The sequence below is a fragment of the Eubacterium segne genome (assembly GCF_014287775.1).
Taxonomy (GTDB): domain Bacteria; phylum Bacillota; class Clostridia; order Lachnospirales; family Lachnospiraceae; genus Eubacterium_G; species Eubacterium_G segne.
This window is the reverse complement of record NZ_JACOOZ010000001.1, coordinates 288,358-403,700: the sequence shown is the minus strand read 5'-3', so window position 1 is coordinate 403,700 and position 115,343 is coordinate 288,358. Positions and strand designations below refer to the sequence as shown.

General features: G+C 35.9%; 121 protein-coding genes, 1 tRNA gene and 2 pseudogenes (2 of these 124 only partly in view). 110 read left to right on the top strand and 14 right to left on the bottom strand.

Annotation, left to right across the window (positions count from 1 at the left end; all coding sequences use genetic code 11):
* The 10 genes from H8S00_RS01940 to H8S00_RS01900 form a co-directional block, all read left to right on the top strand.
* Positions 1-1,555 carry the 3' portion of a B12-binding domain-containing radical SAM protein gene (locus H8S00_RS01940; RefSeq protein WP_186839894.1) on the top strand. It extends 200 nt beyond the left edge of the window, so only the last 1,555 of its 1,755 coding nucleotides appear in the window; its start codon lies beyond the left edge, outside the window; its stop codon occupies positions 1,553-1,555.
* Positions 1,556-1,565: 10 nt separating this feature from the next.
* Entirely contained in the window at positions 1,566-2,279 is a 714-nt protein-coding gene (locus tag H8S00_RS01935; RefSeq protein WP_186839893.1) for a 3'-5' exonuclease, read from the top strand.
* Positions 2,280-2,528: 249 nt separating this feature from the next.
* Positions 2,529-3,980, top strand: a complete 1,452-nt coding sequence (locus H8S00_RS01930; protein WP_186839892.1) for a VanW family protein — start codon at positions 2,529-2,531, stop codon at positions 3,978-3,980.
* Between the two features lie 12 nt (positions 3,981-3,992).
* Positions 3,993-4,961 carry an AIR synthase-related protein gene (locus H8S00_RS01925; protein WP_186839891.1) on the top strand — a complete coding sequence of 323 codons (969 nt, stop codon included), beginning with the start codon at positions 3,993-3,995 and terminating at the stop codon, positions 4,959-4,961.
* 41 nt (positions 4,962-5,002) lie between these two features.
* Positions 5,003-5,485 carry an Lrp/AsnC family transcriptional regulator gene (locus H8S00_RS01920; RefSeq protein WP_021952191.1) on the top strand — a complete coding sequence of 161 codons (483 nt, stop codon included), beginning with the start codon at positions 5,003-5,005 and terminating at the stop codon, positions 5,483-5,485.
* Positions 5,485-6,651: an aminotransferase class I/II-fold pyridoxal phosphate-dependent enzyme gene (locus H8S00_RS01915; RefSeq protein WP_186839890.1), complete on the top strand. Its 1,167-nt coding sequence runs from the start codon at positions 5,485-5,487 to the stop codon at positions 6,649-6,651. The genes H8S00_RS01920 and H8S00_RS01915 overlap by 1 nt, the downstream gene beginning before the upstream one ends.
* Positions 6,652-6,700: 49 nt before the next feature.
* Positions 6,701-7,192 (top strand): tRNA (cytidine(34)-2'-O)-methyltransferase, encoded by a 492-nt coding sequence (locus H8S00_RS01910; protein WP_021952193.1) that lies wholly within the window; start codon positions 6,701-6,703, stop codon positions 7,190-7,192.
* A gap of 40 nt (positions 7,193-7,232) precedes the next feature.
* Positions 7,233-8,621, top strand: a complete 1,389-nt coding sequence (locus H8S00_RS01905) for a uracil-xanthine permease family protein (protein WP_021952194.1) — start codon at positions 7,233-7,235, stop codon at positions 8,619-8,621.
* A 130-nt stretch (positions 8,622-8,751) separates the two neighbouring features.
* Complete coding sequence (locus H8S00_RS13925) at positions 8,752-8,874, top strand: hypothetical protein (RefSeq protein WP_279287336.1); 123 nt, start codon at positions 8,752-8,754, stop codon at positions 8,872-8,874.
* Positions 8,875-8,952: 78 nt separating this feature from the next.
* Positions 8,953-9,165 (top strand): hypothetical protein, encoded by a 213-nt coding sequence (locus H8S00_RS01900; protein WP_118589252.1) that lies wholly within the window; start codon positions 8,953-8,955, stop codon positions 9,163-9,165.
* Positions 9,166-9,275: 110 nt separating this feature from the next.
* Here the strand turns inward: H8S00_RS01900 and H8S00_RS01895 are convergent, their stop codons facing one another.
* Positions 9,276-9,926 carry a Crp/Fnr family transcriptional regulator gene (locus tag H8S00_RS01895; RefSeq protein WP_186839889.1) on the bottom strand — a complete coding sequence of 217 codons (651 nt, stop codon included), beginning with the start codon at positions 9,924-9,926 and terminating at the stop codon, positions 9,276-9,278.
* Positions 9,927-10,629: 703 nt separating this feature from the next.
* Between H8S00_RS01895 and H8S00_RS01890 the strand changes: the two genes are divergently transcribed.
* The 42 genes from H8S00_RS01890 to H8S00_RS01690 all read left to right on the top strand — a co-directional run bounded on the left by H8S00_RS01890 (position 10,630) and on the right by H8S00_RS01690 (position 55,895).
* The gene (locus H8S00_RS01890) at positions 10,630-11,166 is read left to right on the top strand and encodes a nitroreductase family protein (RefSeq protein WP_118589254.1); all 537 of its coding nucleotides are present in this window, start codon (positions 10,630-10,632) and stop codon (positions 11,164-11,166) included.
* Between the two features lie 57 nt (positions 11,167-11,223).
* Positions 11,224-13,299, top strand: a complete 2,076-nt coding sequence (pflB, locus tag H8S00_RS01885) for a formate C-acetyltransferase (RefSeq protein WP_021952198.1) — start codon at positions 11,224-11,226, stop codon at positions 13,297-13,299.
* A 29-nt stretch (positions 13,300-13,328) separates the two neighbouring features.
* Complete coding sequence (gene pflA / locus H8S00_RS01880) at positions 13,329-14,132, top strand: pyruvate formate-lyase-activating protein (protein ID WP_186839888.1); 804 nt, start codon at positions 13,329-13,331, stop codon at positions 14,130-14,132.
* On the top strand, positions 14,107-14,349 hold the full coding sequence (gene grcA3 / locus H8S00_RS01875; protein ID WP_021952200.1) for an autonomous glycyl radical cofactor GrcA3: 243 nt from the start codon (positions 14,107-14,109) through the stop codon (positions 14,347-14,349). Before pflA ends, grcA3 begins: the two co-directional genes overlap by 26 nt.
* 155 nt (positions 14,350-14,504) lie before the next feature.
* Complete coding sequence (locus tag H8S00_RS01870) at positions 14,505-15,809, top strand: ATP-binding protein (RefSeq protein WP_186839887.1); 1,305 nt, start codon at positions 14,505-14,507, stop codon at positions 15,807-15,809.
* A gap of 13 nt (positions 15,810-15,822) precedes the next feature.
* A complete protein-coding gene (locus H8S00_RS01865; RefSeq protein WP_186839886.1) occupies positions 15,823-16,533 on the top strand; it encodes a hypothetical protein in 711 nt (236 codons plus the stop codon).
* Between the two features lie 29 nt (positions 16,534-16,562).
* Positions 16,563-16,826, top strand: coding sequence for a PqqD family protein (locus tag H8S00_RS01860; RefSeq protein WP_186839885.1), 264 nt, complete (start codon positions 16,563-16,565; stop codon positions 16,824-16,826).
* Positions 16,827-16,843: 17 nt separating this feature from the next.
* Positions 16,844-17,272 carry a S24/S26 family peptidase gene (locus H8S00_RS01855; protein WP_186839884.1) on the top strand — a complete coding sequence of 143 codons (429 nt, stop codon included), beginning with the start codon at positions 16,844-16,846 and terminating at the stop codon, positions 17,270-17,272.
* 195 nt (positions 17,273-17,467) lie between these two features.
* Positions 17,468-17,698 carry a hypothetical protein gene (locus H8S00_RS01850; protein ID WP_186839883.1) on the top strand — a complete coding sequence of 77 codons (231 nt, stop codon included), beginning with the start codon at positions 17,468-17,470 and terminating at the stop codon, positions 17,696-17,698.
* Between the two features lie 3 nt (positions 17,699-17,701).
* Positions 17,702-18,112: a single-stranded DNA-binding protein gene (locus H8S00_RS01845; RefSeq protein WP_186839882.1), complete on the top strand. Its 411-nt coding sequence runs from the start codon at positions 17,702-17,704 to the stop codon at positions 18,110-18,112.
* Between the two features lie 17 nt (positions 18,113-18,129).
* The gene (locus H8S00_RS01840) at positions 18,130-18,747 is read left to right on the top strand and encodes a hypothetical protein (RefSeq protein WP_186839881.1); all 618 of its coding nucleotides are present in this window, start codon (positions 18,130-18,132) and stop codon (positions 18,745-18,747) included.
* Positions 18,744-19,652, top strand: a complete 909-nt coding sequence (locus tag H8S00_RS01835; protein ID WP_186839880.1) for a ParM/StbA family protein — start codon at positions 18,744-18,746, stop codon at positions 19,650-19,652. Before H8S00_RS01840 ends, H8S00_RS01835 begins: the two co-directional genes overlap by 4 nt.
* A gap of 218 nt (positions 19,653-19,870) precedes the next feature.
* Positions 19,871-20,248, top strand: coding sequence for a hypothetical protein (locus tag H8S00_RS01830; RefSeq protein WP_186839879.1), 378 nt, complete (start codon positions 19,871-19,873; stop codon positions 20,246-20,248).
* Complete coding sequence (locus tag H8S00_RS01825) at positions 20,241-21,185, top strand: DUF3991 and TOPRIM domain-containing protein (protein WP_186839878.1); 945 nt, start codon at positions 20,241-20,243, stop codon at positions 21,183-21,185. The genes H8S00_RS01830 and H8S00_RS01825 overlap by 8 nt, the downstream gene beginning before the upstream one ends.
* A 111-nt stretch (positions 21,186-21,296) precedes the next feature.
* A complete protein-coding gene (locus tag H8S00_RS01820) occupies positions 21,297-21,494 on the top strand; it encodes a hypothetical protein (RefSeq protein ID WP_186839877.1) in 198 nt (65 codons plus the stop codon).
* 9 nt (positions 21,495-21,503) lie between these two features.
* Positions 21,504-22,052, top strand: a complete 549-nt coding sequence (locus tag H8S00_RS01815) for a molecular chaperone GrpE (RefSeq protein ID WP_186839876.1) — start codon at positions 21,504-21,506, stop codon at positions 22,050-22,052.
* Complete coding sequence (locus H8S00_RS01810) at positions 22,049-22,984, top strand: hypothetical protein (RefSeq protein ID WP_186839875.1); 936 nt, start codon at positions 22,049-22,051, stop codon at positions 22,982-22,984. Before H8S00_RS01815 ends, H8S00_RS01810 begins: the two co-directional genes overlap by 4 nt.
* Positions 22,985-23,580: 596 nt before the next feature.
* Positions 23,581-24,327: a J domain-containing protein gene (locus H8S00_RS01805; protein WP_186839874.1), complete on the top strand. Its 747-nt coding sequence runs from the start codon at positions 23,581-23,583 to the stop codon at positions 24,325-24,327.
* A 229-nt stretch (positions 24,328-24,556) separates the two neighbouring features.
* Positions 24,557-26,488, top strand: coding sequence for a SpaH/EbpB family LPXTG-anchored major pilin (locus tag H8S00_RS01800; protein WP_186839873.1), 1,932 nt, complete (start codon positions 24,557-24,559; stop codon positions 26,486-26,488).
* Positions 26,489-26,491: 3 nt separating this feature from the next.
* Positions 26,492-27,325, top strand: a complete 834-nt coding sequence (locus H8S00_RS01795) for a class C sortase (protein ID WP_186839872.1) — start codon at positions 26,492-26,494, stop codon at positions 27,323-27,325.
* A gap of 437 nt (positions 27,326-27,762) precedes the next feature.
* Complete coding sequence (locus H8S00_RS01790; RefSeq protein WP_186839871.1) at positions 27,763-29,163, top strand: transglutaminase family protein; 1,401 nt, start codon at positions 27,763-27,765, stop codon at positions 29,161-29,163.
* Between the two features lie 142 nt (positions 29,164-29,305).
* Complete coding sequence (locus tag H8S00_RS01785; protein ID WP_186839870.1) at positions 29,306-33,529, top strand: SpaA isopeptide-forming pilin-related protein; 4,224 nt, start codon at positions 29,306-29,308, stop codon at positions 33,527-33,529.
* Positions 33,516-34,241 (top strand): class B sortase, encoded by a 726-nt coding sequence (gene srtB / locus H8S00_RS01780; protein ID WP_186839869.1) that lies wholly within the window; start codon positions 33,516-33,518, stop codon positions 34,239-34,241. The genes H8S00_RS01785 and srtB overlap by 14 nt, the downstream gene beginning before the upstream one ends.
* 116 nt (positions 34,242-34,357) lie before the next feature.
* Positions 34,358-34,675: a hypothetical protein gene (locus tag H8S00_RS01775; RefSeq protein WP_186839868.1), complete on the top strand. Its 318-nt coding sequence runs from the start codon at positions 34,358-34,360 to the stop codon at positions 34,673-34,675.
* Positions 34,676-34,689: 14 nt separating this feature from the next.
* Positions 34,690-35,535, top strand: a complete 846-nt coding sequence (locus H8S00_RS01770) for a hypothetical protein (RefSeq protein ID WP_186839867.1) — start codon at positions 34,690-34,692, stop codon at positions 35,533-35,535.
* 9 nt (positions 35,536-35,544) lie between these two features.
* On the top strand, positions 35,545-35,934 hold the full coding sequence (locus H8S00_RS01765) for a PrgI family protein (RefSeq protein WP_186839866.1): 390 nt from the start codon (positions 35,545-35,547) through the stop codon (positions 35,932-35,934).
* Complete coding sequence (locus tag H8S00_RS01760; protein WP_186839865.1) at positions 35,921-38,323, top strand: VirB4-like conjugal transfer ATPase, CD1110 family; 2,403 nt, start codon at positions 35,921-35,923, stop codon at positions 38,321-38,323. The genes H8S00_RS01765 and H8S00_RS01760 overlap by 14 nt, the downstream gene beginning before the upstream one ends.
* Positions 38,307-40,022: a lysozyme family protein gene (locus tag H8S00_RS01755; RefSeq protein ID WP_186839864.1), complete on the top strand. Its 1,716-nt coding sequence runs from the start codon at positions 38,307-38,309 to the stop codon at positions 40,020-40,022. Before H8S00_RS01760 ends, H8S00_RS01755 begins: the two co-directional genes overlap by 17 nt.
* A gap of 16 nt (positions 40,023-40,038) precedes the next feature.
* Entirely contained in the window at positions 40,039-40,518 is a 480-nt protein-coding gene (locus H8S00_RS01750; protein ID WP_186839863.1) for a hypothetical protein, read from the top strand.
* Between the two features lie 15 nt (positions 40,519-40,533).
* Positions 40,534-41,424: a hypothetical protein gene (locus H8S00_RS01745; protein ID WP_186839862.1), complete on the top strand. Its 891-nt coding sequence runs from the start codon at positions 40,534-40,536 to the stop codon at positions 41,422-41,424.
* A 25-nt stretch (positions 41,425-41,449) separates the two neighbouring features.
* Positions 41,450-43,363 carry a fibronectin type III domain-containing protein gene (locus H8S00_RS01740; RefSeq protein ID WP_186839861.1) on the top strand — a complete coding sequence of 638 codons (1,914 nt, stop codon included), beginning with the start codon at positions 41,450-41,452 and terminating at the stop codon, positions 43,361-43,363.
* 14 nt (positions 43,364-43,377) lie between these two features.
* The gene (locus H8S00_RS01735; protein WP_186839860.1) at positions 43,378-43,662 is read left to right on the top strand and encodes a hypothetical protein; all 285 of its coding nucleotides are present in this window, start codon (positions 43,378-43,380) and stop codon (positions 43,660-43,662) included.
* A gap of 521 nt (positions 43,663-44,183) precedes the next feature.
* Positions 44,184-44,840 (top strand): hypothetical protein, encoded by a 657-nt coding sequence (locus H8S00_RS01730; RefSeq protein WP_186839859.1) that lies wholly within the window; start codon positions 44,184-44,186, stop codon positions 44,838-44,840.
* A 1-nt stretch (position 44,841) separates the two neighbouring features.
* Positions 44,842-46,281 (top strand): relaxase/mobilization nuclease domain-containing protein, encoded by a 1,440-nt coding sequence (locus H8S00_RS01725; RefSeq protein ID WP_186839858.1) that lies wholly within the window; start codon positions 44,842-44,844, stop codon positions 46,279-46,281.
* A gap of 199 nt (positions 46,282-46,480) precedes the next feature.
* Positions 46,481-48,055, top strand: a complete 1,575-nt coding sequence (locus H8S00_RS01720) for a JAB domain-containing protein (RefSeq protein ID WP_186839857.1) — start codon at positions 46,481-46,483, stop codon at positions 48,053-48,055.
* Complete coding sequence (locus H8S00_RS13920) at positions 48,052-48,186, top strand: hypothetical protein (protein WP_279287334.1); 135 nt, start codon at positions 48,052-48,054, stop codon at positions 48,184-48,186. The genes H8S00_RS01720 and H8S00_RS13920 overlap by 4 nt, the downstream gene beginning before the upstream one ends.
* Positions 48,170-50,341, top strand: a complete 2,172-nt coding sequence (locus H8S00_RS01715) for a zincin-like metallopeptidase domain-containing protein (protein ID WP_186839856.1) — start codon at positions 48,170-48,172, stop codon at positions 50,339-50,341. Before H8S00_RS13920 ends, H8S00_RS01715 begins: the two co-directional genes overlap by 17 nt.
* A 19-nt stretch (positions 50,342-50,360) precedes the next feature.
* On the top strand, positions 50,361-51,377 hold the full coding sequence (locus H8S00_RS01710; protein ID WP_186839855.1) for a hypothetical protein: 1,017 nt from the start codon (positions 50,361-50,363) through the stop codon (positions 51,375-51,377).
* A 17-nt stretch (positions 51,378-51,394) separates the two neighbouring features.
* Positions 51,395-52,465 (top strand): hypothetical protein, encoded by a 1,071-nt coding sequence (locus tag H8S00_RS01705; RefSeq protein ID WP_186839854.1) that lies wholly within the window; start codon positions 51,395-51,397, stop codon positions 52,463-52,465.
* A gap of 12 nt (positions 52,466-52,477) precedes the next feature.
* The gene (locus H8S00_RS01700) at positions 52,478-54,685 is read left to right on the top strand and encodes a VirD4-like conjugal transfer protein, CD1115 family (RefSeq protein ID WP_186839853.1); all 2,208 of its coding nucleotides are present in this window, start codon (positions 52,478-52,480) and stop codon (positions 54,683-54,685) included.
* Between the two features lie 206 nt (positions 54,686-54,891).
* Entirely contained in the window at positions 54,892-55,467 is a 576-nt protein-coding gene (locus tag H8S00_RS01695; protein ID WP_186839852.1) for a DUF3990 domain-containing protein, read from the top strand.
* A gap of 14 nt (positions 55,468-55,481) precedes the next feature.
* Positions 55,482-55,895: a hypothetical protein gene (locus tag H8S00_RS01690; protein WP_186839851.1), complete on the top strand. Its 414-nt coding sequence runs from the start codon at positions 55,482-55,484 to the stop codon at positions 55,893-55,895.
* 71 nt (positions 55,896-55,966) lie between these two features.
* Here H8S00_RS01690 and H8S00_RS01685 read toward each other — a convergent pair whose 3' ends face one another.
* The 3 genes from H8S00_RS01685 to H8S00_RS01675 form a co-directional block, all read right to left on the bottom strand.
* Positions 55,967-56,140, bottom strand: coding sequence for a hypothetical protein (locus tag H8S00_RS01685; RefSeq protein WP_186839850.1), 174 nt, complete (start codon positions 56,138-56,140; stop codon positions 55,967-55,969).
* Between the two features lie 560 nt (positions 56,141-56,700).
* Positions 56,701-57,573: a DUF5688 family protein gene (locus tag H8S00_RS01680; RefSeq protein WP_186839849.1), complete on the bottom strand. Its 873-nt coding sequence runs from the start codon at positions 57,571-57,573 to the stop codon at positions 56,701-56,703.
* A gap of 48 nt (positions 57,574-57,621) precedes the next feature.
* Positions 57,622-57,957, bottom strand: a complete 336-nt coding sequence (locus tag H8S00_RS01675) for a hypothetical protein (RefSeq protein WP_186839848.1) — start codon at positions 57,955-57,957, stop codon at positions 57,622-57,624.
* 179 nt (positions 57,958-58,136) lie between these two features.
* On the opposite strand from H8S00_RS01675, the gene H8S00_RS01670 reads away from it, so the two are divergent.
* From H8S00_RS01670 to H8S00_RS01660, 3 genes are all read left to right on the top strand, one after another.
* On the top strand, positions 58,137-58,340 hold the full coding sequence (locus tag H8S00_RS01670) for a hypothetical protein (protein ID WP_186839847.1): 204 nt from the start codon (positions 58,137-58,139) through the stop codon (positions 58,338-58,340).
* A 171-nt stretch (positions 58,341-58,511) separates the two neighbouring features.
* On the top strand, positions 58,512-59,570 hold the full coding sequence (locus H8S00_RS01665; protein WP_186839846.1) for an IS30 family transposase: 1,059 nt from the start codon (positions 58,512-58,514) through the stop codon (positions 59,568-59,570).
* Positions 59,571-59,825: 255 nt separating this feature from the next.
* Positions 59,826-59,898 (top strand) — tRNA-Gln (locus tag H8S00_RS01660).
* A 159-nt stretch (positions 59,899-60,057) separates the two neighbouring features.
* Here the strand turns inward: H8S00_RS01660 and H8S00_RS01655 are convergent.
* The 4 genes from H8S00_RS01655 to H8S00_RS13755 all read right to left on the bottom strand — a co-directional run bounded on the left by H8S00_RS01655 (position 60,058) and on the right by H8S00_RS13755 (position 62,749).
* On the bottom strand, positions 60,058-61,302 hold the full coding sequence (locus H8S00_RS01655) for a 6-phosphofructokinase (RefSeq protein WP_186839845.1): 1,245 nt from the start codon (positions 61,300-61,302) through the stop codon (positions 60,058-60,060).
* 204 nt (positions 61,303-61,506) lie between these two features.
* A complete protein-coding gene (locus H8S00_RS01650) occupies positions 61,507-62,112 on the bottom strand; it encodes a manganese catalase family protein (protein ID WP_021952206.1) in 606 nt (201 codons plus the stop codon).
* Entirely contained in the window at positions 62,112-62,372 is a 261-nt protein-coding gene (locus tag H8S00_RS01645) for a spore coat protein CotJB (RefSeq protein WP_021952207.1), read from the bottom strand. The genes H8S00_RS01650 and H8S00_RS01645 overlap by 1 nt, the downstream gene beginning before the upstream one ends.
* A complete protein-coding gene (locus H8S00_RS13755; protein WP_243169529.1) occupies positions 62,369-62,749 on the bottom strand; it encodes a spore coat associated protein CotJA in 381 nt (126 codons plus the stop codon). Before H8S00_RS13755 ends, H8S00_RS01645 begins: the two co-directional genes overlap by 4 nt.
* 184 nt (positions 62,750-62,933) lie before the next feature.
* Between H8S00_RS13755 and H8S00_RS01635 the strand changes: the two genes are divergently transcribed.
* From H8S00_RS01635 to H8S00_RS01620, 4 genes are all read left to right on the top strand, one after another.
* Entirely contained in the window at positions 62,934-64,277 is a 1,344-nt protein-coding gene (locus tag H8S00_RS01635) for a family 16 glycosylhydrolase (protein ID WP_118589262.1), read from the top strand.
* 82 nt (positions 64,278-64,359) lie between these two features.
* Positions 64,360-65,226, top strand: coding sequence for a class II fructose-1,6-bisphosphate aldolase (gene fba / locus H8S00_RS01630; protein WP_118589263.1), 867 nt, complete (start codon positions 64,360-64,362; stop codon positions 65,224-65,226).
* A gap of 128 nt (positions 65,227-65,354) precedes the next feature.
* Positions 65,355-66,230 (top strand): class B sortase, encoded by an 876-nt coding sequence (locus H8S00_RS14025; RefSeq protein WP_118589264.1) that lies wholly within the window; start codon positions 65,355-65,357, stop codon positions 66,228-66,230.
* A 277-nt stretch (positions 66,231-66,507) separates the two neighbouring features.
* Entirely contained in the window at positions 66,508-68,601 is a 2,094-nt protein-coding gene (locus tag H8S00_RS01620) for a glutamine synthetase III family protein (RefSeq protein ID WP_118589265.1), read from the top strand.
* A gap of 384 nt (positions 68,602-68,985) precedes the next feature.
* On the opposite strand, the gene H8S00_RS01615 is transcribed toward H8S00_RS01620, so the two are convergent.
* Positions 68,986-69,186 (bottom strand): site-specific integrase, encoded by a 201-nt coding sequence (locus H8S00_RS01615; protein ID WP_118589266.1) that lies wholly within the window; start codon positions 69,184-69,186, stop codon positions 68,986-68,988.
* 454 nt (positions 69,187-69,640) lie between these two features.
* Here H8S00_RS01615 and H8S00_RS01610 point away from each other — a divergent pair, with 454 nt between their 5' ends.
* Positions 69,641-70,165, top strand: a complete 525-nt coding sequence (locus tag H8S00_RS01610) for a peptidylprolyl isomerase (protein ID WP_021952216.1) — start codon at positions 69,641-69,643, stop codon at positions 70,163-70,165.
* 137 nt (positions 70,166-70,302) lie between these two features.
* Entirely contained in the window at positions 70,303-70,521 is a 219-nt protein-coding gene (locus tag H8S00_RS01605; RefSeq protein WP_021952217.1) for a DUF1858 domain-containing protein, read from the top strand.
* A gap of 66 nt (positions 70,522-70,587) precedes the next feature.
* On the opposite strand, the gene H8S00_RS01600 is transcribed toward H8S00_RS01605, so the two are convergent.
* The gene (locus tag H8S00_RS01600) at positions 70,588-71,064 is read right to left on the bottom strand and encodes a DUF6465 family protein (RefSeq protein WP_118589267.1); all 477 of its coding nucleotides are present in this window, start codon (positions 71,062-71,064) and stop codon (positions 70,588-70,590) included.
* A 400-nt stretch (positions 71,065-71,464) separates the two neighbouring features.
* Here H8S00_RS01600 and H8S00_RS01595 point away from each other — a divergent pair, with 400 nt between their 5' ends.
* The 18 genes from H8S00_RS01595 (at position 71,465) to H8S00_RS01510 (ending at position 88,284) form a co-directional block, all read left to right on the top strand.
* Positions 71,465-71,986: an SH3 domain-containing protein gene (locus tag H8S00_RS01595; RefSeq protein WP_118589268.1), complete on the top strand. Its 522-nt coding sequence runs from the start codon at positions 71,465-71,467 to the stop codon at positions 71,984-71,986.
* A gap of 261 nt (positions 71,987-72,247) precedes the next feature.
* Positions 72,248-72,673: an NfeD family protein gene (locus H8S00_RS01590; RefSeq protein ID WP_021952220.1), complete on the top strand. Its 426-nt coding sequence runs from the start codon at positions 72,248-72,250 to the stop codon at positions 72,671-72,673.
* Positions 72,674-72,738: 65 nt separating this feature from the next.
* Positions 72,739-73,653 carry an SPFH domain-containing protein gene (locus tag H8S00_RS01585; RefSeq protein ID WP_186839844.1) on the top strand — a complete coding sequence of 305 codons (915 nt, stop codon included), beginning with the start codon at positions 72,739-72,741 and terminating at the stop codon, positions 73,651-73,653.
* A 12-nt stretch (positions 73,654-73,665) separates the two neighbouring features.
* Complete coding sequence (locus H8S00_RS01580) at positions 73,666-73,995, top strand: DUF6145 family protein (protein ID WP_021952222.1); 330 nt, start codon at positions 73,666-73,668, stop codon at positions 73,993-73,995.
* Positions 73,995-74,765, top strand: a complete 771-nt coding sequence (locus H8S00_RS01575) for a type III pantothenate kinase (RefSeq protein ID WP_021952223.1) — start codon at positions 73,995-73,997, stop codon at positions 74,763-74,765. Before H8S00_RS01580 ends, H8S00_RS01575 begins: the two co-directional genes overlap by 1 nt.
* Before the next feature lies 1 nt (position 74,766).
* A complete protein-coding gene (dusB, locus tag H8S00_RS01570) occupies positions 74,767-75,720 on the top strand; it encodes a tRNA dihydrouridine synthase DusB (protein ID WP_186839843.1) in 954 nt (317 codons plus the stop codon).
* 120 nt (positions 75,721-75,840) lie between these two features.
* A complete protein-coding gene (gene greA / locus H8S00_RS01565) occupies positions 75,841-76,326 on the top strand; it encodes a transcription elongation factor GreA (protein WP_021952225.1) in 486 nt (161 codons plus the stop codon).
* Positions 76,327-76,351: 25 nt separating this feature from the next.
* Positions 76,352-77,896: a lysine--tRNA ligase gene (lysS, locus tag H8S00_RS01560; protein WP_186839842.1), complete on the top strand. Its 1,545-nt coding sequence runs from the start codon at positions 76,352-76,354 to the stop codon at positions 77,894-77,896.
* 228 nt (positions 77,897-78,124) lie between these two features.
* Positions 78,125-78,361, top strand: a complete 237-nt coding sequence (locus H8S00_RS01555; RefSeq protein WP_118030580.1) for a DUF6462 family protein — start codon at positions 78,125-78,127, stop codon at positions 78,359-78,361.
* A 14-nt stretch (positions 78,362-78,375) separates the two neighbouring features.
* Positions 78,376-78,612, top strand: coding sequence for a DUF6462 family protein (locus H8S00_RS01550; protein ID WP_118030579.1), 237 nt, complete (start codon positions 78,376-78,378; stop codon positions 78,610-78,612).
* Complete coding sequence (locus H8S00_RS01545) at positions 78,612-78,821, top strand: DUF6462 family protein (RefSeq protein ID WP_118030578.1); 210 nt, start codon at positions 78,612-78,614, stop codon at positions 78,819-78,821. Before H8S00_RS01550 ends, H8S00_RS01545 begins: the two co-directional genes overlap by 1 nt.
* Before the next feature lie 10 nt (positions 78,822-78,831).
* Positions 78,832-79,614: a ParA family protein gene (locus H8S00_RS01540; protein WP_118030577.1), complete on the top strand. Its 783-nt coding sequence runs from the start codon at positions 78,832-78,834 to the stop codon at positions 79,612-79,614.
* Entirely contained in the window at positions 79,607-80,470 is an 864-nt protein-coding gene (locus H8S00_RS01535; RefSeq protein WP_186839841.1) for a ParB/RepB/Spo0J family partition protein, read from the top strand. The genes H8S00_RS01540 and H8S00_RS01535 overlap by 8 nt, the downstream gene beginning before the upstream one ends.
* Positions 80,460-81,512: a DUF6017 domain-containing protein gene (locus H8S00_RS01530; RefSeq protein ID WP_243169540.1), complete on the top strand. Its 1,053-nt coding sequence runs from the start codon at positions 80,460-80,462 to the stop codon at positions 81,510-81,512. The genes H8S00_RS01535 and H8S00_RS01530 overlap by 11 nt, the downstream gene beginning before the upstream one ends.
* A gap of 179 nt (positions 81,513-81,691) precedes the next feature.
* Positions 81,692-82,615, top strand: a complete 924-nt coding sequence (locus tag H8S00_RS01525; protein WP_186839839.1) for a CAP domain-containing protein — start codon at positions 81,692-81,694, stop codon at positions 82,613-82,615.
* Between the two features lie 86 nt (positions 82,616-82,701).
* Entirely contained in the window at positions 82,702-87,018 is a 4,317-nt protein-coding gene (locus H8S00_RS01520) for a SpaA isopeptide-forming pilin-related protein (RefSeq protein WP_186839838.1), read from the top strand.
* Positions 87,002-87,709 (top strand): class B sortase, encoded by a 708-nt coding sequence (locus H8S00_RS01515; protein ID WP_186839837.1) that lies wholly within the window; start codon positions 87,002-87,004, stop codon positions 87,707-87,709. The genes H8S00_RS01520 and H8S00_RS01515 overlap by 17 nt, the downstream gene beginning before the upstream one ends.
* Positions 87,710-87,765: 56 nt before the next feature.
* Positions 87,766-88,284, top strand: coding sequence for a ClbS/DfsB family four-helix bundle protein (locus H8S00_RS01510; RefSeq protein ID WP_186839836.1), 519 nt, complete (start codon positions 87,766-87,768; stop codon positions 88,282-88,284).
* Positions 88,285-88,720: 436 nt separating this feature from the next.
* Here the strand turns inward: H8S00_RS01510 and H8S00_RS01505 are convergent, their stop codons facing one another.
* The 4 genes and pseudogenes from H8S00_RS01505 to H8S00_RS13745 all read right to left on the bottom strand — a co-directional run.
* Complete coding sequence (locus H8S00_RS01505; protein ID WP_118084630.1) at positions 88,721-88,882, bottom strand: cysteine-rich KTR domain-containing protein; 162 nt, start codon at positions 88,880-88,882, stop codon at positions 88,721-88,723.
* Between the two features lie 121 nt (positions 88,883-89,003).
* Positions 89,004-90,359: an MATE family efflux transporter gene (locus H8S00_RS01500; protein ID WP_118084629.1), complete on the bottom strand. Its 1,356-nt coding sequence runs from the start codon at positions 90,357-90,359 to the stop codon at positions 89,004-89,006.
* Entirely contained in the window at positions 90,352-90,801 is a 450-nt protein-coding gene (locus H8S00_RS01495; protein ID WP_055238552.1) for a MarR family winged helix-turn-helix transcriptional regulator, read from the bottom strand. The genes H8S00_RS01500 and H8S00_RS01495 overlap by 8 nt, the downstream gene beginning before the upstream one ends.
* A gap of 91 nt (positions 90,802-90,892) precedes the next feature.
* Positions 90,893-90,997 (bottom strand): annotated as a pseudogene (locus tag H8S00_RS13745) (TnpV protein); the annotation flags it as partial.
* On the opposite strand from H8S00_RS13745, the pseudogene H8S00_RS01485 reads away from it, so the two are divergent.
* The 31 genes and pseudogenes from H8S00_RS01485 to H8S00_RS01340 all read left to right on the top strand — a co-directional run.
* Positions 90,996-91,916 (top strand): annotated as a pseudogene (locus tag H8S00_RS01485) (IS256 family transposase); the annotation flags it as partial. The pseudogenes H8S00_RS13745 and H8S00_RS01485 overlap by 2 nt on opposite strands.
* Positions 91,917-92,074: 158 nt before the next feature.
* On the top strand, positions 92,075-92,407 hold the full coding sequence (locus H8S00_RS01480; protein WP_172463625.1) for a hypothetical protein: 333 nt from the start codon (positions 92,075-92,077) through the stop codon (positions 92,405-92,407).
* Between the two features lie 426 nt (positions 92,408-92,833).
* Positions 92,834-93,847, top strand: coding sequence for a DUF5688 family protein (locus tag H8S00_RS01475; RefSeq protein WP_186839835.1), 1,014 nt, complete (start codon positions 92,834-92,836; stop codon positions 93,845-93,847).
* A 5-nt stretch (positions 93,848-93,852) separates the two neighbouring features.
* Positions 93,853-93,978 carry a hypothetical protein gene (locus H8S00_RS13915; protein ID WP_279287333.1) on the top strand — a complete coding sequence of 42 codons (126 nt, stop codon included), beginning with the start codon at positions 93,853-93,855 and terminating at the stop codon, positions 93,976-93,978.
* A complete protein-coding gene (locus H8S00_RS01470; RefSeq protein ID WP_186839834.1) occupies positions 93,950-94,486 on the top strand; it encodes a JAB domain-containing protein in 537 nt (178 codons plus the stop codon). Before H8S00_RS13915 ends, H8S00_RS01470 begins: the two co-directional genes overlap by 29 nt.
* Before the next feature lie 141 nt (positions 94,487-94,627).
* Complete coding sequence (locus H8S00_RS01465) at positions 94,628-94,960, top strand: plasmid mobilization protein (protein WP_186839833.1); 333 nt, start codon at positions 94,628-94,630, stop codon at positions 94,958-94,960.
* Entirely contained in the window at positions 94,947-96,380 is a 1,434-nt protein-coding gene (locus tag H8S00_RS01460; protein WP_186839832.1) for a relaxase/mobilization nuclease domain-containing protein, read from the top strand. Before H8S00_RS01465 ends, H8S00_RS01460 begins: the two co-directional genes overlap by 14 nt.
* A gap of 4 nt (positions 96,381-96,384) precedes the next feature.
* Positions 96,385-96,756, top strand: a complete 372-nt coding sequence (locus H8S00_RS13740) for a hypothetical protein (RefSeq protein WP_243169528.1) — start codon at positions 96,385-96,387, stop codon at positions 96,754-96,756.
* Complete coding sequence (locus H8S00_RS01450; RefSeq protein ID WP_118030568.1) at positions 96,757-97,713, top strand: PcfB family protein; 957 nt, start codon at positions 96,757-96,759, stop codon at positions 97,711-97,713.
* Between the two features lie 6 nt (positions 97,714-97,719).
* Entirely contained in the window at positions 97,720-99,864 is a 2,145-nt protein-coding gene (locus H8S00_RS01445) for a VirD4-like conjugal transfer protein, CD1115 family (protein WP_118030567.1), read from the top strand.
* A 5-nt stretch (positions 99,865-99,869) separates the two neighbouring features.
* Positions 99,870-100,187 carry a hypothetical protein gene (locus H8S00_RS01440; RefSeq protein ID WP_118030566.1) on the top strand — a complete coding sequence of 106 codons (318 nt, stop codon included), beginning with the start codon at positions 99,870-99,872 and terminating at the stop codon, positions 100,185-100,187.
* Positions 100,188-100,220: 33 nt separating this feature from the next.
* Positions 100,221-101,063 (top strand): hypothetical protein, encoded by an 843-nt coding sequence (locus tag H8S00_RS01435; protein ID WP_186839831.1) that lies wholly within the window; start codon positions 100,221-100,223, stop codon positions 101,061-101,063.
* 15 nt (positions 101,064-101,078) lie between these two features.
* Positions 101,079-101,543, top strand: a complete 465-nt coding sequence (locus H8S00_RS01430; protein ID WP_118030565.1) for a PrgI family protein — start codon at positions 101,079-101,081, stop codon at positions 101,541-101,543.
* Positions 101,530-103,884 carry a VirB4-like conjugal transfer ATPase, CD1110 family gene (locus tag H8S00_RS01425; RefSeq protein ID WP_186839830.1) on the top strand — a complete coding sequence of 785 codons (2,355 nt, stop codon included), beginning with the start codon at positions 101,530-101,532 and terminating at the stop codon, positions 103,882-103,884. The genes H8S00_RS01430 and H8S00_RS01425 overlap by 14 nt, the downstream gene beginning before the upstream one ends.
* Positions 103,885-104,022: 138 nt before the next feature.
* A complete protein-coding gene (locus H8S00_RS01420) occupies positions 104,023-105,762 on the top strand; it encodes a C40 family peptidase (RefSeq protein ID WP_118030564.1) in 1,740 nt (579 codons plus the stop codon).
* Positions 105,763-105,954: 192 nt separating this feature from the next.
* On the top strand, positions 105,955-106,260 hold the full coding sequence (locus H8S00_RS01415; protein ID WP_243169527.1) for a type I restriction-modification system subunit M N-terminal domain-containing protein: 306 nt from the start codon (positions 105,955-105,957) through the stop codon (positions 106,258-106,260).
* Positions 106,261-106,303: 43 nt separating this feature from the next.
* Positions 106,304-106,789: an acyl-CoA thioesterase gene (locus tag H8S00_RS01410; RefSeq protein ID WP_118030563.1), complete on the top strand. Its 486-nt coding sequence runs from the start codon at positions 106,304-106,306 to the stop codon at positions 106,787-106,789.
* Positions 106,790-107,159: 370 nt separating this feature from the next.
* Complete coding sequence (locus H8S00_RS01405; protein ID WP_243169526.1) at positions 107,160-107,462, top strand: ATP cone domain-containing protein; 303 nt, start codon at positions 107,160-107,162, stop codon at positions 107,460-107,462.
* A 559-nt stretch (positions 107,463-108,021) separates the two neighbouring features.
* Positions 108,022-108,387 carry a hypothetical protein gene (locus H8S00_RS01400; RefSeq protein ID WP_118030562.1) on the top strand — a complete coding sequence of 122 codons (366 nt, stop codon included), beginning with the start codon at positions 108,022-108,024 and terminating at the stop codon, positions 108,385-108,387.
* 20 nt (positions 108,388-108,407) lie between these two features.
* Positions 108,408-109,040: a SpoVG family protein gene (locus H8S00_RS01395; protein WP_118030561.1), complete on the top strand. Its 633-nt coding sequence runs from the start codon at positions 108,408-108,410 to the stop codon at positions 109,038-109,040.
* Positions 109,041-109,053: 13 nt separating this feature from the next.
* The gene (locus H8S00_RS01390; protein ID WP_186839829.1) at positions 109,054-109,647 is read left to right on the top strand and encodes a hypothetical protein; all 594 of its coding nucleotides are present in this window, start codon (positions 109,054-109,056) and stop codon (positions 109,645-109,647) included.
* Between the two features lie 279 nt (positions 109,648-109,926).
* Positions 109,927-110,148 (top strand): LexA family protein, encoded by a 222-nt coding sequence (locus H8S00_RS01385; protein WP_118030558.1) that lies wholly within the window; start codon positions 109,927-109,929, stop codon positions 110,146-110,148.
* 172 nt (positions 110,149-110,320) lie between these two features.
* Positions 110,321-110,686 carry a helix-turn-helix domain-containing protein gene (locus tag H8S00_RS01380; RefSeq protein ID WP_118030557.1) on the top strand — a complete coding sequence of 122 codons (366 nt, stop codon included), beginning with the start codon at positions 110,321-110,323 and terminating at the stop codon, positions 110,684-110,686.
* A gap of 168 nt (positions 110,687-110,854) precedes the next feature.
* A complete protein-coding gene (locus H8S00_RS01375; protein WP_186839828.1) occupies positions 110,855-111,529 on the top strand; it encodes a hypothetical protein in 675 nt (224 codons plus the stop codon).
* Between the two features lie 473 nt (positions 111,530-112,002).
* The gene (locus H8S00_RS01370) at positions 112,003-112,335 is read left to right on the top strand and encodes a helix-turn-helix domain-containing protein (RefSeq protein WP_158573345.1); all 333 of its coding nucleotides are present in this window, start codon (positions 112,003-112,005) and stop codon (positions 112,333-112,335) included.
* Positions 112,336-112,545 carry a DUF6462 family protein gene (locus H8S00_RS01365; RefSeq protein WP_118435912.1) on the top strand — a complete coding sequence of 70 codons (210 nt, stop codon included), beginning with the start codon at positions 112,336-112,338 and terminating at the stop codon, positions 112,543-112,545.
* Between the two features lie 99 nt (positions 112,546-112,644).
* On the top strand, positions 112,645-112,815 hold the full coding sequence (locus H8S00_RS01360; protein ID WP_182382588.1) for a hypothetical protein: 171 nt from the start codon (positions 112,645-112,647) through the stop codon (positions 112,813-112,815).
* A gap of 30 nt (positions 112,816-112,845) precedes the next feature.
* Complete coding sequence (locus H8S00_RS01355; RefSeq protein ID WP_118031255.1) at positions 112,846-114,075, top strand: site-specific integrase; 1,230 nt, start codon at positions 112,846-112,848, stop codon at positions 114,073-114,075.
* A 436-nt stretch (positions 114,076-114,511) separates the two neighbouring features.
* Entirely contained in the window at positions 114,512-114,739 is a 228-nt protein-coding gene (locus H8S00_RS01350) for a DUF6462 family protein (protein ID WP_022377868.1), read from the top strand.
* A gap of 9 nt (positions 114,740-114,748) precedes the next feature.
* Complete coding sequence (locus H8S00_RS01345; RefSeq protein WP_022377867.1) at positions 114,749-115,222, top strand: DUF6462 family protein; 474 nt, start codon at positions 114,749-114,751, stop codon at positions 115,220-115,222.
* Positions 115,215-115,343: the 5' portion of a DUF6462 family protein gene (locus H8S00_RS01340; RefSeq protein WP_022377866.1), read on the top strand. The gene runs 171 nt beyond the window's last position; 129 of the gene's 300 nt are visible here — the first part of the coding sequence; the start codon lies at positions 115,215-115,217; its stop codon lies off the right edge, out of view. The genes H8S00_RS01345 and H8S00_RS01340 overlap by 8 nt, the downstream gene beginning before the upstream one ends.

Here is a 115,343-nt window from a genome sequence, read left to right as displayed (position 1 = left end):
TTTTTCCTGCTATATATGGAACATAGTTTTAATTAAAGATGTTATAAAGGATTTTAAGAAAATCTGCCCTAATGTGAAAATATGGGTAGGAGGACCGGAAGTTTCCTACAATATGGAACAGGTACTTAGAGATAATGGAAGTATTGATTATGTAATGTATGGCGAGGGAGAGAAAATATTTAAGGAGGTAATAGAGGCATATAGCCGTAATTCCTTAGAAGAGAGCCTCTCCGATATAAAAGGTCTGGCGTACAGACAGGATGGAAACATTATAATTAATTCTCCTATGCCACTTATTGACATGTCCTCTATTCCTTTTACATATAATGATATGAAGGAGTTTGAAAATAAAATAATTTATTATGAAACTAGCAGGGGATGCCCGTTTTCCTGTAGTTATTGTTTGTCCTCAGTTGAGAAGAAATTAAGATTCAGGGACATTGACATTGTAAAAAAGGAACTTAAGTTTTTTATAGATAATAATACAAAGCAAGTTAAATTTGTTGACAGGACTTTTAACTGTAATCATAGTCATGCCATGGAAATATGGAAATTTATTAAGGAAAATGACAACGGCATTACCAATTTTCATTTTGAAATTGCAGCGGACATTATGACAAAAGAGGAAATAGAACTTATTTCAACTATGCGTCAGGGACTTATTCAGTTAGAAATCGGAGTTCAGTCAGTTAATTTAGACACATTGTCCGCAATAAACAGAAAAACAGCAATACAAAAAATTGCGGATGTTACAAAAAAGATAAAGTCCTATGGTAATATACATCAACATCTTGATTTAATAGCAGGACTTCCTTATGAAGATTATGAATCTTTTAAGCATTCTTTTAATGTAGTTTATGCCATGAAGCCCGACCAACTACAGTTAGGTTTCCTTAAGGTTCTTCACGGCTCGGAAATGGAGATGAGGGCATCAGAGTTTGGGATTGTTTACAGTGACAAACCACCTTATGAGGTTCTAAAAACTAAATGGATTGGATTTGATGAGATTTTAAAATTAAAGGCAGTGGAAAGTGTTGTGGAAATATACTACAACAGTTTTCAGTTTTCAAATACCATTAAATACTTGGAAAGCTGTTTTGAAAGTGCCTTTGATATGTTTTTTGAACTGGGAATGTTTTATAATGAAAAAAGCAGTAATGGTGAGAAGCATTCAAGAGTTGCCAGATACGAAATACTTCTTGAATTTATTAACAAATACCGTAAAAATACCGGTAAAAAATTGGGTATGTGGACAGATGAACTGTCATTTTCCCAGCTTTTAACCCTGGATTTTTATTTAAGGGAAAATGCAAAAAACAGACCGCCGTTTTCTCAGGATAATTCAAAGTATAAAAATATTATAAAGGACTTTTATAAGTCTGAAATGGCAAGGGAGAAGCTTCCCGGATACGAAGATTATGACAGCAGGCAGCTAGAGAGAATGACCCACATGGAAGTATTTAGCCTATGTGGGAAAAATATATATGTGCTGTTTGATTATGAAAACAGAAATGCATTAAGCAAAGAGGCAAAACTGCAAATAATTGATTTATAAGGATGAACTGATGATAAGAGATTATGTATGTGTGGATATAGAAACTACCGGAACTAACGTAGGATATTCAAAAATTTTGGAAATAGGTGCCGTCAAAGTGAGAAACGGCAAAAAAATTGATGTTTTTTCGGAGCTTATTAACCCTGAAATTCCGGTGCCGGGATATATTACTGACCTGACGGGAATAACCAATGATATGGTGTATGGCAAAAGAGGAATAGAGGAAATACTTCCTGAATTTATTGATTTTGCCGGGGACGACATTTTGTTAGGACATAATATAAGATTTGATTACAGCTTTTTAAAACAGGGTGCCATTGACCTTAAACTGGATTTTGATAAAAAGGGAATGGATACGCTGAAAATTGCCAGAAAGGTTTTACCGGATTTAGAAAGCAGGGCTCTTGATTATCTTTGTACATATTATGGCATAAAGGATGAAAATCATCATCGTGCCTTTAATGATGCAGAGGTGACGGCAAAACTGTTTGAAATACTTATGGAGCAGTATGGGGGAAAATATCCGGAGATGTTTGAACCTTTTGATTTCAAGTTTAAGGTAAAAAAAATACAGCCTATAACGGACAAACAAAAGAAATATCTTACGGATTTAATGAAATATCATAACATACAGCCGGATTTTAATATTGATAGTCTTACAAAGAGTGAAGCATCTAAAAAAATAGACAAAATTATATCGGAAAAAGGCAAAATTTTATACTAGGAGAAAATAATCACTTGTGATATACTCATTAATTGTACAGGTAGGTGAATCTATAGAATAATAGTAAGTTTTGCGGTGAAATCTAAAAGGAGAAATTAAGATGGGATTTTTTAATAACAAAAGAAATCAGAGAATAATAGCTGGCACAATTGCAGTTCTTTTAGTGGCAGCTATGATAGTAACAACAGTTTTAAGTTTCTAGTATGTAGCAGAAGGCAGGTATTAATGGAAAACATTTCGGAGGGAAAAATGAAGTGGATTAAGCAATTAAGTTTATTGCTGATAACTTTAGTGTTATTAACAGGTTCGGTGCAGATATTTGCTGCTTCACAAAGCACGGAAGCTAAAGATGACGAAGTTATAAAAGAAGGTATCTTCATTGGCGATGTTAATGTTGGAAAATTAACATATAAGGAAGCCAAAAAGAAAATTCAGGATAGAGTTAAGGAACTCTCAGATGTTAAGGTAACTCTTAACGTAAACAAGAACATAATTGAAACAACTCTTAAGGAGTTAGGATATAAGTGGTCTAACAGTGAGGTTCTTGATGAAGCAGCAGGATTAGGTAAGTCCGGAAACGTTATAAAGAGATATAAGGACGAACTTGATTTAAAGAATGAGGGAATGAAGTACACTCTTAATATGGACTTTAAGAAAGAAAGTCTTAAAAAGAAGTTGAAAACAGAGTGTGACCCATATAACATAAAGGCGAAAAATGCATCCTTAGAGGCTACAGGTCATGGCTTTAAGATTATTCCTGAAAAGGAAGGATGTGTAGTTGACTATGATAAGTCAACAAATAATCTTTATGATTTTGTAATGAAAAAATGGAATAAAAAGTCTGACATTACGTTTGATACTGTAATACAGGTTTCAAAACCGGAGTATACAACAGAGGATTGCAAGAAGGTTTCTAACGAACCAATGGGCAGTTGGACTACATATTTTACAACCGGCGCTTCCTATGACAACAGAAACATGAACATTAAAAACGGTGCTGAAAAGTTAAACGGGAATGTTTTATATCCGGGAGAAAGCTTTTCATGTAATGAGCACCTTGTTCCATGGACTGAGGATAACGGATGGTATCCGGCAGGGACATATGTAGACGGTGGCGTCGCAGACAGCCTTGGAGGTGGAATCTGTCAGGTATCAAGTACATTATATAATGCATTACTTAGGGCGGAAATAAAGGTAACTAAGCGTTTCTCCCATTCAATGGCAGTTTCATATGTTGATTTGGCAGCAGATGCGGCTTTGGCCGGAGACTACAAGGATTTGGTGTTTGAAAATGATACTGACGCACCTATATATATTCAGGGTGTATACAGTTCAAGTGGTTCCATAACCTTTAATATTTACGGACATGACACAAGGAAGGCAAGTCATTCGGTTAAATACGAAAGTGAATTAGTTAGCACTACGCCGATTAAGACAGAGGAAAGAAAGGATCCGACACAGCCTGTAGGATATACTGAAACCAAGTCAGGACATACAGGATATGTTGCAAAGCTTTGGAAAATAACATATGAAAACGGAAAGGAAGTAAGCAAGGAATTACTTCATACTAGTACATATGCCATGTCTCCTTCAGTTACCATAATTGGTACTAAGGGTGGCGACTCAAAGGCGTCGGATGAACCGGAGACAAAAAAGTCAACAGACAAAAAAAAGACGAAAACAAAGAAAAGTGATGAATAAAGGCGGTAAATTATGCAAATGGGAAAAGTTTCTGAAATAACGTATAAACGTTCAGTGAAGAAGAAACTGTCATCTGATTTGGAGGGAACAGCTTTAGGAGTTGATGCCGCAGAATTATTATTAGAAGACACTACGGTCGTGGTGTCTTCTAATTGTATATTGAAGTGGTTTTCAGGCTGTGAGGAATATTATCTTCAAAAGACCATAAATATGTTATACGAAAAAGGTGGACAGCCTGAATATTTACAGTTAGAGATTAATATTCCTTTGGAATATGAGGAAAAAAAGTTAGGAAAAATCATTAAAAATTTTGATGATGCATCTAAGGCTAAGAATATAAATATTGCATACTGTAGAGTGTATAAAGGTGTAGTGGATGATGTTGTAGCTCACATAACAGTTTTGGGAAACAGAAATAATGATATTAAACTGATGGATAGAAGACTGGTAAAACCGGGAATGCAGGTAGTTATGGCAGGAACCATAGCAGTGGGAGGAACAGCAGTTATATCCTCACTTAAAAAGGATGAACTTCTTAAAAAATTCAATCCGGGCTTTGTGCAAAGGTGTGTTGAATTAAAAAAATATACAGATATTGAAAAAGTAATGAAAATCATTCCGAAAAATGATACAATAACTTTACATGCGGTTTCGGATGGGGGAGTTTTTTCGGCATTATGGGAATTAGCATCTTCAGCAGATATTGGCATTGAAGCTTATATTAAAAAAATACCTGTTATGCAGGAGACAATTGAGGTGGCGGAACTTTTCGGATATAACCCCTATATGTTAGACGGAACAGGAGCACTTCTTATAATATGCAATGAAGGTGAAAACATCGTGCAGGAACTTAATGCCAATGGAATAACTGCCGAAATTATTGGACAGTTAACAGACGGAAAAGACAGGGTTGTAATAAATAAAGAAGAGCGAAGATATTTAGAACCATCACGGGGTGATGAAATTTATAAGTATCTGTAAATTAGTTTATAAAAATATATGATTTATGGAGAGGAGAATATATGAGGGAAGAAATATTAAGATTAATAGAAAAAAACAGTAAAATTGATATTCATGAAATTGCAATTTTGTTAGGTGTCAGCGAAGGAGAAGTGGCAAATGAAATTGCAGATATGGAAAAGGAAAAAGTTATTTGCGGTTATTACACTTTAATTGACTGGGAAAAAACCAGTGATGAAAGAGTTACTGCCCTTATTGAAGTAAAGGCTACGCCACAAAGAGGCAGCGGATTTGATGAAACAGCAGAGAGAATCTACAAATATGATGAGGTAAAGGCAGTTTACCTTATGTCAGGGGGATTTGACTTTACTGTTATAGTAGAAGAAAAGACCATGAAGGAAATTGCACAGTTTGTGTCCAGCAAACTTTCAACCCTTGATGCCATTCTTAATACGGCAACACATTTTGTCCTTAAAAAATATAAGGATTATGGAATGGTTTTAAATGAAAAAGAAAAAGATGAAAGGATGTTGGTGACACCGTAATGAGAGATCCGTTGTCAAATACAGTAAAAGAGATTAAGCCATCAGGTATTAGAAAGTTTTTTGATGTTGTCAGCGAAATGAAGGATGCCATATCCTTAGGAGTTGGAGAACCGGATTTTGATACACCGTGGCATATAAGAGAAGAGGGAATATACAGTCTTGAAAAGGGACGTACATTTTACACATCTAATGCGGGACTTAAGGAACTTCGTGTAGAGATTTGTAATTATCTGCAAAGAAGATTAGGACTTGAGTATCATTTTAATGATGAAATCATAGTAACTGTAGGTGGAAGCGAGGCAATAGATTTGGCTATAAGGGCAATGATAGATCCCGGTGATGAGGTCCTTGTGCCACAGCCAAGTTTTGTTTCATATATTCCATGTGTTCAATTGGCATATGGAAAGCCGGTACCTATTGAATTAAAAGAAGAAAATAATTTTAAGCTTACTAAGGATGAGATTTTAGAAAAAATCACGGATAAAACTAAGCTACTTGTTTTACCTTTCCCAAATAATCCTACAGGTGCAACGTTAGACAGGAAAGACTTAGAGGAAATTGCAGAGGTATGTATTGATAAAGATATTTTTGTGCTTTCAGATGAAATATATTCAGAACTTACATATAACGGTGAACATGTTTCCATAGCGTGTATACCGGGAATGAGGGAAAGAACGGTGCTGATTAATGGCTTTTCAAAGGCTTATGCCATGACAGGCTGGAGATTAGGATATGCTGCAGCGCCTGCAGTAATTATGAAGCAAATGATAAAAATTCATCAGTTTGCCATTATGTCTGCACCTACTACCAGTCAGTATGCGGCAATTGAAGCAATGAAAAATGGTGACGAGGACGTAAAGCGTATGTGCGAGTCCTATAACCAGAGAAGAAGATTTGTGCTACATAGATTTAAAGAAATGGGGCTTGACTGTTTTGAGCCTTTTGGGGCATTTTATGCCTTCCCAAGCATAAAGAAATTCGGGATGACTTCCGATGAATTTGCTACAAGACTTCTTAAGGAAGAAAAGGTGGCTGTAGTTCCGGGAATTGCTTTCGGAGACTGTGGTGAGGGCTTTTTAAGAATCTCCTATGCATATTCCTTGGAAGATTTAAAGGAAGCACTAGGCAGATTGGAAAAATTTGTAATAAGAATTTCAGCTGAATAAACATACAGACATAATTGTTAAAGATTAATAAGGAAAAGAGGCTAAAATAATGAATGTTGTTTTGTTAGAACCGGAAATTCCACAGAATACGGGAAATATAGGAAGAACATGTTGTGCTACAGGTACAAAACTGCATCTTATAGAACCAATGGGATTCCGCATAAACGAAAAGTCACTTAAACGTGCAGGAATGGATTACTGGGAAAATTTAGATGTTACAATATATGACAGCTATAATGATTTTCTGGAACAAAATCCTAATGCAAAAATGTGGTATGCTACAACTAAAGCACCAAAGCGTTATACGGACGTGGAGTTTGGGACGGATGATTTTATAATGTTTGGGAAGGAAAGCGCAGGTATACCTGAAGAAATATTAGTAGATAATAAAGAGGGATGTATAAGGATACCTATGAATCCGGATATACGTTCTCTTAATCTTGCAAATTCAGTGTCGATTGTGCTGTATGAGGCACTGAGACAAAACGATTTTGCAGGTATGCAGATGGAGGGAGAGCTACATAGACTAAAGTGGATGTAGTTTACCATATATATCAAAAGAAAAGAGGGAGGATTTGACGATGTCAAACGAAAAAACAAACATCGGTGTTGAACCGGTGTATGATGCCAAGAAACTTGGAAACGGAAGAATGTTACTTTTAGGTTTCCAGCATATGTTTGCCATGTTTGGAGCTACTGTTTTAGTTCCTATCCTTACAGGACTTAACATGCAGACAACATTGCTTATGGCAGGACTTGGAACTTTATTGTTCCACGTATTTACAAAACTTAAGGTACCGGCATTCCTTGGTTCATCCTTTGCATTTTTAGGTGGTTATTCAGCTGTAACAGGTGCAAATAAAGCCTATGGAGTTGATACTCCTGCAGAGATGCTTCCATATGCATGTCTCGGTGTTGTATTTGCCGGATTATTGTATCTGGTACTGGCTCTTGTCATTAAGTTAGTAGGCGTAAAACGAGTAATGAAATTCTTCCCACCGGTAGTAACAGGACCAATTATTATTGCTATCGGATTATGTCTTGCACCATCAGCGTTAAACAATTGCGCAACATGCTGGCCACTTGCCATAATTGCCCTTGCAATTGTTATTTTCTTCAATATCTGGGGAAAGGGAATGGCAAAGATTGTTCCTATATTGTTAGGTGTTGTAGGTTCATACATTATTGCACTTATCCTTGGTAATGCAGCAGGACTAAGCTGGATTTCACCGGTGGATACAAAGGCAATTGCCGATGCAGCATGGTTTGGATGGCCAATTCATGTAAAACAGACAGTTTTCGGTGGAGTTGATTTTGGAAACACAGCAGCAATTATTTTTGCAATTACTACAATGATGCCTATTGCCATTGCTACAATGATGGAACATATTGGTGATATATGTGCAATTGGAGCTACATGTGAAGAGGACTTCATTAATGAACCGGGATTGCACAGAACATTGATGGGTGATGGACTTGCTACATCATTATCAGCATTATTTGGTGGACCTGCTAATACAACATATGGTGAAAACACGGGTGTTCTTGCTCTTTCAAGAGTATATGATCCAAGAGTGGTAAGAATAGCAGCATATCTTGCAATTCTTTTCTCATTCTCACCTAAATTCGCAGCTATTATTTCAGCTATGCCGGCAGGAATCGTTGGTGGTATTTCATTTATGCTTTATGGAATGATTTCAGCAATCGGTGTTAGAAACATGGTTGAAGCTCAGGTTGACTTTAAGAAGAGCAGAAATGTAATTGTTGCAGCTGTTATAGTTGTATGTGCCCTTGGTATTAAGTTCAGCTCAGGAATGGGTGCCGATGTATTAAGCGGCATTGACGGAGCAGTAGCATTAAATGTAGGAAGTGTTACAATCAGCCTTTCAGGTCTTGCTATTGCAGCTTTAGTTGGAATTATATTAAATGCAATGTTCCCTGACAAAGATGAGGTTAAAGGAATACAATAAATATAAATGTTTAACAACCCTTGTAGGGACAATATTTAATAACGAAAAATAGAATTCAACTTATTCCGTAAAAAAAATACGGAATAAGTTGAATTTTTTCGACGTTTATGTAAAATCTATTGAATTTATAATGGTAAAGAAATATAGTAACAAGCGTAATGGAGTAGCTACAGTGTCAGCATCCATAAGCGGACTCACGGTGGTCGGAGCCGGGTACTTTGGATTGATTACTACGCGAATTGGTGTAAAATAGTTCTAGAGGTATTATAATCAATTTAATATGGGTTGGCATATTTACTGTAAGTAAGCAATAAATATGAGGAGGAAAATCATGATAGAAATAATCAATAAGTACGGTGTATATGGTAAGTATATATTTTTAATATGCATGATTATCTGCATAATATTTTTTCTAAAGAAAAAAGGTATTATGTCAGAAAATAAATTTAAGCCTTTATCGACAATAATGATTTTAGGAATAATACTATTTGTAGGAGTTGGAATTACAGTTATAACGATTGCAACAATGAAGTTTATGGAATAGCTCTTAATACAGAAATAATACTGATGAAAGCTATGTGAAATACTTCGACTGTGCAACAGTAAAAAAGGCATCTGTCAGCAATGGCAGTTGCCTTTTTGTATTTTATGTAGTTATTTAAATCTGTTTATTGTTACTTCTCTTTTTTCAATATAAATAAGACCTTCGTCTTTCATTTTGCCAAGTTCCCTGCTCATGGCACTTCTATCAATGGAAAGATAGTCAGCCAGAGAACTCATGGTAAATGGTATGGTAAAGGTGTTACTATTATTTTTTGAAGAGAGGGTTTCAAAATAGGTCATTAGTTTATCCCTTATTGAACGCTGGCTTACGGCTTCAAGATGTTCACAAATATCTTTTGTTTTATCTGAAACCATCATTAATATATTGCTTACAAGCTGGCTGTGATGCTGACATGATTTAATGCATCTTTTGACAATATGCTGATAATCGATGTATCTAATGGTACATTTTTTTGATGCTTCAAGAGTTATATTTTCGCGGTTGGCATGATAATAAAACATCTGACCAAACAAGTCCCCGGGTTTTAAATGCTCTAAAATGGTTTGGGAACCGTTGGAAAGACTATGTATTATGCAGGCTTCTCCTTCCTCCACAATTCCAATGCCGGCATCCGGTTCATCAAAAAAGCAGATAACCTCACCGGCGGAATAACTTCTTGTGTAAGAATTAAAACATTTCAGCATTTCTGACTGTTCCGATTCTTTTATTCCATAAAATAAATCATGCTTTGTAGTGTTCATATAAAACCTCCCGATATAAATAATTAATGATATACGAATTGCTGCATTGCTGCGCAATTTCCGCAATTCTCAAAATTTGTTCCCCGTAATGTAATAATGATATACGAATTGCTGCATTGCTTCGCAATTCTCGCAATTCTGCAAATTTGTTTCCCTGTAGTGTAATAATGATATACGAATTGCTGCGCTGCTTCGCAACTTTCGCAATTCTCAAAATTTGTTCCCCGTAATGTAATAATGATATACGAATTGCTGCGTTGCTTCGCAACTTTCGCAATTCTCCCCACATTCGGAATCCGCGAATTTTTCTTTCAGAAAAATTGCTACTTCCTCATGTGGGGGCGGAACACCAAAACACTAGTTTTTTTCTGCAAGCAGAAAAAACTGTATTTTGTGTTCCTTGTATATCATTATAGCTCTATTTGTTGCATTTACAACAGAAAAATGTAATATATGGTATTACAATTTAAAATGTAAAGGGAAATACATTCCATTGATGGGTTTTCACCTTGTATAGTGAAAAAATGAGTGTTTCTACATAATAAAATATTTCTTTATCACCGTTGCAAAAAAAAAGATAAAGTGTTATATTATTCACAGTTAGTGAAAATGACGTTTTATGCGTGGTAGCGCGTCTTTTGACGAACATTCATATTGCAGAATTTCATAACTGAACTAATTATTATTTTATGGAGGTGCTATTATGGATGCGATTACATGCATAAAAACAAGAAGAAGCATCAGAAAGTTTAAGAGCGATAAGGTTTCCCCGGAAATCATAAAAGACATTGTACTTACTGCTTCATATGCTCCGTCTTGGAAGAACACTCAGACTACCCGCTATATTGCCATAACAGATCCGGAGATTAAAGATAGAATCTCAAAGGAATGCTGTGGGGCACACAATCAGGAAATTATTGATGGTGCACCTATGTTAGTAGCTACAATTATTGTGGACAAGCGTTCAGGATTTGAAAGGGATGGTAGTTATACCACTTCCCGGGAAGACAATTGGCAGGCCTTTGACAATGGAGTGGCAACCCAGACATTTTGTCTGGCAGCGCATGAAAAAGGTTTAGGAACAGTTATCATGGGAATGTATGACATTGACAAGGCAGCAGAAATCTTAGATGTGCCTGAAGGACAGCTTCTTATGGCTTTGATTGCCATAGGGTATCCAGATGAGGATCCGGCGGTTCCTAAGAAAAAGACAGTCGAAGATTTACTAAAGTTTAGTTAGGTCATTCACTAAATATATTTTTAAGCTTTACATTTATTTTTAGGAGGAAAGACAGAGATGAGAGAAGAATGGACAGGTTTTAACAATGGCGCTTGGGCAAAAGAAGTCAACGTTAGAGATTTCATCCAGAAAAACTACACACCATATGATGGTGATGAGAGTTTCTTAGCAGGACCTACACAGAACACAACAGATTTATGGAACCAGGTGCTTGACCTTCAGAAGAAGGAAAGAGAAGCAGGCGGTGTTCTTGATATGGACACAAAGGTTGTTCAGACAATTACATCACATGGAGCAGGCTACTTAAATAAGGATAAGGAAACAATCGTTGGTTTCCAGACAGATAAGCCTTTCAAGAGAGGTTTACAGGTAAACGGTGGTATCCGTATGGCTATGAAGGCTTGTAGCGACAACGGATATGAAGTTGATCCTGAAGTAGTAGATTTCTACACAAACTACAGAAAGACACATAACGCAGGTGTATTTGACGCTTACACACCTGAAATCAGAACATGTAGAACAAACCACATCGTAACAGGTCTTCCTGATGCTTACGGACGTGGACGTATCATTGGTGACTACAGAAGAGTTGCATTATACGGTGTTGATACACTTATCGTAGATAAGGAAGCTCAGAAGGCAGCTACACCTACAGAAATGAGACCTGAAGTTGTTCGTGACAGAGAAGAATATTCAGAACAGATTAGAGCTCTTAAGGAATTAAAGGAATTAGGAAAGATTTACGGATTTGATATTTCAAGACCGGCTAAGAACGTACAGGAAGCTATTCAGTGGATGTACTTAGGATACTTAGCAGCTGTTAAGGAACAGAACGGTGCTGCAATGTCACTTGGACGTACATCTACATTTATTGATATTTATGCTCAGAGAGACTTAGCAAACGGAACATTTACAGAAGAGCAGATTCAGGAATTCATTGATCACTTCATTATGAAGTTAAGATGCGTTAAGTTCGCAAGAACACCTGAATACAACCAGATTTTCGCTGGTGACCCTGTTTGGGTAACAGAATCACTTGGTGGTGTTGGTATTGACGGACGTCACATGGTTACAAAGACAACATTCAGATATCTTCATACATTAGAGAACCTTGGTGCAGCTCCAGAGCCAAACCTTACAGTTCTTTGGTCAACAAGATTACCTGAAGCATTTAAGAGATACTGTGCTAAGCTTTCAATCGAATACTCATCAATGCAGTATGAGAACGATGACCTTATGAGAGTATACAATGGTGATGACTACGGAATCGCTTGTTGTGTATCTTCAATGAGAATCGGTAAAGAAATGCAGTTCTTCGGAGCTAGAGCAAACCTTGCTAAATGTCTTCTTTACGCTATTAACGGTGGTGTTGATGAAAAGACAAAGGTACAGGTAGGACCTAAGTACAGACCAATCACATCAGAATATCTTGATTATGATGAGGTTATGGAAAGATATGAAGATATGATGAAATGGTTAGCAGGAGTATATGTAAATGCTCTTAACATCATTCATTATATGCATGATAAATATTCATACGAAAGAATCCAGATGGCATTACATGATGCACACGTTAAGAGATGGTTCGCAACAGGTGTTGCAGGACTTTCAGTAGTAGCTGACTCACTTTCAGCTATTAAGTATGCTAAGGTTAAAGCTATCAGAGACGAAGACGGAATTGTTGTTGATTATGAGACAGAGGGAGAGTTCCCTAAGTATGGTAACGATGATGACAGAGTTGACAGCCTTGCAGTAATGATCGTTGACAAGTTCATGGGTTACTTAAGACAGCACTTCACATACAGAGAAAGTATTCCTACACAGTCAATTCTTACTATTACATCAAACGTAACATATGGTAAGAACACAGGTAACACACCTGACGGAAGAAAGACAGGTGAGCCTTTCGCACCAGGTGCTAACCCACTTCATGGTAGAGATACTCACGGTGCAGTTTCATCACTTGCATCAGTAGCTAAGATTCCATTTGAAAATGCAAGAGATGGTATCTCAGATACATTTACAGTTATTCCTGACGCACTTGGAAAAGACTGTGAAGTATTTACAGGTGACCTTGATGCTGACGAACTTGGAATTGACATTGACGAGCTTATTAAATTACAGCAGTCATAATTAGAAATTAGAGAGAAGGAAAGATTAGGATGTCGACTGGAATTATTCATTCAACTGAAAGCTGTGGTACTGTAGATGGTCCTGGTGTAAGGTTCGTAATATTTTTTAAGGGATGTCCGATGAGATGTGCATATTGTCATAACCCGGATACCTGGACTATGGTCGGAGGAACGGAAATGACTGTTCAGGAACTCCTTGAGGAATATGATAAGAAAGCACCGTTCTATAAGACCGGAGGAATCACTGCCACTGGCGGAGAACCGATGGTTCAAATAGATTTCCTTACAGAACTGTTCACAGCAGCTCACAATAGAGGTATTAATACTTGTCTGGATACATCAGGTGTAACTTTTAGACCTGATGATCCGGAGTATTTGAAGAAAACTGATAAATTACTTGAAGTAACTGATTTAGTTATGCTGGATATTAAACATATTGATCCAATAGAACACATGAAGTTATGCAAGCAGCCAAATGATAATATTTTGGCATTTGCCAGGTATCTTAACAAAAAAGGTATAAAGATGTGGATAAGACACGTGGTTGTGCCTCACATAACATTAAATAAAGAGTATCTTTACAAATTAGGACTTTTTATTGGCAAGTTAGAGATGGTAAAAGCGCTGGACATTCTTCCGTATCATGATATGGCAAAGCCTAAATATGCTGAGCTTGGTATAGATTATCCGTTAAAGGATATTCAGCCGGCCACGAAAGAAATGGCAATAGCAGCAAAAAAGATTGTGTTGCAGGGATTTAAGGAATCCAGAATCGAGTTATTAAAAGAAAAAACAGGAGGTAATAAAGATGGCAGCAAGTGCAAAACAGATTGACAATTTAGTTTCATTAATAGATGGATATGCAGAGGAAGGCGGATATCATCTTAACGTTAACGTATTAGTAAGAGATACATTACTTGACGCTCAGAAGCACCCTGAAAAATATCCACAGCTTACAATTCGTGTATCAGGATATGCTGTAAACTTCATCAAGTTAACAAAAGAACAGCAGGATGATGTTATTCACAGAACATTCCACGCTAATCTGTAAGACGAAATTAACGGATATTGTTAATTCTTAATTTAAATATATAAATTAAAAGGCAACCACTATTGGAGTAACAACCATTAGTGGTTGCTTTTGTAACAAAAACTCATATTTAATGTACATAAAATATGAAATAATTGATGGTCAGGAGAAAGAATATGCATAACATAGTATCAAAGTTATTAATATATGGTGATATGCCTAAAGATTCTATATTAATGGAATTAAGCAGTATAATAAGAGAATTTAAAGGTGAAAATTATAAAAAAGACGAGATTATCACAAGAATTTATCATCAGGTAAAGAGAATATTGGAAGTATCAACAGATTACGGTTTTGATAGAAACTTATGGCATAATTATCTTACATATCTTCTGATTACAAATGAAAATCCATTTAGTCTTACATGCGAGAAAGTTGGGGCAAATGATGGTAGTGTAAACTATTTTGCCAAAAATGACTTTAAACAGTTTATGAAATTGTTTGATTATGATTTTAAACCAATGGAGGAAGAATTAGGAATAGATTGTTTTGAAAAGCTCCAGAATTATAAGGCAATTGGTAAGACTGAATTAATGTACAACAAAAATGTAAGCGAAAAAGTACAGAGTTTGAGCTTAAAGCTGGAAAATGCAAAGGATGAAAATGAATTCTTTGATTATGTTACTGAATTTTATAAGCAATATGGCGTAGGAATGTTTGGACTTAATAAAGCCTTCAGAATTAAGGATGGAGACGGTCCTTTAGAATTTCACGCAATTAATAATATGGACAAGGTAGTTTTAGATGATCTTGTTGGATATGAGATACAGAAGAAGAAATTAGTGGACAATACAGAAGCCTTTGTTCAGGGAAGAAAGGCAAATAACTGTCTTCTTTTTGGCGATAGCGGTACAGGAAAATCTACAAGTATTAAGGCGATAGTCAATGAATATTACGAGCAGGGACTTAGAATGATAGAAATATACAAGCATCAGTTTAAGGATCTTTCTAACGTAATAGCAGCTATTAAAAACAGAAATTATAAATTTATTATATATATGGATGATTTATCATTTGAAGATTTTGAAATAGAGTATAAGTTTTTAAAGGCAGTTATTGAAGGCGGCGTGGAAACAAAGCCGGAAAACATATTAATTTATGCTACATCCAATAGACGTCATTTGATAAAGGAAACATGGAATGACAGAAGTGATGTTCAGGTTGAAAACGGTATGCATAAGTCAGATACAATGGAAGAGAAACTTTCATTGGTACATAGATTTGGTGTTACAATTAACTATTCTAAACCAACGCAAAAAGAGTATTTTGAAATTGCCGTTGAATTGTGTAGAAGACTGGGTGTTAAATTGTCTGATGATGAAATAAAGGCAGAGGCAAACAAATGGGAGCTTAGCCATGGTGGAATATCAGGAAGAACAGCTCAACAGTTTGCTAATTATTTAGCGGGACAGCAATTATAAAATGGAGAATAATATGAACGTATACAAATTCGCAGAGGTGCCGGTGGGTATCGAGTTTAGGGGAAAATACTTTGAAAAGAAGAGCATGGAGTATTTAGCTGAAGGTGAAACACCAAAATTTTGTATTTCAGTTAATTTGCAGGATTTGATGTATGAGCAGGAACATGCAGAAGATAATACAAGATATCCTCAGGATTATTTGGAGTACATTGCCATATATAGAAAGTTTTGCGAAAAAGTTTTAGATTATGGGGTGGTGTTATGCCATGGAAGTGTGGTAGAATATAAAGGCAACGCGTATATGTTTACGGCACCAAGTGGAACCGGTAAGTCCACCCATGCAAGACTTTGGCGGGAAAATTTTGGCGAAGACGTTATTATGATAAATGATGACAAGCCACTTTTGAAGTTTAAAGAGGATGGAGTGTATGCTTATGGAACACCCTGGGATGGAAAACATTGCCTTTCTACTAACAGGTGCGCAAAACTTGCAGGAATATGTTTTTTGCATCAGGCAGAAACGAACCATATTGAAAGGATAGGTGCGGACAAATCTGTTGAATTGTTAATGAACCAGATATACAGACCTCAGGATGCTAAGGCTATCTTAAAAACCTTAGACTATGGAGATATGTTATTAAAAGAAGTTCCAATGTATTCCATGGGATGTAACATTTCAAAAGAGGCTGCACAAATGGCATATGATGCCATGAAAAATGAATAAGCAAATATACAATAATATGGAGGAAGACAATGAAAATAAAAGAAGGATTTGTGTTAAGAAACATGGGAGGACAGGCTGTAGTTGTTTCAATTGGTTCCGCCAGTAAAGTATTTAACGGTATGGTTAAATTAAATGAAACCGGTGAATATCTTTGGAAAAAAATTTCTGATGGTGCAAGTAGAAATGATTTAATAAATTCACTTTTGGAAAAATATGATGTAGATATTGAATTAGCAACAAAGGATGTTGATAATTTTATTACTTCATTAAAGACTCCCGGAATTATAGAATAAATTATTTGAGAGGTATTATGGAAAAGACCACAATAGAAAATGCTATTAAAGAGAATGGGTTTTATCTTTCAACCATTGTAGGTGATAGCATGATGCCACTTTTAAGAAACAGAAGGGATACCGTTAAGATTATTCCTGTTAGTGGCAGATTGAAAAAATATGATTTACCATTATACAAAAGACCTGACGGAAAATATGTGCTTCACAGAATAGTTAAGGTAAAAAAAGACCATTATGTTATAAGTGGTGACAATAGGGGATGGAGGGAAAAAGTTCCCTTTGACTGGGTAATAGGAGTTACGGATTTGATTTACAGGGATCAAAAGGAAATTACTGCTGACAACCGGGAATATGTGGCATATGTGAAGAAAACCTGCAGAAAATACTGGATTCGCAGAGTTAAGCATATTATTAAAAAATGCAAATTATGTATAAAAAACAGGTAAATGGCAATATTTATATTGGAAAAGGTGAAAAAACAGAAAATACCTTAAAATAATGGTAGATGTTAGAATTAACAGCAACAACAGTGCTGAATGCACTATTGTTGCTGTATTTTTTTTTACCAAAAATAAAAAATAACAAAAAAAACTGTACAGATAATATCATATATTACTGCACTTTGCAAGAAAGGAGTATCCATGGAAGAAAAGGTAAAAAAGAAGATAATACACAAAAAGCATCACCGGATAAACTACAAAGACAGATTATATATCCAGAATAATATTAACAATAAACCCGTCGTTGAAATTGCTAAGATTCTTAACGTTTCGCGAACAGCGGTATATTATGAATTAAAAAGGGGAACACATAACGGAAAATATGATGCAGAATTCTCACAGAAAAATTTATATAGTAAACAGGAGGAATAAATAATGAATAGAGTTCAAGTAAGTGGAAGATTAACTAGTGACCCAGAAATTAAAACATTCTCAAAAAATCGTAATGACAGTGTAGTAGAGGGAAAGGTTGCCTCTTTTATGTTGGCGATTGATGTTGTTGCAGGTCGTAAGCAGGATGAAGCATTATTTTTAAGATGTGCAGCCTTTGATGGCATAGCAAACATAATCGAAGAACACGTAAAAAAGGGTAATAAAATTATTGCTGAAGGTCATCTGAAAGGCGAGAGCTACACAAAAGATGACAAAAAGATATATGCGATCAAGCTTATTATTGATAATGTTGAATTTTGTGATTCCAAAATAAAAAATGAGGTAGATAATAACGAGGGATTTGTTGATATTCCAAAAGGACAGTTGGATGATGCATTACCAACCCCATTCTAGAGCAGGGGGTGAGAAGAGTGGAGAAAGAAATAATTATATATTTCCTGCAACACAGTGAATTGGAAACTGAACTGTGGAATCAAGCGAGAGATATTCGTAAACAAATGATTGAACTTCAGGAAGAACAGGACAAGCTCCGTAACGACATTATATATGCTAATCAGGTAGGTATATCTATATCCTCTGAGCCTACAGCCAGGACTAATAATACAACTGATATTAGTGATGTAATTAATCGAACGGAAAGGGAATTAGCAGGTTATAGACGTGATCTAATATCCGCATACACCGAAATACTTAAGAAAATTGAAACAATAAAACGAGTTAATCTTGTGTATGGAACACTTCTCCCACTAGACAGAGAATTAATTAAGCGATTATATATAGATGATCAGACATGGGAAGCAGTGGAAATAGACACTCAAATCAATCACAGTATCCTTGTAAGGAAGGTGAGTAGGATATTCGGAATTATGTCGGAAAAAATTGACGGTTCAGAATCTAACGAGGAAATCGCGTTACAACAAAATAATTTTCAGTTGATTAAACCGTTTAAAAAAAAGAACGGCACAAACAAAATCAAAGGTCAAAAAGATATTTTTGATTTATTTAACAATATGGAGGAAGCCAAATGATAAAAAAGAACAACAAAACAATCATAGGAGTAGACCATGGATATGGTTACATTAAAACATCAAAAACAATAACTAAGAGTGGAATTAATGAAATGATAATAGAACCACCTTTTAATGAGGATATTTTGATATATGGTGGTTCGGTATATGCAATAGGTCAGCACAGAACAGAGCAACCGGCTGACAAGACAGAGAACATGGATTATTACATACTTACATTGGCAGCAATTGCCAAAGAAATGAAAGAACACAATATGAGGAGAGTGAATGACGTTATAATAGCTGCAGGTCTTCCTTATTCATTCATGGCCAAACAAGCCCTAAACTTCAAAAAATACCTTACAAAGCAGAAAAATGTGGAATTCACATTTGAGGGAGTCAAATATAGTATCAACATAAAAGGTGCAGAGATATATCCTCAGGGATTTCCAATGATTGCACTAAATCTTGGAAAAAATAAATCAACTGAAGAGTCAATAGTAGATATAGGAAGCAGAACCATAGACATACTGACATTCATTAATGGCAAGCCCATTTATGATAAATGTTTTTCGATTGACAAGATGGGTACGCTTGATTGTGTTGACATAATTAATAAGTATTATTTAAGTGAGTATCAGGAACGAATTGATGAAGAAGTAATACAAAACATTTTTCAAAATAAAATTGTGTCATTACCTGACGACAGAATAAAATTCGTAAAGAAAGTAATTAAATTCTACATTAATAACGTGTGTAAGCAACTTGATGCTAAGGGAATTAAATATAATGTAACCTTCTGTGGCGGAGGAGCAACCGTTTTGAAAAATTATGGACCAACAATTGACAGTTCATGCAAAATAGATGATGACATATATGGTAATGCTAAAGGATATGAATTGCTTGCATATAATACAATTAAATAAAAATTGAGAGCAGAGAAAACTGCTCTCAATGATAAAAAAGAACTAACTAATGGATTAGATCATAATTTGTTTGCCGACAAATTTACACAAATCATAGATTGTAGATAGAACTCAACCTCACGATTGTAGATAGAACTCTAACATTAAATCTAACTCCATTACTTTAAAACATAATATCATAATACAAACTAAATTTCAAGAAAGGAGCAGGAACAAATATGGATGATATAAGAACATATATGTTGAGATTATATACTGATTCTGCGGCAGACAGAATACTAATAAATTATCTAGATACTAAAAAAAACAAGCAGCAATACATTCGCCAACTGATTGAAAATGACATTCAGAAAGAAAACATACTTACTACAATAAGGGAAGTAATGGAAGAATATTTTTCCGGCAGAGTAATATCTCCCAATATTGTACCGGATACAAGTAAGATAGATGAAACATCAAAAGAAGAAATTAATCTTCCTAACTTTAGTGATATGGAAACTATGGAAATTCAAGATGATGATGAAAGTGATGTTGCATCCATAACGCCAGATGCAATAAACTTTCTGAACATGTTAGGAGACGAAAACAATGACTAGAGACATTGTGAAGATAATCAAAGAAAATGTAAATATTGTTGAGTACGCATCCAGAAGTGGATTCACTCCTATAAGGAAAGGGAAATACTACTCGCTGAAGGAACATGACAGCATTATGATGGATGCATCAAAAAATGTATACTGGCAAAATTCAATTCCGGGATCAGGAAGAAGCAAGGGTGAGAGGGGATCAGTGATTGATTTTGCTATGAAGTTCAATGCCCTAAGTCTTAATGAAGCATTATATCATCTCCTTAATGAATGCGGTGAAGTAACAACTAAACCACAAAGTCAAAAAACTGAACAGATTGAGGTATCGAATGAACTTACGTTACCACAAAAGAGTAATAACATGCACAAGGTATTTGCATACTTAGTCAAAACAAGACATATCGGGCAAAACGTAGTGCAGGATATGGTAAAGAGAAAAATGCTTTATCAGGAGTACAAGTATGGCAACTGTGTATTTGTAGGTTATGACATTGATGAAAAAGATAAACCGGTTTTTGCCTGCTTAAGAGGGACAAATACGTATAAAAAATTCATTGGCGACGTTGCCGGATGTGACTATAGCAAGTGCTTTTATGTCGATAATGACAAAGATACATTAATAGTGACAGAATCAGTTATAGATGCACTAAGTGTGATGACACTACTTGGTAGGAGATATAAAGAGCATAATTATCTCGCATTAGGTGGTATAGGTAAATGGGAAGCTGTAAAGACATATCTGGATACAGGAAAAATAAAAAAAGTAATAATTGCGACGGATAACGACCAGGGAGGAATATCATGTGCTAAATCTATCTGTTCATATATAAGGGAAAATTATCCTGGCGTAGATAGAAGAATTAATTTGCCACCTAAAATATATGGCAAAGATTGGAATGACGTAATTGCCTCCAACAAAAATAAACTAATTTTAGGAGATATTTAAATGAAAAAAGACGAATTAGAAATTTATGTGGATACGTTATGATGATAAAAATATTACAAGATAAGGAAACAGGTCAGAGAGGATGCCAGAAAAGGCAGTTTTAAAATAAATATGACAATAGATAATTTTGTTACAGAAATGAGTGAAGAAGAAATGCTGGAATATATCTCAGAAGCAATAAGATGTGAATATCTTAATGCTTCTGAGATAAAAGTTACGAATTTGAATAAAATTTGCAATATAACAAGGAAGCGATATGGAAATTCAACAGTAACGGTAAAACAGAAAATTAGTGATTGGGAGGAGTAAAATGATTTTATGAATTATAAAGAACAGCAGAAAAAAGAAATTGAAACAATCAGAGAGAGAAATATTACAGTGAAATTGTCGGACGCAGATTGCGACCGACTTGTAAGAAAATGCGGAGAGCATGGGTTGACAGTCGGAGAGCTGATAGAGAATTTTGTCGGAGATTTGGTAGGCGGTACGTATTCCAACGGAAGTGATGAAAGAGATAATGCCGAGAGGTGGTTCGAGCGTTGTTGGTTCGGAATGTTCCCAGAGCAGACACTATTAAATCATTTTCTTTGTTGGGGATATGAACCAGAGGACTATCTGGACACGTTGGATAATATCGAAACAGCAATAAAAGAAAAAGAGTACCTTGAGGAACACCCAGAAGAAGCAAACGAAGAAGCACAGTACATTGATGATGATATTGAGTGTTGGCAGGAAGAACTGAAAGACATGAGAGCCGACTGGAAACCGGAGAAAGAGCCGAATATGGACGAGGAAATCAAACTTATTAAGAAGTGGGTTAAGGACAGAGAAGATTTATTAGGAGAAAGAAAAGGGACAGAGAGATGAAGTTTAGTTATGCATTACTAACTAAATTGAATAACGTTAAACTTAATCCAACACATATAGAATTGTTGATTTATTTGGTTAGACATCAGGACAATTCAACTGGAAAAGTGTTGGGAGTACACCATAGTGACGTAACGGCTGCAACCGGAATGGTAAGACAGTCTTTTTATTCCGCAATGAAATATCTGAAAGAGCAGGAAATAATTAAGTATGAGCGTCATGACGAGGGAGCATATTACACAGTCAAGATACTTGATAATGCATTCCCAAGTAAACAATCATTTAAAAAGGGATATGTTAACCTCCAAAAAGAGGTCTTTAATTCAAAGGAATATAATGAACTTAAATCAAACGAAAAATATCTGGTTCTTCAGCTCTGCAAGAGAACTAACATAAGCCATGGAAGTTATATTATAGATGTTAAAAAGCTTTATTCAAATCTTACCAGAGAATTTAATGTAACCAAACGGGTAGTCAGAAAGTACTTACATTCCATGCGTAAATTTTTTTCCATTGGTATTAAAAACGGAAAGTATTACATAACCTATCTTCACACCAAATTTAAGAAGCTTGTTGATAAGCCTGAAAGATTAATAAGGGATGAATCATACATTAATGAAATTGTACATAAACTAAAAATAAGAAACACAAATAAGGAAGAAATAACAGAAACAGCAGAATTAATACATCAGTACGAGAACCAGGCAACCAAAAGAAACACAGACATAAGAAAACTTATTACTGAATACATCAGGGAAACAGTTGAAGGAACGCTACAGAGAAAACGCAGACTTAATTTTAAACTGCTTAATAAGCTCTTACATAAGACCCTGTACGAAAATCCTGAACCGAATCAAAAAGCCGGTAAAGAACACCATGACATCAGGAAAATTGAGCAAATGTTACTTGATTATCAATATAATCGAATATAATACTAAATACTCTTATATGCATGCATATAGGAGTGTTTGTGGTTGCGTAATACAGCTTAAGTTCATGTTAAAGACAGTAATGATGAAATACAGAGAGGTAAGACATGCAGAAAATCAGACCAAAGGTCTTATTTTTTTGCCTAAAAAAATAAATGTCCAAATAAAGGGATATTAATTAAAAAGTTGTCCAAATAAAAGGATATATGAAAAATAACAGTCCAAATAAAATGACGTATGATAATAACTATTGTCCAAATAAATGCAGGTTAAGTATGCCTGAAATCCTTTATTTATGGGAATTCGGGGCAAATAATACGTGATAGCATATATTCTCTTATCCCCATATTTTTTCTGCTTTTGCTCATATAATATCTAATCGATATTATCTTAAATAATGAACGTTGCTCATTAAAAACGACCTAACGGTCGTGGAGCAACGAAGGATAGCTTACGCTATCCCTTAAATTGTCATTGTATGTGGTACTTAAGGGTTAAAATAAAAAAAAGTAAATTTTACAAAAAACCTTAAAAGAAAAAATTCCATTTTTGAGTCGAATATTGTAAAATAATGGCAGAGATGAAAGGAGAAAACATTTATGTATGAATTAGTATTATCAGTATTTATCGGACTTGGATTGCTTTTATGCCTGTATGACATCATACAGGGAGAGGCCGTGATTATATTCAGTTTTATTGCCTTAGAGCTAAAGACCGAAAAGGTGATGCATCCTGCCTTCTGTGTTATTGTCGGAATAGTTGTTGCGGTATTGTTTGTCATTTTAATGTATCATGTCAAGATAGTAAGATATGTGTTATCAGTGGTATTATCCGGCGTTGTGGCTGCATTGGTCTGGTATGAGGCTCACACTAAACTGGACAAGACATGGACCATTGTTCTTACCGTAGTTGGATTTATTATTGCATTGGGACTGCATGGCTATTCATATTACAGGGAGATGGGCGATACATCTGACAACATATATGCCGACCTCAGGGGAGGAAGTATGGATGCACAAAAAAACGCTGAAACAATTAACCAGATAAATGATACGTTAAGAAAAAAATATGAGGAACAGAAACAGCGTGAGTACGAACAGAGTGTTCATAATGCAAAATATGACTACTATAAGGAATACTATGAAACACACAAGGATGACGTGGTAAATGACAGTCAGACAGATTATTACGAGGAATTGTTTGATGGCTGCAGTAGCATGGAGGATTTAAAAAAAAGGTATAGGGAGCTGCTTAAGATATTCCATCCTGATGCCCAAAACGGAAGTCAGGAAAAAACGCAGGCAATAATGAATGCATATGAGAAAATCATAAGTGAACGATTTTAAATGTAACCAAATGTAACCTGTTAAACCCTTCTTAATGGTAGTATAATATAATTGTAAAAAAAATAAATGAAGACAGTTTCCCGGTCGGGTTACTGCCTTTTTTACAAAAAACAGCTATATGCTGTTTTTTTTTGTGCAACTAATAAGAATAGGTGAAAGGAGGGTACATGAAAACTTAGAAGAGAAGGAAAGACAACAGTTGAAATTTAAAATCAGGAGGAAAAGTTAAATGACAAAAGGAATTAAGAGAATTTTAGCAACATTAATGAGCATGGCGCTTATCATGTCGCTGTGCATGGGTTCAGTGGTTTTGGCGGATGATGTAACCATTGACACTTCAAAAAAAGGAAGCATAACGATACACAAGTATGATCTGACTGCGGCAACAAATGCAAACGTTGACACGTCAGGTTTTGTGTCAGACGGAAAGAAGAACAGTGCAGCGGAAGATGCACTTAAGAAATATGCAATAAAGGGTGTTGAGTTTACATACCTTAAGGTTGGAGATGTCATTCAGGATAATGACAACGGAACGGTAAAACTTATGTATGAAATCCCGGCTGATCTCCAAATGGTGTTGGGTTTATCTGACAATGATAAAAAGACTGTAAACGGGAAGGATTATTTCACATCAGGAAAGATAAGTAAGGCTTTGTCAGATGCTCTAATTAAGAATACTGAAACAAAGAATAAACTTGAAAAATACATTACATCCGGAACAGCAATGGAACAGACATCTGCTGAAGGAATAACATCAAAGAATAACCTTGACCTGGGACTGTATCTCATAGTTGAAACAAAGGTTCCGGAAGACGTTGTATCGACAACAGACCCGTTTTTTGTTTCCGTTCCAATGACGGATTCAGACGGTGAAAGCTGGTTTTATGACATTGATCTATATCCAAAGAATCAGACAGGAAATCCTACACTTGAAAAAAAGGTAAGAAACAATACTGATACAGCCAATGTCGTAACTGAACTTGCAAGTGACAGCTTTATCTCAGACAGGGAAGAATATAAGTATCAGGATACCGTGACAGCAACAGAGGGCGAAACACTTGATTATTACCTGTTATCAAAAATGCCACACATCACTTCTACCGCAACGTATCTTACAACATACAGTTTTAACGACAAGATGTCAAAAGGAATCACATATGGAAAGGATGCAGTGGTTGCCATTTATGACAGCGAAGATGGCATTAATGATGTGAACGTAAGTAATGTTGATGAAAGCGGGGCAGTTGCAGTCTGGAAAAAAGCAGACGGTAAATTTAATACAACATATGATGATGAAAACAATACAATGGATGTTGTAATTACTGCTGAGGGCTTAAAGGAAATCAACGAAAAATATTCGGACAAGTACATTGCAGTATTCTACACTGCGACAGTAAACAGCAATGCTTCAGTAGTTACAGGCGACAAGGGAAATCCAAATGATGTTGTTCTTACATGGAAAAGAACAAGTGACAGATATTATGATATTCTTACAGATGAATGTATTGTGTATACATATGGTCTTAACATGACAAAAGAGTTTGAGGACAATGCAGGAGATGCAACAAAGGTTAAGTTTGTAGTTAAGAACATAACAGACGGATATTATGTAATTGCCACCGAAAGTGACGGAGTATACTATGTTACGGGAAGAACAGCAAATCAATCAGATGCAACGGTATTCAGTCCCGCAGCTTCCGGAACACTTAAAATTAACGGAATTGAGGCTGATGAATATACCATTACCGAGACGGCAACAGACAAAGGATACAGTCTGCTCAAGGATTCAATCAATGTAAAGATTAATTCCACAAAAGCAACAATAACACCAACAGAGGCAAATATTACGGGAACACAGAGTAAAACGGTTGTAACTGTTGCAAATGATGGTATCGTACAGGGAAAGACACTTAATGATAATGTAACCGTTGATACCAGGTCAGCATCAGCTACAGTTGATCAGGAAAAATCAAACATGAAGGAAAGTTCAGATAATGCAGATTCAGCAAATGCAGAGGTTGTTTTGAAGGTTGTTAATGAAAAATCATTTAACATTCCACAGACAGGACGTGCAGGTATTTATATTTTCACATTTCTTGGAGCCATGGCCATAGTATTTGGTCTTATAATTGGAAAAGGCAAAGAAAAATCTGAAGAATAGAAAATGAAACTAAGAAAAATAATCAGCATAATGATTGTTATAGTCGGGGTGGGAACAGCTTCCTACCCCTTCATAAGCAATTATATATATGAGAATCAGGCAAAGTCCGAGGTTACTTCACTTACAAAAAAGGTCAACGACACAAATAAGAAGCTGATTGATAAAGAAGTTCTGAGGGCAGATGAGTATAATAAGAATCTGCTTAACAGTGGGAGTGTGTTCACGGATCCGTTTGATGAAAAAAAGGAGACTTTAAGTAAAAGTTATAACGGGCTTTTAAACATGAATGCAGATGGCATGATGGGATACATAGAAATTCCGGTTATATCTGTTACACTTCCAATATATCATACATCAAATCCGGACGTACTTGAAAAGGGAGCGGGACACCTTCAGGGCTCATCACTTCCGACAGGTGGAGTGGGAACACATACGGTAATAACGGCTCATACAGGGCTTAACCGGGCAAAGATGTTTACTGACCTGACGGAAATGAGTGTTGGGGATGTATTTTATATAACGGTTCTTGGAAAAAGAATGGCATACAGAGTATATGACATTAAGGTAATAAAGCCTGAGAATATTGGCATTCTTTCAATTAAGCCTGACAAAGATTATGCAACCCTGGTAACATGTACTCCATATGGAATTAATACACACCGGCTTTTGGTGATGGGGGAAAGAACAGACATTAAGGCTGATTCTGAACCCACAAAAACAAAAAAATACATATCAAGATGGCAATCGGATTATATCATTTCCGTATTGGCCGGGTTGTCTGCAGCCTTAATCTTTATAACTGTTGTTAAGGTAATTAATAAAATAAGAATCAGGTAAAAATATTCAGATTCGATACGAACGTATGTTTACATATCTGATGCTTCGTGCTATAATTGCCTTATGAAAACCAATGGAAAAATAGGGTTTTCATAGGTAATATATAAAAGTAAAATTCAGAAAATATAATGAACTTAGTCAGGGGACTGAAGGGGCGAAATGTCAGCTGCCGGAATAACAAATGAAGGGAGCTGATGCCAATGGTTACATATGATGATTTATTCAACTTTGTAATTATGCTTTGCACGGTTATTATGCTTGTATTAGCTATCATTAATGCAAAAAAATAACGCCCTTGCTTGACAATTGATTAGGACGTTATTTTTATAACACACAATCAACCGGCGGCTAGACTTTATCTAGCTTTCAGTCCTTTGCTTAAGTTCATTATAACACATACATCTGAAATTGCAAATCATGTTTTGGGAGGTTAAGGCATGAAGAAAACAGTAAAAAAACTAATGGTAACACTTGCTCTTGCATTAATGGTAACAACGTTTTGTGGAAGTGGAGTTCAGGCAAAACAGAAATCGCAGAAATTGAAAGTTGATAACATATATGCAGATTATAATAAGTATGTAAAAGGACGATGCAATCTTAAAAAATACAGACTTGTCATCAAGCAGGGTTCGAAAGTTCTTCACAACAAGACACATTACAGAAAAAGTTTTTCAGTGAAAATAGGAACCCGGAACCAAGGTGATAAAATTACAGTGAAGATTAAAAAATCCCGTAAGAAATACGCATCAGTTACCAAACAGGTTAAACGGACATTGTGGTGGCAGAAAGATGGCTACAAATCAGAAAAGGCAGTTGTAAAAGCCTACAAGACCAATGACAGAAAAATAACGGTTCACTGTAAGGCAGGTTATAGGCTGAATGTGGACATTACAGGAAACAATGGCAAAAATCAAAAGGAAAATAACATTCAAAAGACAAAGACAATAAATGTTGCTTCAGGTGTAGATTCAATTAAGAAAGTTACGCTTACATTATACAATAACAGAAAAAAGATCAGTTCAAATGGTATTACACCTGATGATGCCCAAAGTGATAACGGCAAGGGTAACAAGCCAGGTGTAAAAAAAGATAACACTAAAAAGCCAACGCAGGATGTGGACTGGAGAGAGGATAACATTGACAGGTTTTTAGGTCAGATTGAAAAATCGGATACCTACAGAGGCACAGCATATAAGTTAAATGATTATACGATATATAGAGAATGCGACAGCTACCAGTATGGTTTTATTACATCTCCTTACTGGAGTCTGGTTGACTGGTACAATGAAAGGGAGTATAAGGAACTTCTCGCAGAGATGCAGAGAATAGTTGAGGTTACACACATAAAGGATGACATGATAGATGAGGAAAAGGCATATAGACTTGGAAGATATCTTGCAAAGAACATTGACTATTATCTTCCAGGTCATGAGCAGCACCTTTACGGTACACTGTTTAATAAAAAAACCGTATGTGGAGGGTACTCAAAAACATATGCCGTGTTATGCAGATACGTTGGAATTGAGTGTGACTATGTGCTGGCAGACAAAATTGGAAATCATGCGTGGAACCTGATTAAGCTTGGTGATTACTGGTATGTGGTCGATATTACGGATGCAGCCGTGGGAAGAAATGGTAAAGGAATAACATACTCTTTTTTTATGGGATATGATTACATTGATGATAGTTTAATTAATCATCTGGATAAGGATTACTGGACGGATGAATATATCAGTACACATCCGATAGATACAATAAATCATTATCAAAGATGCAAAAAGGAGGGAATTACAGGTCAGTCATTTACAGATGATGAACTTTATAACCTCCCTGAATAAGCTTTATAACACATAAAATATAAAAAACACAATTCATACGTTTGGGTATGGGTTGTGTTTTTTTATATACAAATTTAGGGAAAGGAGCAGAAACAAAAGGTTTAGAAAATTTTAAATTAAGAATACTAGGAGGAAAAAGAAAATGAAAAGAAGGGGTAAAAAGATTATCTCGATGGTGCTGGTAGTAATAATGGCACTGTCAATGTTTAACTATTCAGGACATCCGGGAAAAACGGTTGAAGCTTCAGGAAGCTTTCCGGTATCGGGAGTCCACAAGGGAACACTTACACATGGAAACTACATGAGACTTTCGGGACTTAAGGCATCAACCGGGGCAACCGTAATTGAGGCTGATGACATGACAAGCGGCGGAGCAAGAAGAACAGGCTTCTGTCTTTCGCCGGGAGTATCTGAAACAGGAAAGGAAAATGCCTACACGTCAGCAGACTACACATCAGGATATGGCATAAAATATTATAAGGCACTTATGGCTTTTTATTACGACCATGTAAACGAATACCGAACCAATGCGGCAAGGTTTGCCACACAGCTTTTTGTGTGGAGAACAGTCATCCTCGAAAGAATCCATTCAGGAAATTTTGCAGCATCGGCATATGACGGAAACGGATTTAAGGAGGGCTTTATCTCCTCAATGAAGAGCCTTGTGGGATTTGATGATGCCAAGGCAGAAATGGTGTATAACACGGCCTTTGCTTACATAAAGGAAGGTGCAAAGGGAACATACAACAACAAGGTTGCACTGCTTAAGTGGACGGCAAATGCCTCACAGACAATGCTTACCGGAAACGTGTATTCAGACAAGACGGTAAAGATTAAGATTGATAAGAACCTGGACATCAAAAACTCAGGTCTGTCCCTTGCAGGAACAAAGTATGAAATCCACGAGGATTCAAAAAACGGAAAGAAAGTGGGAACCTTTGTCCTTGATAAACACGGAGTGGACACAATCACCCTGTCAAGGGACGGAAACTATGACGGCAGCGTTAAGTATTACATGTATGAAACAGTAAACGTGTCGGGAACAACATCCAATGCAGGCAATGCCCCGGCAGAGTTTACAATAGACTGGGGAAAGATTAAGGACGGAGCAGGCGGTGGAACACTGTCGCTCACAAAAGACGGTGTCAAGGGTTTAAAACCGTCATGGCTTGTCACCATGGGAAACCTTGCAAAGCTGTGTCTTAAACAGCTCGAAGACCACATTCCATACGTTGATGTAACAGTGGTAAAGGAAGAAACGGGAACGGCAAAGAAACTTAAGGGCGCAGAGTTTACCATATATGCATTCAATGCCGATACCGGAAAGTATGACACTAAGGTGGCAGCTAATAACAACTTAGGTAATGCGGTTACCAATCCAATAACATCCGGAAGTGACGGAACAGTCACCAGTGAAAGCCTTTATTACACTGCAAAGAACCTTGGAAAGTTCAAGATAGTGGAAACAAAGGCACCGGACGGACACATTAACAGTAAGGAATCAAAGCTCTTCAGCATTAAGTCAGGAAAAGGAATTACCCGGGCAGGACAGACAATGAGGCTTACGTTTGATGATCCGAGTGATAAACAGTCAGATAAATATCCGGTAAGACTTGAAAAAATCAACAGGGAAACCGGAACACCAATTTATGATGCAGGGTTTACCATATGGACATACAAGTACACGAGAAAAAGTGACGGAAAGGATTTCTATTACCCGTATGACGGAAACATTCCGGACAGCATAAGGGGTACAATGTACTTTGGAGACAAGGTGGCAATTGAACAGTTAAAGGATAAAAACGGAAACCTTACAAACACGTATCAGACAGAAAAGCTTGAAACCAACAGGACATATATGATACGTGAGACAAAAAGACCGGCCGGATGTACAACAAGCGGAGGTAGCTGGGGACTGGGTCATGGCGCAGGAGAGAGCCTTAAGACACTGGAGGACTTTGACAAGGCAGGTGTGAATTACACAATCGTGTTTACACTTTTAAAGGATGGAACAATAAAGATTATTAATAATTATGGTGAGGAAGTCAAAAGGCAGAACTATGTGGAGCCGATAACGGTTGACAACGACCTGTCAGAGGGAAGCATTACAGTCAAAAAGAAAGACTCTGTCTCAAATGAACCGCTTTCAGGAGCAACATTTGAGCTCTGGGAGGTTTCAAAGGATAACTACGACATGGTAGGATATATCCCAAGCGATGAAACCGGGGCAACACTCACGGCAAAGGGAGAAACTGACGCAAAAGGGGAGTTTACATTTGGACGTCTTGTTGGTGAAAAGGATGAGTTTGGAGATTGGTACGGTGATGTATACAGGGAAAACGGCGTAATACTTTCAGAACATTACTACATGTTAGTGGAAACCAATGCACCTGAAGGATACAGACTTCCGTTTGATAACATACAGAAAATCCATGTGGGTGCAAAGGAAGCAAAGTATACAATGAGTTCAATGGATAATGCCTTTGAGAAGACATACGAGATAGGAAATGAAAAGGCCACACTTGACCTTAACATTCATAAGGTATCCGTAAGCAGAACCGGAAAGGAGTCCGTTGCCCTTCCCGGAGCAGTGTTTGCCTTATACAGGGTTGAAAAAATAATATCTGATGGAGACTCGGATGTGGGAGCAGATGATGGAGTCGGAAGCGAGGTTGATTACAGTAAGCTTACAAATGAGAATTACATAGACTTTGATTACTCAACAATCACTCCGGTAAGTGATAACATTGTAACGGATGATAAGGGAAATGCGACCGTTCCAAAGATACTTGAAGCGGGCGGATATGTTTTGGTTGAGACAAGGGCACCAAAGAACTACATGGTAGCTGAGCCGCAGTACATATACATAGACAGAAATACCCTTGATAACAGTGTGTCTTATGAAATCGAGGTAAGGGATAAGGAATTTGAGGCAAGGGTACGTGCCGTAAAGGTTGACTCAGATACAGGTAAAAACATTCCACAGGAAGGAGTTGCCTTTAAAGTAAAGAACTTAGACACCAATGAATACGTTAAACAGACAGTTGATACATACAGCGAACCGGAGGTTGAGGGTGCACCTCATGAACTGATTAAGTCTGAAATTACAGACACGTTCTATACTGATAAAAACGGTGAAATGAACCTGCCAAATGTACTGTCATGCGGACATTATCAGTTAGAAGAGATTGTTCCACCAAAAGGATATCTGCTAAATGACACACCGGTTAAGTTTACTGTTGATGATGAAGAGGATTATTATCCTGATGACCCGAATAAGCAGTTTGACTATGACGAGAATACAAGGGACGTTGTTATTAACATTACATTCAGTGACAAACCGACCGAAACATATCTTACAAAGAAGGACAGGAATACCGGAGAACTTATTTCAGGCGGTAAGTTCCATGTGGAAGACATGGACGGAAATGTCATTGAAAGCTGGGAAGGAACAGGTGAGGCACATCTTATTAAGAAACTTGAACAGGGTGTTGATTATATGTATGTGGAAGATGAAGCACCGGAAGGATATGTAAAAGGAGAAAGCGTTAAATTCAGACTTTCAGATACGGAAAGTATTACGTATGTTGATATGCTTGATGAATGCATTACCGTTGAAATCTCCAAACAGGCAGTCGCATCAAGTGATGAACTTCCGGGAGCGCATCTGTATCTCTATCAGATTAAGGATGGAAGGGAAACGCTGTATGATTCATGGATTTCAACAACCACACCTCATGTAATTAAAAAAATACCGGCCGGCACATATAAGCTTGTTGAGAAAACAGCGCCTCTTTCCTATGTTCTTGCGGAAAGCATTACATTTAACGTTGAAGAAAAGGCAGAAATACAGAAGGTTGTAATGAAGGATGATTATGCAGGAAGCATTACAATTAAAAAGAAGGACGGTACCGGAAACATAATCAGTGGAGCAAGATTCAAACTTGAGGGAGCCGACGGAAGCATTCTTTACGGTGATACTGACGAGACAGGAAGTGTTACATTTGGAAAGGACAAAGATGGAAACAATACTCTAAAGCCGCAAAAATATGTCCTTACGGAAGAAAAAACAAAGGACGGGCATACATTACTTAAGGAACCGGTTGAAATTAACATTCCAATGCAGCTTACAAAGGAAGAAGCAGACAGATATGATGCAGACCTGTCAAGGGCAGTCTGGGATGAAGAGACTAAGACATACAGATTTTACGAACTTACCTATGAGATTGTTAATGACACAAACCTGACAGCACCGGATACAGGTGGAGACAACGGACACAGTGCTGCAGCTGCAGGAGGAATGATGTGTCTGTTATCCTTAAGCTTATATGGTCTTTACAGAAGGAAAAATAGTGAAGAAGCATAAGTTAATAAGAATAGTCATAATGTTGCTTTTAATATCTTCAGGATGTCTGATGATACTTGATGAACAGTCTGAAGGAATAATGAAACGCATAAGTGACAATGGCATGAGACAGGAAGCCGTCAACAGGAAAGGTAATGGCATTGACTTTGCAGGTCTTCAGAAAATCAACGGTGACATTGTTGCATGGATTAAGGTCCCCGGTACCAAGGTAGACTATCCGGTGGTTAAGGCAAGAGACAACAGTTTTTACTTAAGTCATGGCATAGATGGGAGCTATTCACAGTATGGAGCCGTGTTTATGGATCAGAGAATGTATAACAGAAAACTTAATGAAACAGACAATGTCATCATATACGGTCATAACATGGGACACTGGGATGACAGTATGTTTGGCACTCTTATGAACTATAAGAGCAGTGAATTTTCATTTTCTAATGATAGGATATACCTGTATACGGAAAATGGAAAGTCCGAGTACAGAATAATATCGGTTATGAGAACAACATCGGCAGACAAATGGTATGAATTCATAAGTCTTGATAAAAAAAGCAGGTATGAGGACAAGCTAAGGTATCTTGAAACCAACAGTATTCACCGTTTCCTGAATGATAAGGTAAATAATCCGGGCAAAGGGCAGTTCATAACATTGTCAACCTGTGACTATGACGGAAGATATAAAATGCTTATAGTAGGAATTAAGAGTAACCAATGATAACCTGTCATTATAGATAAGCAGGTGATAAAATATAATTGTAAAGAAATGGAGACTGCCCCGTGAGGACAGTCTCTTTTACTTTACAGGAAAATATAAGGAAGGAAATACAAAACATGAATTTAAAAAACAAAGTTAAAAAAGCAGGAGCTGCAATTACATCAGGAATGGTTCTTTCGTTAGTAAGTGCAGGCAACGTGTTTGCAGCAAAAAAAGCAGATGTAAAAGAGGTCACATCAGGTGTTGACATTATAGAACAGATAGCTCTTGCAATTGCAGGAGGAATAGGTGGAATATTTTTCATCATGGGAATAATGGATTTCGCAGCCGGATGGTCAGCAACGGATTCAACCCAACAGCTTGCCGGAATCAAGAAGGTTATAGCAGGAATAATGATGATGGCAGTATCAGCAATAGTCGCCCTTTTTAAGTAGTGGAGGTGGTAACAATGTTACATCATTACATTTTTGCCATAGGTCTTTCAGATATCGTGGATGGCTTGCATTCAAAACACATATTTAAAATCGCATGTGATATGTTTAATCAGGTCATTGGAATTCTTTACAGCCTTCTCGGGGTCAATCCCACAACAGGAACATATGAAGAGGCATGGAACGTAGTAAAAAATCTGTATGATGTGTTCTCCGCAATTGGGGCACCACTTCTTGTGGTGTTTTTCGTTTATGGTTACTGTCGTGATGCCGTTGACATCAGAAATGAGCTTCAGGTGGAGGCAACAATTAAGATGTACATAAGAATGGCGATATCGGCGATGGTTTTGGAAAATGTAATACTGTGGTTTCCCGACATGTGCGGCTGGGCCATTAAGCTTTTACAGGTCACTAAATATGAAAGCATTGCACTTGATTCGGAAAAACTGTCACAAAGCCTGGCTGATTCAACAAGCATCATATTCAGCTTCATGCTTGGAGTCATATTTTTTATCGTGGTGCTTGCCGCCTGTGTACTTATGATATGGACATGTCTTGGAAGGTTTTTGAATCTGTACATCATCATTCCTTTTGCAACAATAGCATTGTCAACCCTTGCTGCAGGAGGACAGGTGTCCCAGACAGGCTATTCATACATAAAAAGCCTTCTGCTGTATACCTTTGAGATAGTTGCCATGGGAGTTGTTCTTGCGGTGGCTCCGGCGTTTATTTCCGCCTCAAGCATAGCAGACAGCGGATCATCAGAGTATCTTGTCCTTGTTGAGGCAATAGTAAAGATACTTACAATAACTGCAGGACTGAAGGGCTCTGAAGTTGTAATCAAAAAGGCATTTAATCTGTAGGAGGAAAAAATGAATACACCGATAAACGAAAATTATGAGGAATACAAGGATGATGTTTGGAAGGGGCTTTCCGGAAGGGAGCTTAAGTGGGGCGGAATTGCCGTTGCATCCGGAATAGCAGTAATGCTGTTTCTGCTTTTATACCTTAAATGGAATGCAACACTGTCAACATTTGTCATGATGCCATTTACCTGCTTAATCGGCGTAAACGGCTTTTACAATAAGAACGGCATGAGTTTCATGGAATACCTTAAAAGAAAAAAATCAGTCATATTTGGAAAAACGCTGGTTATCCGTGAAAGGGACATCAGGGAATACAAGGTAAAAAAACTGGAACAGGAAATACAGGAAAACAGAGTGGATAAAACAAAAAAAAGGAGAAAAAATGGCAAAATTTAAACAGTATAAGAGGCTGACGGAAAAAATATACAGGGTCCCCAACTCAATAACAGACATAATACCTGTCAACAGAATAAGCGAAAAAGGAATATTTGAACTTGAAGCCGGCAGCTCGGTAGTCAAGCTGTACGACAAGGCATATATGTTTGAAGATATTAATTATCATACCCGTGACGAAGACGAGAAAAAGATACTTCTTGACAGATTCAGGCAGTTTCTTAATTCAATGAATGTCTCATTTAAAATTATTGTATCTAATGAACCGGAAAGCGTAGAGGAATTAAACACATCAATATTCGAGAAAGCACGCTCGGAAACGGAAGAACCTCTTGCAGTGGAGTTTAATAAATATTATCTGCAGAAGGTTGGAGACAACAAGAAGGGCATTAATCAGGTAAGGTACATCATCATAAGCTGTCTTAAGGCAGATTATGACAGTGCCAATGCATACTTTAACACCATAGAAGGACAGCTGGCAATGAGCTTTAAGTCAATGGGAAGTGGACTGCTTCCACTTAATGGAACACAGAGATTAAGACTTTTGCATAACATATACAGGTTTGGGGATGAAAAGACATTTAAGTTTTCCTGGGATGATGCCTTTAACCAGAGAAGGGACTGGAGAAGGGACATTATTAACATATCCATAAAGGAACATGAAAATTATCTGACATTTGACTTTGGTAAAAGCTATGTGTCTGTTTTGTTCATAAAAAATTATCCTTCAAGTTTAAAGGATACGTTTATACAGGAACTGATGGCACTTTCCATTCCTCTCATTCTTACCATGGACGTTGAACCTATAGGTTCTGACTATGCAGCAAAGATGCTTAAGGATAAGTACATGACTGCCCAGGGAAGCATAGACAGACAACAAATCACAAAAAACAAGATGGGAGCGTTTTCATCAGATGTTTCGTACAACAAAAGAAAGGAAGTTGAGGAACTGGAGGATGCCATGGACATATTAAGATCAGACAACGAAAAAATGTTCTATGTGGACGTATTAATTGCGGTCATGGCAAAATCAAGGGATGAACTTAACAATTATGTTGAACAGGTTAAGACAGTGGGAAACACATTTACATTAGAAATAGAAGAGCACATAGTACAGCAGCTTAATGCCTTTAATACAGTGCTTCCAACAGCGGCAAGATTCGTCAACACGATGAGGCCAATGTTTACAACGTCTCTGTCCGGTATAACGCCGTTTAATGTTACGGAAATTAATGACAGGAACGGTTTTTTTTACGGAATTAATCAGGTATCAAAAAATGCCATCATCGGTAACCGAAAAAAGTTAAAGAATGGAAACGGCTTTATATTTGGAAAAAGCGGAGCCGGAAAATCGCTGGATGCCAAAGGCGAGATAGGTCAGGTGTTAACGTACACGGATGATGATGTTATCATAATTGATCCCATGGGAGAATATGAACCCATAACACAGGAATGGAACGGCAATTATTACAAGTTCACTAACAAGGCTTCTGACAACAAGATATATAAGAATCCTTATCATGTTCCTGAATATGTGAATGATGAAGACATGGAGGAATTCATAGCTGACAAGGCAGAGTTTTCGTATGCACTTTTTGAGCAGGGAATTAAGCCTGATGTCTTATCAAATAAACATATAAATGCAATAGACAAGGCTGTGAAAATGATGTATGAGGAATATTTCCAGAAAAGAAAATGCGGAGAATCCGTGATGTCCCCGACCATGGTTAATCTTAGGGAATGTTTTTTAAAACTGGATGACAAATATTCAAGGGACATGGCTGAACAGATGGAAATATTCACGTCAGGAACACTTAATGTATTTGCTCATCAGGAAACGGACATCAGGCATAACAGGCTGGAAGTATATGGACTTTCGGAACTGGGAAAAAAGACTAAGAAGATGGCAATGCTCATATCCATTGAGGCAATAAAGAGCAGATTGAAATATAATTTCAATAATAAAAAGGCAACATGGATATACATTGATGAGGTTCACGAATTATGGAAGGATGAATATTCACAGGTGGCACTTGAAGACCTGTGGCGTGAAGTAAGAAAGCAGGGAGGTCTTTGTACCGGAATGACACAGTTCATCATGGATGGATTAAAAAATGCATCAACAGCTTCCATGATCGGCAACTCTGAATTTACCCTTCTTTTAGAACAGGGGTCAATCGATAAAGGCAATCTCTTCGACATTTTTGAAGTCTCCCAGGCACAACTGGATTATGTGAATGGTGTTGATCCGGGAACCGGACTGATAAGATTTGGAAAGAAAATAGTTCCGTTTGATAACATAATGAGCAGGGACAGTAAGCTGTACAAACTTTTTAACACGTCATTCCACGATGAAAATGATAACGGGGATGGTGATGTCTTTGCTGTCTGATTCATATAAAAAGCAGAAACTTACAAAAGAGGAAGCCATGATATATGACCTGATGAAGCCAAAAAATCGCAGAACATTCCTGAAAATGTCAGATCGTAAAAGAAAAAAGGTCGTAAAGCAGATAATAAAAAAACTTGAACGAAAGCATGTTGATGTGTCAGAGCTTATGAAAGCAGAAGACATGGCAGACAATCTGAAAAAAAAATATGCCATGATGAACGAAGAAAAAAAGATGACATCGAATGCAAAGGGTACAGTTACTGCAAAGACTGATGAATTGTTTACAAAAAACTCCGGTGGTATTTCCGGTGCGTCCGGAAAATCCCGACTTGTAAATGAGGGTTTTGAGGAAATGAGAAAAGTGGCTGCACAGCAGGCAGACAAAATGATGGAAGCTGAGTCAAGATACGAGAAGAAGGAAAAACGCAGCATCGAAGAGGCACAGAGGGAATACTTAAGCAGAATGTCGGCTGCCACTGCAGATGCTGCAGGCAAGGCAGTACAGTCATCCACTTCACGTAAACTTGCTGCATCTGCAGGAAATGTAATTTCACAAATTGCAGCTGCGGCTGCAAGTATGGTAATGGCAATAATTCCGATAATGCTTCCGGTAATCCTTATCATTGTTGTTCTTGTCGTAATCCTTACCATTATATTTGGAAGTGTTGCATTAAATGAGGAACAGACAGATGAATACGGTACATATGAGGTATCAGCAACAGTATTACAGTATCGGGATAAAATTCTTAATGAACTGAAAAAATATGGTAAGGAAGAATACATTGACCTGATGCTTGCTGTAGTACAGCAGGAATCAGGAGGCACGGGCAATGACATATTCAGGGCTTCGGAAAGTCTGGGGCTGAAACCCGGCACAATATCAGTTGATGAATCAATCAGTCAGGGAGTAAAGATTATGTGCAAAAACATGACTGATAAAAGAGTAAATGTATCATCAACGGGTGACATAGCCCACATCAGAGTGGCATTGCAGGCATATAATTACGGCGGCGGATATATCACATACATTAATGACGGAAAAGACGGAAGCTGGACACAGGAAAATGCCCTTTCTTATCAGAAAAAGATGGCATCCCAGACAAGAACCGGGTCATCGGCAAAGATACTTGGCCCATATGCTTATGGTGACGCATATTATACGGACCATGTCCTTAGGTATTATTCACCGGCGGGAAGTTCCAAAACATCCGCGGAAGTTAAGGGAATAAATGTAACAGAGAGATTAAAATGGCTGTTTCCTGAAGGAATTCCAACAACTGAAACAGCAGCAAGAAGTTATATGCAGACCATATCTGTTCCGATTTACACACAGGCGGGCCAGAAGTCAAGCATGAACATCACTGTGCATAAGAAGCTGGTTAATGCATACAGGCAGGCTTTTGAAGGAATGTATAAAATCAGATTCCCGGTTGATGCCGGAACAACAGCAGCTTATTGCTGGAGACAGATGGCGAGCAACGCAACAAAACAAAGTTATCACAGCTATGGAAGCTGCATAGACATCAACTGGAACAGTAATCCGGCAACTTACACCGGAGGCTCATATAATCCGGGACATGACCCCATGTCAATTACATCTGATGTTGTTAAAATATGGGCTGATGCAGGATTTTTCTGGGGAGGAGCATGGGACGGATACTTCCGTGACTACATGCATTTTACCTACACCAATAATTAGGATCAGGAGGAAAAAATTGAAGGAAAAAACAAGGTTCATTATTACATGGATAGTAATTCCGGCATGCTTTATTGTCGTATTGATCACGGCAATATGCTTGTCGATAGGAAGGTCTTCCGGAGAAGAAAAGACAGCCAAAATCGTTGGGACAACTATTACGGAGAGCACGACCACAATGGACACAGACACAGTCGCAGCTACCGTGAATGATTATGAAATTGAGGCAACGAACAGGGACGTGGCCATTACAAACATTGATGAAAAAATCAAAAAATATCTTGGTACGGATGAAAAAGAATTCTATGAAAAAGTTCATGAAAACATTCTTGGGTATGGACTGCAGAATTGCGAAGAATTAAGACTTGAGGAATCAGACATAGACAATAAGACAGACGTACTCACAATGACATTTCATCTAAGCATTGATTTAAAGGACATGTATATGGTTGTTGAATATCATAAGAATACTCATGAGTTTAACTTTAAGATATGGTGATAAGGAGATGGAAACATGTTATCAGGAATCAGAAAAAGATATTATGAATGGAAGGATAAAAAGGAATATGAAAGGCACGTTCCAAAATCCGAGAAGGTAAAAAACAAGAGAAAGATGGATGACAGGGTTAAGAACATGCTGGTGTTACTCATATGCATTATAGTGTTGATTATAGTAGTGATTGTTGTTATTGCCTTAAAAAAATCATCAGACAGTGATTTAACAGATGAAGTTAAAACAACCATAGAAACCATAGAAATGACAACTGTTGCCGATGAAACGGAAGTAACCACGGAAATGGAGACAGAAGAGAGTACAGTAATAGTTACGACCAAAGCCACAGCCACGGAAACTTCAACAACAGTAAAGAAGAAACGCAAAAAGAAAAAACAAGCCACATATCCGGTTTGGCAGGAGCCTGAAGTTACAGTTAAACATTCAGATATTCAGGTTATACCTGAAACACGGGTACAGGAAACAAGGAAAACCGAAAGACCAACCAGGAAAAAAGAAAAACCAATAAATAATACTGTTCCGGCACAACGTCAGGACACAAGTGAACTGGGATATGATGCAACGCAGCTAATCATTAACACGGTTGAAAATGCAATTGCGGGGAACCGTAATGATAACATGAGAAACCTTGCAATATACATGGCAGCCAATAATAAAAGTGATGCGCAGATTACAATAAACCGTCTTTGCGAGAATACTACAATTAAGGTTACATCAAGAACGGCAACAGCAACAGCCCGTTCATCAGCACTTGATGATGTATTAATTGCAGCCGAGAAGCTTGCAGATTCATTAAGAGGAAACGGACATAAATACGGGGTCGGCATTAAGGTAACATACATAAATTGTAAATTCAAAGTCAGAGCAGTGGTTGCCATTCAGACCAACTAAGCCAATTAAGGAGGAATTACGTATAATGAAGAAATTAAACAAAATTATCTTATTGCCACTTTTTGTGTTTGTAATGCTTATTGGCATTACAACAGTGAGCCAGACAAAAGTATATGCATATGCATATACGACCGTATATCTTGAAGTAGGTGAGACATATAAGCAGACAACAGATAATACCGAACCCATTTTTACTTATGCGTCAAACCTAAAAGGCACAGGATATGATTCTAAAGGAGTCAAGGTGTGTGATGCAGTATGGAATACGGCAACAGTTAAGAACAGAAAATACTTCACAATTACAGCTAAAAATGAAGGGGTTACTACATTCTATGTCAACAGACTAAATTCAAAAAAGGATGCTGACAGGGTCAGAACCGTTAAGGTAAGAGTTTTTAAAAAGGGTGTTACACCGGGACTTAAGAATAACATATCTCATTCATCAGCTGATGATGACAATTTTTTAAATCAGCAGGTTTACCTGTATGTAGGAAACTCTTTCAAGGTAACATCATCAAATGGAACAGTTACTCCTTCTGACGTATCGGAGGACACGGCAAAAAAAGCGGTAAAGACCTCCCTGCATATATACGAATGCAAGGAAAAAGGTGAGACTCTTGATAAGGGAACAAACAGGCTTGATGCAGGAAACCTTTCAGGAAGCACTATGACTTTTTCCTCAAAAAGTGGTGGACGTGCAACAACATATGTAAGGGCATCATACAAGTGGACATCATCAAACGGAACGGTTCATTATTCACCGGCGAGAATCATTAAGATTAACATATATCCAAAGCCTGTTATGAGAGTATTTAAAAATAATAAGGTAGTGGATTCAATGTCGATGATTCTTGGAAATCCAGAGGACGTAAATACATCAGTTACCAATCTTCAGTCAGGTGACATTCTGACAGAACAGGAATGCATCGTTCAGGATGAAACAAAGGTAAACGTAAAGGAACTGGATGGAAGCTGGAGCATTACTCCTCTTTCCATGACAAACGGTATTCCAATCCGCCTGACTTTCAGCTGTATAGTATCAGGTCAGGTATCACAGCACAATGGTGATGCATATGCAAAAATATCAAAAGCAGTCAGCCTGTCTGTATCTGCACTTAAAAGTGTAACGGTAAAAGGACATTCGGTAAACAAAAAGTCAGTCAGAATATACTGGGACGGCAACCCTGATGCGGCAGCGTACAGAATATACAGGTCAGACAGCCCTAATGGAACATACGAAAAAATAGGTGACACGGCAGAATGTTTTTATGATGATAATGACGATGAGTTAATTTATAACAAAATATATTATTACAAGGTAAGAGCTGTGGGACGCGATGAAGATACAATGTCCGAATTTTCACAGGCCCATTCAGTTAAGCTCGCATTGTCCGTTCCTAAAATCAGGTCGGTAACGAAATCCGGTAAATATTATCTGATCAAGATTGAGGGAGATAAGTACAGTGGATATGAAGTATGTGAAGGAGATAGTAAGAAACTTCTTATTTCGACAACATCAGATTCGGTGTCCATTCCTTTGTCATCCTTAAGGCATGTCCTGTATGTAAGGTCCTTTTATAAAAATGACAAGACAGGAGCAAAGGCATACAGCAGTTATTCTAATGCTTACGTCATTAACCAGAAATCCGGAAAAATAAAAATCAAGACACCACAAATTAACAAGGTATCAAAATCCGGAAAAAAGATTACAGTTAAAATGTGCAGAAAAGCATGTAGTTATAACGGAACCGGATTTCAGATTGTCATCAGTACCGACAAAAAATTCAAAAGAAAAAAAACGATAAAAACATCTTACAAAACAAAGACTGTAACGGTAAAAAAGTCAAAAGCCACTTACTATGTAAAAGTAAGGGCGTTTACAAAAGTAAACGGCAAAACGAAATACGGTTCATATAGCAAGATGAAAAAAATCAAGTAAGAAGGAGAACAGTAATGAATATTGTAGAACACATGGAATATGAATGGGACAGATTCAGAATGGACATGATGTGTACTTCCCGGGAAAACATATTTTCAAAAGCATCTGAAATAATTGACAAACGAAAAATATATGAAGTCATATCAGAAAATCTTGAGGAAATGTCGCCTAAGGAGGCAACATACATATGTGCAAGTGATTCTATTATAGATGCCCTGTATAATTGCATGATGGATAAGAGGGCAGATTTTGTGGAGGATACCATACTTGCACATCTGCATGAATATATTAACCGGTAAAAAGGATATAAAGCAGGCAACGTAAAAAGTGTCTGCTTTTTCTTTTTTAGGTGTTAAGTGGCAAAGCAATATATATATGATGTATGCATAGTGCATACATAAAGGGGTATTAGGGTTCTCCCTAACAAGTGCGCATTTTAATACATTGTTGTTTTTTTAACAAAAATGTACTAAAAAGTGCGTATCTTGCCACTAAAAAGACAAACAAAAGGAAAAAAATGCATACATAATGCATACATAAAAAACCTTAAAAGAAAAAAATGTATGCATTATGTATGCAAATAACAAAAAATGAAAGAAATGAAACATTAATGTATGCACTATGCATACAAACATATGAATAATGAAAAAAAGGATTAAAAAAGTGTATGCATAATGCAGACATTTATAAAATGTATGCACTGTGCATACAAATAACAGCAAAAATTGTATGCATTATGTAAGCATTAAGAAAATGTATACATAATGCATACATCTGAACTTGAAAGGAAAAAATGAAAAAGCATGTAATCAAAATCCGGATGTCAGCAGAACTCCGTGAAAAGCTGCTGGCGCAAACCTTAAAAGAAGGAAAAAAACCTGCAGCTTACATAAGGGAGCAACTCGAACAGCCGGACATATCAGATGAAAACATCAGCCTGATTGAAAATATAATTGATGAAAAAATCAAAAAGATAGGACTGAAAGTAAATTATAAGGCAAGGATATATAATACATACGGGGCAGTAGATGTTGATGATGAACTGCCACTGCTACTTAAGGATGTAATAGAATTATTAAAGGAAATTCTCAAAATAATTAAGGAAAAACAGCCACCTTCATCACCGGTTATAAAATATGAGAAAAAAAGAAAACACACGGGAATGTCTTTTTCGGCTGATGACAGACTGTATACAATTATTAAAAATCGTGCAGGAATGAACAGACAGAGTGTAAGCAAATGCATCCGCGGATGTCTTGAAAATGCAAGAATGTATACCGAAAAGGATGTACAGGTAATGCTTGCAAGACTTCATAATCAGATATATCCGATACAGTCCAATGCCGAGCAGATATGCTTCAAGTATTCTGAAATGGTTGAAAAAAAATATGTGAATGCGGTAAGGGTTGTGGATGAACTTCTTGCAGAAATGATATATCTCGAAAAGAAGATATCAATGGATATTACGGAGGATTAAAATGGGAATTACCAAGCTTATGCACATCAAGCAGAGAAAAAAAGGAAAAATGTCAGCAGGATTATATAATGCAATCTATTACATTACAAATCCAAAGAAAACACAGAATAAAAGACTAATAGGCGGAAACTGTGGACGTGACGAGGAAATGATATATAACAAATTTATGGACACGAAGAAAATACATGATAAGTATGACGGACGTCAGGGATATCATTTTGTAATTTCGTTTTCACCGTCAGAAAGTGTATCAGCTGACCTTTGCATGAACATCATGGCAGACTTTATGGAGGAATATTTGAAAAATGAATATGATGCAGTGTATGCTGTCCATGATGACCAGGAACACATGCATGGACATTTGATATTTAACTCCGTTAATTCGGTTACAGGAAAAAAATACAGATATGAAGATGGAGACTGGGAAAAATACATACAGCCGATTACAGACAAGATTGCCGAAAAATATGGATTATCCAAACTGGAATTTGTCTCTGCCGCCGAAGAAGAAAAAAACATCGACTGGAATAAAAAAATAAGGGAAGATATCAAATCATGCATTAGCATGTCAGAAGATTATGACGACTTCAAAAAAAAGATGCAGACGATATATGACTATGGCATAAGGGAAGGCTTTTCAAAGAAATATGGAACGTACATCGCATATAAGCCACCGGGGAAAAGTAAGGCTGTACGTTCATATAAGCTCCCAAGGGAATGTCAGCCGTATGACATATCCCGCAGAATATCATTAATGCACCAGCATGAAATACATGTCCCAATAATTAAGGAATATTATTTCAGTAATGCATTTTACAAAAACAGGGTAAGCAGCTTTGTCAGATGGGATAAAATGTCAATATACCAGAAAGATTCCTTAATGAAAATATATAAGGCGGCAAAGCTTTATAACCGAAAATTGCCTTCATCATGGGAAAGTGAAAGAATTCTTAATTCAATTAACCGTTCAATGTTACAGTACAGTTTCCTGATGAAGCATGGAATCAGAACAGCGGAAGATATGGATGCGGTAATGGATGACCTTAATATGGCACTTAAGAACGTTAATTCTTCAATAAGAAAGTGCCGTAAGGAATATGCTGATTTTTTAAATAAGGGGGATGACGGAAGCTTTTCGCTGTTTGAAATTTATGAAGAAGCCGTCACCTTAAAAACCTTAAAAGAAAAAGAAAAAATATCTGAATCCGAGCAGCAACGGCTGGATGAGATTGAAAGAATGCTGGAAGAGAATTACGTTGGTGAGGTGTACATGGACTATCACACCCGGATGAATGATATGCTGCGGGAAAAACACCGAATAAAAAAAGAATTAAGACTTGCCCGTTCATCAGGAAAAGAATTTGATGAACGGAGACAAAAACAACAGGAAGCATCAAGAGAACAACAGACAGACAGGGAAGAAAAAAACAAAAAGATGTAACCAAATGTAACCTGTTACTGGGTTTTTAAGGATGTTATAATATAATTGTAATAATGTAGAAGATGGCAAAAAAACTGCCGTCTTTTTTTAATGTTTAAAACAGGAGGTATCAAAATGGAGAATGTAACAATTAATGAATTAATTGAACTTATTGAAAAATCAGAGGATAAGGTAATTACGGTATGGTTAGGAGGAAAGAATGATGACTAACGAATTGCGAAAAAAAATTGACAACATGACTGTGTCGGAAAGGGAAAGTTTTATTGAAGGATTCGAGGTGAACAGGGATTACGGAGAGAAGATAACGGAAGAAGATTATACCATATATAAGGAATTGACGGCTGACAGGGACAACTGGCAGATTGAAAATGAGGAGATGTTTTGGGACATCCTGGGGAAAGGCACTGTTGATACGAAGGAAGAAGCAGAATGCTTTATGCAAAATTCAGACTTTTATGATGATGACCCCTCCCCACAAGTGCCAGTAAAGAGTGTCGGGGATTCACGCATACGGCCGATTAGTCTGATTGATCTTGCAGACATTTTGAACAGTGAAGGATTTATTGAGCTTGATTATAACAAATTCGTTGCAGAAGTTTATTCAACCGAAAATAATGAGAAAGACGATGTTGTCAGAGAAACAATATATCCACAGACTATCAGGTATTACGGAATTGATGAAGACGGGGACATGAAAGAAATGACCCAGATAGAAACGAACATAGTTAAGGAAATCATAAAAAGCGTCAATCGTGTTAAAAAAAAAGAATTCAACAAAAGGCTTGTAAGAATGGACATAACCGGTGACAAAAATAAGGATTTTAAACTGGAGCAGGTTTCAGTCCGCTTACAGGATGAAACACCGCTGTATTCACCTGAACAGATTAAAACACCAGAGGATGCAGTAAGAATACTGGGAAGGGAGCTGCTATCCAAATTAGACAGAGAGCAGATATGCATAGTTAATCTTGATTCCGCATTGAAACCGATTAACTTTTCGGTAGCTTCAGCCGGAGCACTTAACAGGACACTTGTTGAACCGAGAGAAATGCTTAAGGCATCAATCCTGTCTAATGCCGGAAGTGTTATTATTCTGCACAATCATCCAAGCGGAAATCTCAAACCGAGCAAGGAAGACTATACCGAAACAGAGCGTATCATAAAGAGTTTTGGTTTAATCGGAATAAATGTGCTTGATCATATCATTATAGGCGGAAATAATCTGAATGATTACTATAGCATGAAAATGGATAATACAAAGCTGTTTGATGACGTAGTGCCACTTACAGGCAAATTAAAATTCAGTGACATAAGTGAGGAGCTGCTTCGTGAGATCAAGGTTTTCCTTGTGGCTGAAGACATGTCATACTGGGTCAACAACACATACATAACAACAAGCCTTACAAATGAGGAGGCAGAACTGATTCTGAGTTACATGGATGCCAAAGGTTATAACCTGGGAGTGGATGATACAGGAGAGTTTGTTAAAATTGACGATACTTTAGAGCAGCCTACAGCAACAAAAACAAATCTTGATGAAATCATATATGAGGTTTGTGGTGATAATTTCGATAAGATTATTGAGACAAAAGACCTTAGGGAATGCACCGTGGAAATCAGTGAGATTAACAGATTACAGGAAGAACTGATAAAACTAAAAAAGGACAAGGAAATACTTGACCATTTATACCAAAAAACAAATTTGGGAAAAAGTGAACCTAAATGTGGAAAAATAATAAATTCTGCTGATAAAAGGAAGGAGATGAAATTATGACAGAGGAAATGAAAAGATTACTTGACATGATATCAATTAATGATGAAGTTAGGGAAGACGAAATTGAGGAACAGATAATATGTGAATGGAATGATGTTTTGGGAGGCACATACAATGACAAAGATGAATAAAATGCGTGAGGATATAATCCAAAATTTTGTAGACTGCCTAAAAAAGGACACAATACCATGGCATAAATCATGGAGTTCGGTTGGACATCCAAGAAATGCTGTTTCTGAAAAGAGTTACCAGGGATTAAATTTTTTTTGGCTGGAATTCGTTCAGTCAATTAACGGATATGAGGATCCGCGGTGGTGTACATTTAAACAGGCAACAGACGCAGGTTGGAAAATAAAGAAAGGATCAAAGGGTGTACATGTGGAATTTTGGTCACTATATGACACCGAAATCAGAAAAAAAGTATCATATGCTGATGCAAAGGTAATTGGCAATGGCATGACAGACGAAGAATTCAAGGAGAGATTTAAGCCGATATCCAATACATACACAGTATTTAATGCTGAACAGATTGAAGGAATACCGGCATATGTAGAAAAAATTTATCAGTTAAATACTAAAGAACTTTTGCTAAGGAAGGACACACTGATAAAAAACATGGAAGTCGGATTCGAGGAAGGTGGAGACAGGGCATATTATACAGAAGTATTGGACCGAATTACCCTTCCGGAAGTGAATCGGTTTGAAAGTGAATATGATTATATGGCAACATTGCTTCACGAAGCAGCCCATGCTACCGGACATACAAGCCGCCTTAACAGAGACATGGAGGGTGTTTTTGGAAGCCCTAAATATGCGAGGGAAGAACTAAGAGCAGAAATTGCATCTGCGTTTACTGCCCAAATCCTGGGAATTGATTATAGTCAGAATGATTATATGGAAAATCATGAAGCATATGTTAAGAATTGGATTGGGGTATTGCAAAATGATCCAAATGAATTATTTACCGCCATAAAAGACGCTGAAAAAATATCAGACTACTTAATAGAAAAGGGTGAATTTAATAAACAGCTGTCGATGACCAATGATGATATGCATGTAAAAAAATCGGAACAGCCACTTTTCCCGGAAACAAATTTTGTAAATATATCAGGAATTCTGGCACAGGAACTTATGAGCCGTCAAATGAATCCAATAATCATGACAGACAACAAAGGAGTCATAGTAGAACTGAATACACCTCAGAAGGTACAGAATTCTGAAGGAAATAAGTTCTACATTGATAAGACACAATTTGCCCAGGCATTACCGCATATCGCACCGGTTGTTAAATGCGAATGGAGCGAGTCTGAAGAATTCGATGACGGTAAATATTACACAATCAAGGAATTTGATGACCTGATGAGAACGACGGATTATAAGTTTTGTACAACCCGAGAAAAAATAAAAGCAAAGTATGACACAGAATATGACTTTTACAACACAACAAATCCTGAGGAATACAGGTATATTGGATATGAAAAAAATAAATATACCATATATTTCAGTCCTGAAAGAACTGTAACGGAGAGACAGGATGTTGGTGATAATGAAGGTGGCATTATGGAGCATTTCTCTAAGATTGCAAGTCTGAATGAATACGTGAATGAAATGAAGGCAGCCATTGACAAGAATGTAAAAAATAAGCCGGAATTAACTCCTATTCAGGAAAATCTTAAAAGGATTAATGATAATGTTAATCATTGTGCGAAAATTGCAGATAATATTGGCAATCCGATATATGTGGCCATTCAGACAACAGATGAGCATGTAAGTTATGAGCAGGAATTTCATCCTGACACGAATGGAAATGTGAGATACAGATTAATTCATCTGGATAAGGAAAATAACATTGTAAAATATCCGGAAAACACCAATATGATTTTTAATTCAAGGGAAGAAGTAAATAAATACCTGAAAAATGAAACAAAAAACCTTGTGGTTGTTTCTACAGATGATTTGAAAGAGATGGCTGTGGGAAAGCCACCGCTCAAAGCAGTTAAAATTGACAGGAATGCTGATGTTGGTAATCTCTTTGACAAAGTTGCTTATTTTATCAAAGTAAGAGGTAATGGTAACAGAATCAAAAAGACATATGACCTTCCAAATGTCATGAATACCTTGAAGAAAGATTATCTGGCAGGAAAAATTTCAATCGAAGAAGCTGCAAGAAAAATGAAGCAGTGTAACATGACGGAGGATATCGTATCAAATGACAGGGCTCTTAAGATGATGGGGCTTAAAGAAGAAATAAAGAATCCGCAGCCACAAAAGAACATAAGCAGATAGTAAAAAGGGGACTGCCCTCATGGCCCCCGGAAAGGATAAAATGAACGAAATTAAGGATGCTGTATCTTCTTACATAAAAAAGCATGACATAACAGATATGGCGAAAATGTACCTTGTATGGTTTGGCTTTAAAAATCAATTGCCGGAAAAGGTCATTGAACTATATGCAAATAACGATAATACTGCAGAAGTTGCAGAAGCAAGATATATGGCTGCAATGCTTTCATTTTCTGAAGAACAGATAATACAGGTAAGTGGATATCCCGACATAAAAAGAGTATTTAGTCATGACATATCAGATAAACTGGAAACAATTAATGACAAGCTCAAAATTATTTCGGACAATAAACCGGATGAATCTTCAGAAGAAATTAAAAACAGCATGAAAAAATTGAATGGTGATGCAGATAACATAAGAAATGTTATGTCAAGCTGTGTTGATAATCTTGCACAATTAAGTGAAACTGTTAAAAAACTTCTTGAAAGCACACAATCTCAAAATATAATGTCACTGCAGGACAATCCGGAATTAAAGGAGTACATAAAAAATCAGTTTAACGACATGAGAAAAATTATTCTAAGCGACACGCAATCAAGAAAATCTTTTTTCAGGAAAAGAGAAAAAAAGGATGATGTTGTTAAACAGTCTGACGAAGTTAAAGATAATGTCAATGACAAATATGATGAGAGGATTTCAATTGAAAAATATAATGAAATTGTGGAAAGGCTAAATACAGAAGGCAGGGAAGTAACTGTTGCAGATTTTCTAAATCTGTTAAGAACCGGAGTTTTTAACAAAAAGCAGGCAAATGTAATAACAAAGGCAATAAAAAATCAGCTATCAATTGCCGAAATAACCGAAATAGCACGTCCGGAACAGTCCGCAGAGGTAATGGAGGAAATGCTGTCATTCATACTTGCAACAAAGGAAGGAATGGAGAGACAGGCAACAAGACAGGCAAAAATCAGGGTATCAAATAGGCGTAAACAGATTCAGAAAACAGATAATGATGAAGTGGATGACTACAGTTTTTAATTTAAGGGAGGTAGAATATGTCAGAATTAGATGGAAATATTAACATTAATGATGTACTACAGATCATAAGGTTTGGAGGAGACGGACTGAAATTTGCATTAAAGGGAATGAAAACAACCGGAAAGGGGATTGTGTGGCTCAATAATCAAAGGAAAATGAAAACCATGAAGGCAAGGCTTTTTCTTCATTATCATTCAAAAGCAATGTCCGGATCCGGCAAGCTTAAAGGAATGTCATTGCACTCTCTGGAAAAACTCACCGGTGGAAGTTACGGAATAATAAACATTCCAACCGAAAAAAAAGAAGAGCTTGCAAAGTTCTTTAAGGTACTAAAAAAGGCAAAGATACCTTACTCGGTACTTCCTGACTTAATTCCGGGTAATAATTGCAGCCAGATAGCTGTTGACATGTCAACTTCAAAACGAATTGACCCTATTCTGGAGGCATATGATTTTGATCAGGGAAAAATAGTTAAGGATGGAAAAGTAAAGGAGGAAAATAAGGCAAGCTTTGGAACAGTGGAAGAATACTGGGATGAAGGAAATGAAACAGAAAAAGAAAAAGTAATGGATGCAGCCATCAAAGAAGCTAAAAAGGAACAAGAACAACAGAAAAGAAAGGATAATCCCAGCAAGGCCCGGAAGGGCATGAAGGGTGACGAGCTTGAGAAAAATGTGGAAAAAGTAATATCCATAGAAAAAATCAGGGAGCAGCATAACAGCAGGGAATATTATCCTGTAACAATTGATAAAAAAATGATTGTGGCGGAAACAGACGAGGCTTATATTACAAGAATACCGGGAAGTTATAATTACAAATATAATGATTTTAGCATGCTGACCGTTCCAAAGAAAGATGCCATAATGACCAATGATAACCGGACAATCCTTACCCACATAAAAAAAGATGGGGACAGTTACATATGCAGTTACAAAAACTCAAAGAGTATCAAGATTTCAAACAGAGAACTGTACAGGGAACATTACAGTAGATTTACGACAGATTTTGACCGCAATTCAAGACACATTAACCGTTCAAAAAGTAACACGGAAATAATTAATAATCTCAACAGAAAGGTTAAAAAATAATAGGATATTGGAATGAATAATAATAAAAACATACGAAAGAGACAATGCATTATCTTATTTGCCATTCTTCTTCCTGTTTTCATGTATGTATCCTGGAGCCTGTCAGCACTGGCCACAAAAGAAAACATCTCAATCGAAAATTTGAGAGAAACGGCAATGTATTATCTGTCCCATTTTCGTTCCCCGGATAAAAATAATGAAAAAACACCTGCATTTCTTGGCGTAGGACTTCTCACATGGGGAATGTGTTTCTTAACATATTACATACAAATGTCATACAACTTAATGCATGGCAGGGAATATGGAACTGCAGAGTGGGGAAGCATTAAGGCATTTAATAAAAAATATGCTTCTGAAATTGAACAGGAAAATAAAATTCTGTCAGAGAACATCCGGATGAAATATGATGCATCAACATTAAGGAATAATAACACATTTATTGTTGGCGGTTCCGGTGCAGGAAAGACAGCATTTATGGTAACGCCTAACGCATTGAATAATCATGGTTCAATGGTATACACTGATCCAAAAGGAGGTCTGCTTGCTGATTTGGGAAATGCCTTAAACAATGAGCCTTATACAAGAGTGTGGCATATTAATTTGTGTGAAATGGAAAAATCCATGCGAATTAATCCGTTTGATTTCATAAGAAAACGTTCGGATGTGTCACGCCTCATTAATAACATTGTGCTCAATACAACACCGGCTGAACAGGGAAAAGGTGGAGATCCATTCTGGGACAGAGCTGAAAAACTGTACCTGGAGTCCATATTTTTGTATGTATGGATGGAGTGTCCGAGAACTGAGCTGGATGAAAACGGAGACGAAAAAACATACGGAAAAAATTTTGAAACAGTTATAAGGCTGCTGGATGAGGCAAAGGTCAGTGACGACGGAATTCCAAGTCAACTTGACATAAGATTTAACACCTTAAAAGAAAAAAATCCGAGACATCCTGTTCTTCTGACATACAGAAGGTTCATGGCAGCTGCAGGCGACACTCTTAGGAGCATCATTATATGTGCAAATTCAAGATTTAATCAGTTTGATGATCCTGAGATATACAGAATACTTTCTGAAACGGATATCAGACTTGACGAAATTGGAATCGGTCTAAACGGTGATGGTAAAACAAAAACACACTTGTTTATCATCATTCCGGATGATGATGATACATACAACTTCATTCCGGGAATGATATATACCCTGCTGTTTCAGGAATTGTATTATCAGGCAAGATTATTTAATGGTAATAAGCTACCACTTGATGTGGGCATGTGGTTTGACGAATTTGCAAATATTAAAATGCCGGAACATTTTGATAAAATTCTTGCAACCTGCAGAAGCAGAGGAATCTATTGTGTGCCCATATTACAGTCGCTTGCCCAGATTAAGCAGCTATTCAAGGATGGAGCATGGGAAGGTATTGTGGGCAACTGTGACACATTTGTGTATCTTGGAGGAAATGAACAAAGCACCCACAAATATATATCAGAGTTGTTGGGAAAATGGACCATAGATAAAAGAACATCAGGACAGACAAGAGGAAAGCAGGGAAGCAGTAATATTGGATATGATGTACTGGGCAGGGATTTAATCGATCCGGCTGAAATGAGACTACTTCCAAATGAGAAGTGTATTGTATTTGTCCGTGGAGAAAAACCGATGATTGATGAAAAATGGTATCCATGGAAAAAACAGCTATTCAAGGATGCAAAGAAACTTGGTGTGTACGACTATGATCCTAAGATTGTGGCAGAGCAGGGCACCGTCCAGGACAATGTCTTAAATATATCAGATGAGCAGGAAGAATATTATCTGAAGCTCATGAATAACAGTGAGAATCTAATGGTATATGATTTTGACCCGGTAAGTTTCATGAAGCTGGATTTGGATTTAGATGATGACGAGGAAATGAGTGAGGAAGAGATACTGGATATCATTAAAAGCATTCCACCGGAAGTTATGGAAGAAAACCTAAATTCAGAAAAACAGCAATATGAACAGGAGGAAGAACAGCACTTTCTTGAAGCATATGAAAAAATGTCGCTTATGGACATATACATAAGCCCATTCTTTGAGCAGCAAAGAAAGGACTGCATGAAAAAACTCACTAAGCTTGGAATTGATGACAATACGATTAAGGACATCGTAGCACCCGATAATCCTCTAAATGAGGTTATCGAAAATGTAAAAATGGCAGTTGAGTATTACAGTTAGTGTATGCATGATGTAAGCATTTTAGTAATGTATACATTATGCATACATAGTAACCCACAAAATGTATACATAGTGCAAGCAATGGTTAAAGTGTATGCATAGTGTATGCAAGCGTAAAAGTAAAATGTATGCAATATGTATACATTTGGGAAAACATCATTGTAAGTTGATGGATTATGTTTTATAGTTAAGACAGGAGAAGAAATATGGAAATGAAAAGATTATATCATGGAACATACGGATGTATAAAAAAACCGGATTTACAGCATTCAAGATTGAATATTGATTTCGGACCAGGGTTTTATCTGACGGAAGATGAAAAGATGGCAGCAAAATGGGCGTGCAACAAAAAACAGTCTTTTGTAAATTATTATGATGTAGATATGTCAGATTTAAAGGTCTGTGATTTGGGACTCACAAAAGAATGGCTGCATTTTATAATTGAATGCAGGGGAGATTATGAAGTGCAACTTGATTACAAGAGTTATGATGTCATCAAAGGTCCGGTAGCAGATGATAAAATGTTCCGTACAATATCAGATTATGAAGACGGATACATAACGGCCCAAGAGGCCATTCAGCTGCTTAATGCAGGAGGATTCAGTACACAGTACTGTTTTAGAACAGATAAGGCAATAAATAAGCTTAAATTCTGCAAGGTCAGGGAAATAAAGGAACAGGAAAAACAGCGGACATTAGAGGAAACAAAGCAGGACAGGCAAAAAATGGAGGCATTGGTTAAAAAATTTAAGGAAGACAGAAAACCAAAATTTAGAAGATAGAAAGGATTGATTTTATGAATTACTGGGACAGCTCGTATTGTGTAAAAATTTCAAAAATATTCAAACGGGCAGTGGAATGGAAAAATATTGATTTGTTCGATTTCATAGAATACCTTGGAAAATCAGAGGTCCTAAAAAAGTTGTACAGATACGAAGCATCGATAATATCCCAGGGAGAGTTATACATTATAGGTCTTCTTGTGGAAGAATTTCCGGAACTGTCAGACAGACATGGAATATATAAGGAAAACATAGCTGAATGGCTGGGCTATTTGTATGGATATCTGATGATTGATAATGTTAGTATCAGACTTTTAGAACGGATTGACTGGGAAAAGCTGTATAAAATGTATGATACGTTACATACACAGTCATGCGCGTATGTTAAAAATTATATATTAACTGAAAAAATAGTAAAAAACTCTTAACGGAATGTTAGGAGTTTTTATGTAAGAATAAAAAGAGGTGGTACGTGTTGTATCACCTCAAAAAGAAAGAATTAGGACTCCCAGAACTTCTCAACGGTTCTGTAACCATTTATAAGCTCACTCCAAACTGATAACTCATAGGCAACAAAACCACTATTTACCAACCATTTAACAGCTTCCTTATCACTTGAAAATCCACTTTTAACTTTAAAAAATCCATCCTCAATATAACTAACACTCCACATTTTAATACCTCCAGTTTATTTTTTATTATGTTTTTTTATTGAATTTGTTTCTGGCTTTCGTGGGATTGGGTGCTTACCCAATTCAGCTGATATTAAATTTTCATGTATAAATCACCTCTTTCCTAATTAAATTTGTTTCCGTATGTTCTGGTCTTGGTTTGCTTACACATGATTGAAAGCATTGTAAAATTTTTGTCAAGGGCTTGCGTTGCAAGTACAGTTTACCCTTGCGGAATATTTTCCAATGCTTTAATGTGTAAACAGGCAAAACTGACAGAACATACAGGGAGATAATTTAGGAAAGGTACCAATATACATGAAAATGCAAATATCAGTGTACGTTTCCAATATCATAGTGGGGGAAGGGATTGTATACACCGCCTCCTGGTTGGGGGAACGGCAACTGATTTATCTGTATGACAGATTCAGAACGAAACGCAGCGTGTGAAGAGCGAATCTGGAAGTAGATAGAATCAGGCGGGGAGGAGGCGGACTGAAAAAATAAAAAAGATGATAAGGCCCAATATTGGACCAAATCATCTTTTTATTTTTGAATATGATTAGTAAATGTTTAATGAACCGTTGCTATACAGGTATATACTGTAGGTCAGACGGTCTTCAAGTGCAACTTCTGTATCATTAACTTCCCGGACAATATCCCTGATATCATCCGGAGATTCACCGGTTGCCGGAATAGCAATACACTCATGTACGCTGGAAGGAATAATGATAACATCACCCTTAAGGCATATTGACAGTTCATTAAGAACCCTTTTACTTAACATTACTGATGCACCATGCAACTTTCCTGTATTCGAGGCTACGAGCATATATGGGTTGTCACTGTCATCAAGTAGGGCGTCACATTGAAGCTCCGGTTCTAACATTTGGCATATAATCCGTCGGATATCATTAATGCTGTAATCATCGTCAATGTGTGCCACAGCGTTATCATACAGTTCTTCAACGGATATTCCGGCCTGCATGATGTTTTCTTCTTTTAAGGTGACAGTGGCACATTCATCAAATTCCGGAATGTCAATATAAAAAAGCACAAGCATGTCAAGAAAACGTTTATGAACAATTTTAGATTTTTCAACATATCCAATATTGGAATCAGCGACAAGCTTAGGCTTGACACGGCTGAGAATATTGTCATGGGTCAGTATTTCTGAAGGATTGATTTTTACATTTGCGTTAGCCTCATACACGGAATCAAGATAACTAATTATATCCTCATCAGAATTCCAATAATCCTTCAGATTCTCAAAGTACAGGGTAGGAGCAGCATGGTTTTGTCTGTCATACAGTGAATATCCAACTTTCATGATGTTATTTTTAAAGCATTCATGAACTTTGATACTGTATGGTTTTCCAATAAGTAATTTGTTAAGTTTTTCAGCTCTTTCTTTCATTTCTTCGTTTCTGTTCATCGTGAACTCCTTTCATAATAAAAAATTGTAAAATAAAAGAGCCTACTTTTAACAGTAGACTCTAAATTTTGACCAGTTAACATTAACTATAGTGCCAAGTACAGCGGTAAGGACATCTCCCCAGGATGGCTTATCATCAAGCAGTGACTTAACTCTCTTCTGTTTGATGAGCCAGTGCATCAGCACATCCATATGCATGACGTTAGTTGTATCGAAAGCATATTCCAATTCCTGTGGGAATTCTCTGTCGCGACTACAGGTTTCCTCTACTTTTGTACAGTAGAATGTAATAACGCTGTCATGCAGTGAATATGAATTAAATTCTACAAGCATTTTTTCTCCTTTCTTAATAAGCCGTCCTACAAAATTCTGATTTTTCATCATAAAGATTTCTGTAAAGACAGCAGCTAAAAATTCATTTTTGCTTATATCTGTCAGTATTGAATTGTCAATGTGCTATATCGTCCTGCGATGACATGAAAATACTGCAGGTTCTGCATGCTGCAAGGACGTACTTGTACGTTCATTTTATCCTTGCAGTTAAGTGCAGGTTCTGTGGTATTATGTCATTTAAGCAGGACAGCACATATGACAATGTGACAGATATGCAAGATGAATTGGTGCTGTCTTTACAGGAAAATCTTATGAAAAATCGGAATGTAGGCGGAGGCAGGAAGAACAAGCCAAAGCCCCCGGTGAATCGGGGGTTGAGGGGTGAGAAGAATAATAAAAGTCGGACTCATCCGACTTTATACATAATGGCATAAAAGAGAGTCTGCCTTACGTTAATTTCTTTATCAGAGGCAGACTCTTTCCTTATTATTGTTAATCTTAAAGTACAAATGCTATTTAATTGAGTTTTTCTCATTTATAATTTATAATCTGTAAATAAAATTAAAATTTTTTCTTTTTAAGGCGAAAATACAAGGAGAACGAAAATGGGGAAAAAGTACAATCAGATGACAAGATACGAAAGGATGAAAATAGAGGCATATCTTGAAGCCGGACTAAATGGCAGACAGATAGCACAAAAACTTAATCGCAATCCATCAACAATATATAAGGAAATAAAAAGAGGGCAGACGACAAGGCTTAATTCCAAAAACTGGAAAGATGAGGTCATATATAGTTCTGACTTAGGGGATATAAAACATACTGAAGCTAAGAGACGGTGTGGAGCTAAGAAAAAAATCAAGGATGATAAAAGGTTTATCAGATTTGTCGAAAAAAAGATAGTAAAGGAGCATTTTTCTCCGGCAGCAATTTTATATACAATAAAAGAAAAGAACTTAACGTTTAAGACGGATGTTTGTTTGACAACATTATATAATTATATTAAGGCAGGGGTTTTCCCTAATATAAGCATGGTTGATTGTCCTAATCGGAAGTCCGAAAAAAAACAAAAAAAGAAAAAGGTTCAGGTTCAAAAAAGATTATCAAAAGGTACGGGAATAGATGAAAGACCGGATGATATTGATACCAGAGATGAATTTGGACACTGGGAAATGGATTCTGTCATTGGCAAAAAAAAGGAAGGGAAAAAGGCCATAATCGTGCTGACCGAGAGGAAAACAAGAATGGAAATAGTTCGCCTTGTTAAAGATCATACATCAGCTGAGGTATTGCGTGTACTTAATAAGCTTGAAAGAGATTTAGGCGAAAAGAAATTCAGGGAGACATTCAAATCCATTACAGTGGATAATGGAACTGAATTTTCCGATTGGGAAGGAATGGAGAAAAGCAGGCGTAATAAACACATTCCAAGGACAAAAATATATTACTGCCATGCGTATAGAAGCTGGGAGCGAGGCTCCAATGAAAATCAAAATAAAATGATAAGACGTTGGCATCCAAAGGGTACCAGTTTTGATGGATTAACCCAGGCAGACTTGAGCAAGATAGAAACATGGATGAATGACTATCCGAGGAAAATGTTTAATGGAAAATCAGCCTTATGTATGGTTCAACAAGAATATCCATGGAGGGTAGCCATGTAGTGGCTGTACAACTGAATATTTCTGGTAGACTGCCAACGTGCAGTCTTGTTTTGATACAATTTTGAGAAAAAGTGGATAGAAAATTTTGAACTTAAAAATGAAAAAATAGAAATGATGAGGCACTAATGAATCCAAATGGGTAAAAATGGAAAAAAGTGTTCATTTAAACTTGACATTTACGATACCTTAAAATAATTAAAAAAACACTTGCAATATAAAATGGGGTGTGATAGAATATTCTCTGTCGCAAGACGATGGCCCATCGCCAAATGGTAAGGCACTGGACTCTGACTCCAGCATTTTCAAGGTTCGAATCCTTGTGGGCCAGCTAAACAGTATCGGTTTCCGGTACTGTTTTTTTGTTGCATACAATAGCATCTGGAATTAAAATCTTGAAAAAATACTATGGTGATATATAGATATTATTGGGAAAATATTACTGTAATAAAAAGGAGTAGAAAGCAATATCCTACTCCTTTAAACATATTTATTCACCTATTTTATTTGGAAATAAATGCGAAATATCCAGATAATCAGGAATACCACGCTGGTATTTTACAACAGGCTCACCTAAAATCAACGGATATACGTAATCAATAAACTCCTGGGTAACATCATTGCCCACATCATTAATCCATTCCCTTGGTACATGTTTTACAAGACCTGCAACATTTTTAACATCAGTATCTCCCATATCTACGGAATATGGAGAATTTGATTTCCTGATGGCAGTAACCATAACAGCAGTCTTACCTTGAAGTGCAACTTCAACAGCATGTCTGCCAAGACGAAACGCCTCACCAATGTCGGTAATTGAGGACATATGAGCTGCACATCTTTGGAGAATGTTGATTTCCACGGAACGAACTTTTACCTGAATATTTTGCTTGATAATATATTCAAGGCATTTTCCCGTACCACTAAGCTGACTATGACCGAATGTATCCTCCACGGCAGAAGTAGCACTTATATATTGTCCCTTTGCATCCTTTATTCCCTCGGATACTGCAATAACAACATTATTATATCTGTCCATTGCAGTACGAACATCTTTGATAAACTGCTTTTCGTCAAAAGCGACCTCCGGAAGGTAAATAAGATGCGGTGCAAAATTGTACTTATTTCGTGCTAAAACTGAAGCCCCTGTAAGCCATCCGGCATCACGTCCCATTATTTCCACAATAGTTACACTGTTAATAGGATAAATTGAGGTATCATGACCGATTTCCAAAAGAGTAGACGCCACATATTTTGCCGCAGAACCATATCCCGGGGTGTGGTCGGTAATACATAAATCATTGTCAATTGTTTTTGGAATTCCAATAATCTTTATGTCCCTGTCAATAGCTTTGGCATAGGTGCTAAGCTTGTCCACCGTATCCATTGAATCATTTCCACCAATATAGAAAAAGGCATCAATGTCATACTGTTCAAATTTGTTAAAAATGTAGGCATATGGCGCATCATCTTCTGAGTAATCAGGAAGCTGATAACGGCATGAACCTAAATACATGGAAGGCGATTTTTTTAAAAGCTCAATAAACATAGGGGTGTCTTCAAATTTTTGGGACAAGTCCATTAGCCTCCCGTTTAAAAGCCCCTGAACTCCGTTTAAAGAACCATATATTTTGTCAAATTGTTTGCTATCAATAGCCCCTTGTATAACACCGGCAAGACTGGCATTAATGGCTACGGTAGGCCCGCCTGACTGGGCAACTAGACAATTCTTCATAATTTCTCCTCTCGCTGTAAAAATTTTTTAATTTAAAAAATGAATATACGTACAGTATACCCCAGATTAGAGTAAAAACCAACAGAGAATTTGTAATGGAAATCCGGAAATCAAGTGTATATAATTTTAACGGAATTTACAACAATTATGTAATCATCCGGCAGACATTCAAGTTTTTAATTGAAAATCTGCCCGGATTTTAAATTAGCAGTTTTTTACGCAGGAGCTTGGATTGAAAGCATAGAAATTCTTTTTATCCAAATCTTCGTTAATAAGTCTTAAAGCTTCACCGAAACGCTGGAAATGAACAATTTCACGTTTACGCAGGAATCGTATTGGATCTGCTACTTCGTTATCTTTTACAAGACTTAAGATGTTATCGTAAGTCTTTCTGGCTTTCTGTTCCGCAGCCATATCCTCCACTAAGTCTGCAATAGGGTCACCGGAAGACTGAAATTCAGTAGCTGTAAAAGGAACTCCGCCTGCCGCCTGTGGCCACACTCCTAAAGTATGGTCAACATAGTATTTCTCAAAGCCTGCCACATCTACTTCATCACATGGAAGATCTTTAACCAACTGGGAAACTATGGTTCCGACGATTTCGAGGTGTGACATTTCTTCAGTTGCGATATCGTTCAACAATCCGGCAACACGGGAATTTTTCATGGCATATTTTTGAGACATATAACGCATGGCAGCACTAGCTTCGCCATCGGGTCCACCATACTGGCTTATAATTACCTGTGCCATTTTAGGATTCCTACATTTAATATTTACCGGGTACTGGAGTCTTTTTTCATAAACATACATTAGCAATTACCTCCTTCCCAAGGCATAGGACCTTTATTCCACTCCCAATAATCGCAATTATCGGTTTCATAAAATCTTAGCGGCCCAAATCTCTTAGTATACTCATCCCATGCCTCCTGGCGCACCTTCTCCATCTTCTGATGGAACGTAATAGCTTCAGTGCAATTGGGATGAGTGTCTAAAAACAATCGGGTATCATCCATGGCAAAACTTGCCTGAGTAATAATTTTCATTAAATCTTCTTTGCACATGTTTTTCATTTTTTACCACACCTCCCAATATAAGGTTTATCCATATCTTCAAAAATGGTGCCTTTTTCCAGTCCTTCTTCTATACAGTAAATATTTCTCCAAATCTGCCACGGAACATATGACATAGCAGGAACCATGGAATCTACAGGTTCATTGCCACGGTCGCAACCTTCATTCCTTTTACATCCACATTCATGTGTGGAATTATCAGAATCACGGTGGGACGGAGGCATCTGCCTGTTACCGGCATTGAAGCTACGATTCATACCACAACCGGTGCCATTATGCATTGTATTCATGTTGCAGTTCATATTGCGGGTATTTCCACACCTTGAGTTTAAACAGCCACGACTGTTTATAGGGGAATTTCCCATATTGTTATTCATATTACAAGCCATTTAACATACCTTTTCCTTTATGATTTACATTATTAATGTATGCTAAAAAAAACGTATGGTTCTGAATATATTTGCTATAAAAAATGCACCAATTAAAAAAAAGACACCTTTATGGCAGTGACATTTTTTTATAAACTTAACATAAGTGGTAAAATATTTTAAAGGAGGAAATATGGGAAAAATAGCAGAAAGGATATTTATGATAACATTAATAGGCACATTGTTAGGTTTTGGTGTTAAAAATATTAATGCAGCTACAAAATCCACACAGTACAAAATGGTTTGGAGCGACGAATTTAACGGCACAAAACTTAATTTAAAAAATTGGACTTATGATATAGGAAATGGTGGCGCAAATTTCGGCTGGGGAAACAATGAACTGGAGTATTATACGGACAGGAAAGATAATGTAAAGGTGGAAAACGGTTCCCTTGTTATAACAGCCAGAGCGGATAATTATAAAGGTCCGGGAATGAAAAAGGCTACAAAGTATACATCAGGAAGAATTAAAACATCAAATTTGCAGTCCTTTAAATATGGAAAAATTGAGGCACGTATGAAAGTGCCGGCAGTTACAGGAATGTGGCCGGCATTTTGGATGTTGGGATACAATGACAAAGGCTGGCCGTACTGCGGAGAAATAGATATTCTTGAAACATGGAACAGCTATCAGTTTGCTCAGGGCACAATTCACTGGGAAAATGAAAAAGACAGACCGGGAAGAGATACTTATGAGGCTTCCAGCACTAAAAATTTCAAGGATAAAACAGCATGGCATACATATGGTCTTATCTGGACTCCGAAACAAATGCAATGGACGGTAGACGGAAAGGTTTACAAAACATTTAGCTTAAAAGAAAGCCACAAATCAGAATTAAAAAAGCCGTTTTACATTATTCTTAATTTGGCAGTGGGAGGCAATTTACCTTATTTCCCACCGGAAGACGATTTTGTATCTGAAAAAATGATGGTTGATTATGTGAGAGTTTATCAGAGAAAATGTGATAACGGTTCATATGACGGTGTATGGGAAGAATCTGAAAAAAGCAGCGTACCGGTTTATTCAGTGAAGTTTAGTAACATTACCAAGGTGGTAAATCAGCAAAAGGTATTAGCAGGGGAAACAATAATTCTGCCAAATGTTAAACGTAAGGGATACAAATTTTTAGGTTGGTATAATGGAGATAAAAAATTAACTGAATCAACAATGATAAAGTCAGATATAACTGCCAAAGCTAAATGGCAGAAAATCTCAGTTAAGCAGACAAAAATCACTTCAACTAAGCAGATTTACAGAAAAATGGCGACAGTTAAGTACAAAGTAAAGGGTAAGGTTGACGGCTATCAGATAAAAGTAGGCAAAAAAACAAAATATTCAGAATCTAAAATCGTAACTTTTGGAAAATTTGTTTCCGGGAAAACTTACAAGGTAAAAGTACGTGCCTATTCCATTGATTCAAGGGGTAAGAAAATTTTCGGAAAATGGAGTAAAACCGCAAAAATTACCATAAAATAGTATTGGCATTTTAAGTAAAATGGAGTATACTAATTACGGTTGTTTAGAATATAACAATTAATGAATTTTATGGAGGTACATTATGTTAGTATCAGCTAAGGAAATGTTGGAAAAGGCAAAAGCAGGACATTATGCTGTTGGACAGTTCAACATCAACAATCTTGAATGGACAAAGTCAATCCTTTTAACAGCACAGGAATTAAAGAGCCCGGTTATTTTAGGAGTATCAGAAGGTGCCGGAAAGTATATGACAGGATTTAAAACAGTAGCAGCTATGGTAAAGGCTATGGATGAAGAATTGGGAATCACTGTTCCTGTAGCACTTCACTTAGATCATGGAACATATGAAGGATGCTATAAGTGTATTAAAGCTGGATTCACATCAATTATGTTTGATGGTTCACATTATCCTATCGAAGAAAATATTGCAAAGACTAAGGAATTAGTTTCAGTAGCACATAACATGGACATGTCAATTGAAGCAGAAGTTGGTTCAATTGGTGGTGAGGAAGATGGCGTTATCGGAAGAGGCGAGTGCGCAGATCCTGACGAATGTAAGGCAGTAGCAGATCTTGGTGTAGATATGCTTGCAGCAGGTATTGGTAACATCCATGGAAAATATCCTGCAAACTGGGAAGGACTTAGCTTTGAAACATTAGATGCTATTCAGCAGAAGACAGGAGTTATGCCATTAGTTCTTCACGGTGGTACAGGTATTCCTGAAGATATGATTAAGAAGGCTATTGACCTTGGCGTATCAAAGATTAACGTTAATACAGAATGTCAGTTATCATTTGCTGACGCAACAAGAAAATACATTGAAGCCGGAAAGGACTTAGAAGGAAAGGGATTTGACCCTAGAAAACTTCTTGCTCCTGGTGCTGAAGCTATTAAGGCTACAGTAAAAGAAAAGATGGAACTTTTCGGTTCAGTTGGAAAAGCTGAATAATTAAATAATATTTGTATAATGCTCTTAATGGGGCGTTGTAACAAGAGAAGGCTGTTACTTTAGGTAGTAGCCTTCTTTTTGTTGATTTTTAAGGGAAATAATTTTATAATTATGTTTAGAAAAAAAGTGTGGCAGGTAACAAAGTGGACAAGGCAAAGGATAGCAAACAGGAACAATTAAATAACGAAATCACCGGGAAAAAACATAAAAAAATCCCTAATGCAATATATAATGTAGTGCGAGTGTTTGCCATATTATTTGCAGGAGGGATACTTATTTATGCCTCATATAACCTCACGGAATCCTACTTGAATTACAAAGAGGACGAGAAAAAATATGCCCAGATAAATCAGATGTTTATTAAGGACAACGAAGAGAAAACCACTGAAAAAAGTCAGAACAATAAGTCCATAAGATACACGAAATCTGTTCCCACATGGAAATGGGATTATAAAGAAATGCTTCAATATAATGACGAGGCTAAGGGCTATATAAAGCTTAACGGAACCAGAATACAGTATCCTATAGTGGAGCATAGTGACAATGATTTTTATTTAAAGAGAGGCTCTGACAAGGTCTACAATGGAGCAGGAGCCATCTTTTTGGACTACAGAACTGCCGGACTGGATGGAAAAATGTGCATTTTATATGGTCACAATATGTTAGACGGCTCTATGTTTAAGGAACTGATGAACTTTAGGGATGATGATTTTTGCAGGAAACATCCTACGTTTGATATATATGTAGGGTATAGGCATTATATATATTATGTATTTTCCGTGTTTTCAGATAAGGATGATAATGAAAATATATATAAATATGGATTTGCCAATGACGGGGAGTTTCAGAACTGGATAAATACTGTATCTTCCAGAAGCAGATACAATTTTGGAGTTAGAAAACCTGACACTTCCGACAAAATTATAATGTGTTCAACATGCGTGGACGACTATGGAAACAGACAGATTGTTTGTCTCTACAGAGGTGAGGAAGTAGTGGATTAAAATGCCAAAAAAATACAAAAAATTACAAAAATAAGCCTTAAACTTAATTTTATTAAGAAAAAGGTTTAAAAAATTAGATAAATACCTGGTAGCTATTGATTTTTATAAAGAAATGATGTAGATTATAGGGCGAATGAGGTAGTACCTCACCGCTAAATGAGATTAAGGACAAGGGCGTTCTTCAAAACAGTATATTTGGAGAAGTGTCCTTTTTTTTATGGTAGCTCCATAAGAAATTGGCGGAAAAATATGTTAGTAGAAGAAAGGAACAGAAACTATGGGAGTAAATATTGAGAAAGTTTTTGGTGAAGATGTTTTTGATGATGCAGTCATGAAAGTCCGTTTACCAAAAAGCGATTATGAGAAGGTTAAGAGCCTTATGTACCAGGGTGGAGAAATTACAGAGGAGTTAGCTGATGTGGTTGCACAGGCTATGAAAGAATGGGCATTGGAAAAGGGTGCTACACATTTTACACATGTATTCCAGCCATATGTTATTTCAGTAGGAGCTGAAAAACATGATTCATTTTCTTCAACTGTAACAGACGGAAAGATTGAGAATACATTTACAGGAAAAGATTTACTTATGGGTGAACCTGATGCATCTTCATTCCCATCAGGTGGACTTAGAGCTACATGTAGTGCAAGAGGATATACAGCATGGGATATCACATCACCTGTTTACATTAAGGAAGGAACTCTTTGCATACCTACAGCATTCTGCTCATACACAGGTGAGTCATTGGATACAAAGACTCCATTACTTAAAGCAATGCATGCAGTAAGTAAGCAGGGTGTAAGACTTATGAGATTATTTGGTGATGAAAAGACTCAGAGAATTTTCTCATACGTTGGACCGGAACAGGAATATTTCCTTGTGGATGAAGATAAATATATGAAGAGACCTGACCTTATTTACACGGGACGTACACTTTTCGGTGCTATGCCTCCTAAGGGACAGGAAATGGATGACCAGTATTTTGGCTCAATTGCTCCAAATGTAAAGGCATTTATGGAAGATTTAAATGTTAAGCTTTGGAAATTAGGTATTACAGCAAAAACACAGCATCGTGAGGTTGCGCCGGGACAGCACGAAATTGCCCCAATTTTTTCAGTTTCAAATGTTGCCCTTGATAACAACCTTTTAGTAATGGATATTTTAAAGAAAACAGCAAGAAAGCATGGATTTGTATGCTTATTACATGAGAAGCCTTTTGATGGAATTAACGGTTCAGGTAAGCATAACAACTGGTCACTTACAACTGATGACGGAATCAATTTGTTTAAGCCGGGAAAGGAACCTGAAAACAACAAGTTATTCCAGTTAGTGTTAGCTTGTACAATGGCAGCTGTTGACAGACATGCAGTTCTTTTAAGACTTGCTGCATCTAATACAGGTAACGACCACAGATTAGGAGCAAACGAGGCACCTCCTGCTATTATTTCAATGTATCTTGGAGATCAGGTTGGTGATATTGTTGACCAGATAATTAAGAATGGTAAGGCTACATCAAGTCTTTCATCAGGAACACTTGATTTTGGTATCAAGAAGCTTCCTGTACTTGAAAAAGACCCTACAGATAGAAACAGAACATCACCATTTGCATTTACAGGCAACAGATTTGAGTTCAGAATGGTTGCTTCATCTAATTCAATTGGTGATACAAATACAGTACTTAATACAATGATGGCTGAAGCTTTCAGCAATGCATGTGATGCATTAGAGGGAGCAGAAGACTTTAACAAGGCAGTAGAAGAATATACAGCTAAGTTAATGAGAGAACATGAAAGAATCGTATTTAACGGTAACGGATATTCAGAGGAGTGGCCTGTTGAAGCAGAAAAGAGAGGACTTCCAAACTGCAAGTCAATTGTTGATGCAATTCCTGCATTAGTTGATGACACTACAGTTGAAATGTATGAGAAGTTTAACGTCCTTTCAAAGGCTGAACTTGAAGCAAGAGAGGATATTTTATTTGAACAGTATGCAGGTGTTAGAAACATTGAAGCATTAACAATGATTGAAATGGCTAACAAGATGATTATTCCTGCAGCAGTTAAGTATACTAAGAAGCTTGCAGATACTGTAATTGCAGTAAAAGAAGCAGGAGCAGATGCTTCAGTACAGGCAGATATGTTATCAGAAGTTTCAGGAAAATTAGCTGAAATGAAAACAGCTGTTAAGGCATTAGAGGAAGTTACTGCTAAGGCAGCAGATGCTGAATGTATAAAGTGCAAAGCAGAAGAATATAAGGATGATGTTATGGCAGCTATGGCAGAGCTTAGAAAGCCGGCTGACGAACTTGAACTTATAATGCCTAAGGAATTATGGCCAATGCCAACATATGGAGATCTTGTTTTTGAACTGTAAAGAACATAGATAATTAATTGATTATTAATGAAAGGATTGCCACTGTATGGTGGCAGTCCTTTTTAAATGACTACACAACACAAAAAGGATGCATGTCTGCATCCTTTCCGCAAATATATTCTAATAATAAAAAAGGGAGGGAATCGGATTTATCCGATTCTAAAAAAATTATGAAAAAACATAAACAAAAAAGTAATAACTTTTGTTTATGTTATTATGATAAAAGAAAATCGTGAAAAAAGAGTGTTTTCCTTGTAAATAATTTATGAACGTGATGTAAAATTTAGTTCCTCATAAATCCAGTGCTTATGGGGATTTTTATTTTTAAAAATTATGAAAAAACGTAAAAAATAACGCTCGTAGAATATAAATTAATGGTCGATTTTAGATATTTCTAGTAGCATTTTTTAGAGCTATCTGTGTATATACACCTTTGGTAATATCATCTATTTTGTGCCCCATAATTTTTTTAGGGGTAATATCATCTGCCTTTGCATTGTGCATTAATGTTGCAAATGTGTATCTTGTGTCGTGTGGTAGGTGTTCAGTTCCCAACAAAGCTAACGTATGGCATACGTTTTTCATCTCCTATAAAGTTTATTTGATTCGGATAAGGCAGTTTGTAGAAAATATGTTAGTAAGTAATTATGGTGGTAGAGGTGCATCATTTAGAGCAAAAGGAGAAAAAAGGGTTGCCCCTGTGACATTAAACAGTCAAAGGGGCAACCTTATAAATACTAACAACCGAATTTAAAAATTTTGCAAAATGCGTTAAATAACTCGGAACAGCTATTGAAATTAAAACACATAGTTTTGTCCTCCTTATTCTCTCGAATATTTGTATCAGCTGAACATGAAACAAGTGTAACAATTTTGTAACATTTAATCAATAGGAGCATTTTGGAAAAAATGATATAAAAAGGCAAACCCTATAAAAGTCATTGAAAAAAGTGGAATAACGTTGTATAGTATACAAAAAAATAAGGCATATCCGTACTTTTTAGGTAATGCCTGATAAAATGGTTAAAGGAGAAATAAAATGGCAGAAAAGAATCCAATAGTAACAATTGAAATGAATAATGGAGATATTATGAAAGCGGAGCTTTATCCGGAAATTGCACCTAATACAGTAAACAACTTTATAAGTCTTGTAAACAAGGGATTTTATGATGGAGTAATTTTCCACAGAGTAATAAGAGGATTTATGATTCAGGGTGGAGATCCTCAGGGAACAGGTGTTGGCGGACCGGGATACTCAATTAAAGGTGAGTTTTCAGGAAACGGTTTCGCCAATGATTTAAAGCATACGCCAGGTGTACTTTCAATGGCAAGAACAATGATGCCGGATTCAGCAGGCTCACAGTTCTTCATTATGCATGAAACATCACCACATCTTGACGGACAGTATGCGGCATTTGGAAAAATTTGCGAAGGTTTGGATATAGTGAATAAAATAGCTGAGTGTGCCACAGACTATATGGATAAACCGTTAGAACCACAGGTTATGAAGAAGGTTACGGTTGAAACATTTGGGGTGGATTATCCGGAACCGGAAAAATGCTAATTTTACGGAGAATATTATAAAGTGCATATTTGTAACTTTTGGGAGAATTTATACTATTTACAAAATTACAAATTCGTTGTATAAAATACTGTAGTGATTAATTCACTGTAGAAAGCTAGGAAATAGGAGGAATAGTTATGGCAAAGATAACTAAAGATATGATTATCGGTGATATCATTAAAATAAATATGGGATGTGTTCCTATTTTATTAAATGAAGGAATGCATTGTATAGGATGTCCTGCTTCACAGGGAGAATCTCTTGAAGAAGCATGTATGGTTCATGGAATCGATGCTGATGCATTAGCAAAGAAGTTAAACGACTTTGTTGAAAGCGTTGAAGCAAAAGAAGCATAGAAGAATCCTGAAATATAGAAAAAGCTGCCAAATTCATGGCAGCTTTTTCTCATATAAGATTATGTCTTATAAAGCAACGTCACCGATGATTCCATCGATTACATAATATGCTTTCATGTCTTCAGGTTTAATATAAATAGAAACTGATGACATTGTCTTCTTACCGTTCTTTGCTGTGTAGTCAGCCTTTACAGCAGCTTCAATTGCAGCTGTGTCAAATTCCATTCCCTGGAACTGTACATAAACGTTATTTTCTTTCTTTGTAGCTTTTTTTGCTGTAGTTTTCTTAGCAGCAGGTTTTGTTTCAGCCTTCTTTTTAGCAACTTCAGCTTCAGCTTTCTTTTCAGTAGCTTTAACTTCAACTTTTTTCTCAACAGGTTTAGCTTCAACCTTCTTTTCAGCAACCTTAGCAGCCGTTTTAGCTTCAACCTTCTTTTCAGCAACCTTAGCAGCAGGTTTAACTTCAACCTTTTTTTCTGTAGCTTTAGCAACCGGTTCAACCTTTTTCACAGTTGATGTTGCTGTTACTTTCTTACTTGCCATAATTTTAATCCTCCTTAAAAATAAGTAGGTCGATTCAAGTCTATAAAATTAAGTTCGTAATATCAACCCAATAGTGTTATATGTATCTCTTTCACAGATTTTATAATACAACTACATTTTAAATTATGCAATGAGTTGAAAAAAGTTTATGAAAAACAGACAAAATCCACAGTAGTTAGCCAAAAATAATAATAAAAACTACTTGCTAAAAAATAAAATAAAAATAATATTAGTAAAAAATCACAATTAGGGGTTGAAAAATAACTGAAAATATAGCAAAATTACATTATGCGTGTGGTCGAAAAATTTGACTTTAAGTCGAAATTTTGCTAAAATTCACAAGCAATAGTAGGTATATAGGTTAATAACAGACAAATATTTGTAATTGGAATGATAAATAATGAATAGATTTGAAAAGAGAAAAATAAAAACAGGTCTTTACAGACATGTAAATGCATTGACATATGTATGTATTTTTACAGTAGCTTCTATAATTACCATAGCAGCAGCTGTTAACAGAACGGATGATATTATCCATATAGATGAAAGTCAGGCTATGGTAAATGAATCAGTGGCTTTTAATAATAAAGACGCACAAAAGGTGGCAGCGGGAAAATCAACTACTGAAACAGTGACAGAAGATAATGCACAGACTCAGGAGGAAACTACGGAAGCACAAACTGAGGCAGCAACTACAGAAGTGGCTACGGAGCCGGTGCCAGCTACACAGGTTAAGGTTATTGCTGATACTCTTAACGTACGTGATCAGGCCAATGAAGACGCAGAGGTTTTGGGAATGGTAGATCAGGACGAAGTCTTTGAGGTAATATCACAGCAGGGAGATTGGGTGGAAATTAACTATAATGGAAATAACGGATTTGTAAAATCTGAATATGTTGAAAATGTAAATAATGTACAGTAATTAATAAAAGAAATCCACGCATATATGGGTTTCTTTTTGTCTAAATAATAGAGGTTATGCAGAAGCCAATGACGGTTATAAAAACGTACACCTGTAAAAATTCCTGACATTTCGGGAATTACTAGTTAAAATGTAAAGTATATGTTATAATGTTTTTTACTATCTCAGAGGGAAACGGATGAAGGAAAGTCCCTTCAAAAATGTTCCCTGTGAAATGCCTTTGACTACAGGAGATACATATTATATAAGGAGGTTAGAGCTATGAATTATATAGGATGGCTTATTTTATTTGTAGTATTTGCAGTGCTTGAGCTTATATCATTAGGTCTTACATGCATATGGTTCGCAGTGGGAGCATTAGCAGGTTGTATTACGGCGCTTATTACGGATAATTGGATTATTCAGTCAATAGTGTTTATAATAGTAACGGTAGTGGTTTTGGTTTTCTTAAGACCTATAGCTGTTAAGTATATAAATAATAAGGCTGAAAAAACTAATGTAGATTCACTTATTGGGAAGAAAGCCAGGGTCCTTGAGGATATTGATAACTTAAATGCAAAGGGACAGGTATCCATTGACGGTATGGAATGGACTGCAAGAAGTGAAGACGGAAGTGAAATCAAAAAGGATGCTTTAGTGGAGGTTGTTGCCATAGAAGGGGTAAAGGCTATTGTAAAGCAGGTATAATGTTGGTTGGCAGTTGGAGAGAACCACTGTTTTATCATAAATAATAATTTTTAGGAGGATTAAGTATGATTCCATTTTTAATCGTAATAGTATTGGCAATTTTATCAGTGTCTACATGTGTAAAAATTGTGCCGCAGGCACATGCATGTGTTATTGAAAGATTAGGTGTTTATAAGCAGACATGGTCTGTGGGTATTCACTTTAAAGTGCCATTTCTTGATAGAATTTCAAGAAGAGTTAATTTAAAAGAGCAGGTAGCTGATTTTGAACCTCAGCCTGTTATCACAAGAGATAATGTAACAATGCAGATTGATACAATTATTTTCTACCAGATTACAGACCCTAAGCTTTATGCATACGGTGTTGAAAATCCTATTGTTGCCATTAAAAACCTTACAGCAACAACTCTTAGAAATATTGTTGGTGATTTAGAGCTTGATGAAACACTTACTTCAAGAGAAACAATAAATGCAAGAATGAGAACAGAGCTTGATGTTGCAACTGACCCATGGGGAATTAAGGTTAACAGAGTTGAACTTAAGAATATTATTCCACCAAGAGATATTCAGGAAGCAATGGAAAAGCAGATGAGAGCTGAACGTGAAAAACGTGAACAGATTCTTAGAGCAGAAGGTGAAAAGAAATCAGCAGTTCTTATTGCAGAAGGTAAGAAAGAGGCAGCCATTCTTAATGCAGAAGCTGATAAGCAGTCAGCTATCTTAAAGGCAGAAGCTGATAAGCAGAAGAAAATTCTTGAGGCAGACGGTGAGGCTGAAGCTATTCTTAAGGTTCAGCAGGCAACAGCTGATGGTATCAGAGCTATTAAAGAAGCAGGTGCTGATGATAAGGTTATAACACTTAAGAGCCTTGAAGCATTTGCCGCAGCAGCTGACGGTCAGGCAACAAAGATTATTATTCCATCTGAAATTCAGGGAATTGCCGGTTCAGTGAAAGCGTTAGCAGAAGTTATTAAAGATTAAAGGTACTTGGAAATGTTTAATGAAAAGATGGTCTTGTGTGGCGCTAGTGCATATGAGAAGAAATATTATTTAAATGAACAGTTTTCTAATCTCCCGGAACAGATTAAGCAGGAATTACAAATAATGTGTGTGTTGTTCACGGAAGACGTAGGAGGAATTTTTTTACTGGAGTTTCAGGAGGACGGAAGTCTCAGACTGATTACGGAAGCAGACGAAGGAGACATATTATATGATGATATCGGAAGCGGACTGAAAATCAGACAGATACAGCTGGAAAAGGCTGAATTGCTGGAATCTTTGGAAATGTATTATAAAGTATTTGTTTTAGGAGAAGATGCGTAATGCTGTTGACAGTTGATGTAGGAAATACAAATATTACACTGGGATTGTTTGAGGGAAAAGACATACATTCTACTTTCAGAATTACCACTCAGGCGGTTAGAACATCAGATGAATTTGGTTCATTGATTGCTGAAATGATAGTTAGAAAGGGAATTAATATTAAAAGCATAAAAGATGTTATTATTTCATCTGTTGTGCCTAAGGTTATGTATTCCCTTAACAGTGGAATTATTAAATATTTTGGAATTGAGCCTATAATCGTAGGTATCGGTACTAAAACAGGTATAAAAATTAATAGAACCGACCCTAGGGAGGTAGGCTCTGACAGAATAGTTGACGCAGTGGCAGCTTATGAACTTTACGGCGGACCATGTATCGTGGTGGATTTCGGAACAGCTACTACATATGATTTGATTTTAGGGGACGGAACTTTTGAAGCGGGGGTTACATCTCCGGGAATAAAGATTTGTGCCAAGGCACTTTGGGATTGTACTGCAAAACTTCCTGAGGTGGAAATCAAAAAGCCGTCATCTATTTTAGGAAAGGATACCATTTCAAGCATGCAGGCAGGTATTGTATACGGATACATCGGACAGACGGAGTATATTATTGATAAGATAAAGGAAGAAAGCGGTCTTGACAATCTTAAGGTAATTGCTACAGGGGGAATGGGACGTATAATTTATAAAAATACGGACAGAATTGATATATATGATAACGAACTGACACTTCAGGGAATGCGAATAATTTACGAAAAGAACAGAAAATAATATGAAAATAGGTAATGTTGAAATTGAAAATAGTTTGGCATTAGGACCAATGGCAGGTGTAACAGACCTGCCATTTCGTCTGCTTTGCAAGGAACAGGGATGCGGCATATTGTATTCGGAAATGGTAAGTGCCAAGGCTATATTATACAAAAATAAAAATACAGATGTACTTCTTAACATTGACGAAAGAGAACATCCTGTGGGGATCCAGCTGTTTGGCTCCGATCCGGATATAATGGCTGAAATAGGTAGCCGTGTGGCGGAAGGGAACTGTGATTTTATTGATATAAATATGGGATGCCCGGTGCCTAAAATTGTAAATAACCATGAGGGTTCATACCTTTTGACACAGCCTAAATTAGTTGAGGAAATCCTTACAAAAATGGTTAAAGCCATTAACAAACCGGTAACTGTTAAAACAAGGAAAGGTTTTAAGGATGGGGAATCTCAGGCGGTAGAAATTGCAAAGATTGCTGAAAGCTGTGGAGTGGCAGCTGTAGCTGTTCACGGGAGAACAAGGGAGCAGTATTACGGCGGAAAGGCTGACTGGGATATTATTAAGGCAGTGAAAGAGGCGGTGAAAATCCCGGTTATAGGAAATGGTGATATTTTTTCACCACAGGATGCTAAGGCAATGAAGGAATATACCGGATGCGACGGACTTATGGTAGGAAGAGCTGCCAGAGGAAATCCGTGGATTTTTAAGGAAATTAATGAATATCTTAAAACAGGAATAGTGCCTGAGAAGCCTTCGGCAGAAGAGGTGAAAAACATGATTTTAAAACATGCATCTATGCTTATTGAGTACAAAGGCGAATATACCGCAGTGCGGGAAATGAGGAAACATATTGCCTGGTACACACAGGGTCTGCCACATTCAGCAGAGCTTAGACGCAGATGTAATGAAATAGTAAGCTGGGAGTCTCTAAAAGAGGTTATAGAATCCAGGTTATAACAAGGGGGAATTTTGGCAAAATCCCCAGTAAAATAGGGCGTTAAGGTTGACAATAAACAGTCACCTTGCTATTATAAAGTGTAAAAGTTTTGAACCAGTAGCCGATTGGAGGAATAGAAAATGGCAGAAGCAAAGAAAAATATTCTTACTTATGAAGGATTACAGAAATTAGAGGCAGAATTAGAAGATTTAAAAGTAAATAAACGTAAAGAAGTTGCAGCAAAGATTAAGGAAGCAAGAGAGCAGGGAGACTTATCAGAAAATGCTGAATATGATGCTGCAAAGGATGAGCAGAGAGATATTGAAACAAGAATTGAAGAAATAGAGAAGATTCTTAAAAACGTTGAAGTTGTTGGTGCAGATGACATTGATGATAAGAAGATTAACGTTGGTTGTCATATTAAGATTTATGATTTTGAATATGATGAGGAATTGGAATTCAGCATTGTTGGTTCAACACAGACTAACAGCTTAAAGGGACTTATTTCAAATGAATCACCTCTTGGAAGAGCACTTATTGGAAAAGAAGTTGGTGAGGAAGTTGAAGTTGAAATGGGTGATACTGTTTCAAAATATAAAGTTCTTGAAATTAAGACAGAGAGATAAAATATTTGTATATTAGGAGTTAAAAATGGCAGAGCAGAATAAGAATAATAACCAGCAGGTGGATGTAAATCAGCTTTTAAAGGTACGTCGCGAGAAACTTGCTGATTTGCAGGCACAGGGAAAGGATCCTTTCCAGATTACAAAGTATGATGTTACAAATCATACAACAGAAATTAAGGATAATTTTGAACAGTTTGAATGTCAGCATGACGAGGAAGGAAAGCTCATTAAAGATGATGCTAAACTTGTTTCTATTGCAGGACGTATTATGCTTAAACGTGTTATGGGTAAGGCATCATTCTGTAATGTCCAGGATAAAACAGGAAATATTCAGGTTTATGTAGCCAGAAATGAATTAGGAGATGAACCTTTTGACGAATATAAAGCCTTTAAGAAGATGGATATCGGTGACATCGTTGGCGTAAAGGGATACGCATTTACTACTAAGACAGGTGAAAAGAGTATCCACGCAACAGAAGTTATACTTTTATCAAAGAGTCTTCAGATTCTTCCGGAAAAGCATCATGGTCTTACAAACACAGACTTAAGATATCGTCAGAGATATCTTGACCTTATTATGAATCCGGAAGTAAAGGATACATTTATTAAGAGATCAAAGATTATAAGTGAAATCAGAAAGTTCTTAGACGGACAGGGATTTATGGAAGTTGAAACACCTATGCTTGTTCACAATGCAGGTGGTGCGGCTGCCCGTCCTTTTGAGACACATTTTAATGCTTTAGATGAAGATGTTAAGCTTCGTATTTCATTGGAGCTTTACTTAAAGAGACTTATTGTAGGCGGACTTGAGAAGGTTTATGAAATTGGAAGAGTATTTCGTAATGAAGGTGTTGATACAAGACACAATCCGGAATTTACTCTTATGGAATTATATCAGGCATATACAGATTACCACAGTATGATGGATTTAACAGAAAATCTTTACAGACATCTGGCTGAAACGGTTTGTGGCAGCGCAAAGATTTCATACAATGGTATTGAGATGGATTTAAGTCAGCCGTTTGAGAGACTTACCATGGTAGATGCTGTTAAGAAGTATGCAGGTGTTGACTGGAATGAAGTTGAAACATTAGAACAGGCAAGAGAGCTTGCTAAAGAGCATCATGTGGAATTTGAGGAACGTCACAAGAAGGGTGACATCCTAAACTTATTCTTTGAGGAATATGTAGAGGAACATTTGATTCAGCCTACATTTATTATGGATCACCCAATTGAGATTTCTCCACTTACAAAGAAGAAACCGGAAAATCCTGATTATGTAGAACGTTTTGAGTTCTTTATGAACGGATGGGAATTGGCTAATGCTTATTCAGAGCTTAACGATCCAATTGACCAGAGAGAAAGATTCGCAGCACAGGAAGAGGCTTTTGCAGCAGGTGATGATGAGGCAGAACATACAGATGAGGACTTCTTAAATGCCCTTGAAATTGGTATGCCACCTACAGGCGGTATCGGCTTTGGTATCGACAGAATGGTAATGTTACTTACAGACTCTGCAGCAATTAGGGACGTGCTGTTGTTCCCAACAATGAAGCAGTTGGATAAATAAAGCTCATAAATAAAGGGTTTGCAGAGGTTTAAATTAAATTTGACATCAAATTGACATCAAATCAGAAGGTTTATACGAAGAGTTATGTATCAATATGAGATATATAACTGTCAAACAACTATATAATAGTTAATCCTAATTAGGACACTTTTTAAAAAGCAATTTTTAAAAAGTGTCTTTTTTGTTGCCATTTTGCATAGACTCAAATTTTTATTAAGGAGATTTATTATGGAAAGAAAACAAGAATTTATGCCAATTAAAGAAGTTAAGGAAAAAAGAAGAAATCTTGAAAAGAAGTTTTTAAGGTATCAGGAAGCAGAACATGTTTATAGTATTCAACATAAAAAATTGTTTGAATTGGCAAGCAAGGCTGGGGCTATTTACAGAATTGATGGATATGTATTGATTAACAGAGATATTTTTAATGAATATTTAGAGCAATTTCATGAACCAGCAAAGAAATAGGAGGTGAGCAGAATATGAGTGGAAATATTTGGATGTATTCATATGACATTGATGAACAGGATATTGACATGTTACAGAGGGATTTTATTACCTTCAAGCAAGGTGCAGAGTATTACAAGATGGGAATGAAACCTTTTATAAGAATATGTAGAGAGTCAGGTGCAGTTTATAAGATTGGCAAAATGGTAAGAGTTAACAGACATATTTTAGAACAACACATCAGAAAACTTAGATTGAAGGAGGAAAAATAATGGTTAATAGTGCAGGAACAGTAAGAGAAACGAAAGCATTGGCTAAGAAATTTGTTAGATATAAAGAAGGTGCAGAACTGTACAGTATGGGACATAGCAAGTTTGAACAATTAGCTAAAGAAGCAAAGGCAACCTATAAGGTTAATGGGATTGTGTTGGTGAATTGCGAAATCTTTGAGAAATTTTTAGAAAAATTTAGAGAATTGTAGGAGGAAGTATATGAGTAAGATAATTGCAATAGCAAACCAGAAAGGGGGTTGTGGAAAAAGCACAACCGCAGTCAACCTAGGAATAGGTTTAGTGAGAAAAGGAAAAAAAGTTTTGATAGTGGACGCAGATCCTCAAGGAAGTGCATCAATCTGTTTAGGTGTAAATGAACCAGATGAACTTGATTATACACTAGCAAATGCAATGTTGGATGTAATCAATGATGAAAAAATTGATTATAAAAAATTAATCCACCATCATTGTGAAGGGGTAGATTTTATCCCCGCAAATATTGAACTGTCAGGTTTAGAAGTATCAATGGTAAGTGTAATGAGTAGGGAAATGGTAATGAAGTGTTTGTTAGGAGAAATCACAGAACAATATGATGTCATATTAATTGATTGCATGCCAAGTTTGGGTGTTATTACCATAAATGCATTAACATGTGCCAATTCGGTCATTATACCCAGTCAGGCGGCGTATTTGCCGGTTAAGGGATTACAGCAACTTATAAAAACCATAAGCCGAGTAAAGAAACAGATCAATCCGGGTCTTACAATTGAGGGACTGTTGCTTACGATGGTCGACATGCGTTCAAATTATACAAAGGACATCATCGAGGCTTTGGGAAACACATATGGAGAGAGCATAAGAATCTTTGACAATAAGATTCCAATGTCAGTAAGAGCTGCAGAAACAAGTGCAGTGGGAAAGAGCATATACACACACGATGCAAGAAGCAAGGTTGCAAAGAGCTATGAATTATTAACAGAGGAGGTCTTGGAAAATGAGTAAATTTGGAGAGAAGATAAAATTAACAAGTTATGATGAATTACTTGGTGTGAATATTGAAAGTGAAGGAACAAAGGAATTAGACATTAACTTATTAAGAGAGTTTAAAAATCATCCGTTTAAGGTGCTGGATGATGAAAGAATGAATGAACTTGTTAGTTCAATAAGGGAAAGAGGAATACTGTCACCAATTTTGGTAAGAAAAAAGGATAACTTCTATGAAGTAATATCAGGGCACAGAAGAAAGAGAGCCGCAGAGATAATAGGATTGGAAAAAGTACCTGTAATAATAAAGGAGTTAACGGATGATGATGCCACGATAATTATGGTTGACAGTAACATTCAAAGAGAGGAAATACTACCAAGTGAAAAGGCATTTGCCTTTAAGATGAAGATGGACGCCATAAGTCATATGGGAAAAAGGGGTGACAGAAGTCGTGAGATTGTTGGCGAGGACAACGGACTTGGAGGCAGACAGGTTACCAGATATGTTAAACTAACAAACCTGATTGCTGAATTATTGGATATGGTGGATCAGAAGAAACTAACAATCACGTTAGCGGTAAAAATTGCTGATTTGTCAGAAGAAAAGCAGAAAGAAGTATTAAATTACATTAATCAGGGATACAGCATTAATGATGAGCAAATTAAGCGTATTAGAGAAATGAATAAAGAAAACAAGGAACAGATTTCTGATGTGGTTGAAAATATTAATTCGAAACCAAGGAAAAAGAAAAAAGTAATATTACCAGAGAATAAATTAGAAAAGTACTTTCCGAAAGATTATTCGAAGAAAGATATGGAAGAAATAATTTATCAGCTTCTGGAGAAATGGAAGAGTGAAGGATATGGCATTTGATTATTATTATGGAAACCAAGCCGACCAATTTAATTTCATAAAGATACCAAAGACAATGATAACAGATCCAATGTTTGAAGATTTGTCAGTCAATGCCAAACTTTTGTATGGAGTGCTACTTGACAGAATGAATCTATCAATGAAAAACAGATGGTTTGATGACGAGAACAGAGTGTACATAATATACCAGGTTGCTGAAATAATGGAAGATTTCAATTTTAGTAAGAAGACAGCGGTAAAGTACCTTAATGAACTGGTTGAATTTGGCTTAGTTGAAAAGAAACGAAGGGGATTAGGTTTACCAAGCCTGTTGTATGTAAAAAGCTTCATAATTGAAAGATATTATTCAGGAGACAAAGAAGATATTGAAACTTCACAGGATAATTGCGGAGATTCTAGAGGTGTAACATCTTACACTTTAAGAGGTGTAAGGGAGGAAACCTCCAGAGGTGTAACACCTTACACTTCAAGAAGTGTAGGAGAGGAAACTTCAAGAGGTGTAAATATTATACTTCAAGAGGTTACCGATGTTGCACCACTTAATAATAAGACTGATAGTAGTAAGACTAATATAAATAATACTAATGAGAGTTATATCACATCTAATCATATCACGCCTACTGCAGGTGATAGGATGGGAAGGGATATGATAAAACTAAAATACGAAGCATACGAAAAATTGATAAAACACAACATTGATTACGACCTCCTGATTGAGAATAACACAACTGACAGAGAACAAGTTGACAATCTGGTTGACATTATGGTTGAGGCAATAGTAAGTGACAAGGAGTATCAGATAATCAGTGGCAATAGAATTTCAACAGAAATGATAAAGTCAAGATTTTGTAAATTAGACAAGAGTCATATTGAATATGTTTTAGATTGCCTGAACCATAATAGCTCTGATGTAAGAAACATAAAAAAATATTTACTGGCAACGTTATATAATGCTCCAATGACAATGGATAGTTATTATAAAGCATTGGTTCAGCATGATATGCCGGAGTTGGCAATGAGAACAAAATTTAGAAGCGATTAAATGAAAAAAGAACCATAGTAGACTCGAAAAAGGTCAAAAAAAGACCATACTAGAGTTTTGTTTTACAGATTTGTTGTGCTATTATAGTCCTATCAACAGTTGATGTATTTACCACTGCATTGATGTTGATAAATGTTTGTTATAAATGGACTTAAATTTTGCGCAGAAGGGTTGGTACCATGATTAAAAAAATTAAATATGTGATTATAGTAATGCTGATTATCGCCAATGTGATATGTTCAAGCAGTGTTGAAGCGACAGAAATATCCAAAGTGACTAATGTAAGGACAAGAGAAGTTACCAAGACTTTTAAGAGCATCAAGAATGCCAGTCTTGCAACAACTAAGTTAAAGTATACAGCAGGTTACAAGATAAGTTGGAAAAAGCAAAAGAAAGTTGCAGGTTACAATGTTTATGTTTACTATCCAGTGACAAAAAACTGGAAGAAAATAAAAACAACAAAGAAAAATTACTTTACGTTAACAAATTGTTTTCAGGGTGAGAAGGTTAAGATAAGGATAAGGGCATACAAGAAAATTAATGGAAACAATGTGTATGGACAATTTTCAAAAGTGAAAAATGTTAAAATAAAGAAAGAACTTTATCCAAGAACAAAGTGGGGCAAAGTTAAGAAGCCTTTCACAGACAGAGTAGCATCTGAAAATGCATTTGTACTTCAAAATAAGTACAGAAAATCTGCAGGAGCAGAGAAAATTGAATGGTCAGAGAATGTATATAATGTTTGTTTGGAGAGAGCAAAGCAAATCAGCAAGAACTACAGACATGACGGATGGTATGAAACAGCAATGAAGGTTTTCTCAAAAAAATATAAGATTGATGATGAGTTTATTTGGATTGAGGAAGGAGATTCTGAATATGGCATAAATTATGTTTCTAGTGAAAACATTCTTGAAGGAGCTTTCTCATACAAGGAAGCGATGAAGCAATGGAAAAGAAGCAGTGCTCATTACAAAAATTTATTATCAAAGAGTCACGTTAAGGGAGCGATAGCATGCTATAGAGCAAGTGGAGGTTATTATTGGGTTGCATTGTTTGCAGATGCAGACATAGATAAACTTCTAGAAGAAAAATGTAAAAAATGAATAAATGACAGATAACGCCTTATTAAATCTTTAGTGATTTGATAAGGTATTTTTTTGTCTTTTTCAAGAAAGGAAAGAGGTATAAGATGTTAAATAAGATGAAGAAAATGATAGCAGGATTGTTGGCTGCAGTAATGATTACAACAAATGTTTGCCCAATGGTTTCAGTAAGTGCTGCAAGTGGAGTTGCCAGTTTGGAATCACTGGGAAAATTAGGAACAGTGAATATAGGTTCAAAGAGTGAGAGCGGAACATGGCTTCAAACTCAGGTAGATTCAAAGCCGGTTTTTTGTATGGATTTGGGAAAGGCATGTCATACGGGATATACTTACAAATCTGAATCAAAAACAATTAGTAGTGATGATGCCAACACAAAGAATAAGTTAGAAGCCAAGATTGGATATTGGTATGATCAAGTGAAAAAAGGTAGTAATAAGGCTTGGGTTTATGCACAGTGTCTTATCTGGAGTGTTGAAGAGGGATACACAAGTGAAAGTAATTTAAAAAGTGTAATTAATCAGGTTAAAAAGAATACAGGATATTATAAAGATGATATGTTATATTCGGACATTTTTGAAGTAGGGAAAAAAGTGGAATGCGATATTTATATTTGGAAATATTCAGGCTCCACGGATGACAGTGAAGTTCAAAAACTGTTGCAAATAAAATCAACTGATGAAGAATATAAATATTTAGCTACAAGTGGAAAAAGATATTATAGACAAAGAATAACACTTGAAAAAGTTGATGAAGATGGAACTACTCTTCCAAAAGTTACTTTTAGATTTACAGCTAAAAACATAAAGGAATTATATTCATATCAGTATAATGGTTGGGGAGATTCAGTGAAAGAAGATGCGGATGAGGATGCAACAAAGTTTAGTCAGGATGTAATGACAGATTCAAACGGAAAAATTGTATTTAGATTTACATATGTATTGAATTCAAAAAAATATTATTACGTTTCTGATGATGAATTATCAAAGATGAGTGTATCTGACAAAAAGCAAATGAAAGACCTATTAGATGATAAAGGATATAATTACGCATCTGATTTATCTAAGGCTGGTGCAGAAAAATTAAAAAAAGCAGACCTTGATGACCAGATGAATGATATCAGTAATAAGTATGTTATTGAGGAAGTAAATTCAGGAAGCGACAACCTATTGACTTCTTTTGTGGTAGACAAGGGAAATAATAAGATGACTGATTTAACTAATAATAAAGTGACAGTAACACTTACTAAGGCTGATTCTTGGATTAAAAACGATGATGGTGATTGGCCTGAAACTACAGAAGGAACTTATAGTAACTATAAGTTAGCATACAAGCCTGTTTTTAAGGACAAGTACAAGAAGGTAAAATTAACTGCCGTAAAGATTGACGAAGAAACAGGCAAGACTGCACAGGGTGATGCAACACTTGAAGGTGCAGTGTATGGTGTATATTCAGATGCATCCTGCACAAAGTTAATTAAGTCATATACAACAGACAAGAATTACCAGTTTGAAACAGACTACATGAGATGTGGAAAGACTTATTACCTAAAGGAAATCACACCACCAAGGGGATATCTTAAGAATGACAGGATATATGACATTGTTGCCGATGGTGCAAAGTTCACTGCAGAATACAATTCAGTTGAAAAGCAGGTTTCAGAAAAGCCAGTCAAGGGTGATGTGGCAATCATCAAGGGCATGGGTAACGGAACTGCAGGCATTGTGCCATTTGAAGAAAGTGCACAGTTTCAGATTTATCTTGCAAGTGCAGGCTCTTACGACAAGGCAAAGGCAACTGAAAGAGACATTCTTACAACAGACTTAAACGGTTATGCCAAGTCAAAACAGTTACCATATGGTACATATGTGGTTCATCAGACCGTAGGATCAGACAATACCGAAAAGTGTCCTGACTTTTATGTGAATGTAACTGAAAACGGCAAGACTTATCAGTACTTATTAAACAATCCTGAATTTACGGCATACTTAAAAATCGTGAAGAAGGATTCAAAGACACATCAGACAGTCTTAAAGAAAGGTACAACATATCAGATTTACAAGGTAGACAAGGAAGGAAATGAAACTCTTGTAACACAGAAGTACAGTAATGGAAACGCAATTGTTGTTGTGGACAGATTTGTAACTGATGATACAGGAGAAATCATTACCTATGAGAAGCTTAAGGCAGGAACATACAAGGTATACGAAATCGAGGGACCGGAAGGATACAAGGTAAACAAGAGTCCTGTAATAGTTGAAATAAACAGCAATTCATACAAGACAATGAAGGATGAACTTGGAAATGAATACCTTTATGCAGAGTGCGAGTATTACAATGACGTGACTTATGGAAAGTTTACATTGGATAAAATGGGACCGGAGTTATGTGGCAGAAATGATGAAAGTGGTGCTGAAGCAAATAAAACAAACGATAATACATCAGGCAAGACTGACGCAGTTTCAAACAAGGTGACAGGAACATTAAATAGCACTGATAAAGCAACAGGGGTTAATGTAAATCCATTTGATTATGATGATGTAAAGCTTAACGGTGTTGTGTTTGAGCTTACTGCAAAAGAGGACATCTTGTCACAGGACAATCAGGGAACAGTGTTGTTCAATAAGGATTCAGTTGTGGCAACAATTACAACAGGTGAAAAGGCTGAGTTTACAAATGACTGTAATGGCATTTGCAAATATAACTTAAAAGAAGACGGCACAATGACATTAAATATTCCACTTGGTGAATACACACTAAAGGAAGTGAAGACAAAGTACGGTTATGTTCTTCCAAAACAGGCATCATGGGACTTAAGCTTTAAGTGGAATAACAAGGATGATGAATATGTACTTGATGTTTCTGAAAATTCCAAGGAAGGAAAACTTGATGTTTACAATGACCTTGTAAAGACATACATTACACTTGAAAAGCAGGATTCAAGAACAGGAGAACCCATTGCAGGTGCAGTGTTTGGATTCTATTCAAGAGACAACATTTATGACCGAAAGGGAAACGTGATTGTAAAGGCTGGTGAAAAAATTGCCACAGTCACAACAGATGAAAATGGTGTGGCAAAGATACCGTTTAATGTGCCGGTAATGGATGAAGGATACGGCAAGGTTGATGAGCAGGGAAAACTTATTAATGAGGCATTAAATTCAGGTAATTACTATTTTCTAGAGGAAAGTGTAAGTGACAGCTATTACATTGACAGGGAAATGCATGAGGTTCACCTTGAATACAAGAATCAGGAAACAGCCATGGTTTCAGCAAGGGTAATGGTTAAGGAAGACCAGACTGAAACAGTAATCAGCAAGAGAATGATTGCATCATCAGTGGAAATCAAGGACTGTCATTTAAAGATAAGTGATGAAAATGGTAATGAAATCATAAGCTGGATTTCAGGTGACATTTCATCAGTTAAGTTAAATGAAAATCTTAAGAAAATGGGATATTCCAACGTTCATGTCGAAAAAGACAACGATTATGCATTAAGAATATACGGACTTTTAAAGAACAGGGAATACACATTAACTGAAACAAGATCTGCAGATGGATTTGTAACTGCAGATGCCATTACATTCAAGCTTGTTGAAAGTGGTAGCAGTAATTGTAGGACAAAGGTTTATGTTAAGAGTGGAGACAGCTTCAAGGAAAATATTGATAATCAGGTGGTAATGTATGATGACACAACAAAGGTTGAATTTTCAAAGAAGGACATTACAAACGGAAGGGAACTTTCAGGATGTCACATGCAGGTAACTGATAAGGAAACAGGAGTTGTAATGGATGAATGGGTTTCAACGGAAGAAAGCCACGTGATTGAAGGAAAGTATGCTGTAGGCAAGACATATGTTTTAACTGAAAAACAGCCAAGAGACGGTTATGCAACTGCAGCAAGCGTTGAGTTTACAGTGGCAGATGATGGAAATGTTCAGAAGGTAAGTATGATGGATGACACAATAAAGGTTCAGTTTAACAAGACTGCATCAGACACAAAAAAGCAGCTTAGTGGTGCTAAGTACAAGGTGTATGACAGCAAGGGCAGAAAGGTTTATGAATTTACAACCGGCAAGAATGATGAACTCATTGAAGGAATTCTTAAGGCTGGAGAAACATATACCTTTAAGGAAGTAAGCTCACCAAAGCATTACAGGGTTGCAAAGGATAAGAAAATCAGGATAAGGGACACAGGAAAACTTCAGAAACTTACAGTGGTTGATGAAAGAATACCGGAAGTACCTGACACACCACAGACAGGAATAAAGGGAAAGACTGCAGGAATGATGATTTCACTTATCTCATTATTAATGGCACTTGGATGTTTTGCATGCGTGAGAGCAAAGGATAAATCAAAATACAATTTTAAACAGGAGAAGAAGGAAAATGAAGAGAATGATTAAAATAACTCTGATACTTCTTTTAGTAGGGATGGCTGTGGTTGCAGCTGTTCCTTTTTTAAAGGAAAAAGAAGCGGAGAAGAAAAGCGAAAAGGAATTTGAGAATATACAGGAAAGTGTTACTGAGAAAAAAGACAAAACAATGAATGTGACAAAACTAAAGGGAGAAAATGAGGACTGCATTGGATATTTGGAAGTGCCAGGAACAACCATTAGTTATCCTGTAATGCAGACGAAGGATAATCCGGACTATTACTTAAACCATGATTTTAATAAGAATTACAGTTTTTATGGAACACCATACTTAAGTGCTTATTGTAACTTAAAAAAGTCTGACAATCTAATTATTTATGGTCATAACATAAACGGTGGAAAAATGTTTGGAGCACTGGAACAGTATAAGAATAAGGATTTTTTTGATAGACACAGAAAGATATTTTTTACAACAGACAGAAGAAGAAAATATGAAGTGTTTGTCGTTATGAGTGTGAACATAAGGGATTTTGAATATTGGAAGTTTATAATGGCAAGGGATGAGAAGTACTATGACAAATTTGTGGAGAAAGTGTTGGAGCATAGCTTGTGGAGTGCCGAAAAAAAGCCTAAGTATGGAGAGCAGATGCTGATGTTGTCTACCTGCGATAATGGAAAAGGAGATGACTGGAGAATTGTGGTGGCCGGGAAGGAAATATGATATAATGAATCGTAATGTTAAGTAAAATACAAATCGGAAGCTGAGGAGATATACTATTGAGAACATATGAGAATAAAGATGAACTTAAAAACAAGATAAATAAAAGCTTTGCAAAATATATTTCAGAATTTAATGATATTCCAGAGTATTTAAAAGATAAGAGAATTGATGAGATCGATCGAACTCCGGCAGAAAATCTTGCTTATCAGGTTGGCTGGACAACTCTTGTTATTAAATGGGAATCAGACGAAAGAAAGGGTATTCCTGTCAAAACTCCTTCGGATAATTTTAAGTGGAATCAGCTTGGCGAATTATACCAATGGTTCACAGATACATATGCTCAGTTGTCACTGCAAGAATTGAAAGACAGATTGAATGAGAATATCAACTCTATTTATGCAATGATTGATTCTCTGAGTGATGAAGAATTATTTAAACCACATATGAGAAAATGGGCTGATGAAGCAACTAAAACAGCTGTCTGGGAAGTATACAAATTCATACATGTTAATACAGTTGCTCCGTTCAGAACCTTTAGAACCAAGATTAGAAAATGGAAAAAGATTGCACTATAACTTCAAGTTTTGATTTGACTTAATTCATAACATTTATTAACTGTTATATCTTATCCTCGTGAAGTCCGCAACCCCTTGAAAATGCTAAATTTGTAGCAAGTGAGGTTGCCCTTATGCTTTCCCTTGTGTTATATCCTTTTCCCTCATGTTACGAATGCTCGCAAGGGCAAAATTAAGGGAAAGAAAATCCAGTAACAAATTATAACATGAAATGAAAATGGCAGGAAGAACGGATTGAAATGCTTTCAAAATTTTTAGGTAATCAAGGAAAGGACAGATAAGATATGAGATTGATATATGCAGATTATAACCCGTATACGAACAGCATTGATGTAAACACATTTGAGAATTACATATTGCGGATTGCTGCTTTTTGTGGGCTGTCTTTTCTTCTTGCCATAAAAATAACCTCCAAACTGAGTAATTTTATCTTACATCAGTTTGGAGGTTTACACAAACTTTGGGATGCTCCCACAAGTGTTTGCTGTTTACACTTCGGACAGTAGAGTGGAAAGTTCTTTAATTCGGTATCTTCTTGCATTATCGTTCGGGTTTTATTTCCACAGATAGGACATAGAACCCATTTTATAGTTTCCATATTTTTCTCAATCCTTACTTCTAAATATTATCCTACTTAAAATTTATCGCAACGGTTTTTAAGTTTTTGCTTCTTGATTACTTAACGGCGGAAAAAGAATGTTTTCACATAGGGCTGTTGTTTACATGTCATTTTTTTGTTTTTTTAATTCTATACCCACCAGTACAACAGATAGCATAAACGCTGAAAAATCAGCAACAGGTCCCGCAAGCAATACTCCCATAATTCCGAAACGAAGCGGGAGCAGCAGGGTAAGCGGAATCAACACAAAGGTCTGCCTTGTTAATGCCAACAGAGCACCTTTTAACGATTTTCCTATTGCGGTAAAAAAACTGGAAGAAAGCAACTGCACACCATTTACCAACACCATGAAAAGATAGGTACGCATGAACAAAACAGCAAATTCAAAATACAGCTCGTCCCCATCTCCGAATAGCGAAATGATAGATTGCGGGAAAAATTGAAATGCGATGAAAGCAATTGTGGAAACAACAAGGTTCCATTTTACCGCAAGCAGGTAAGCCTCCCGTACACGATGGTATTGCCCTGCCCCATAGTTGAAGCCGATAATCGGCTGTGTTCCCTGCGAGATTCCTACAACAATCGCAAGGATTATGGCATTTGTTTTCATAACGATTCCGCAAGCAGCTAAGGGAATATCTGTTCCATATTTTGTTAATGCGCCGTAATAAGTCAACGAATTGTACTGAATGATTTGAATCACGGTAACTGCAATCTGGTTTGAGCTGCTGCTGATTCCCATGCTGCAAATTTTCATGCTTTCTTTGATGTCCAATAAAAACGACTCTTTTTCAAAATGGATTGTTTGGAAACGCCATAGATAACGGAGTGCGAGTATGAAGGAAAAAATTTGCCCAATAACTGTTGCCCAAGCTGCGCCGGCAATTCCCCAATCGCAAACAAAAATAAAAATGGGGTCAAGAATGGTATTGATAATAGCTCCCACAACCATGCAGACCATTGAATACTTTGGTTTTCCATCTGCTCGAATCAAATTGCTCATACCATTCGTTACAATGAGAAACGGCATTCCAATCAATGTTATGCTGGCATACTGCTTTGCATATGGAAATACATCTGTCGTTGCCCCAAATGCCTTTAGGAGCAAAGACAGAAAAGTTTCTCCAACCAGCAAATAAATAATTCCGAAAATTCCCATCAGAACAATACCATTTCCCGCTGCTTTGGCGGCAGCTTTCGGCTCTTTGCGTCCAAGACAGAGGGAAACACGGGAAGCACTGCCAATTCCGACCAGTAGTGCAATGGCAAGGCAGATGGTAGAAAACGGGTAGGCAACATTGGTTGCTGCATTTCCCAAATAACCGACCCCTTGACCAATAAAAATCTGATCCACAATATTGTAGATTGAGCCGATAAGAGATGCCACAATACTGGGAACAGCAAAATTTTTCAACAGCTTTGAAATTTTTTCATAGCCCAGAGGATTTTCAGTCATTGAACTCCTCCCCCTTTCTCTCTATATGGAGTTCCGATGTGATATTTCTGCCCGCCTGTATTAAGAAATCCATAAAAAGGTTCTGCTCGGATTCGCTCATACCCTGCAATAAAAGAGCTTCTGTCTTTTCGCATATCATCTGTATCTCGTCAATAATAGACAATGCTCTTTCTGTAGGATACAATTTACATGTCCGCTTATCCTTATCATTGGGAGAACGTGTAATCATTCCCTGCTTTTCCAATGTCGCAACCGTCCGTACAATATTGCTCGGATGAACATAGAACATATTCAACAAAGAATCTTGTAGAATACCGGGCGAACGACAGATTTTGATTAAGAACATATATTGACTGTTGTTGATTCCATAGGGGGCAAGTTGCTTGTCCAAATAGATTTTGTAAAATCGGTCTGTTACGGAAAGCCATTTTAATAGTTTCATAGATATATTCCTCCTAACCACCAGTATCATAACGCAATATGCGTGCGCACGCAACTACTTTTAACATTATATCTGCCGCTTTGTCCTCATAAACACAAATCAATTCTACATCTATAATCTCTACTGCTCTGCTACGAATATTATTCATTTTCCCGACCCATTCAAGCTGATTTTCTGCCTTTAGCTGTTCTGTTACTGTAACTCAGGACATGGAAGAAAAAATACTTTCCATGTATGCCAAAGGAATGACCACCGGAGACATTGAATCTCACATGCGTGAAATGTATGATATTGATATTTCTGACAGCACAATCAGCAGAATCACAGACAAAATCCTGCCGATTGTAAAGGAATGGCAGGAACGCCCTCTGGATGAAGTGTATGCCGTTGTATTTATGGATGCCATCCACTATCATGTCCGCAGCGAAGGACGTATTGTAAAACGCGCAGTCTACATCGCCCTTGGTATCGACATGAATGGAAAAAAGGACGTCCTTGGCATGTATGTTGGAGAAAACGAAAGCGCCAAGTTCTGGCTCTCCATCATGAATGGACTAAAGAACCGCGGAGTTGAAGATATCCTGATAGCATGTGTGGATGGACTAAACGGATTTCCACAGGCAATTGAAGCTGTTTATCCAAAAACAGAAATCCAGCAGTGCATTATTCATCAAATCCGTAATTCAACGAAGTTTGTTTCCTACAAAGACATCAAAAAGCTGATGGCTGATCTGAAGCTTGTATATGCGGCTCCAACGGAAGAAACAGCTTTAAATGAGTTAGAATTGTTCAAAGATAAATGGGATTCCAAGTACCCGAAAATCTATAAATCCTGGCATGATAACTGGGCGACCCTGTCCACATATTTTAAATATCCGGAGGCAGTAAGACGTCTAATTTACACCACAAATGCCATTGAAGGATTCAATCGTCAGCTCCGGAAAGTGACCAAAAGCAAGACCGTTTTTCCGTCAGATGACAGCCTTTTGAAAATGCTGTATCTGGCAACCCTGGATATCACGAAAAAATGGACCGGGCACAGGCAGGACTGGGGGCAAATCCACTCCCAGCTTGAAATCTATTTTGAAGAGCGTCTGATTGGACGCAACCTGTAAAACCAGCTTGTTTTGGGCAGGTTTTATTGACATGCCCAAAAACTCCTGTATAATGCAGATATGGGCAGAATCCGGAAAATCGGCTCTGCCCATTTGTAACTATTCACAAATCTTATATCAGTTTTAAACGTTTACACAAAACTTGAAACGGTCTCGATATGGATATGAAAAAGTATTTCAAAGAAATCGCAATCTTAATTGCACAACTACTCATGTTTTATGTATTTCCATTAACGGCAGGACCTACTGATGCTATGGGAATGGTGTTTTTAATTATAGTTGCAACCTTCGTACTTGCGATAATTATGGGCAGTGTATCAAAGAAAAAAGCCAAGTATGTGTATCCGCTTTTGGTTTCTGTTCTTTTTATTCCTTCCGTTTTCATCTATTATAATGATTCTGCACTCATACACTCCATTTGGTATTTGGTAATTTCTTCCGTAGGATTGTTGATAGGTGCTTTGATGCAGTATTTCTTTAGTAGAAAGTGAAACAAATCCCAGTTTGTCGTGTTGAAAAAATTAAAAATACAATGTAAACATAACCTCGGGACTTCAAGTCCCGAGGTTTTACTTTTCCACAAAAAGACCATACTAGACTCAAAAAAACTGTAAAAAAGACCATCCTAGTTTTTTACAAAATTTTAACTTACCTGTAGAATATAGTTATGAAGTTTGAGAGAGCAAATGCTTTTACAATAGCTTCAAATAATAATTAAAAAACGCCTTATTGAATTATGGAGACAGTATGTCTTCCGTAATTTAGTAGGGCGTTTTTTTGTTTGTAAAAAGTTAGGAGGTGCAGTTGTGGAAAATAGTGCGAATGGTCCGCCAGATTAAAGGTAGTGACAATGTGTAGGTGCAAATTAAGTTTATTTATAACAAATAAAGTATTAAGAAAATTATGGAGGAAAATCAATGTTAAATTACGAAGAATTCAAAGAAAAAGTTAAAGATGAAATTACAGATCATATGAGTTCAAAATATAAGGATTGCATAGTGGATATTAGAGAAACAAAAAAGACAAACAGAGCAGTGGAGGGACTTATGTTGCGTGAAATTCCAGGACTTAGTAATGCATCCCCTACAATTTATGTTAATGACCTATTCGAAGAATATAAAAAAAATGGTGACTTTGAGACAGTGATTGATAGAGCTGGAGAAACAATGGAAACAGCAATCAATAGTTTTGACAAGGATCTTGCAAAAGATGCAATAAACACATCAAAGATGATGGAAAATGTATTCTTTACTCTTATCAATGCAGAGCAGAATAGAGAATTATTAGAGACTGTGCCACATCGTGAGTTTGAAGATTTGGCAATAGTATACAGATGGAATATTGGAGCAGGTTCTGATGGTGTTTATACAAATCTAATAAACAATGAATTGGCTGAAAAAGAAGGTGTTACAGAAGAAGAATTGTTTAAGGCTGCAAATGAAAATACAAAAAATCTCTTTCCTGTAACTGTTAAGAATATGAATGAAGTCATTGCGGAAATTATATTTGATGTAGGAGAACTTGATGCAGAAATGAGTAAAGAATTTGAAGAAGTTGTTAATGATGTTCCGGATGAACGTTCAATGTATGTTATATCAAACGCATCAAAATTGTTTGGGGCAGCATCAATGTTGTATGAGGAACCACTTCATAAACTATCTGAAAAACTTGGTTCAGACCTTTACATTTTACCGTCTAGCACACATGAAGTTATTGCTATTTCTTCAAACTTTGGAGAACCGGAGGAACTTGCAGAAATGGTTTATGAAATCAATATGGAGCAGGTTGATATTAATGATAGGCTTTCAAATCAGGTTTATCACTATGACAAGGACTTAAGGACATTAAGACTTGCAACAGACACAATGAACAAGAGTCTTGATGATGTGGATCTTGGTGTAAGAGAAAACACAGAAAGAGGTGGAAGATAGTCATAGTGGATTATGAGAAAAAATTGAAGGAGGTTATAAAAATTAAAATTTCAAATTTAAATCAGGATGAAAAGTTTGTCATTAAAGTTGAGGTGGTAACGGATGGAAAAGATAAAGCAGGTATCAATTAGACTTGTTAAAGAACGACCTCTGTTATCAGAAGAACAACTTATTTCTCCTGAAAAGGTAGCAATGGTAGTTGGAGACTACATAAGGGACTTAGATAGGGAAGCATTGTGTGTAATCAATTTTAACAGCAAGCTTCAACCTATTAACTTTAATCTTGTAAGCATTGGAGCTGTAGATACTACCATTGCCACACCAAGAGAAATACTTAAGTCAGCAATATTATCTAATGCAGCAAATATGATGGTTCTGCATAATCATCCTTCCAATATATTGGAGCCTTCAAAGGAAGATATTAGGACAACATCAAAGCTTGTTGAGATTTGCAATCTTGTAGGAATACCTCTTCTGGACCACATTATTGTTGGTCCGGAGAAAGGGAGGTATTTCAGCTTAAGAAATAAGAAGCTAGTTAATTTTAGTAAAAGCAAAGTATATTCAGATAAGCTAGAATTTTTAAACTTCAAGACAGACAAAGACATAAGGATAGCAGAGGAAGTAAAGACTAGATAAATATAGAGGTTTTAGGATTCTTCCTAACAAGAATGCATTTGTATATACAAATGCGTATCTTGCATTAGACATACCCCACTTATCGGAAATCGAAAAAAGTGAACTATAAGAAAAATTTGAGAAAGAGAGAAGGTGAAATTTGTGAGCAAACAAAGTAGAGATATTTCAAGGCTGATTAGATTTAGCAACAGAGAATACAACTTGATTATGGAGAGAGCTATAGATAACAATATGAAGTTTTCTACATATATGAGATTTATGGCACTTAGTAGGGATGCAACAGATCCTAAACTTAGAAAGTTGATTATGAAATTGATTAATGAAGTCAATTTCATTGGTCACAACATTAATCAGATAGTTAGAAATAACAATAGTGGCTTGTACTTGGAGTCTGACAAAACAAGACTTATGGAGTATATGAGAACAATTAATATGAAATTAGGAGAAGTGATGAATAAATATGGCTATAAGTAGGATTCTTCACATAAATAGCCATGAGCATTCGAGCAGCTCACATTTGCAAGTGGCTATTAACTATATCCTAAAAGATGAAAAGACCATGAATGGTTTACTTACCGGAAGTGTTAATTGCATAAAAGAAGAAGCATATGAAAATATGAAAGCTACAAAAAAACTTTTTGGAAAAACAGATAAGAGACAGGGATATCATCTCATAATTTCGTTTGAAGAAAATGAATGTGATGAGAATACAGCCATGAAGGTTATTCAGGAATTTGTAAACGAGTATCTGGAAAGTGATTATGAAGCAGTGTATGCAGTGCATAACAATACAATTCATATTCATGGTCATATTATCTGGAATAGTGTCAGATTTACAGACGGATATAAATATCACTACAAAAAGGGTGATTGGGAAAGAGACATTCAATCCAGAGTAGATAGAATTTGTGAAAAATATGGGCTAAATAAACTGGAAGTGCAAAAAGACAAAGAAGAAATAAAAAACAACAAGGAATGGGATCAGCTAAAAGATGGACCGTTTGTATGGAATGAACAAATAAAGAAGGACATTGATGCAAATATTATAAGAGCTTATGATTTTGAATCATTCATAGTAGGACTGGAAAATCAAGGATATCAGATAAAGTATGGAAAGTATTTAGCCATAAAGCCCCCTGAAATGAAAAAATTCAGAAGACTGAAAACACTAGGAGAGGGATATAGTGAAGAAGAAATAAAAGTTCGTATTACAAAGGAAGACCTTAAGTCATATAGACGTTCAGAGATTATCGGGGCTCCACGTATCAATAGTTTTAAGTCCGGTAAAATCAGGAAACGCAAACTGACAGGTCTGCAAAAAGAGTATTTTAAAATGATGTATCAATTAGGAAAAATTAAGAAAAGACCTTACTCTCAGGCATGGAAATATAAAAGAGATGTAAAGAGATTTGAATACTTGCAAAGACAATATTTGTATCTATCTCATTATGACATTAATAAAGCAGAAGAAATACCAAAGGTGCAATCAGAAATAAGAAACAAGATAGGTGTCCTTAATAAGGCGAAAGATGTCATAACTGAAGAAATGGAAAAACATTTCGAAGTATTTAATGCAGTAGATGTTATAGAGAATGAAAAGAATGCCTATATGTTTTATAAAACAGGAGATGAAACATTTAGGAAATCAGCTAAGGTTGTCGAAGCAGCAAAACAAGTATTAAAGGAAAACAACATATCTTTCAAAGAAGCGAAGAAACTTAAGGAACATTACGAAAAGTTAATGAATGAGAATAAATCTCAAATAAAAAAATTGAGATTAGAAATTAGTACAGGTTACAGAATATTGAAAGAAATTAAAGAAAAGGAATTACAAAGAGAGTATGTAGAAAATAAGGGACGTGACATAGATAAAAAGCAGGTGAAAAGGAGATGATTAAATGGTGGATGGAAAAGATTTTGATAGTGAATTCGAAGTTATAAGAGTTAGAAACACTGGTTCTAAGAATATAACAGATGCTGTTGCTTCAAAGGCAGATGGAAGAATAGAGATTGAGAAGCATGTTCCAAAGCGTGCACCTTTGGAATTAATCAAAAGATTATTTTTATCCAAGAAGTATAACAACAATCTTGTGGAAAGATTATCGAATGGAGATTTAACCATAGGACAAATGAAACAGATAAAGAATGCAATAAAAAGTGGATTGTCAGAAAAACAGATAGATTCACTAATAAATTGTAAGAAAGATGAAAAAGCAATGGCAACCATTATTGAAATTGCAATAATGCTCAACAAGAAAGGAGATAGTTAAATGGCAGACGAAATTTCACAGGCAATACAGATTATAAGATTAGAGTTTGACGGATTAAGATTTGGAATGAATGTAACTGGAGCTACAGCAAAACAAGTAAAGAACCTTACTATTTTTCTTTATGCTCTTCTTACAAGAGAAAAACTTCAAGGAAGGACATCACTTAAGAAAATGATAAGTAGGGATGGAAACTTACAGGTTCTTAAAATAAAAGAAACTGATTATAAGAAATTCTCAAAGGTTGCAAAAAAGTATGGACTGCTTTATTCAAAACTTCCGGACATTAACAAAGACGATGGGATGATGGAGATATTGTTCCATACAGAAGCAACACCAAGAATAAATGCACTCATAGAAAAATTGGGAAGTGGTAGCATAGAGGAGTTGACTGATTATGTTAAAAATGGTAAAGATGGAGACTTTGAAAAAATAACAGATTATCTTCAACAGAATAATGTGTTAAGAAGTGATAAAAGCATTACACCCAGTGAAGAAAAGAAAAGTCAAATAAATAGCATATCAAGAAACTTAGATTACAACGCAAAATTAAAGGATGATCATTTGATAGATGTGACAGTAGCAAAGAAGTTATATATGGAGGAAAATCTTACACAATTAAAAATGAGGATTCCGAATACATATGGAGCAAGTGCAAGATATGTATGGATTGACAAAGATGATGTAATTCCAATCAATGATGGAAAGACATTTTATGTATTTTTCAAAAAAGATGAGGAATATAAAATTCTTGATAAGGATGACAATGTTGTAGAAAAAGTTAAAGGATTACAGCTCAAGAATGTTCATTACGATGGGGTATCAGATGAAGTTAAGTACCGGGCTATGAGACAACAACAAATCAATAAAAGAAGAAAAAATAAGTCTAAGTCAGTACAAATTAATAAGCCAAAGTTCAACCTCGGGACTTCAAGTCCCGAGGTTGGGATAAGGAGGTAAGTGTTTATGAAGACTGGTAAAATTACTTATTTTGGAATAACCATTGGAGCCATAGCCAGTGCTTATGTTTCATATGTGCTAAATGGAGTGTGGAGCAAGGGAATGGATATAACCACATTTACAGATACATTTCTTTTTGCCTTACAGCACCCATCAAGAAACTATTACAACACCAACACTGATAAAGCAATAGTCTATGGTCTAATTATATATGGAATGGCTGTTCTTATGTATTTAACCAATAAAAGAAAATTAATGATTGGTAAGGAATACGGAACAGCAAAGTTTGCAAACATAAAAATGGTAAATAAAAGATTGGCTGATAAAGATAAACAAAAAAACAGGATTCTCAGTAAACATGTGAGAATGAGCACAGACACAAGGCGAACAATGATTAACAATAACTTGTTGGTCATTGGTGGTTCAGGTGCAGGAAAGACATTTTTTATTGTAAAACCAAACATTATGCAATTATTACCAAATGGTTCATTTATTTGTACAGATCCAAAGGGTGAGGTGGCAAGAGCTACAGGAAACATGCTAAAGAAAAATGGATATAACGTTAAGGTAATTAATTTAATTGATATGTCAAAATCAGATTGTTACAATCCGTTCCGATATATTCGAGAAGAAAATGATGTAATCAAACTTGTAACAAATATTATTAGCAATACAACACCGAAGGATGGTGCACCAACCGATCCATTTTGGACAAAATCAGAAGGATTATTATTGCAGTCATTAATTTATTATGTTTGGTTGGAAATGCCAGAGAAAAAACAGAACTTTCGAACTGTAATGGAATTATTATCAGAAGCAAAGGTAGATCTGAAAGGTAAGGATAGTAAGCTGACGATTAAGATAAAGAATCTTGCGAAGAAAAGTTCTATGGGCTCAAATCATCCAGCATATAAACAGTATATGAAGGTAGTGGATGCTGCAGGAGATACCGTCAGATCAATTATTATCAGTGCTAACGCAAGACTTGCATTGTTAGAGAACCCACAAATCCTAAGAGTTTTATCAAGAGATGATTTAAAACTTGAAGAATTAGGAATAGGAGTAAATGGTGACTTGAAGACAAGAACAGCTTTGTTTTGTATTATTCCGGATTCAGATAAGTCTTATAACTTTATTATTGGAATGTTGTATACACAATTATTTCAGGAATTATATTTTCAGGCAGATTTTAAGTATGGTGGGAAACTTCCACTGCAGGTTACTTTACTGATGGACGAATTTGCAAATGTTGCATTACCGGAAGATTTTTGTTCATTATTATCTACAATGCGAAGTAGAGGAATAAGTAGCACAATAATAATTCAGAATCTTGCACAGATTAAGGCATTGTTTAAAGATACGTGGGAAACTATCACAGGTAACTGCGACACATTAGTTTATCTGGGTGGAAATGAAAAATCAACTCATCAATACATTTCTGAAATGCTAGGAAAGAGTACCATTGATAAACGCTCAAATGGAGAAACAAGAGGAAGCCATGGTAGTTCCAGTAGAAATTATGATGTCTTAGGTAGAGAGTTGATGACTCCGGATGAAGTAAGAAATATGAGCAATAAGAAATGCTTAATATTTATACGAGGATTTGATCCAATATTTGATGATAAATACATACCGATGAAACATAAAAGGTTTAAGGAAACAGAAGATGGCGGAGCAAAACCGTATGTACACATACCGGTGGCATCAACACAATCAATACTGACTATTATGAGTGACAATCAAATTAAGGAACTAATAAATAATAAGAAACAAAATGAAAAAATACAGATAATGGATCTTAGCATAGAAGAAATAATGATGCTTGGAGATACAAGTCAAATATATTTTGGAGAAGGAACAAATGTTACTGAAACTGAAAACAAAGTGACAGATAGTAATAATTCAGATGATGAATATCAGGTTATTACCAGACAGGAAATGCTAGAGAATTTATCAGATGAAGAATTGAAGGAAGAGATGACAAGTCGTTTGGTTGATATGGAATTTGAACCAAATCAGATAGAAGAATTGTATAAGGCATTGGATGCACACATAAAACTTTCTGTTATTTTAAGTTATCTGTACCCAACAACGACTGTAGAAGAAATGAAAAGTAGAAGAAAAAATTATTTGAAAAGAAAAGGAGATTAAGCGATATGAAGAGGATAAAGAAAAAACTAAAGAAATTGGTAAACGTAGTAACTGCAAGTGCATTTATAACTTGTATGCAGATGAGTACAGTAATGGCAGCTACAGACACAAACTCAGTAACGAAGCCGTTAGACAACCTTAAGACATTACTTTTGGCGGTAATCGGTGCAGTTGGTGTAATTATTTTGGCAAAGAATGTAATGGAATTTGCACAGGCATATCAGCATAATGATTCGGCAACAATGAATTCTGCGTTAAAAGGTATCGTAGGTGGAGTTATGATGGCAGGTATTTCATCTGTACTTGGAATATTAGGATTTTAGAGAGGAGAGTTACAAAGGAAGGAGGCAAAATAAATGGATATATTCAGCTTAGGCGGAGTAATCCTAGATCTTCTTAAAACAGTTGTAGCATTTTGGAATGATAAAGTGTCACTAGTATTTGAACTGTTGGGGCAATCCCCAACAGAATTCAAAGATGGAGGACCTTGGCAGGTAATTAGTAATATAGAACCAATATTTGTGGCAGTTGGTTCATCATTAGTGGTTCTATTTTTTGTAATAGGTTTTTGCTCTGAAAGTATAGATGTAAAAGAAGAGATAAGATTTGAGACAGTGTTACGAATGCTTATGAGACTTAGTATTTCAGAGTGGTTAGTAGCAAATAACGTAACAATTATGAAAGCATTTTTCGAATCAATAGGAGCATTGGTTGGATTAATAACGAATAGTGGTTCACCAAAATTAAAAATTCCAAATGAGCAACAGGAGATAATTGAAGGACTTGGATTTGGAGAAAGTTTGTTAATGATGATATTAGCAGTGATTATAGCATTAGTAATTATATTTTGTGGATTCATGTTAATTTACACTGTATATTTTAGATTCTTGAAAATCTTAGTAATAGTACCATTTGGGGCAATTGCATTTTCAACAACTAGCGGAAATAGAATGGTGAGTCATACGGCAGTAACATATGCAAAGCATTTTCTTGCAGTATTACTTGAAGCAGTCACGATGGCGTTAGCAATTATTGTTTGCAATGCATTTTTAAGCGCCGGTTTGCCAAGTTTTACAAGTGATTATGCAGATTGGACTAAAGCACTTATGTATATGTGTGAATTGACATTTGGAGTTGCAATGACTGTAGGTTCAGTTAAGGGAGCACAGGAATTAACAACAAAAATGCTTGGATTATAAAGAGAGGAGATAAGGATGAATATTTCAATAAATAAGGATATAGAAAAATATCAGGAATCTGTCATTATGGGGCTTACTGCAAAGCAACTTATATGCTCGATAATAGCTCTTGCATTGGGCACAGGAATTGTTCTTTCAACGTTTAAATATGTAGGGCTTACAGTATCAGTGTATATTGCAATCCCAATTGTGGCACCAATAGCACTTAATGGATTTTACGAATATCAGGGAATGAGTTTTACAGAAATGATGAAGAGAAAAATTAGATGTTTATTTAAAAATCCACAATTAATCTACATATCAGAAGAAGGTGAAAGCTTGATAAATGAAATACATTTAGAGGATATGAACAGACAGAAACTAGATAACAAGAAAAATAAAAAGTCAAAAATAAAAAAGGCTAATAACAAGAAAAATAAAGGCTACATAAACAATAGTCAAAATCATAAGAGAAAGGATGGAAACAATGGGAATATTTAAAGATAACTTTACATTGCTAAAAAAAGCATCGGAACCATTATACAAAACACCTAAATCAGTTCAGCAAACAATTGAAATTTTAAAAATATCAGAAGGTGGAATTTTTGAAGTAGCACCTGGTAAATATTCAAAATCTTATAAGTTCAGTGATGTAAATTATACAACAAGATCAGAAGATGAGCAGGAGAGTTTCTTTCAAAAATATTGTAAATGTTTGAATTCGCTTGATTGTGTATTCAAAATTACAGTCAATAACAAAAATAAGGATATGGAAGCGCTTAAAAGAGATGTAATGCTTTCATATGAAAATGATGGCTTTGACAAAATGCGTAAAAGTTATAATAACATTATAGAGGAAAAGATAATGGAAGGACGACAGGGAATAGAGCAAGAAAGATACATCACAATAACTATCGAACGTAAAAATTTTGAGGAAGCAAAGGCACAGTTTACAACAATTGAAAATTCAATGTTTAAAAGTTTCTCAGAACTTGGTTCAAGGCTTATACCACTTACAGGAGATGAGAGACTTAAGGTGCTTCATGATTATTATAGATTGGGTCGTGAAGAAGAATTTGATTTTTGTATTAGAGATAGAAAGAAAACGGGAGCAGATTTTAGAAATGATATATGTAATTCGAAACTTAAATTTTATCAGGATTATTACGAAGATGAGTCAAAGGTATGTAGAGCAATTTATATAAAGAAGTATCCAACTTATCTTTCGGATCGTTTTTTTACAGAATTAACATTTCTTCCAATTCATTCAATAACAAGTGTTGATGTGGTCCCAGTTCCCAAGGATATGACAATGAGAATTCTTCAAAAGAAGTATTTAGGGATTGAATCTGACATTATTAAGCAGCAACAAACACGGAATAAAAACAATGATTTTTCATCAGAAATTTCTTATACAACAAGACGACAGAAAGCTGAAATTGAAGACATTATGAATAATGTTAGAGAGAATGATGAAAGTTTATTTTTTGTAGGTGTAACAATGGTTGTAATGGCAGATACACTTGAAGAATTAGATAGTATTTGTGAGTCAATTGATTCCATTGCTAGAGGCGCAGGCTGTTCAATAGATATATGTCAGTATAAACAAAGGGAAGCTCTTAATACAGCACTTCCAATAGGTGTTAGACAGATTGAAACAATGAGAACAATGTTAACTCAGAGTCTGGCGGTTCTTATGCCATTTAATATTCAGGAACTTTGTGATAAAGGTGGAATATATTATGGCGTTAATCAGGTGTCAAAAAATATAATTGTTGGAAATAGAAAAAAATTACTTAATGGTAATGGGTTTATATTTGGCGTTTCAGGAGCAGGTAAATCATTTCAAGCAAAAATGGAGATGGGTTCAGTGTTGTTATCAACAAAAGATAATGTAATTTGTGTGGATCCAATGAATGAATATGAGGATGTAGTTGAAAAATACAATGGGACATATATTAACATTTCTAATAATACAAAAAACTATATTAACCCTATGGATATGGATGTATGGAATCTTGATGTATTAGATAGCAAGGGATGGGTAAGAGATAAGTGTCAGTTTATGCTAAGTATTTGTGAACAGATAATGAAAGAAATAACACCACAGCAACGCTCTATTATATCAAGATGCGTAAAAGATCTTTATATGGAAATAGCACGTAGTAAAGAAAAGTATATTCCTACAATGGAAGACTTGTACAATAAACTTCTTGAACAGAATGACAAGGAAGCAAAGGATGTTGCACTTGGACTTGAAATATTTGTTACCGGAGCATTGAATATCTTTAATCATCAGACAAACATAAATGTAAATAACAGATTTATTGTGTATGGAATAAGAGACCTTGGAGAATCCCTTGCCCCACTTGCAATGCTGGTAATGATGGAAACAATACAGCAGAAGATAATTGACAATGGTGAAAGGGGAATAGCAACATGGTTTTACATTGATGAAGTGCATGTTCTTTTAAATTCTCCGTTCAGTGCAGAATATCTACGCCAGATGTGGAAAAAGGTAAGAAAGCAGGGAGGTCTTTGTACAGGAATTACACAGAACATAGTGGACCTTTTAATGAGTGAGACAAGCACAACAATGCTTTCAAACTCAGCATTCATACTTCTTTTAAATCAGTCAAGCAAGGACATAGAAAAGATAGTGGAGTCGCTGGAAATATCAGAGGAGCAACTTAACTATGTAATAGATTCACCGTCAGGATGTGGACTCATAAAATGCGGAAGCAGAATGGTGCCATTTGATAACGTGATAACAAAGAACAGCGAGTTGTACAAGCTGTATAACACTAATCTGTATGAGAAGATGGAAATAGGAGGAGTGTAGATAGTAATTGATTATGGATATAGTTTGGAAAAATCTAGTTTTTATTACGAATGAAAAGAAAAATAAATAATATGCAAACGCCAAGTTAGCAAGGAACTAATCTGGCGTTATTTTTTACCCAAAATCAAGGAGGACAACATGAAAATAAACAAGGAAAAAGAAGTTAACACAGAAATACACAAGAAAAGGACCGGAAAGATTCATAAAAAAAATGAAACAAAGATTGACAATAAGTCAATGACAACCAGAGCAGGGAGAAGTGTAACGTCAGTAGGAAAAATGGCTGAATCAGCTATTACTGAAAATGTTGAAGGCGGTGAAAACATTGATGGAGCATTTGAGGCAACAGGCATTGCAATAAGACCTGTAAAAGGGGCAATAAGTGAAGGTAATCGAATCAGGAAAAAGATAAGAACGTCAAAGCTACAGAAGGAAGTGGCAGGCAAAAGAATCAGAAAGAAAGCATCAAACAAGGGAAAAGAACTTGCCAAAAAGCCAGCAAAGAATGCTTCAAAAAATGTGACAAAGAAAACATCAAAAAAGGTAGCCAAGGATACAACAAAGGAAGTTACCAAGGAAGGTACAAAACTTGCAGTAAAAACCGGTACTACAGTTGCCGGTTCAGCGGCAGGTCCTGAAGGCACATTGATTGGAATGGCTGCAGGTGAAGCAGTGGGAATGAAGATTGAAAACACATTTTACAGGGCAGAGCAAAAAAGCAGGATGATGAAATATTTCATGGACAAGCTAAAGCCCGGTGATGAGCAAAACGATAGCATATTCAAACTTGCAGGAAGCCTGATAAAAAACAAGATGGTATACATGATTAAGCAGGTGGCATCCCTGCTTGCACCGTTGGTTGTTCCAATACTCATAGTGGTAATGGTTGCAACAGGAATTGTGTTTGCAATCATAGCGGTGCTTTATAATTCACCGTTTGCAATATTTCTTCCACCACTTGAAAGTGGAGACACAATACAGACTGTAACAACGCAGTACGTATCTGAATTTAATCAGGAAATACAGACACTGGTGGATGAACACAAGGATGCAGATGAGGGCAGAAAGGTGTATGTGGACTATGAGGGAATGAACAGCGAGCCTTCAAACTATTATGACATCATGTGCGTGTACATGGTGAAATATGGTTACGAAAACACGGCAACAAAAATGAATGAAGCAAACAAGCAGAATTTAAAGGCAGTGTTTGATGACATGTGCAAGTATACAACAGAAAATGTAACAGACAAAAAGGGCAAAAAGAAGAAAAAGTACCTTGAAGTGAGAATTACATTAAAAAGCTACACGGAAATGTCAGAGCAGTATCAGTTTGATGAGGAAAGAAAGGAAACACTTAATCAGCTAATGAGTGCCTGCATCACAAGTAATCCGTCAGGCAGTCAGACAGGTGGAAGTCAGCTAAGTGGCTTGCAGGGAAGCCTTACCCCACAGGAAATAACAAGCATAACTGACAAAATAACAAATCAGGCACAAAAGACCGTGGCATCATTTGTATTGTCTAAGGTAGGATATCCGTATAGTCAGAATTTAAGAAACAGTGGAAAGGCATTTGATTGTAGTTCGCTGGCATACTACGCATGGAAATCAGCAGGTATTGATATAGCATTTGGCGGCTCAACCACTGCAGCTGCAGAAGCAGAAGGGCTGAAAGGCAAAACATTTAAGGAAAAAGACATACAGCCAGGAGACTTGATATTTTATAACTACACAACCAATGGAAGATACAAAAATATCAGCCACGTGGGTATTTATGTAGGCAATGGAAAAATGGTTGAGGCAGTGGATGAGGCACACGGAGTATGCTTGGGCAATTATCATAATGGTGGGTTGGTGATGATATGTCGTCCGGGAAAATAAAATTAATGCTAATGACAGTAGCAAATTTTGTCGTTCTTGATGTTTTTTTGAGCAATATATTTTTAATTGGAAAATTAAGAAATATATATTAAAATATAAAGGTAACAAATTATGTGAAATAAGCGGTTGAAAATTTATATTTAAACGATTAGAAATCTAAGAAACATATATGACAAATAAAGGAGGAGTAAAATGACAGAAGGAAAGGACTTACTTCAGGTTTTATGGAGTGGGGCGGATGTATTAAGAGGTAAGATTGATGCGAATGAATATAAGACATATTTATTAGGGTTAGTATTCTATAAGTATTTATCAGATTCGTATTTATCAAAGGCGTACGATTTATTAAATGATGAGATACCGGATGATTTGCAAGAGGCACAAAAGGTTTATGAGGAGGCAATGAATAGCGAAGATGCAGAAGAACTTTTAGCAGAACTAAAAGAATCATTGCATTATACTTTGGATTCTAATATGACATATGTATGTATGTTATAAAATAATTTTACTCTTACGATGTAACAAAGGAGCGTGTTTATATATGAATAGAAAAAATATTAATAGAAAAACAGTCTCTTTTTCAAGGACTGAGCAGGTACATGTAATAAAGCCATGTGATTTAAATGGTGGCGGTCGTTTATTTGGCGGAGCATTACTTTCTATGCTTGATGAAATTGCAGGAATTGTTGCAAAGCGCCATTCCGGCTGCAATAATGTAACAACTGCTGCAATCGACCATTTAGACTTTAAAGATGGAGCCTATGTAAATGATTTGCTGGTAATTATTGGTTATGTAACATATACCGGAAACACTTCAATGGAAGTTCGCATAGATACTTATGTTGAAAATAATGAAGGAATGCGCCACCCTATTAACAGAGCTTTCTTTGTAATGGTTGCAATGGGCGCTAATAACAGACCAACAAAAGTTCCACCGCTTATCATTGAAAATGAATTTCAGCAGGCCGAGTGGGACTGTGCCCTTAAACGAAAAGAAAACCGAATCAAGATGAAGAATGATTTTTAATTTCATTCACATATGCAATATACTTTTCTCTTTAAATTTATAATTGCATTCAAATAAAATATATATCACTTAATTAAATTAATTTATTTTTCACTTGACAATTTTTCTTTTTTTGTTCCATCCCTTTATTTAGGGCATTCATTTTGCAAACACTATATATTGTGTTTTTGTTTTTTGATTTTCGCAATATTTGGTAGACATTCATTTAGCTTAGTGCTATAACCTAATGCATGCGAAAGAGTTAAACACCTTACTTGATTATCATAGTTTAACACATCGCTTTTTTATTGCCTAAAAAGCACAATGTATTTAATTGTGTTTAATATAGAACAGCATTATTATCGTATTTTTAATGCTGTATACATGATATATGAAGAAGAAAGAAGGAACGAAAAAAATGATAAGTGTTATTAAACGTGACGGTCATAGAGCTACTTATGATCGTAACAAAATTGTATCAGCTATTCAGAAGGCGAACACAGAAGTCGACCAGGAAGAAAGAATTAGTGAGGAACAGATTTATAATATATTAGCTTCTATTGAAAACCGTGGCTTTGATGAGATGGCAGTTGAAGATATTCAGGATATTATTGAACAGAAGCTTATGGCAGAGAAGAAATTTGTTCTTGCAAAAACATACATCATTTATCGTTTGCCAATAGAATATCATTAGCCTTTGGAACATATTTAGGATAATAAATTGGTTCATATTTTTCTTTATCAAGGTAGCGTACATTCTTATAATCTATTTTTCCAGAAGTAATATGCTTGCCCTGCAAAATTGGAACACCTTTGTTGACATATTCAACTTTATCAGCAGTTGTATTTATTCCTTGGTACGCAACTTCAACAACATCTTGAAACTTACGCTGTTCCCAAGTATTAAGGCATATGAATAAAAAGTTAAGGTGATTAAATGGATAAAAAGAGCTAAAGTGCTTGAAAAAACAATGAATGACAGAGATTGTTAAAAAAATTCGTTAAAAGTTAGCTGAATCATAGTAATTTACATAAAAAAGACCAACATAGACTTAAAAATAACAAAATAAAGACCATACTAGTTTTCGACATAATAATTTCTAACTGTTAGAATTATAACATCACTTAGAAAACACTAAGTAATAATTTAATAACGCCTTATCAATATTCTATTGTAGTGAATGGAGTATTTGATAGGGCGTTTTTCTTTTGCACCTACAATAAGAAAAATAAAATACGAAAGGAGATTCAGGATGAGACATGTAAATGATAAGGAGTCAGCTCGTGAAATAGGATATTTGTTTCAAGCATTACAGCATGAGTGGGAACGTTCTGGGAAAACAGTTGTTACTAGGCGCATTGGTCAGGATGAATATGATGAGTTTGCAAAATGTTATTCAAAGAAACTGGAAAATTATGACAAAGAGCGAAATAAAGATGAAGCAATGCAGATAAAGGTAATACTAAAATCAATGAAAGAAATGTGCGTGTTAAGTCGCATTGCTAAAAAGATTTGCAACAAAGCAGCGCTTAGTTCAAGTAAAAAATGGGGACATTTCGATATTGAGTTAGACAGGGAAGAAAGAAAATGTTTAGAAGAAATAATAGGAATAAATTAATTGGAAGGAGAGAAATGTAAATGAATTATAGTATAAGAATTTTTAAAACAAAAAATCAAGAAAGAAGTACAAAAGCGTATGCATCAGTAACATTTAATAAATGTTTTATAGTTACAGGAATTACTGTAAGAGAAAATAAAAATGGTGAACTGTTTGTGTCAATGCCAAGTTACAAAAGTAAGTCTGTTGATGATAATGGAAAGCCAGTATACAAAGAATATTGCAATCCAACGACAAAAGAATTCAGAGATGAGTTATATGGAAATATTCTGAAAAACTTTAAAGAAGGTGTTAACGAGTATGAAGTGAAAGGGCTGGATGATAAAATGGAAATTGGAATTTCACTCAATACAATGTCAGGTACAAATCTAGAAGCAATTGGCAGGGTTTATTTAGACAAGTGCTTTGTCATAAATAATATTAAGGTTATGACAAGTGAAAAAGGTTCTTTTGTAGCAATGCCGTCTCAGTTAGTGAACAGAGGAGATGAAGGAAAAAAATATGAAGATGTTTGTTTCCCGATAACAAAGGAATTCAGAACTGAGTTGTACAATGCAATTTTAAGTGAAAAAGAAAAAGTATATGAAAAAATGAATGAAGAATTTATACAGGTGGACAAAGCGTTAGATGGTGTGGAAACACCCTTTAGATAAGGAGGAAAAGAATATGCAGATAGATAAAGTATTTGAAAATGTAAAAGAAAGAACAATCAGAGAAAATGAAAAGAATAAATGTGAATTGTTCCCCAATAAGGGAAAAAAAGCAGTTGTGGTTCTTACAGATGATAAGTTAGAAGAAAAAACATTTGAAGAATTTGTCGAAATGTGTGCAATTGTCAAAGAACAGGGTTTTGAAGTTTGTGAAAGTGAAAGTGGATGCAAATTTTGGAGTATAGTTCCAACAAATAGTTTAGATAACGTAGGATATGCTAGATTAATAATGCAACTGGCACCTATGGCAGATGCTATTTTTATAGATAAGGATGCATATGATGCCCTAGATTACATAGAACAGAATATTTTTGTAGCAGGAATGAAGCTTATAAATGTAGAAGTAAGGGAAGTACAGTCAGGCGTGACATTTATTGCAGATCCAATATATGAACATGAAATACAGAGAGCATTAGCAAAAAGAGTGTCATTATCTCCGGTTGCTAAAGATCAAAATCCTAGGAATGCAGAACAGGCTATATTATATGAATTGGTCGTTGTAATGAGTAATATATGGAAATGTGAAAGAGTAAAGCCAAAAGAAATCTAGAATAATGCATTATGTATTGTTTTTTTACGCTGGTGTTTGGGATGACATCAGCGTTTTAGTATTTAGTATATAAATGTATGTTTTCAATTTTGGGTATTTACATATCAATTCAAAAGTAATATAATTACAATGCTTAAAGGAATCGAACACACATTCGATAATACTTTGATCCGGAAATAAGTATAAAGCAAAGAATTGCATACGTAGGCTTGTTTGCAATTTGTAAAAGAAAATTAAACAGTAGTATCAGAGAAACTTAATAATAGGAGGTGAACCAGGATGGCTTATACAAGTCAGTTAACAGAGAGACAGTTAAAGACATATGAATGCATCATAGACTTTATTAAAGAATTTGGATTTGCACCAACCGTAAGAGAGTTGTGCAAAAAAACAGGTTTTACTTCTACATCTTCTATAGCTGGACATTTAAAGGCACTTGAAAAGTTAGGATACATAAGAAGATATCCAACATGCCCTAGAGCGATAACAGTATTGAAATAGGAGTGTTAGACGGAAATTAACCAAGGTAAAAGATCAGCAAATTAACTAGTTACTATGTGTTGCTAAACAGGCGTAGTTAATTAGCAATCGCTTACAAGGAAAAGTTTCCCATCCTTTGTGAGTACAAACTTAAAACATTAAATTTGTATTATAACAAAAGGAGACAACACATTTGAAGATAGACATTATGAAATCTGGGTCAGACCCGATTAGAAAGGATTATTACGACAGTGACAAAGTAGGTAATAGACTTCAAGAAAGTCGAGAGGAAAGCAAATTAACTCAAGAAAAAGCTGCAGAGAAGCTTGATATTCATATTAATACACTTGCAAGATATGAACATGGAGCAACTATACCATCAGAAGTGTTAAAAAAGATGTGTATAATATATCAAAAGTCGGCAGACTATTTGATTGGTAATACTAATGACAATTATTATGATGTGCAGATTATGAGATTGCTTGAGCAAAATGACATGAAAACAAATAAAGCTATTTATGAAATAGTAGAAAGAATAATGAAGATAAGAGTTGCCTAATGAAAATTAATTATGCTATATATTGTTTAATTATAAAATATATAATTATATAATAGTATATGGTATTAGTGTAAGGAGTCACATAGTGTGGCTCTTTATTGTTATAGAAAAGGGGATTACAAATCTAACGAATATTATTACAATATATAATGAAAAGGAGTAATTGAATTGATAACAAAGGAAGTAATTGATAAGAATTCAAAAAAATATAAAGAGTATTGTGAAAATATTACAGAAGATGAAATTAATGAAGCTTTAACAGTTTTAAGTAAATATATTGGAAGAGAAGGCGATGATATATTTATTAGAGATAAATATAAAAAAGAGGCTCGTAAAATGAAATTTGCAGATGAATTTGCAGATGCAATTTATGATTTTGTGGAATACAAAAATCCTACATGTCATACCGCATATAATGCAAGAATGATTAGTGAAGAGAAAAATCCACTGGAATTAATACATATGGCTTTGTATAAAAGACATTCAAATAGACAAACGTATGCAAAGAATAGGGAAAGAGCTGAAAAGGTAAAAAAGCAGAAAAAAGAACATCCTGCACTCGAATATATGTTTATAAGAGAATCAGGTATTATAGTTTCAAGAGACATAGATAATCCTAATGAAAATACATTTGATTTTGTTAGTGTTGAGGTTTTTAAAGGAACATATTCGATAGAATTTATTAAACAACACAGGGATGAAATAATGGATGCAGTGTTATATAAGATATCCAAGTCTAGAAAATTTACCAAATTCAACGTTCCAGTAAGCATTTTAAAATTAGATAAAATAAGAATAATAGGTTGTGATATGATTTTATATTTTTCAATAAAGGAATTATAAAACAATCTGTCATAAAATTAGGGCCAGTGCAAATCGGCTCTTTTTTTATTGAATTTCGAATTACCCACTAAAATTTGTGGGGATTATTATTAAATTCCACAATTTCGTGTGTACGAATATCTTCTTATTTAACATAGAATAATTACATAGTCATTGATTACCAACCCAATGACACAGACTTACAGATAATAAGAAAAAAACTTCTGCCAGTAATGGCTAGATTTGCTTATGCCGTAATCGGTGATGTAGTCATCGTAGCAATTCAAACTTATACTGACGACGGTCAGATCAAAAGAAGTCACTAATGAGATGGAAATTAAGGCGTTTCCTCTGTTGTGGTAAACAGTCATTAGAGATGCAGGCGTGCTAACTTATGAAAATGTAAGTGTTCATTTATAACAAACATTACTAGTAATGTATTTCAACAAAATAAACAGATGCTAGAGAACATAACTAACAGAATTGAGGTAAAAATGAAATACAATAAATTAGCAGTTGGAGACAAACTAAAAGAAATAAGAACAAAACTAAATATATCTCCCGGTGAAGCAGGAGATATGGTGGATTGTAGTGAGTCACATATTAGACAATTAGAGAGAGGGTGCAGAAATCTAACAGTAAATATGCTTTACAAATTTATTGAAGCATATGATACGGATGCTAATACTATACTTGGAATCAAGCACGGAACGAAAGACAGACTTGAAGATAATTTGAGTAAGCTATCATTTGATGAGCGGGAACAATGTTTAGTTCTTTATGCAGACATGGTGGAGACGATGGTAAGAATGAAGGAGGCGATATAGATGACAGAGGCAGGCAAGGTTTCAGTTAGAGGAAAAGCAATGGCAAAAAAATTTGTTAGATATAAAGAAGGTTCAGACCTATATAGTATAGGGATGACAAAGTTTCAAGCGTTGGCAAAGGAAGCTGGAGCTGTGTATAAGATAGATGGAATGGCTTTAGTCAATTGCGAAGTATTTGAAAAATTTTTAGAAACATTTAGAGAATTTTAGAAATAAAAAAGTTAATATAGAACATTAAAGAGTTTGTACTATTTAATAGTTGATTTTTTGTCATACAAAATATATAATAAACGCATGGAGGTATGCAATATGGCAAATAAAGGAAGACCTAAGTTAGAGAAAACTAAAGACAAGGTTCTTAGTATTCGCATTTCAGATGAGATGTATCAAAGGTTATTGCAGTATACCGAAAAACATAATGAGTCTATGACAAAAGTCGCAACGAAAGGTCTTGAGAAAATATTATCAAGAGATAAATAGTATGAGCTCTTTCTTATTAAGGAGGAACTTATGGCAAATAGAAAAGATCCTAGAGGTAGAACACTTAAATCAGGTGAGGTTTATAGAAAAGATGGTCGTTATGTTTATACGTACACTAATCCATTGGGACAGCGAAAATACATTTATGCTAATGACCTTGTATCTCTTAGGAGAAAGGAACAAGAACTATTAAAGGCTCAGTTAGATGGCTTAGATGTGTACACAGCAGGAAATGCTTCAATCAATTTTGTATTTGATAGGTACATTTCCTTGAAACAGCATCTAAAGGATTCTACAAGGAGCGGATATATATATACTTATAACCATTTCGTGAGAAAAGATTTTGGTAAAAAGAAAATCGCAGACATTAAATATTCAGATGTAGTGCAGTATTATCTATACTTATTGAAAGATAAGAATATTGCCCTTGGAACTTTGGATTCAATTCATTGTCTTTTGCATCCAACTTTTGAGTTGGCGGTAAGGGATGACATAATAAGAAAGAATCCTGCTACAGGCGCAATGAAAGAGGTAAATAGAAAATCTGGTAAAAACAGAGGTATTCGGCATGCACTGACAATCGAACAGCAAAGAGCATTTATGAATTATATTGCAAATAGTCCGGTGTATTATCACTGGTGGCCATTATTCACATTTTTGCTAGGTACAGGATGTAGAATTGGGGAAGCTATTGCATTAAGATGGGATGACTTGGATTTTGAAAATAAAATGATTACTATTAATCATAGTATTGCAAATTATAAGTCGGCAGAAAAGAATAAATGTGTGTCAACGCTGTCTACTCCAAAAACAGAGGCAGGTGTTAGAACAATTCCAATGCTTGATGTTGTGTATGATGCTCTAAAATTAGAAGAAGAGGATCAACAAGAGAATGGATTTAATGAGACTGTTATAGATGGCGTAAGTGGTTTTGTTTTTCAAAACAGATTCGGAAATATTCTGAATCAACAAGCAGTGAATTCAGCAATAAAAAGAATTGTAATTAATTATAATAATGAAGAAGAAATCACTGCAGCAAGAGAAAAAAGGAATCCGTTAATATTACCATATTTTTCATGTCACATTCTTAGACACACATTTGCAACAAGGCTATGTGAACAGGAAACTAATCTGAAAGTTATTCAGTCTATTATGGGACATAGAAACATTGAAACAACAATGGATATATATGCGGAAGCTACAGATAAAAAGAAGAAAGAGTCTTTTGAAAATTTATCTGTGAAATTAGATGTTTTTTAAGAAGTATAATTGAGAATTTGACATCAAATTTTCCGATTGACATCAATTTGACAACAAAATAGATAGAATATTAATTAATAATGAAGGATTATGAATAGTCTATTTATATAATTTTATATTAGTATAGTTTAATATGAAGCTCTGTGAATAATTGCCAGACAACGTCCCAACGATGAAGTCTATTGATAAGTAGGAATGCAGGAAAATCAAGGGTTTCAGAGCGTGGATGTACTAAAATATATAGTTGGTCAAGGGGTTTTGACCAAGATTTGACCAATTTTTGGCATAGTCAAAAAAAGATTAGTACAGGTTAGTACAGATTGCTTAGTCTGAAAAATTAAAGATTGTATTACTTAGAGGACATTTTCTAAAGAAATTTAGAAGATGTCCTCTTTTTGCGTTATAGGAACAATTGAAATACCGAAAGGAGAATAGCATGGAACACACAAAGGCATATCAGGAATTTAAGAAGAATGGTAATACAAAGTTTGTAAGATATAGCGAAGGAGCAGAAATGTATCATATGAGCGTATCAAAGTTTATGCAAATGGCTAAGGATGCCAAAGCAATCTATAAGTTAGGACAGTTAGTACTTGTGAATTTAAAAATATTTGATGAGTACATTGAGACATTCCATATAGTTGATGATGAATTTTATAAGTAGGTGAAAAGGATGGTAACACAATTACAGCCGGATGTTAGGGCTTATCTTCATGGTGGGGAGGTAATAAAAAGATACATAAGGGTCGAAGAGGTGGCTCATGAATATGGATTTAGTGTTGAGGAAACTGAATATATAGCTAAGGCTGCAAGTTCTTTATACAAGCTTACCCGTATTCATTTGGTAAAAAAGGAAAGGTTTGATGAGTTTATGAAACACATATATAAAGTGCCGGGAACAAATAAGCAGATAATCAAAAAGTTTGCGAGAATTGGAGAAGCTTCAATTATATACAGTATTGGAAGGCATAGGTTTATCGAGCTGGCTAGAGCAGCAGGTGCTACATATAAAATAAATGAGGGGACAGGAGGGACTGTACTGGTTAATTTAGAAATATTTGATAATTACATGGAGCAATTCAGACAACCTGTAAGACCTTTGAAAGAGCCGTTATACGGACAGGAAGAAGGTGAATTGAATGAGTAACTCATATAAGTTCTATTCAGATACAAAAGACATTATGAAAAAATATGTAAATGCTACTGAGGGAGCCATTATTTATGGCATAAGTAAATCAAGGATTATGGTTTTGGCTTCAGAAGCAGGG

Excerpts from the sequence above, each read along its gene's own strand:
- pflB (WP_021952198.1), top strand. The coding sequence starts at position 11,224 with ATGAGAGAAGAATGGACAGGTTTTAACAATGGCGCTTGGGCAAAAGAA.
- H8S00_RS01360 (WP_182382588.1), top strand. The coding sequence starts at position 112,645 with ATGGCAAATAAAGGAAGACCTAAGTTAGAGAAAACTAAAGACAAGGTT.
- H8S00_RS01685 (WP_186839850.1), bottom strand. The coding sequence starts at position 56,140 with ATGTGGAGTGTTAGTTATATTGAGGATGGATTTTTTAAAGTTAAAAGT.
- H8S00_RS01695 (WP_186839852.1), top strand. The coding sequence starts at position 54,892 with ATGGAAATGAAAAGATTATATCATGGAACATACGGATGTATAAAAAAA.
- H8S00_RS01870 (WP_186839887.1), top strand. The coding sequence starts at position 14,505 with ATGCATAACATAGTATCAAAGTTATTAATATATGGTGATATGCCTAAA.
- H8S00_RS01700 (WP_186839853.1), top strand. The coding sequence starts at position 52,478 with ATGAATAATAATAAAAACATACGAAAGAGACAATGCATTATCTTATTT.
- H8S00_RS01425 (WP_186839830.1), top strand. The coding sequence starts at position 101,530 with ATGGGAATATTTAAAGATAACTTTACATTGCTAAAAAAAGCATCGGAA.
- H8S00_RS13740 (WP_243169528.1), top strand. The coding sequence starts at position 96,385 with ATGGTGGATGGAAAAGATTTTGATAGTGAATTCGAAGTTATAAGAGTT.
- H8S00_RS01505 (WP_118084630.1), bottom strand. The coding sequence starts at position 88,882 with ATGGAAACTATAAAATGGGTTCTATGTCCTATCTGTGGAAATAAAACC.
- H8S00_RS01575 (WP_021952223.1), top strand. The coding sequence starts at position 73,995 with ATGCTGTTGACAGTTGATGTAGGAAATACAAATATTACACTGGGATTG.
- H8S00_RS01345 (WP_022377867.1), top strand. The coding sequence starts at position 114,749 with ATGGTAACACAATTACAGCCGGATGTTAGGGCTTATCTTCATGGTGGG.
- H8S00_RS01930 (WP_186839892.1), top strand. The coding sequence starts at position 2,529 with ATGAAGTGGATTAAGCAATTAAGTTTATTGCTGATAACTTTAGTGTTA.
- H8S00_RS01790 (WP_186839871.1), top strand. The coding sequence starts at position 27,763 with ATGAAGAAAACAGTAAAAAAACTAATGGTAACACTTGCTCTTGCATTA.
- H8S00_RS01370 (WP_158573345.1), top strand. The coding sequence starts at position 112,003 with ATGAAATACAATAAATTAGCAGTTGGAGACAAACTAAAAGAAATAAGA.
- H8S00_RS01725 (WP_186839858.1), top strand. The coding sequence starts at position 44,842 with ATGGGAATTACCAAGCTTATGCACATCAAGCAGAGAAAAAAAGGAAAA.
- greA (WP_021952225.1), top strand. The coding sequence starts at position 75,841 with ATGGCAGAAGCAAAGAAAAATATTCTTACTTATGAAGGATTACAGAAA.
- H8S00_RS01770 (WP_186839867.1), top strand. The coding sequence starts at position 34,690 with ATGTTACATCATTACATTTTTGCCATAGGTCTTTCAGATATCGTGGAT.
- H8S00_RS01410 (WP_118030563.1), top strand. The coding sequence starts at position 106,304 with ATGAATAGAAAAAATATTAATAGAAAAACAGTCTCTTTTTCAAGGACT.
- H8S00_RS01390 (WP_186839829.1), top strand. The coding sequence starts at position 109,054 with ATGCAGATAGATAAAGTATTTGAAAATGTAAAAGAAAGAACAATCAGA.
- H8S00_RS01865 (WP_186839886.1), top strand. The coding sequence starts at position 15,823 with ATGAACGTATACAAATTCGCAGAGGTGCCGGTGGGTATCGAGTTTAGG.
- H8S00_RS01760 (WP_186839865.1), top strand. The coding sequence starts at position 35,921 with ATGGCAAAATTTAAACAGTATAAGAGGCTGACGGAAAAAATATACAGG.
- H8S00_RS01900 (WP_118589252.1), top strand. The coding sequence starts at position 8,953 with ATGATAGAAATAATCAATAAGTACGGTGTATATGGTAAGTATATATTT.
- grcA3 (WP_021952200.1), top strand. The coding sequence starts at position 14,107 with ATGGCAGCAAGTGCAAAACAGATTGACAATTTAGTTTCATTAATAGAT.
- H8S00_RS01915 (WP_186839890.1), top strand. The coding sequence starts at position 5,485 with ATGAGAGATCCGTTGTCAAATACAGTAAAAGAGATTAAGCCATCAGGT.
- dusB (WP_186839843.1), top strand. The coding sequence starts at position 74,767 with ATGAAAATAGGTAATGTTGAAATTGAAAATAGTTTGGCATTAGGACCA.
- H8S00_RS01460 (WP_186839832.1), top strand. The coding sequence starts at position 94,947 with ATGGCTATAAGTAGGATTCTTCACATAAATAGCCATGAGCATTCGAGC.
- H8S00_RS01825 (WP_186839878.1), top strand. The coding sequence starts at position 20,241 with ATGACTAGAGACATTGTGAAGATAATCAAAGAAAATGTAAATATTGTT.
- H8S00_RS01845 (WP_186839882.1), top strand. The coding sequence starts at position 17,702 with ATGAATAGAGTTCAAGTAAGTGGAAGATTAACTAGTGACCCAGAAATT.
- H8S00_RS01735 (WP_186839860.1), top strand. The coding sequence starts at position 43,378 with ATGAATATTGTAGAACACATGGAATATGAATGGGACAGATTCAGAATG.
- H8S00_RS01855 (WP_186839884.1), top strand. The coding sequence starts at position 16,844 with ATGGAAAAGACCACAATAGAAAATGCTATTAAAGAGAATGGGTTTTAT.
- H8S00_RS01830 (WP_186839879.1), top strand. The coding sequence starts at position 19,871 with ATGGATGATATAAGAACATATATGTTGAGATTATATACTGATTCTGCG.
- H8S00_RS01535 (WP_186839841.1), top strand. The coding sequence starts at position 79,607 with ATGAGTAAATTTGGAGAGAAGATAAAATTAACAAGTTATGATGAATTA.
- pflA (WP_186839888.1), top strand. The coding sequence starts at position 13,329 with ATGTCGACTGGAATTATTCATTCAACTGAAAGCTGTGGTACTGTAGAT.
- H8S00_RS01610 (WP_021952216.1), top strand. The coding sequence starts at position 69,641 with ATGGCAGAAAAGAATCCAATAGTAACAATTGAAATGAATAATGGAGAT.
- H8S00_RS01935 (WP_186839893.1), top strand. The coding sequence starts at position 1,566 with ATGATAAGAGATTATGTATGTGTGGATATAGAAACTACCGGAACTAAC.
- H8S00_RS01595 (WP_118589268.1), top strand. The coding sequence starts at position 71,465 with ATGAATAGATTTGAAAAGAGAAAAATAAAAACAGGTCTTTACAGACAT.
- H8S00_RS01605 (WP_021952217.1), top strand. The coding sequence starts at position 70,303 with ATGGCAAAGATAACTAAAGATATGATTATCGGTGATATCATTAAAATA.
- H8S00_RS01520 (WP_186839838.1), top strand. The coding sequence starts at position 82,702 with ATGTTAAATAAGATGAAGAAAATGATAGCAGGATTGTTGGCTGCAGTA.
- H8S00_RS01590 (WP_021952220.1), top strand. The coding sequence starts at position 72,248 with ATGAATTATATAGGATGGCTTATTTTATTTGTAGTATTTGCAGTGCTT.
- H8S00_RS01920 (WP_021952191.1), top strand. The coding sequence starts at position 5,003 with ATGAGGGAAGAAATATTAAGATTAATAGAAAAAAACAGTAAAATTGAT.
- H8S00_RS01405 (WP_243169526.1), top strand. The coding sequence starts at position 107,160 with ATGAAGAAGAAAGAAGGAACGAAAAAAATGATAAGTGTTATTAAACGT.
- H8S00_RS01600 (WP_118589267.1), bottom strand. The coding sequence starts at position 71,064 with ATGGCAAGTAAGAAAGTAACAGCAACATCAACTGTGAAAAAGGTTGAA.
- H8S00_RS01400 (WP_118030562.1), top strand. The coding sequence starts at position 108,022 with ATGAGACATGTAAATGATAAGGAGTCAGCTCGTGAAATAGGATATTTG.
- H8S00_RS01645 (WP_021952207.1), bottom strand. The coding sequence starts at position 62,372 with ATGAAAAACATGTGCAAAGAAGATTTAATGAAAATTATTACTCAGGCA.
- H8S00_RS01730 (WP_186839859.1), top strand. The coding sequence starts at position 44,184 with ATGTCAGCAGAACTCCGTGAAAAGCTGCTGGCGCAAACCTTAAAAGAA.
- H8S00_RS01820 (WP_186839877.1), top strand. The coding sequence starts at position 21,297 with ATGACAATAGATAATTTTGTTACAGAAATGAGTGAAGAAGAAATGCTG.
- H8S00_RS01680 (WP_186839849.1), bottom strand. The coding sequence starts at position 57,573 with ATGAACAGAAACGAAGAAATGAAAGAAAGAGCTGAAAAACTTAACAAA.
- H8S00_RS01615 (WP_118589266.1), bottom strand. The coding sequence starts at position 69,186 with ATGAAAAACGTATGCCATACGTTAGCTTTGTTGGGAACTGAACACCTA.
- H8S00_RS01670 (WP_186839847.1), top strand. The coding sequence starts at position 58,137 with ATGTCATTTAAGCAGGACAGCACATATGACAATGTGACAGATATGCAA.
- H8S00_RS01580 (WP_021952222.1), top strand. The coding sequence starts at position 73,666 with ATGTTTAATGAAAAGATGGTCTTGTGTGGCGCTAGTGCATATGAGAAG.
- H8S00_RS01540 (WP_118030577.1), top strand. The coding sequence starts at position 78,832 with ATGAGTAAGATAATTGCAATAGCAAACCAGAAAGGGGGTTGTGGAAAA.
- H8S00_RS01765 (WP_186839866.1), top strand. The coding sequence starts at position 35,545 with ATGAATACACCGATAAACGAAAATTATGAGGAATACAAGGATGATGTT.
- H8S00_RS01550 (WP_118030579.1), top strand. The coding sequence starts at position 78,376 with ATGAGTGGAAATATTTGGATGTATTCATATGACATTGATGAACAGGAT.
- H8S00_RS01715 (WP_186839856.1), top strand. The coding sequence starts at position 48,170 with ATGACAAAGATGAATAAAATGCGTGAGGATATAATCCAAAATTTTGTA.
- H8S00_RS01440 (WP_118030566.1), top strand. The coding sequence starts at position 99,870 with ATGAAGAGGATAAAGAAAAAACTAAAGAAATTGGTAAACGTAGTAACT.
- H8S00_RS01835 (WP_186839880.1), top strand. The coding sequence starts at position 18,744 with ATGATAAAAAAGAACAACAAAACAATCATAGGAGTAGACCATGGATAT.
- H8S00_RS01810 (WP_186839875.1), top strand. The coding sequence starts at position 22,049 with ATGAAGTTTAGTTATGCATTACTAACTAAATTGAATAACGTTAAACTT.
- H8S00_RS01385 (WP_118030558.1), top strand. The coding sequence starts at position 109,927 with ATGGCTTATACAAGTCAGTTAACAGAGAGACAGTTAAAGACATATGAA.
- H8S00_RS01635 (WP_118589262.1), top strand. The coding sequence starts at position 62,934 with ATGGGAAAAATAGCAGAAAGGATATTTATGATAACATTAATAGGCACA.
- H8S00_RS01655 (WP_186839845.1), bottom strand. The coding sequence starts at position 61,302 with ATGAAGAATTGTCTAGTTGCCCAGTCAGGCGGGCCTACCGTAGCCATT.
- fba (WP_118589263.1), top strand. The coding sequence starts at position 64,360 with ATGTTAGTATCAGCTAAGGAAATGTTGGAAAAGGCAAAAGCAGGACAT.
- H8S00_RS01350 (WP_022377868.1), top strand. The coding sequence starts at position 114,512 with ATGGAACACACAAAGGCATATCAGGAATTTAAGAAGAATGGTAATACA.
- H8S00_RS01450 (WP_118030568.1), top strand. The coding sequence starts at position 96,757 with ATGGCAGACGAAATTTCACAGGCAATACAGATTATAAGATTAGAGTTT.
- H8S00_RS01805 (WP_186839874.1), top strand. The coding sequence starts at position 23,581 with ATGTATGAATTAGTATTATCAGTATTTATCGGACTTGGATTGCTTTTA.
- H8S00_RS01545 (WP_118030578.1), top strand. The coding sequence starts at position 78,612 with ATGGTTAATAGTGCAGGAACAGTAAGAGAAACGAAAGCATTGGCTAAG.
- H8S00_RS01815 (WP_186839876.1), top strand. The coding sequence starts at position 21,504 with ATGAATTATAAAGAACAGCAGAAAAAAGAAATTGAAACAATCAGAGAG.
- H8S00_RS01395 (WP_118030561.1), top strand. The coding sequence starts at position 108,408 with ATGAATTATAGTATAAGAATTTTTAAAACAAAAAATCAAGAAAGAAGT.
- H8S00_RS01890 (WP_118589254.1), top strand. The coding sequence starts at position 10,630 with ATGGATGCGATTACATGCATAAAAACAAGAAGAAGCATCAGAAAGTTT.
- H8S00_RS13920 (WP_279287334.1), top strand. The coding sequence starts at position 48,052 with ATGACAGAGGAAATGAAAAGATTACTTGACATGATATCAATTAATGAT.
- H8S00_RS01860 (WP_186839885.1), top strand. The coding sequence starts at position 16,563 with ATGAAAATAAAAGAAGGATTTGTGTTAAGAAACATGGGAGGACAGGCT.
- H8S00_RS01910 (WP_021952193.1), top strand. The coding sequence starts at position 6,701 with ATGAATGTTGTTTTGTTAGAACCGGAAATTCCACAGAATACGGGAAAT.
- H8S00_RS01705 (WP_186839854.1), top strand. The coding sequence starts at position 51,395 with ATGTCAGAATTAGATGGAAATATTAACATTAATGATGTACTACAGATC.
- H8S00_RS01475 (WP_186839835.1), top strand. The coding sequence starts at position 92,834 with ATGTTAAATTACGAAGAATTCAAAGAAAAAGTTAAAGATGAAATTACA.
- H8S00_RS01690 (WP_186839851.1), top strand. The coding sequence starts at position 55,482 with ATGAATTACTGGGACAGCTCGTATTGTGTAAAAATTTCAAAAATATTC.
- H8S00_RS01775 (WP_186839868.1), top strand. The coding sequence starts at position 34,358 with ATGAATTTAAAAAACAAAGTTAAAAAAGCAGGAGCTGCAATTACATCA.
- H8S00_RS01365 (WP_118435912.1), top strand. The coding sequence starts at position 112,336 with ATGACAGAGGCAGGCAAGGTTTCAGTTAGAGGAAAAGCAATGGCAAAA.
- H8S00_RS01495 (WP_055238552.1), bottom strand. The coding sequence starts at position 90,801 with ATGAAACTATTAAAATGGCTTTCCGTAACAGACCGATTTTACAAAATC.
- H8S00_RS01480 (WP_172463625.1), top strand. The coding sequence starts at position 92,075 with ATGGATATGAAAAAGTATTTCAAAGAAATCGCAATCTTAATTGCACAA.
- H8S00_RS13755 (WP_243169529.1), bottom strand. The coding sequence starts at position 62,749 with ATGAATAACAATATGGGAAATTCCCCTATAAACAGTCGTGGCTGTTTA.
- H8S00_RS01665 (WP_186839846.1), top strand. The coding sequence starts at position 58,512 with ATGGGGAAAAAGTACAATCAGATGACAAGATACGAAAGGATGAAAATA.
- H8S00_RS01905 (WP_021952194.1), top strand. The coding sequence starts at position 7,233 with ATGTCAAACGAAAAAACAAACATCGGTGTTGAACCGGTGTATGATGCC.
- H8S00_RS01755 (WP_186839864.1), top strand. The coding sequence starts at position 38,307 with ATGTCTTTGCTGTCTGATTCATATAAAAAGCAGAAACTTACAAAAGAG.
- H8S00_RS01585 (WP_186839844.1), top strand. The coding sequence starts at position 72,739 with ATGATTCCATTTTTAATCGTAATAGTATTGGCAATTTTATCAGTGTCT.
- H8S00_RS01530 (WP_243169540.1), top strand. The coding sequence starts at position 80,460 with ATGGCATTTGATTATTATTATGGAAACCAAGCCGACCAATTTAATTTC.
- H8S00_RS01650 (WP_021952206.1), bottom strand. The coding sequence starts at position 62,112 with ATGTATGTTTATGAAAAAAGACTCCAGTACCCGGTAAATATTAAATGT.
- H8S00_RS01470 (WP_186839834.1), top strand. The coding sequence starts at position 93,950 with ATGGAAAAGATAAAGCAGGTATCAATTAGACTTGTTAAAGAACGACCT.
- H8S00_RS01745 (WP_186839862.1), top strand. The coding sequence starts at position 40,534 with ATGTTATCAGGAATCAGAAAAAGATATTATGAATGGAAGGATAAAAAG.
- H8S00_RS13925 (WP_279287336.1), top strand. The coding sequence starts at position 8,752 with ATGGTAAAGAAATATAGTAACAAGCGTAATGGAGTAGCTACAGTGTCA.
- H8S00_RS01445 (WP_118030567.1), top strand. The coding sequence starts at position 97,720 with ATGAAGACTGGTAAAATTACTTATTTTGGAATAACCATTGGAGCCATA.
- H8S00_RS01435 (WP_186839831.1), top strand. The coding sequence starts at position 100,221 with ATGGATATATTCAGCTTAGGCGGAGTAATCCTAGATCTTCTTAAAACA.
- H8S00_RS01795 (WP_186839872.1), top strand. The coding sequence starts at position 26,492 with ATGAAACTAAGAAAAATAATCAGCATAATGATTGTTATAGTCGGGGTG.
- H8S00_RS01555 (WP_118030580.1), top strand. The coding sequence starts at position 78,125 with ATGGAAAGAAAACAAGAATTTATGCCAATTAAAGAAGTTAAGGAAAAA.
- H8S00_RS01785 (WP_186839870.1), top strand. The coding sequence starts at position 29,306 with ATGAAAAGAAGGGGTAAAAAGATTATCTCGATGGTGCTGGTAGTAATA.
- H8S00_RS01415 (WP_243169527.1), top strand. The coding sequence starts at position 105,955 with ATGACAGAAGGAAAGGACTTACTTCAGGTTTTATGGAGTGGGGCGGAT.
- H8S00_RS01525 (WP_186839839.1), top strand. The coding sequence starts at position 81,692 with ATGATTAAAAAAATTAAATATGTGATTATAGTAATGCTGATTATCGCC.
- H8S00_RS01500 (WP_118084629.1), bottom strand. The coding sequence starts at position 90,359 with ATGACTGAAAATCCTCTGGGCTATGAAAAAATTTCAAAGCTGTTGAAA.
- H8S00_RS01675 (WP_186839848.1), bottom strand. The coding sequence starts at position 57,957 with ATGATGAAAAATCAGAATTTTGTAGGACGGCTTATTAAGAAAGGAGAA.
- H8S00_RS01895 (WP_186839889.1), bottom strand. The coding sequence starts at position 9,926 with ATGAACACTACAAAGCATGATTTATTTTATGGAATAAAAGAATCGGAA.
- H8S00_RS01850 (WP_186839883.1), top strand. The coding sequence starts at position 17,468 with ATGGAAGAAAAGGTAAAAAAGAAGATAATACACAAAAAGCATCACCGG.
- H8S00_RS01925 (WP_186839891.1), top strand. The coding sequence starts at position 3,993 with ATGCAAATGGGAAAAGTTTCTGAAATAACGTATAAACGTTCAGTGAAG.
- H8S00_RS01720 (WP_186839857.1), top strand. The coding sequence starts at position 46,481 with ATGATGACTAACGAATTGCGAAAAAAAATTGACAACATGACTGTGTCG.
- H8S00_RS01710 (WP_186839855.1), top strand. The coding sequence starts at position 50,361 with ATGGCCCCCGGAAAGGATAAAATGAACGAAATTAAGGATGCTGTATCT.
- lysS (WP_186839842.1), top strand. The coding sequence starts at position 76,352 with ATGGCAGAGCAGAATAAGAATAATAACCAGCAGGTGGATGTAAATCAG.
- H8S00_RS01740 (WP_186839861.1), top strand. The coding sequence starts at position 41,450 with ATGAAGAAATTAAACAAAATTATCTTATTGCCACTTTTTGTGTTTGTA.
- H8S00_RS01355 (WP_118031255.1), top strand. The coding sequence starts at position 112,846 with ATGGCAAATAGAAAAGATCCTAGAGGTAGAACACTTAAATCAGGTGAG.
- H8S00_RS01420 (WP_118030564.1), top strand. The coding sequence starts at position 104,023 with ATGAAAATAAACAAGGAAAAAGAAGTTAACACAGAAATACACAAGAAA.
- H8S00_RS01430 (WP_118030565.1), top strand. The coding sequence starts at position 101,079 with ATGAATATTTCAATAAATAAGGATATAGAAAAATATCAGGAATCTGTC.
- H8S00_RS01620 (WP_118589265.1), top strand. The coding sequence starts at position 66,508 with ATGGGAGTAAATATTGAGAAAGTTTTTGGTGAAGATGTTTTTGATGAT.
- H8S00_RS01800 (WP_186839873.1), top strand. The coding sequence starts at position 24,557 with ATGACAAAAGGAATTAAGAGAATTTTAGCAACATTAATGAGCATGGCG.
- H8S00_RS01515 (WP_186839837.1), top strand. The coding sequence starts at position 87,002 with ATGAAGAGAATGATTAAAATAACTCTGATACTTCTTTTAGTAGGGATG.